The organism is Glycomyces endophyticus, assembly GCF_039531525.1.
GTDB classification, from domain to species: domain Bacteria; phylum Actinomycetota; class Actinomycetes; order Mycobacteriales; family Micromonosporaceae; genus Glycomyces; species Glycomyces endophyticus.
This window is the reverse complement of the sequence record NZ_BAAAQF010000005.1, coordinates 292586-405653: the sequence shown is the minus strand read 5'-3', so window position 1 is coordinate 405653 and position 113068 is coordinate 292586. Positions and strand designations below refer to the sequence as shown.

Below are 113068 nucleotides of genomic sequence, written 5' to 3'. Positions count from 1 at the left end.
GGGTTCACCCCCAAGGACCTCGTGCCCGAGAAGGCGAAGGACGTCTTCCCGGTGATCTCCAGCCCCACGGTCTACAGCGCCTACGAGCACGGCCTGTGGTCGTTCCCGCCCAAGGACTACGGCAAGTGGGCCGGGCTGTGCACCGCCACCGCCGCGCACGTCCTCGAGCGCTACGGCGCCGAGGAGGTCTCGACCTGGGTGTGGGAGCTGTGGAACGAGCCGGACATCTTCTACTGGCGAGGCACCCCGCAGCAGTACTACGACCTGTACACCGTCACCGTCGAGGCGATCCGGAGCGTGCTGCCGGACGCGCGCGTCGGCGGGCCGTCGGTCACCGGCGGCGACGCGGGTGTGGAGTTCCTGCGCGGGTTCCTCCAGCACTGCAGGGACACCGAGACGCCGCTGGACTACGTCTCGTTCCACACCAAGGGGTCGGCGTTCACGCCGTGGCGCACCTACGGGCCGATCGGCGCGCCCGCGCCCGTGCAGGAGTCGCCCTCGGCGATGAAGATGCTGTTCGAGGTGGACCGGCTGCTCGCGGTCATGGGCGAGTTCCCCGAGTACGCGGCGCTGCCCGCGCTCATCGACGAGTGCGACGCGGGCGTGCCCGCCCACCACTCCGCCTACGACAACCCGAACTTCCGGTTCCAGAACACCGAGTACTACCCGGTGTTCCAGGCCAAGCTCATGAAGAAGCTCCTCGACCTCAGCGGGTCGTATCAAGGAAACATCGAGCAGGCCACCACCTGGTCGTTCTACTTCGAGGGCGAGAGGTACTTCGAGGGCACGCGGTCCTGGACCACCCAGGGCGGCATCGAGAAGCCGTTCATGAACGCCTACCGGCTCTTCGCGAAGCTCGGCGACGAGCGGCTCCCCGCCGCCTCGGACCGGGCGTTCGCCATCGACGACCTCTCCGGCCGCGAGTACGGGATGCCCGAGGAGGTCGACGCGCTCGCCTCGATCGCCGGGGACGGCACCGTCACCGCGCTCGTGTGGCGCCACGGCGACGACCAGTACGCCCGGGACGAGACGCCGACCGCCGCGGTCCTGGCGTTCAGCGGCCTCGCCGCCGGCTCGTACACCGCGACCGAGTACCGCATCGACGCCGACCACTCCAACGCGCACACCGTGTGGGAGGGGCTCGGCTCGCCGCAGGAGCCCGACGCAGAGGACCTGGCGCTCATCCACTCCCGGCAGGGCCTGGAGGCCCTGGGAGCACCGCGCACTGTGGACGTCGAGGGCGGAGCCCTGCGGTACGAGACCGCGCTGCCGCTGCCGTCGGTGTCGCTCGTGGTGCTGGCACCGCGATGACCGAGACCCAGTTGTTCGTCGGCGGCCGCCTCCGCGCGGCCGCCGACGGCGGGACGATGCCGCTCCACGACCCGGCCACCGGCGAGGCGACCGGCAGCGCGGCGAAAGCGACCGAATCCGATGTGGACGACGCCCTGGCGGCGGTCGCCCGCGGCGCCGAGCGGTGGCGCCGCTCCTCCCCGCAGGAGCGGGCGCGGGTCCTCGACGGGGCCGCGGCGATCCTGCGGTCGCGGGCCGAGGCGCTCGCCCGGGCGATCACCGCCGAGCAGGGCAAGCCGCTGGGCGAGGCCCGCGCCGAGATCGAGCAGTCCGCCGGGTACTTCGACTGGTTCGCGAAGGAGGCCGTGCGCGACCTCGGCCGCACCTGGAGCGACGGCGACCGCGTCTTCGCGGTCGAGCGCCGCCCGATCGGACCCGTGGCCGCGTTCACGGCGTGGAACTTCCCCGCCTCGCTCCCGGCGCGGAAGATGGCCCCGGCCGTGGCCGCGGGGTGCTCGATCCTCGTCAAGCCCGCAGAGGAGGCGCCGAGTGCCGCTCTGGCCCTTGCCGAGTGCCTGGTGGAGGCGGGCCTGCCAGGCGACGCGGTCGCCGTGGTGACCGGGGACGCGCCGGCGATCGCCTCGCGCGTCATCGGCTCGCCGGTGATCCGCAAGATCACGCTGACCGGCTCGATCCCGGTCGGGCGCGAACTCGTGCGGCTCTCGGCCGAGCACCTCCAGCCGCTCAGCCTCGAACTCGGCGGCCACGCGCCCGTCATCGTGCTGCCGGGCGCCGACATCGCCTCGGCCGCAAGGACGCTCGCGAGCGCGAAGTTCCGCAACGCCGGGCAGGTGTGCATCTCCCCCACCAGGTTCTTCGTGCCGCGCGAGGATGCGGAGGCGTTCGCGGCCGAGTTCGCGGCGGCCGCCGCGACCCTCGTGGTCGGGCCCGGCGACCGGGACGGCGTCGACGTGGGCCCGCTCGCGAACGAGCGGCGACTGCGCGCCGTCGAGTCCCTTGTGGATGATCTTCGCGAGGGCGGCGCCCGGGTGCTGACCGGCGGCCGCCGGGCGGACCTGCCGGGGTGGTTCTACGAGCCCACGGTGGTCGTGGACGTGCCGGACGGCGCGCGCATCCTCACCGAGGAGCCGTTCGGACCGGTCGCGCCGATCCTGCCGTACGCCGACCTCGACGAGGCCGTGGCCAGGGCGAACGCCGTCGAGCAGGGCCTCGCGGCCTACGTCTTCGGCCCCGAGGGCGCGGGCCGCGAGGCGGCGGCGCGGCTGGAGGCCGGCATGATCGGCGTCAACAGCACCGCGCTCGCCGTCGCCGAGGCGCCGTTCGGCGGCGTCAAGGCCTCCGGCTACGGCCGCGAGGGCGGCACCGAGGGCATCGGCGAGTACACGGTCGCCGTCTACACGCAGGTGCGGCCCGAGGGGTCCTGAGCCGTCGGCCCCGGAGCGGCCTACCCGCGACCGGGCGGTTCCCCTGATGCGAACGGCCCGGTCTCGACCGTTTCGCGAACCGCGTGAAAGGGCTTACACTCGCATCGGCCGCGGGTGCGACGCCCGGGGCCGACCCGGCAACGCGAATGCTCAATACCCTTCTCCACCTGGGAGTCCAATTGCATCAGCAGCAGCACGCCGTCAAGGAACGACTCGACCGCTTCGTCAGGGAGCGGTTGGAGCCCGCCAGGGAGCGGGCGAGCGCGCCCGTCCGGGTCGAGGCGTGGGCGGCGCCGGGTGAGCCGGTGTCGTTCGCGGAGGCCGTCGCGCAGGAGTACGCGCCTGTCGAGGAGGGCCACGCGTGGGGCCGGGCCTGGGGCACCGTGTGGTTCCGGGTCTCGGGGACGGTGCCGGCCGAGTGGTCGGCGGGCGCCGGCGAGGTCGAGCTGGCCGTGGACCCGGGGTTCGTCGGGGACGGCGCGGGGTTCCAGGTCGAGGCCCTGGTCTTCGACGGGAGCGGCCGGGCGCTCAAGGCGATCGAGCCGAAGAACGACTACGTGCGGCTGCACCTGGCGCCGGGTGCGTCGTTCGAGGTGTACGTGGAGGCGGCGGCGAACCCCGACGTGTTCACGTCGGGCGAGCGGTACGCCCCGACGCCGCTGGGCCGCTGGGAGACCGCGCCCGACACCCCGATCTACCGGCTGGGCCGGATCGCGGTGGTGCACCGGGACGCGGCCGTGTGGGAGCTGGTCCAGGACGTGGCGACCGCGCGCGGCCTGGCCCTGGAGCTGCCGGAGGGCTCGCCGCGGCGGGCCGAGCTGTTCGCGGCGCTCGACGCGATGGTCGACGCCGTGCACCCGCACGACGTGCACGGCACCGCCGGGGCGGGCCGGGAGGCGCTGCGGGAGGTCCTGGCCGCGCCGGCGGCGCGGAGCGCGCACAAGGTGTTCGCGGTGGGGCACGCGCACATCGACTCGGCGTGGCTGTGGCCGGTGCGCGAGACGGTGCGCAAGTGCGCGCGCACGTTCGCGAACGTCCTGGAGCTCATGGACGAGGATCCGGAGCTGGTGTTCGCGTGCTCGTCGGCGCAGCAGTTCGCGTGGATCAAGGAGCACTACCCGGAGCTGTACGCGCGCATCGGTGAGCGGGTCGCGGAGGGCCGGTTCGTGCCGGTCGGCGGCATGTGGGTCGAGTCGGACACGAACATGCCCGGCTCGGAGGCGATGGCGCGGCAGTTCGTGGAGGGCAAGCGGTTCTTCCTGGAGGAGTTCGGGATCGACACCCGCGAGGTGTGGTTGCCGGACTCGTTCGGGTACACGGGGGCGCTGCCGCAGATCGCGCGCGCGGCGGGCGCGGGGTACTTCCTGACGCAGAAGCTCTCGTGGAACGAGGTGAACCGGTACCCGCACCACTCGTTCGACTGGGAGGGCATCGACGGGACGCGGATCTTCGCGCACTTCCCGCCGGTGGACACGTACAACTCGAAGCTGTCGCCGCAGGAGCTGGCGCACACCGAGCGGAACTTCGCCGACAAGGGCCGCGAGAACATGTCGCTGGTGCCCTTCGGCTTCGGCGACGGCGGCGGCGGTCCGACCCGCGAGATGATGGCGGCCGCGCGGCGCGCGGCCGACCTGGAGGGCTCGCCGACGGTGCGGATCGCGCCGCCGATCGAGTTCTTCGAGGCGGCCGAGGCGGAGCTGGCGTCGCGTCCGGTGTGGAGCGGCGAGCTGTACCTGGAGAACCACCGCGGCACGTACGCGTCGCAGGCGCGCACCAAGCGCGGCAACCGCCGCAGCGAGGCCCTGCTCCACGAGGCCGAGCTGTGGGCGGCGACCGCGGCGGTGCGCACCGGGGCGGCGTACCCGCACGAGCTGCTGCGGAGCGCGTGGCGGACGGTGCTGCTCAACCAGTTCCACGACATCCTGCCCGGATCCTCGATCGGCTGGGTCTACGACCAGGCAGCGAAGGAGTACGCGCAGATCGAGGCGGACCTGGAGCCGGTGATCGCGGACGCGGTCGCGGCCCTGGGCGGCGGCGGCGCGGACGGGTTCGCGAACTCCGGACCGTACGAAGTGGACGGCGTGCCGGCGTTCGGCGCGGGCCCGCGGGTCCTGGACGGCTCGGTGGCCGTGTCGCGCGAGGGCGGCTCGATCACGGTCGACAACGGCGCGATCGTCCTCGTCCTCGACTCGGACGGCCTCATCACCTCGCTGGTGGACAAGGCGACCGGCCGCGAGACCGTGCCGCCGGGCGAGCGCGGCGGCCTCCTCCAGGTCTTCACCGACACCCCGCGCCACTACGACGCGTGGGACGTCGACATCGAGTACCGGCGCTCGGGCCGCGACCTGGTGGCGGCCGACGACGTCGCGGTGGTCGAGGACGGCGGGGACCGCGCGGTCGTGCGCGTCGCGCGGCGCTTCGGCGCCTCGGCGATCACGCAGACGTTCACCGTCGAGGCCGGCCGGCGCGCCGTCGACGTCGAGACCGCTGTGGACTGGCATGAGCGCCAGCACATGCTGAAGTTCGCGTTCCCGGTCGACGTGCACACCTCGTCGGCGCGGTCGGAGATCCAGTTCGGCCACATCGAGCGCGCCACCCACACCAACACGAGCTGGGACGAGGCCCGGTTCGAGACGTGCGCCCACCGCTGGGTCCACGTCGCCGAGTCCGGGTGGGGCCTGGGCGTGGCGAACGACGCGACCTACGGCCACGACGTCACGCGCCACCCCCGCGCGGGCGGCGGCACGTTCTCCGTGGTGCGCCAGACGCTCCTCAAGTCGCCGCTGTTCCCCGACCCCGAGGCGGACCAGGGCGCGCACGTCTTCCGCACCGCCCTCGTCCCCGGCGGCGTCGCCGAGGCCGTGCGGGCCGGGTACCGGCTCAACCTGCCGCTCCGCGCGACTACGGCGGGCGCGGTGGCACCGCTGGTCCGGGTCGAGAACCCGGCCGTGGTCGTGGAGACGGTGAAGCTGGCCGAGGACGGCTCCGGCGACGTGGTCGTGCGGCTCTACGAGGCGCACGGCACCCGCACCGAGGCCGTGCTCGACCTCGGCTTCGCGGCCGCGTCGGCGGTCGAGACGGACCTGCTGGAGCGCGAGGTCGAGCGGGCGGCGGTGCAGGGAGCCGACAGCGGCTCGGTGTCGCTGGCGCTGCGGCCGTTCCAGATCGTGACGCTGCGGCTGACGCGGGCGTAGGACGGGAGGGGGCCGGGCGCATCAGCGCCCGGCCCTCTGGCGTGTCTGCCGTTCGCGCCCGTCTGCGCATGCGGCGCAGCGGGGTCAGGCGGTGCGGCCCTCCGGCCAGTCGCCCGTGGCGGCGAGGTCGAGGATGAGGGCGGCGATGTTCCAGGCGTCGTCGGCGCCGGAGTGGTGCCGGCCGTCGAGGGGGAGGCCGGCGATGTCGAGGGCCTGGGCCATGCCGGGGCGGCGCTTGAGGCCGCGGGCCTCGGTGAAGCGGAGCTTCGCGTTGGTGTGGCGTCCGGAGAAGGGGTAGCGGGTGCCGGTGGCCTGGCACTGGCGCTGGAACTGGTTGCGGTCGTAGTCGCCCCAGCTGGCCCAGGGGCGGGAGTCGGCGCGGTGCTCGGCCGCCAGCTCGCGGCAGGCCTCCTCGAACTCGACGCCGGTGTCCACTTCGGTCTGGGTGAGGCCGGTGAGCTCCTTGCAGAACTCGCTGACGCGGGAGCGGCGGGGCCGGACCAGGATGCGGTGCTTCGCGACGCGTTCGCGGGCGGCGAGGTCGACCACGGTGAGGCCGATCTCGATGATCTCGTTGACGGCGCCCGCGGGCGGCTGCCCGTCCCAGCAGGTGGCCTCGACGTCGACGACGTTGAGCAGGGTGTCCATGCCTTGCAGCGTAAAGGGCCCGTCCACCCGGTTTCGGGAGGACGGGCCCGGGACGGTCAGACGGCGGTCCAGCGGCTCTCGTCGGCAGCGCTCGCCTCGACGGCGGCCAGGACCTTCTGGACCTGGAGCGCGTCGGCGAACGACGGGGTCGGCTGCTCCCCCGCGCCGATGGCGTTCACCAGGTCGACGACCTGGTGGGTGAAGCCGTGCTCGTAGCCGAGGCCGTGGCCGACGGGCCACCAGTTCCCGGTGTACGGGTGCTCGGGCTCGGTGGCCTGGATCTTGCGGAAGCCCGAGTTCGGCCCGTCCGCCGAGTCGTAGAACCACAGCGAGTTCATGTCCTCGAAGTCGAACGCGACGGACGCCTTGGAGCCGTTGAGCTCCAGGCGCATCGCGTTCTTGCGGCCGAGCGCGAACCGGGTGGCCTCGAAGACGCCGATGGCGTTGCCCTCGAAGCGCGCGGTGAAGACCGCGGCGTCGTCCACGGTGACCGGGCCCTTGGGGCCGTCGGTCCCGCCGTGGCCGCCGAGGCCCACGAAGTCGCCGCCGACCGGGCGCTCCTTGACGAACGTCTCGAGGATCGCCGAGACGCCCGTGACGTTCGATCCGGAGATCCACTGGGCGGCGTCGATGATGTGCGCGCCGATGTCGCCGAGGGAGCCGGAACCGGACTTCGACTTGTCGAGGCGCCAGGTCAGGGGCGCGTTCTCGTCGGTGAGCCAGTCCTGCAGGTACTGGGCGCGCACGTGGCGGATCTCGCCGAGCGCGCCCGAGTCGACCAGCCGCTTGGCGAGCGACAGCGCCGGGGTGCGGCGGTAGCTGAAGCCGCACATGGCAAGTGCGCCATGGGCTTTGGCGGTCTCGGCGGCCGCGGTCATCTGCTCGGCCTCCTCGACGGAGTTCGCCAGGGGCTTCTCGCACAGCACGTGCTTGCCCGCTTCGAGCGCGACAATCGCGATCTCGGCGTGCAGGTTCCCGGGGACGCAGATGTCGACGAGGTCGATGTCGTCGCGCTCCACGAGGCGGCGCCAGTCGGTCTCGACGGAGTCCCAGCCGAACTTGCCCGCCGCGGCGGCGACCCGCTCGGGGTCGCGCCCGGCGAGGGCGGTCATCTCCACGGCGAGCGGCAGGTCGAAGAAGCGCGGCGCGGTGCGCCACGCGTGCGAGTGGGCCGCGCCCATGAAGGCGTAGCCGACCATGCCGATGCGAAGCGTCTCAGTCAATGCGGCTCCCTCGGTTCAGGCCGCCGCGGACCGACGGCCACCCTTGCAACACAGCGAGGATATCGGCGTCCGACGTCGTCGCGAGTGCGGTGTCGAACGAGCCGTCGAGGATCTCGTCGATCGCGACGCGGCGGCCCTCGGCGGCGCTGCGGACGGCGGCCTCGACCATGGCGAGGCTCAGGACGTTGGCGTGGACGCGGCCCATCGGCTCGCGGCCGGTGCGCAGCGCGGCGGTGAACTCCCGCAGCGACCCGGCGATGCCGTCGCCGGGGTCCTCGGCGGCGGCCTTGGACTCCGGGTCGGACTCAGGATCGTTGTCGCCGTCCCACACGGCGGTGCCGTGCTCGGCGGAGACGCGCCAGGCGCCGTTCCAGGACGTCTCGAGGCCGGGGCTGCACCACGAGCCGTTGAACGTGAACCGCGCGCCGCCCTCCATCTCGAACGCGGCGGCGGCCGCGGCGTTCCCGGCGTACCAGGACCACGGCGGGTTGTACTCGTCGCAGACGACCGCCACGGGGTCGGCGTCGAGGAGGAAGCGCGCCATGTCGAACTGGTGGATCGCCATGTCGAGCAGGAGCGGGCTGGCCATCTCGTCGCGGAACCCGCCGAAGCGCGGGGTCTTGAAGAAGTCGACGGCGACGGTCCCGATGCGCCCCAGCGACGCCAGCTGCGCCTTGGCCTGGAAGAGGCCGCGGTTGTAGCGGCGGGACTGGCTGACCATGAACAGGTGCCCGTGGAGCTCGGCGGCCGCGGCGAGCGCGATCCCCTCGGCGACGGTGGCGGCCACGGGCTTCTCCCCGAGGACGGGGAGGCCGGCGCGGAGCGCGGCGATCGTGACCGGGTGGTGCGCTTCGGGGATGGTGGCGTTGACGAGTGCGTGGGCGCCGGTCCGCTGCGCGAGTTCGACCGCGTCGGTCCCGGTGGCGAGGTCGCGGCCGAGGTCGGCCGCGGCCGCCTCGGTCGCGGCCGGGTAGAGGTCGGCGACGCCGACGAGCTCGGTCTCGGGGTCGGCCTCGATGGTGTGCATCCAGGCGCGGCCCATGCCGCCGGCGCCGACCACGACGAGGCGGAGGGGCCCTTCGATGTCGAGGCCTTGCTCGCTGAGAACGCGGAAGCTCATCGCTCGAACGCCCCGCGGTAGCCCTGGCCGTTGAAGAAGTCGTCGGTGTCGTAGCGCAGCAGGGTGGGCGTCTCGCGCTCGCGGTCGGGGCGGGCCCATTCGATGCCGTTGGCGATGACGTGGTTGACGTCCGGGTGGTGGTAGACGGGGAAGTCCTGGTCGCCGGGGCTGAAGTAGAAGATCCGGCCGAAGCCGCGGCGGTAGGTCATGCCGGAGCGGAAGACCTCGCCGCCGGTGAACCCGGAGATGAAGACGAGCTCGTCGGGGGTGGGCACGTCGAAGTACTCGCCGTACATCTCCTGCTCGGGGATGACGATCGGGTTGGGGATGCCGCGGGCGATGGGGTGCTGCGGGTTGACCGTCCACACCAGTTCGCGGTCGTGCTCGGAGCGCCAGCGCAGGGTGCAGGTGGTGCCCATGAGCTTCGTGAAGATCTTGGACCAGTGTCCGGAGTGGAGCACGACCAGGCCCATGCCGGCGAGGACGTGGCGGTGGACGCGCTCGACGACCTCGTCGGCGACCTCGCCGTGCGCGGCGTGGCCCCACCAGACGAGGACGTCGGTCTCGTCGAGGACGTCGGAGGTGAGGCCGTGCTCGGGCTCGTCGAGGGTGTGGGTCGAGATGACGGCCTTGTCGCCCAGCCATTCGCCCACGCCCTTGGCGATGGCGCCGTGCATGCCGTCGGGGTAGCGCTCGGCGACGGAGGGCTCGACCTGCTCGTGGCGGTTCTCGCCCCAGATGACGGCGCGAATCGGTGCGGTTGACATGCGGTGGTGCTCCTTATGAGTGTTTTGTGCGTTGTGAGCTTATAAATCGGCGGCGGCCGGCGGGCGCGGTTCCGGTCATGCGCCGGGGTCCGTGCTCGACCGGACGGTGAGGGTCGGCGGGAGCAGCACGTGCTCGGGGGTCTCGGGCCGGTCGATGACCAGGCGCACGAGTTCGGCGGCGATGGCGGCGGAGGCCTGGCGCACGGAGGTGATGCCGACCGGGCCGAAGGAGGTCAGGGGGGTGTCGTCGTAGCCGGTGACGGCGACGTCGCGGCCGGGGGCGAGGCCGCGGGCCTGGAGGGTGATGACGGCGCCGGCGGCGAGGGTGTCGGCCTTGCAGACGATCGCGGTCGGCGGGGACGGCGAGTCGAGCAGGTCGGCGGTGATGCGCACGCCCTCGGCGAGGTCGCTGCCGGAGTGGACGATCCGGTCCGGGGCGGTGGAGGAGTCGAGGCCGAGGCGGGCGCAGGCGGCGCGGTAGCCGGTCTCGCGCTGGAGCATGGTCTCGCTGGCGTGGTTGGCGCCGACGAAGGCGAGTTCGCGGTGGCCCTGGTCGCGCAGGTGCTGGACGGCGAGCTCGATGCCCTGGGCCGCATCGCCTTCAGCCCAGGACCAGGGGCTGTCGAAGGCCTCGCCGGTGCGGCCGTAGGCGGCGAAGGGGATGCCGCGGCGGCGGAGCTCGACGGGCCGGGGGTCGTCGGAGCCGACGTTGGAGATGACGAACCCGGCGACGGACTGGCCGAAGTACAGGTCCTCGCAGGCGGTCATGAGGGTCTCGGTGTCGCGCTGGGTGATGAGGGTGAGGTTGCGGTCGGCGGCCTGGCAGGCGACGGCGAGGTCGTGGAGGAACACGTCCATGTACGGGTTGCCGGCGGTGTCGGGGGCGGGGAGCACGTACCCGATCTGGCGCGGCTGGGCGAGGCGCAGACTGCGGGCGACGAGGTTGTTGCGGTAGCGCAGCTCCCCCATCGCGGCGTGGACCTTCTCGCGGGTGGCGGGGGCGACGACCTCGGGGCGGTTGATGACGTTGGAGACGGTCATGACGGAGACGCCGGCGCGGTCGGCGACGTCGGCCATGCTGGCCTTGCGCCGCCCGTCGGGGGTGGTGCCCATGCGCCGCCTCCTTCCATGCCGTCGCGCCGCGGGCGATTTTAAGCATAAAGTCGCGGGCCGGTCAAGTGGGATGCTCGCGTTCTACGGCGCGTCCCGCAGGTACGCGAGGACGGCGAGGACCCGCCGGTTGGTGTCCTCGGTCGGCGGCAGGCGCAGCTTGGCGAGGATCGCGCCGACGTGCTTGCCCACGCCCGCCTCGGAGACGAACAGGTGCCGCGCGATGGCGGCGTTGGAGCGGCCCTCGGCGATGAGCGAGAGGACCTCGCGCTCGCGCGCGGACAGGGCCGAGAGGGGGTCGCGGCGGCGTTTGAGCAGCTGGCTGACCACCTGCGGGTCGACGGCGGTGCCGCCCGCGGCGACGCGGCGCAGGGCGTCGACGAACTCCTCGACGTCGACCACGCGGTCCTTGAGCAGGTACCCGATGCCGCGGCCGCCGCCGCGGTCGAGGTCGCAGTCCAGGAGGTCGGCGGCGTACCGGTGCTGCACGTACTGGCTGAGGACGACGACGGCGAGGTCCGGATCGGCCCGGCGCAGCTCGACGGCGGCGCGCAGGCCCTCGTCGGTGAAGCCCGGGGGCATGCGGATGTCGGTGACGACCATGCCGGGCCGGTGCTCGGCGACGGCCGCCTTCAGGGCCTCGGCGTCGCCGACCGCGGCGGCGACGGTGAAGCCGAAGCGCTCGAGGAGCCCGGCGAGGCCTTCGCGGAGCAGGACGCCGTCCTCGGCGAGGACTACGCGGTGCGGGTCTCGGTGCACGGCACCTCCACTCGTAGGACGGTCGGGCCGCCGGCCGGGCTGGACAGCAGCATTCTGCCGCCCGCGACGGCGACGCGGTCGGCGAGGCCGGTCAGGCCCGTGCCGAGGCCGGGGTCGGCGCCGCCGCGGCCGTCGTCGCGCACGTCCACGGTGAGCGTGCCGTCGAGGACGCGGGCGGTGACCGCGGCGGCGGCCGCGCCGCTGTGCCGGGCCACGTTCGTCAGCGCCTCGGCGACGACGAAGTACGCGGTGTGCTCGACCTGCCCGGGCAGGCGCCCGTCGAGGCGGGCGTCCACGTCGACCGGGACGGGCGAGGCGTCGGCGAGCTCGCCGATCGCGGCGGCCAGGCCGAGGTCGGTGAGGATCTGCGGCCGGATGCCGTGGATGAGCTCGCGCAGCTCGGCCATGAGGTGCTTGGCCTGGTCGTGGGCCTCGCCCACGGTCGCGGCGGCGGGCGAGTCGGGCGGCAGGTCGAGCCGGGCGAGGCCGAGTTTCAGGGTGAGGCCGACGAGGCGCTGCTGCGCGCCGTCGTGGAGGTCGCGCTCGATGCGCAGCCGCTCGGCCTCGAAGGCGTCGGCGAGCCGGGTCCGCGAGCGCGAGACCTCGACGAGTTCGGCGCGCAGGTCCTCGGCGGGGCCGCCGGTGAGGAGGGCGCGGGCGACGGCGGCGTGGACGCCCGCGAGGAGCGTCGCGAGATACGGGAGGACCGCCGCCAGCGCGAGGCCGAGCGCGACGTAGGGCGGGGTCTGCCCGAGGGTGTGGACCTGTCCGAAGCCGAGGGCGATCGGGAGGTCGCCGGGTTCCTGCGCGATGACCAGGACCGGACTGGCGAGGAGCGTGGCGGCGAGGAGCGCGGTGAGCGGCACGGCGAGGCCGAGCACGGGCGAGGCGAACGCCAGCGCGCAGGCGTACGCGGTCTCCAGCCACGCGCCGGGGTCGGTGTAGCGGGCGAGCGGGCCACCCGCGGAGCGGCGGGGCTCGACCGGCCGGTGGTCCACTCTGGGCAATCGGCGGAGGGCGGCGCGGGCCAGGGGCCCGGAGGCGGGCGGGCCGAGGACGGCGGCGAGCGCGAGGCCGATGAGCATGAGCACCGCGGCCTCCGCGATCCCGAGGCCGCCTTCGCCGAGGCGCGCGGCCAGCACGACCCAGGGGACGCCGAAGAGCGCGAAGGCGACGGCGGCGACCGGGAGGATCGCGAGGAGGTGGAGCGCGGACCGCCACGGCCAGGCGGTGGCCGGGAGGCGGCGCCGCGCGAGCGCCTCCAGCGCGGTCTGCGGGTCCTCGTTCATGGGCCCCACGGTAACCGGGCCCGGGGCCGGGGCCAATGGGTCCAGCCGTAGCCCGGGGGTATGCCTGGCCATACCCGGAGTCGATGCCTGGGCGTAGTGACCTGCGGCTGCGCAGGTGGTTTCGTATCGCCATGGGACACAGGAGAACCGGCGTCATCGCCTATTTGCTCATCGCGTTCGGGACCGCCTGGGGCGGCATCGCGTTCGTCTACTTCGTGCTCGACGGGTCGCTGGTGAACCCGCTGCTCCAGCTACCGGTGGCGTTCGCGCCGGCGGTCGCGGCGCTGGTGGTGCGGAAGTGGGTCGCGAAGGAGGGCTTCGCCGACGCCGGAGGGCGGTTGCGGGTGCGGGCCGCGGGGCGGTACTACCTGCTCGCGTGGGCCGGGCCGGCGGTGATGCTCGCGGCCTCGGTGGCCCTGGCGGCGGCCGTCGGCGGGCTCCGGCCCGAGTTCGGGCCGCTGCCGGAGCAGGCGCTCGGGGCGGACCTGCCGTGGGCGGCGGTGCTGGGGCTCGCGCTGGTGGGGCCGGTCCTGGCGATGCCGGTGTTCTGGGGCGAGGAGTTCGGGTGGCGGGGCTACCTCCAGCAGCGGGTCGGGCGCGGGCCGCTGTCCGCGGCCCTGGTGACGGGCCTGGTCTGGGCCGCGTGGCACTACCCGCTGGTGTTCACCGACTACACCGGCGGGGAGGACGCGGCGCTGACGGCGGCCACGTGGACGGTGCAGATCGTGCTCCAGGCGGTCGTGCTGGCGTGGCTGTTCCTGCGATCGGGGTCGGTGTGGGTCGCGTGCCTGGCGCATGCGGGGAACAACCTGGTCATCGGCACGTTCGGTCACCCGCTGCTGGTCGTGCAGGGGGGCTTCGCGGGCTGGCAGGTGAACCTGCTGGAGGCGGCGCCGCTGGCGGTCGTGTGCGCCTGGATCCTGCTGACGGGACGACTGCGGGACGCGGAGATGGCGCAGAACACCCTTAGCGGGGGAATTCCGGCAGCCGTGCGCTAGTTTCCCACTGGTATGAGCACAATCGGATTGATCGGCAGCGGCAACATCGGCGGCGCCATCGCGCGCCTCGCCGTCAAGGCGGGGCACAGCGTGGTCCTGAGCAACAGCCGCGGGCCGGAGACGCTCGCGGACCTCGTGGCGGAGCTGGGGCCGAACGCCCGCGCCGCCACGCCGAAGGAGGCCGCGGCGGCCGGGGACCTGGTGGTGGTGACCATCCCGCTGAAGGCGTACCGGACGGTTCCGGTCGAGGAGCTGCGCGGCAAGGTCGTCTTCGACACGAACAACTACTACCCCGAGCGCGACGGGCATATCCCGGAGCTCGACGACGAGTCGACGACCGTGAGCGAGCTGCTCCAGGCGCACCTGCCGGAGTCGTTCGTCGTGAAGGGCTTCAACAACATCTACCAGGGCCACGTGGGCGAGCTGGCCCGCCCGGCCGGCGACCCCGAGCGCTCGGTGCTCGCGATCGCGGGCGACGACGCCGCCGCGAAGCGGGCCGTCACCGACTTCCTCGACTCGCTCGGCTACGGCGCCTACGACGCCGGACCGCTCGCCGAGGGCTGGCGCTTCCAGCGCGACACCCCCGCGTACGGGGTGTTCTTCACCGCGAAGTTCAGCTTCGACGCCGTCCCGCCGCCGCGGCAGGTGACGCCGGAGATCCTGGAGCCGCTGCTCCAGGCGGCCAAGCGCTACCGCGACATGTAGGAACGACGCGAAAGCCCGGGACGGGCGTCCCGGGCTTTCGGCGTGTCCGGGCCTCGTCGGGCGCGGGCGGCGCCTCGTCGCGGCGGTCCGCTACGCGCGCTTGAGGTCCGCGAGCGCGGCCTCGACGCGGGCGAGGACCGCCGGGGACGCCGGGGTCAGCTCGCCCAGGAGCGTGCGGTGCTCGGTCCACTCGGTGTCGCGCCGCAACTGCCGGGCCCGCTCGGGGTCGACGGCCGCGACGGCGCGCAGGACGGCGTCGTGCGCGGCGGCGTCCTCGATGAGGTCCGAGAGCCGCGAGTCGACCGTGAGGCCCCGCCCGCGCGGCTCGCTGCGCGGGTCGTCGATCGCCCACTCGTGCTCGCCGCTGCCGACCTCGACCGGTTCGCGGCCCGGGAGGGTCACGAGCGCGGTCGTGTTCGGCGGGACGGCGGCGTGGACGAGGACGCGGCCGCCCTCGGCCTCCCAGCCGACCTCGGCGGGCCCGTACGGGGTCTCCAGGTGGGCGGAGGCGCGGTCGAGGCCCGCGAGCGGGACCGGGGCGACCGCGATCCGGCGGTACCCGGGTTCGAGCGGGGCGAGTCCGGCGACGGTGCGGTGGAGCCAGTCGGCGATGGCCCCGAACGCGTAATGGTTGAAGGAGGTCATCTCCCCCGGGTTGATCGTGCCGTCCTCCAGCATGGAGTCCCAGCGCTCCCAGATCGTGGTGGCGCCCATGGTGACCGGGTAGAGCCAGGACGGGTTGTCGGTCTGGAGCAGGAGCCGGCGCGCGGTCTCGGCGTGGTCGGTGTGCACGAGGGCGTCCTGGATGATCGGGGTGCCGACGAACCCGGTGCCGATCCGGTACCCGGCGCGGCGCACCAGCCAGGCGAGCCGGTCGCCCATGCGCTGCCGGGTCTCGGCGTCGGTGACGAGGCCGAACTCGATCGCGAGGGCGTAGGCCGTGGGGGCGTCGGAGACGGTTCTGCCTGCGGCCGTGGTGTACTCGCGGAGCCAGGCGTCGCGGACCTCGTCGGCGAGCGTGCCGTAGTCGCGGGCGTCGCCGTCGCGGCCGAGGAGGCCGGCGGCGCGGGCGGTGAGGCTCGCGGAGCGGAACAGGTAGGCGCTGGCGACGATGTCGGCGTCGGCCTTGGCGCGGGCGGGGTGCTCCGGCGGGGCGTCGGGGTCGAGCCAGTCGCCGAACTGGAAGCGCCCCTCCCAGAGGCGGCGCTCGCCCGCGATGGCGGCGACGTGGTCGGTCCAGGCCCGCATGCTCGGGTACTGGCGTTCGAGGACGGCGCGGTCGCCGAACCGGTCGAAGAGGACGGTGGGGACGACGGTGGCGGCGTCGCCCCAGGCCGCGGCGGGCGTCCCGGCGGAGTCGAGCACGTCGGGGACGATGAACGGCACGGAGCCGTCCTCGGTCTGCTCGATCGCGAGGTCTTCGAGCCAGGAGGCGAGGAAGCCGTCGCAGTCGAACAGGAAGCTCGCGGCGGGCGCGAAGACCTGGATGTCGCCGGTCCAGCCGAGGCGCTCGTCCCGCTGCGGGCAGTCGGTGGGGATGGACACGAAGTTGCCGCGCATCCCCCAGACCACGTTCTCGTGCAGGCGGTCGAGCAGCTCGTTCGAGGACGAGAAGTGGCCGGTGCGGGCGAGGTCGGAGTGGACGACGACGGCGGTGACGTCGGCGGGGTCGAACTCCCCGGGCCAGCCCTGGATCTCGGCGTACCGGAAGCCGTGGAAGGTGAAGTCGGGCTCCCAGGTCTCGGTGCCGTTGCCCGCCAGGGTGTACGTGTCGGTGGCCTTGGCGTGGCGCAGGGGCCGGGTGCCGAGCTCGCCGTGCTCCAGGACCTCGGCGTGGCGCAGGACGACGGTGTCGCCTTCGCGGCCGCGGACCCTGATGCGCAGGTGCCCGACGAGGTTCTGTCCGAAGTCGACGACGGTGCGGCCGCTGGGGGTGGTGAGGACCTCCTGGACGGGCAGCTCCTCGGTGGCGCGCACGGGCGGCGCGGTGCGCGGCACGGGGACGAGGGCCTTGGCGGGGTCGGGGCGGGCGTCGAGCCAGCGGGCGTCGTCGAAGCCGGGCGAGGACCAGCCGGGGAGGGCGCGGCGGGCGTCGTGGGACTCGCCCGCGTAGATGCCGCTGGCGGTGATCGGCCCGTCGGCGGTCGCGCGCCAGGGCCCGTCGCCGGTGGCGATCAGCTCGTCGTCGCCGTCCTCGTATTCGAGGAGGAGCTGGGCGGCGAACGACGGGTACTTGCCGTAGAACGGCTTGGCCTGGCCGTGGAAGCCGAAGCGCTCGGTGTACCAGCCGCCCGCGAGGGCGGCGCCGATCGCGGCCGGGCCCTCGCGGAGGAGGTCGGTGACGTCGGTGGTCTCGTAGACGATCCGGTCGCGGTAGGCGGTCCAGCCGGGCTTGAGGCGGTCGGCGTCGACGGGGGCGCCGCCGATCTCGACCTGGTAGGCGCCGCGCGCGGTCGCGTACAGGGTGGCGGTCCGCAGGCCGGGGCGCACGGTGAACTCGCGGCGCAGGAGCATCGGCTGGCCGACGTCGGCGGGTTCGGGGACGGTGACGAACTTCGCGTGCCACTCGCCGTCGGCGAGGAATCCGGCCCGGATCTCCAGCGGCGCACTCCAGTCTGATGTGGACCCGTCTTCGCCGTGGGTGCGCGCGCGGAGGGTCCCGCGCTCGCGGGGCAGGAGGGACTCGAAGGGCCAGTCGACGAGGACCGAGCCGCGGCCTTCGACGCGGGCGGTGGCGACGGCCTCGCCGGGGGCCTCGGACTGCGCGCGGCGCCATTCGATCTCGGCCGCCGCCTGGATCCAGCCGGGGGCGGCGGTCGCGGTCTTCCAGGACAGCCGGGGCCGGGCCGCGGCGGTGAACGGGGAGCTGGTGCGGTACTCGGTGTGCAGGTCGTGGACGTGCATCGGGTCTCCTGTTGCTATTCAGCCAGTCTCGGCGAAGCTGGCGAGCGGTGAATCAGCCCTTGACGGCGCCGGTGGTGAGCCCGGCGACGATCTGGCGGTTGAAGAAGGCGTACATGATCAGCGGCGGGATGGTGATGAGCAGGATGTCCATGAACAGCAGGTTCCACTGGGTCGTGTACTGGCTGCGGAAGTTGTAGAGGGTGAGCTGGACGGTGGCGTTCGAGTCGCCGGGCAGGAAGTACAGCGGGTTCTGGAAGTCGTTGAAGACGGCCACGGACTGGACGATGACGGCGGTCCACACCACCGACCGCAGCAGCGGGAAGACGACCCGGAAGAACAGCCGGATCGGCCCGGCGCCGTCGATGACCGCCGCCTCGTCGAGTTCGCGCGGGATGGTGGCGACGAACGCGCGGAACAGCAGGACGCAGAAGGACAGCCCGTAGGCGACCTCGATGAGGACGAGGCCGGGGAGGGTCCGGAACAGGCCGAGTCCCTGGAGGACCCAGATCGTGGGCACCACCGCGGGCGGGATGATGAGCCCGGCCAGGACGAGCGCGTTCAGCCAAGGCGTCAGGCGGCTGGGGCGCCGCTGCATGACGTACCCGACCATGGCGGCGAGCACGACCATGATCGACACGCTCGCGACGGTGAGGATCGTGGAGTTCACGAACGCGGCCATGAGCATGTAGTCGCGGGCCTGGACGACGGCGACGAGGTTCTCCCAGATGGCCCACTCCGTGGGCAGGGAGAACTCCCGCAGCGCCGACTCGGCGCGGGTCTTCGACGCGGTGAGCACGATGAACGCGAACGGGACGAGGAAGACGACCGCGGAGAGGACGATCGCGACGGTGCCGGAGACGACCCCGGCGGTGCGGCGGCGCCTCACTGCTCCACCTCCTTGCGGTTGAGCTTCCAGTACAGGGGGACCATGAGCGCGGCCACGAGCAGGAACAGCACCACGTTCCCGGCGCTGGAGAGCCCCCAGAACCCGGCCTGGTACTGCTTGAAGATCACCGAGGCGACGACGTCGGAGGTGAATCCGGGACCGCCCTGGGTCATGGCCCAGATGAGGTCGAAGGAGCGCAGGCCGCCGATGAGCGAGAGGACTATGACCGTGGCGGTCGCCGGGCGCAGCAGCGGGAGCGTGATGTGGCGGAGGTTCTGGAACGCGGTCGCGCCGTCGACCTTCGCGGCCTCGAAGTACTCCTGCGGGATCGCCACGACCCCGGCGATGTAGATGAGGGTGGCGAGGCCGACGCCCTTCCACACGTCGACGAGCGCGACCGAGATGAGCGCCAGGTCGGGGTCGGTGAGCCAGCCGGGCCCGGCGACGCCGACGGCGGCGAGGGCCTGGTTGATGAGGCCGTCGCCCGGGTCCATGAGGACGGTGAAGGTGATGCCGACGCCGACGGTGCTGACGAGGGTCGGGAAGAACATCACCGAGCGCAGGTACCCGCGGGCGATGATCTCGGAGGTGAGGAACACCGCGAGGAGCATCCCGAGCACTACTTTGAGCCCGGAGGTGAGCAGGCCGTATACGAAGGTGTTGACCAGGCCCTGGAACAGGTAGGGCTCGCTGAAGAACAGCGCGAAGTTCTCGAAGCCGATGAACTCGGTGCCGGACATGTTCCAGCGGGTGAAGGCGAAGTAGAACGAGGCGATCGTGGGGACGATGAACAGGACGCCGTACACGACGCCGGCGGGCAGGTAGAACCAGAGCGGGTAGTGGCCGCGGTGTCCGGCGCGGCGCGTGCGGCGGCGGGGCGGTGCGAGGGCGGTGGTCGTCATGAGGCGTCTCCTGTGGATCGCCGCGCCCGACCCGGTCGGGCGCGGCGGGAATCGGTGCGGCCTACCAGCCTTCGAGGCCGAGCTGCTGGGCCTGCTTCTTGACGTCCTCGTCGTAGAGGGCCGCGGCGTCGGCCGCCGAGCGGATGCCGGAGCCCACCTCCACGGTGATCTGCTCCAGGGCCGGGCCCTTGACCGGCGACAGGAACTCCAGGGCCGGGGCGGTGAGCCCGGCGTCGAAGTAGGCCTGGAGCTGCGTGACGGCCGGGGGCACGTCCTCGGGGACGGCGCAGCCGTCGATGAAGTACGGGCCGAGCACGGTGGCGCCCGCGGACTGGGCCTCGCAGCCCTCGACGGAGGCGACGAACGCGAGGAAGTCCTGGGCCGGGCCCTGGTCCTCAGTGGACTGCGGCAGGTACAGCGCGGCCGGCAGCCAGGTGGTCAGGCCCGCGTTCGCGGCGTCGGTCCCGGGGAGTGCGAAAAAGCCGATGCCCTCCAGCGCTTCGGGATCGGTGGCCTCGATCTCGGTGAGCGCGGTGGTGAGCATCGGGTAGTGCACGCCCTCGCCCGCGACGAGCGCCGCGAGGCCCTCGCTGTAGGTCAGGGACGCGAAGTCCTCGTTGAGGAACCCGGCCTCGCTGACCTCCTGGAGGTGCTCGAACCCGGCCGCGGCGGCGGGCGTGTCGGCGAAGTGGGCCTCGTTCGCGGTGTACTCGTCGGCCCAGTCCGGTTCGGCCGCGAGCACGTTGTAGTTGTCGGCGAGGATGAACAGCTGCGAGGTCCACGCGGACTCGGTGCCGTAGGTCTGGATCACCGGCGCGGCGCTCCCGGCGTCGAGGATCGCCTGGTTGTTGGCCATGAAGGCGTCCCAAGTGGTCGGCACCTCCAGGCCCAGCTCCTCGTAGGCGGCGAGGTTGTAGAGGACGCCGCCGCCGACGGCGTGGCCGACGGGGACGCCGTACAGCGCGTCGCCCGCGCTCACACCGTCCTTGAACGTGTCGGTGACGACGTCCATGTAGGACTCGCCGGCGAGGTCGACGAGGGTCTGGTCCGGTGCGAGCGCCTGGAGGAGCGAGCCGGAGTTGTAGAAGAACAGGTCGGTCATGTCGCCGGTCTGGAGGCGGGTCTTGACGATGTTGTCGCCCTCGGTGCCGCCGGGGCGGAGTTCGAGTTCGATCTCGACGTCGGGGTGCGCCTCGGTGTACGCGTCGGCGAGCGCCTGCATGAGCTGGCCGGTGGCCTCGGAGTTGTCGATGAGGATGTTCAGTGTGCCTTCGTCGTCGCCGCCGGTGGAGCACCCGGTGAGGGCGAGTCCGGCCGTCAGCGCCGCTGCGGCTCCCGCCGCGGAGCGGCGGAGGGGTTGGGTCGAGAACATGGTCGTGACCTCCATTGGTGACGCCCGATCGTCCCGATTGGAACGATTCATTTCATGAGGGATAAGCGGTTGCGGTGGATATCGGGGAATGGTCAGGTTCTGCCGACCGCGCGGAGGCGGGCGGCGCCCCCGCGGGGGCGGGGCGGGCGGGTGCTGGCGCGGACCACGAGTTCGGGCCGCACCACTTCGTGCCGGGGCTCGGACCTGCCGGCGATCCGTTCGAGCAGCAGCTCGGCGGCGAGGCGGCCCATGCGCTCGCCGTCCTGGTTCACGGTGGTGAGCGAGATGCCGGGGTGCGCGGCGATCTCGATGTCGTCGTATCCGGCGACCGAGACGTCGGCCGCGGTCAGCCCGGCGTCGGCCACGGCGTGCAGCACGCCGAGCGCGGGCTCGTCGTGGCAGGCGAACACCGCGGTCGGCCGGTCGGGCTCGGTGAGGAGCCGGAGCACGACCTCGCGGGCGTCGAGCACGCCGTGCGGGGTGGACAGGACGCGGACGCGGTCGGCGAGACCGGCCTCCTGCATCGCGGTCCGGTAGACCTCCAGGCGGATCGCCTGCGGCACGCCCGGTGCGGGCGCGGCCTTCAGCGGGACGCTGGTGAGGTGCGCGATGTCCTTGTGGCCCAGGTCGAGCAGGTGGCGCATGACCTGGCGCGCGCCGTCCTCGTCGTCGTTGACGACGGTGTCGTAGCCGCTCGCGCGGTCGTGGCGGCCGATCATGACGACCGGCACGGTCGCGGCGAGCGTTTCGAGCCACTCCGGGTCGACCATCGGGGAGACGGCGATGACGCCGTCGACCTGGCGGTCGACCAGGGCCTGGATGGCCCGGTAGCCCTCGCCGTGCTCGGGGTCGGCCGGGGCGATGACGAGCTGGTACGGCGTGCCCGCCATCGCGGCGGTGGCGCCCGCGAGGAGCTTGGGGAAGAACGGGTTGGTGAGTTCGGGGATCTCGAAGCCGACGGTGAACGTGGCCCCGCGCATCCCCCGGGCCGAGACGCTGGGGCGGTAGCCGAGCTTCTCGATCGCCTCGGTCACCCGGGCCTTCATGGCGGGGCTGACCCCGTACGCGTTGCGGATGACCTTGGAGACCGCCGCCCGGGAGACGCCCGCCTCGCGTGCGACGTCCTCGATGGTGACCGAGCCGGTCGGTGGTCTCGATGCCACTTGGAGCCTCCTTGGGGATTGGTGTAGATCAATCTACACATGACGTAGACCGATCTACAAGAGTGCGGCTCGAAGTTTCTCCCGGACGCGGAGGACCCGCCCGCGCACCGCGCGGACGGGTCCGTGTCTCTGATGTCTTGGGCCGCTTGGGCTCCGGGTCAGTCCCGGGCCCAGGCGCCGGGACCGCCGGCGAGGACGACCTCGCCGGACTCGATCGCGGCGGTCGCGGCGTCGGCGACGTGCGCGGCGAACTCCTCGACGGTGAGCAGGCCGCCGGCGGCCGCGCGGCGGTGCTCGATGACGCCGGGCTGGGCGCGTTCGAGCAAGGTGGCGGTGATGGTCCCCTCGATCATGTCGCCGGAGACGGTCACGAAGTCGACGCCGCGGGCGGCGAACTCGGGGAGCATGGCGCGCAGGGCGTCCTCCCCCGCGCGCTTGGACCGGGCGACGGGCGCGTAGACCTCCAGCTCGCCGGGGTCGCTGTCGGCGAAGTGGGCCTGGTGGCTGGTGACGTACACGATCCGGCCGCCGTCCGCCATGAGCGGCAGGGCCTTCGACGCGAGCGCCACCTGGGCGTCGCGGTTGAGGCGGAGGGCGTAGCCGGGGTCGACGTCGCGTTCGAGGCCGCCCGAGGCGTTGAGGACGAGGACCTGGAGCTTGTCGATCCCAGCGAACATGCGGTCGAGGTCGGCCTCGTCGGTGATGTCGGCCCGCACGGCGGCCGCGGTGCCGCCCGCGGCCTCGATGGCGGCGACCACGGCGTCGGCGCGCTTCGCCTTGTCGCGGTAGTTGACCAGCACGTGCGCGCCCTCGGCGGCGAGCAGCCGCGCGGTGGCGGCGCCGATCCCGCGCGACGCGCCGGTGATGAGCACGGTGGTGTCCGACAGCGGTCCCATGGCCTTGGCCTCTCGTGAAGGGGGCTCGATCGGGGGACAGCCTAGGAGACGCGCCGCCTCACGGGCAGTGCCCGTGAGGCGGGTGTGACGTCCTACCCGGCGACGCCCATCGCCTCGGCGGTCAGCTCGACCGAGCGGAGCCGGTCCTCGATCCGCTCGGCGTGGTGGGCGGTGATGAGCTCGTTCGCGCCGGTCGAGAGCGCGAACGACTCCAGGAACGCGCGCACCTCGTCGGGGTTCCCGACGGCGGTGTAGCGGGTCATGGCCGAGAGCTGCTCGCCGCCGGGCGAGGCCAGGAACTGGTCGATCTCGTCGTCGGAGTACTCGCCGTCGCCGGAGGGGCCGCGCTTGATGAACGCGCGGGCGCGGTTGCGGTAGGAGACGCGGCGCTGGGCGTCGGCCTCGTCGTGGAACTCGGCGGCGAACACGTTGACGCCCGCGATGACGTACGGCTCCGACAGCTGCTCGGAGGGCTGGAACTCCTCGCGGTAGACGGCGACGGCGTCGTGGAGCGCGTCGGGCGCGAAGTGCGAGGCGAACGCGTACGGCAGGCCGAGGCGGGCGGCGAGCTGCGCGCCGAAGAGGGAGGATCCGAGGAGGTACAGCGGGACCTCGGTGGGCGCGGTCGGCACGGCCTGGACGCCCTCGATGCGGGACTCGCCGCGGAGGTAGCCCTGGAGTTCGAGCACGTCCTGGGGGAACGTGTCGGAGGAGGTGGCGTCGCGCCGGATGGCCCGCATGGTCTGGCGGTCGGTTCCGGGCGCGCGGCCCAGACCGAGGTCGATGCGGCCGGGGAACAGGGTCTCCAGCGTGCCGAACTGCTCGGCGATCACCAGCGGGGAGTGGTTGGGCAGCATGATGCCGCCGGCGCCGAGGCGGATGGTGTCGGTGTGCTCGGCGACGTGACCGATGACCAGGCTCGTCGCACTGGAGGCGATCGTCGGCATGTTGTGGTGCTCGGCGTACCAGACCCGCGAGTACCCGCTCCGCTCGGCGGTGCGGGCGAGTTCGACGCTCGCCGCGAAGCTGTCGCGGGCCGACCGGCCCGGCGCGATCGGTGCGAGGTCGAGGATCGACAGGGCTACTGGCATGGACGGCCGCCTTTCGGGTGCGGATTGCGGGGCGCCTCTCGGGCAACGCCCGGAGGCGCCCCGGCAATCCCGGACCTCGGTCCGACCGCTCCATGACCCTCGTCACCACGAAGCGGTGCGAACGCCCCGGTTCGCTCGTGTCCGGGGCGCCCGGGTCTAGTCCTCGCAGGTGTGGTCCTTGCAGAGGCGGTCGGGGTCGACCGGGTCGTCGGCCCCGGCGGCCGAGACGGTCCTGGAGATGCCGACGGACGAGACGGAGCCGTCGAAGAAGATGTCGCCCGCCGAGGCGGGGGCGGCGAAGGTGAAGAGTGAGCTGCCGATGATGGCGGCGACCGCGGCGGAGCCGAGTGCGCGGCGCAGGTGGTTGGAGGCCATGTGCGTTCCGTTCTGAGGAGTTCGATTGGTTCGCAGTCGACTCTCGGGCACGGTCGCACGGAACCTGCACGGGTTCGGCACGGCCGCAGGTCAAGGCCGCTGTTCAGGGTCGCGGATCAGGAGTGCTCGGGGCCTTCGCGGCCCTTGTCGGAACCTTGTCGGGGCCCTGGCGGAGGCCCCGCCGGAGGTCAGTCCTCCTCGCCCAGGCGGGCGGCCTCCTCGTGGACGAGGTCCTGGTACCCGGGGTGGCGCTCGATCCACCCGGCGTAGAACGGGCAGACGGGGTGGACCTGCTCGCCCGCTTCGCGGGCGGCGTCGAGGGAGGCGCGGACGAGTGCGGTGCCGACGCCGGCGCCTTCGCGCTCGACCTCGGTGTGGAAGAAGGTGATCGCGCCGTCGTGGCGCTTGTACTGCGCGAAGCCGACCAGTTCGCCGTCGATACGGGCTTCCCAGCGGTGCTGCTCGGGTGCATCGGTGACTTCCACGGTCATGAGTGCTCCTTCAGGTCGCGGGCGTCTTGCGATCACCCTAGTGCGGTTTCCCGGAGGGGTTACCCAGAAGCGGCCGGTTGCCCCACACGCCCCCGCGTCGGCACCGGCCGTGCTCGGGGCGCGGAAGCGCTGCCGCGGGGTCGAGCCTCCTCGGTCGGGGTCGGCATAGGGTGGCCCACGTGAACGACTCCCCCGCATCCCCGCAAGACCACCAGCTCGTCTCGGAGATCAACCGGCGCACAAACGCCGGCCTGACGGTGACCGGCCGATCGCTGTTCGGGAAGCTCGGCGGCGCGATCTACGCCGAATGGCCTGACGGCCGCCCGGCCGTGGTCACCCGCTTCAGCGGCTCCCTCGCCGAGGCGAACCTGACGGTCGCGATCTTGGAGCACGTCCGGGGCCAGGGGCTTCCGGTCCCGCGGCACGACCTGGCGGTCGAGCTCGGCGACGGCGTGTGCTTCGTGCAGGAGCGCCTGCCGAGCGCACCGCCCGAACCTTTGAGCCCGGCCCGGATGGAGGCGATCGTGGCGGTCAACGACCGGTTCGCGAACGCCCTCGCAGCCCGACCCGAGGTCCCGAGGCCGCCCCTGTGCCGCGACCGCGGGGGCTCCCCCGATCCCCGGCACGCGACCCTGGGCGGGCACGGTCCGCGCGGCCGACGCGTGCTCGACCGGATCGTCGGCATCACCGAGGGCGCACCGGAGCCGAGCGGCACCGACCTCGTCCACATTGACCTGTCCGGTGCGAACGTCCTGTTCGACGCGCACGGCGCCGCGACCGCCGTGGTCGACTGGAACATGGGCGTCTTCCGCGGCGACCGCCATTTCGCCCTCGTGCAGACCCGCTTCGACCGGGAGTGGTTCGTCCGCTCCCCTGACGCCGATCCTGTCGAGACGGCGGCGGCACTCCGCCTGGACGACCTCCTCGCGGAGCGGCTCTCCCCGGACACCTTGCGGCGGTACTGGGCCCACTGGCTCCTCCACCACCTGGACCGCGCGATCCGATCCTCGCCGCCCGAGACCGTCGACTGGCACCTGGACCTGGCGGAGTCCCGGCTCCGGCCCTGAACAGTCGGAAAGGGCCGCGGCCTGCTCGTCACAGCAGGCCGCGGCCCGGGTCCCGCCCCCGAACCAAGTGCGGCGGGACCGCGCCGAGCCATCCACCCATGGCCCGGCGACTGCGCTGCCCGACTGCGCGTGGAAGGCGCGCGGTCGGTCACAGCGCGGGAAGGCGGGGAGCGGTCCTGGGGAGGTGCGCCCCGCCTGGTCTCATCCGGTCGGCCGCCAGCGCGCCGAGCCTTCTTCGCCCTTGCCGTGTGCGGCGATGAGTCCCCGGCAGCGCTTCAGGATCTCGGGGCACCATGGGTCGTCCTGCCAGGTGCGGGCCCACTCGGCGACGCCGTCGGAGTCGTCGGTGAAGCGGCAGCATTCGCGCGGGCCCGCGCTGTCGTCCACATCGACCAGGAACTCCGTGATGCGCGCGGCATCGGCCGGATGGGTGCCGAGGCAGTAGAGCGTGAACACGGCAGGGCCCAAACGGAAGTCGCCTATGTAGCCGTCGATCCCGGGCTTTCCGTCGGACCGGAGGTTGTACGGCCCCTCGCCGGCCGCCGCGACGCTAGCCATTGCACACCCGCACGCGGGAGACGTAGGCGCGATAGGCGCGCTCCTCGAAGTCCTCGCGCCACGCTTCCGGGTAAGCGCCCCACCCTGAGCCCCAACTCGCTTTCAGGTCACCGGAATTGAGGCCGGATACGACGAGGGCGATGACGCTCCGGTCGCCCGCCGGGTACACGCGCATCGCCTCCGGAGCGAAGGCGCTCGACGCGCACACATCGAACCGAGATCCATCCATGTCGAACGAACCGCGCCGCACTTCTGTGTCAGCCATGGGAAAGCTCCTCTCACTCCCACCAGTGGACACCAACATAAGCGCTGGTCAGCGGCGCAATCTAGTAGCAAATTGCCTGGTGGAGATACCGAGTGGAGATGTCGTGGTGAAATCCAAGTGGAAATCCCACCCGGTTTCGCGCTTGACACTCAAGCATCGCGCCCTGGAAAAATGTGCGCATGGGTGCAGGATTCTTGCAACGAGACCTCGGTGACGTGTTGACTCGCTGGCGCATTCGGGCCGGATACTCGAGCCGGGAAGCCGCCGCGATCGCTATCGGAACAACGAAGGACATCATCGGTTCCTACGAGTCGGGCAGGCTCGTGTACATGGAGCCCATGATCGTCGGGGACCTGCTCCGCGAATATGGCGCGCCAGAGTATGTGATCGCGGAGGCGAAGGCAAAGGCCAAGCAGATTCGACAGGGTTCGCCGAACACCTGGCGCGACAGCGGGCCGAGGTGGTTCGAGCGGTTGAGGCAGCTTGAACCGCTGGCGACCACGATCGACATCTTCGAAGACGCATATGTCACGGGGCTTCTTCAAACGCGCGCTTACGGCCAAGCGATCATGGAGGCAGAAGGTCTGTTGACGCTCAAGCAGATAGAGGAGTCACTCGACCTGCGAGCCAGCCGTCGCGAGAGCGTGCTCAAGCAGACGAACCCCGCCCGACTGCGGGTGATCCAGACGCAATACTCACTCGATGTCATGCGGGGAACAGACTTGTACGACGACCAGCTATTGCGGCTGAGGGAAGACAACGAGCGGCCCAACATCGAGGTCTATATCCTGCCGACACAAGGCTTCCACCCCTCGATGAGCGGGTCCTACCAAATTCTTGGATTCGAAGACGGCGATGCGCGGGACGTCGGCTACCACGAGGGGCCATTCGGCGCTCATTACGAGGCAGCCAACAAGGAGACAGACCGGGTGCGTGACGTATTCTCGGACACGCTCGCGAAAGCCGAGCGGCTGAGATGAGTGGAGTCCAGCAATGCTGACAGAAAACTGGAAGAAGTCCTCACGCAGCAACGGTCAGGGTGGCGCCTGCCTCGAGGCCAGGTGGAAGAAGTCCTCACGCAGCAACGGCCAGGGGGGCCAGTGCGTCGAGGCCCGCGCTCACGCAGGCATGGCCCAGGTCCGGGACACCAAGCTCGGGGAGTCCTCCCCGATCCTGGAGGCTTCGGCCGCCGACTGGGCCGCGTTCCTCGCTGAGGCGAAGCGCTAGAAGTGCTGCAACACGAACGGCCCCCGCGTCACCGGGGGCCGTTCGGCATTCCTCGGAGGCATTGCTCTCCTCAGCGGGAGAGGTGGTCTTCGACCATGCCGAGCGCGCGCGACGAATAGCGCGAGAGCACGTCGGAGAACCTGTCGCCGGTGTTGAAGTCGGGTTCGCGCAAGCGTTCGCTCAGGACGATCCCGTCGTCGGCGAGGCGTTGCAGGTAGATGTCCTCGTATTGGAAGCTGAAGAGGCCCTTCGCTCCCGGGTGGTCCTCGAAGAACTGGACACAGGCGGCGATCATGTCGTGGAAGATCGTGTGGCTCTCCTCGCTAGTGAGGAACTTGTTCATTCGGAAGGTCAGGCTGGTGATCCGGTCGGTCCCGAACAGGTCGGCCATGTCCGACTCCTCGTCCCGGCCCCACTCGGCAGCGGTCAGGACGACTTCCTTCCTGCCTGCTCGGGCGGGAGCGCCAGGTTCCTCGAAGCGCTCCTCGCAGCCGAGCAGCTCCGCGAGATAGTCGAGCATCGCAGGCGCGTCAAGCACCGGTGACACCTCGAAGTGATACTCGATCGCCATGTCAATCGGCCTCCGAATCCCAGGGAAAGAACTGTGTGACTGCACCGCGCTGGACGATCTTGATCTCCTCGAGGCCGCGGATCGGATCGCGTACCAGACGCTCCCGGATCTGGGCGGGACTCGCGCCGCAGTGCCGGGCCGCTGGGCCGCCGTGCAGGGTCTGGCGGATGAGCCGGCCTCGTGACGGTGCCACGGGAGGCAGGCGACTGCCGAGACGGGTGAGGAGGCCCCTTCCCGCCTGTCGCACCGGCGGCGACACCTCCATGAGCGGCCAGTAAACCGCGAAGCGCATCCACCTGTGCCCGTAGCGAGTCCAGAGCGTCGGCGAGCGTATTGGCGTGGCCTGCGAGCTCTTCCGCTCGGTCGCTCGCCGCTCTGGCTTCGGTGGCCTTCGTATCGACGCCAAGCCCGGCCAGCGCGCCGGCGAGAGCGTCGAGAATCTCCTTGGAGGCGGTGATGCCGCCGGTGAGTTCGCGAGCCTGTTCGGCATTACCGTCGACTGCACCGGCAGCCTCGTCGATACCGGTCACGAAGAGACTCCTCTGATACGGGGCTTACCAGTTGTGGCGACTATAGCGATCCGGATCGCGACCCTCATCGACCGAACACCGCATTCGTGAACACGACCTAGCGCTTGGTGAAGTAGTCGTCGTCGCGGCCCTCGCCGGGTGTGTGGAAGTGGAGCCGCACCTCGTCGTCGAGGACGACGACGAGGTAGCCCTGCCATACCTCGGGGATGTCCACGATGAGCCAGTTCCCGGTCGAGTTGATGGTGCACTCGCCGGTGTCGGCGGGGTCGTCCGCGGTCTTCTCTTCGAGCTCCGCGAGGTCGAAGCAGAGTTCCCACTCGCCGTCGGCCTCGCCGCCGGGGACCGTGAGGCCTTCGCCCGGCCCGAAGGCGTCGCCGGTGATCGTGAGGTCGGAGTCGCCGGTGAACTCGATGGTCTGGCCCGCGCCGTTCTGCCAGGTGCCGTTGAGGTCGTCGCGGTCTTGGCGCCCGCCGGGGTAGGCGTTGAACTGCGTGATCGCGGAGCAGCCGGTGAGCGCGAGCGCGGCGAGTGCGGCGGCTGCGGTCGTGCGGAGCGGCGGGGTGGGGAATCGCATCGGGACCTCTTCTCCGGGACCGGGGTCCGCGGGGGGCGGCACCCGGCGGGCCCGGTCTCGGAAGACGATCGTACCGGAAATCTGAACACGTTCAATTATGAGCTGCGGCTCAGGAGCGGCCTCGCGTCCAGAGGCTCCAGGCCCGCGCGTACGGGCCGTCGGCTGCGGCGAGATCCTCGTGGACGCCTTCCTCCACGATGCGGCCCTTCTCCATCACCACGATCCGGTCCGCCTTGGCGGCCTGGTCGAGGCGGTGGGCGACCAGCAGGCCCGCGCGGCCGTCGAGGGCCGCGACCGAGGCGTGGTCGAGCGCCGCGGAGTCGGCGCTGCCAGCCTCGGAGGTCGCCTCGTCGAGGACCGCCAGCGGCGGGTCGAGGAGCACGATGCGGGCCAGCGCGAGCGACTGCGCCTGGGCCGGGGTGAGCTCGGTGCCGCGGTCGCCGATGCCGGTGTCGAGGCCGTCGGGGAGGTTGAGCAGGGACTCGGCGCGGACGCGGCGCAGGGCCGCGAGCAGCTCGTCGTCGGTCGCGCCGGGCTTGACGAGGTCCAGGTTCTCGCGGAGGGTCCCGTCGAAGACGTGGACCTCCTGGGTGACGAGCGCGGCCGTGCCGGCCACGGTGCCCGAGCCGGGGTCGAGGACCCCGGCGACGATCGCGGCGAGCGTGGACTTCCCGGCGCCGGAGGAACCGACGAGGGCGACGGTCTCGGTGGGGCCGATGCGCAACGACACGTCGTCGAGGACCGGGTGGCCGGGGAGGTACTCGAAGCGGACGCCGGTGGCGTCGGCCGCGGCGTCGCCGGGCGCGGGGCGCTCGGCGGCGGTGTACTCGTTCGCGTGGATGACGCCCACGATGCGGCGCATGGAGGCGAGCGAGGACTGGAGCTCGTCGACGACGAACATGAGCTCGTTGATGGGCCCGAACAGGCGCAGGAAGAACAGCATCGCGGTGGTCGCGGCGCCGACGGTGCCGTGGCCTTCGCGCACGAGCCAGAAGCCGACGACGAGGATCGAGCTCATGCCGAGGAACTCGGCGAGGTTGATGCGGGCGAAGAACCCGTTGATGATCGTGCGGGCGCGCACCGCCCAGATGCTGACGGCCCAGGAGGCGAGGAGGATCCGCTTGCCGTGCGGGCCCGAGAGGCCGAAGGCGTGGACGGTCTCGATGCCGCGCAGCGAGGCGAGCAGGTGGTGGGCGCGGGTCGCCATGGCGGCGCGCTCGGCCTCGTAGATCTGCGGGGCGTTGCGGCGGTGCCAGCGCAGCGTCCACGCGTAGATGGGGATGACGAGCACGAGCGCGCTGATCGCGAACCGCCAGTCGAGGACCGCGATGCCGACCACGGTGGTGGCGATGGTGAAGGCCGAGCCGGTGACGGCCGGGACCACGTAGGGGGCGGACTCGGCGATGACGGCGACGTCGTCGCCCGCGCGAGAGACGAGGTCGCCCGCGCCGGCGCGTTCGAGGGCGGCGCGCGGGAGGGCGAGGCCGCGGGCGACCATGCGCTCGCGGGTGGAGGCGAGGACGCGCTCCACGAGGCGGGTGGCGCCGACCTGGCCGAGGCCGTCGAAGAGCGCGGCGAACAGGGCGCCGGCGGCGATGATCCCGGCGAGGAGCCAGATGCGGTCGGCGTCGTGGGTCGCGGTGCCTTCGGCGACGGCGTCGACCAGGGCGCCGAGGGCCCACGGGGTGGCGAGCCCGGCGGCGGAGCCGAGGGTCAGGAGGATTACGACGCCGACCACCTTGCCGGTGCCGCCCTTGAGGGCGAGGCGGATCTCGGAGCGGACCTGCGCGGCGGTGGCGAGGGGGAGGGTCTCGCGGGTGTCGTCACTCATTGGGCTTCACCTGGGTCTCGGCGCGGGCAAGGTCGGCATCGGGGGTCGCGGCGGCGGCCGGTTCGGGGACGGGGTCTCCGGCGGGGGCCGGTGCGGCGCTTGCGGAACCGGTCGGCTCGGCGCTTCCGATGCCTGCCGGCGCGGCATCGGCGTTTCCAGCGTCTGCCGGTGCGGCGCCGGGGATCTCGACGACGCGGTCGCACACGGCGAGGAGCGCGGGGGCGTCGGTGATGAGGAGGGTCGAGCGGGAGCCGCGCGCGGCCCGGAGCCGTTCGGCGATGCGGGACTCGGTGACCGAGTCGACGGCGGTGGTCGGGTCTTGGAGGACCAGGAGCGGGGGCTGCTGGGCGAGGGCCCGGGCGAGGGCGATGCGCTGGCGCTGGCCGCCGGAGAGGCGCAGGCCGTCCTCGCCGACCTGGGTGTCGAGGCCGTCGGGGGCGGCATCGACGATCTCGGCGCAGTCGGCGGCTTCCAGGGCCCGGTCGATCGCGGTGCGGTCGGCGGTGAGGAGGCCGATGTTGTCGAGGATGGTGCCGTCGAAGAGGGCGGCGTGGTGGGGCACGACGAGCACGGTGCGGCGGAGGGCGTCGAGGTCGTACTCGGCGAAGGGCCGGTCCTGCCAGGCGACGGTCCCGGCGTCGGGTGCGGCGCCCGCGGACAGGAGCGCGGCGAGGTCGGCCGCGGCGGCGGGGGCGGCGCGGAGGCCGACGCACTCGCCGGGGGCGATCTGGAGGTCGAGGCCGTCGAGGTTCGCGGTGCGCACGCCGGTGAGGCTGAGCTTGCCGTCGCCGGTCTCGGGCACGGCGTCGCCGTGGGCCGCTTCGTGATGCGGGAGCTGGAGGATGGAGAGGACGCGCTCGGCGGAGGCGAGGGCGCCGGCCCAGATCGCGCCGGCGTTCTTCGCGAGGGTGCCGAGGGGGCCCATGATGAACTGGGTGAGGCCCACGACGGTGATGAGCTGGCCGATGGTGAGGTCGCCGTTGAGGGCGCGGAGCCCGGCGACGAGGGCGAGCCCGGCGACGAACAGGCCGGAGGCGAGGTTCATCGAGCCGGTGTAGACGCCTTGGGCGCCGGCGGCGTGGAGGCTCCCGTCGAGGGCGTCGCGGCTGGCCTTGCGATACCGGTCGGCGGCCGCGGACTGCGCGCCGAGGCCGGAGAGGACCCGGTACCCGGCGAGGAGGTCGGCGGCCTTCCCGGAGGCCTCGCCCGCGAGCGCGGACTGGTCGTGGCTGCGGCGGCGCAGCGGCCCGCCCGCGCGGTCCATGATGAAGAGCAGGAGCGGGACGCCGAGGAGCACGATCAGGCCGAGCTCCCAGGACAGGACCATGAGGATGGTGCCGCACAGCAGCACCGCGGCGAGCTCCCCCGCGGGCCAGGGCACGATCGAGACGGCGCGGGCCAGGTTGGTGACGTCCGACGAGGCGATCGACAGCGACACCCCGGGCAGCCCCGCCCGGCCCTTGACGCCCTTGGGGTCGAGCAGCCGGTCCGCGACCAGCGTCCGCAGCCGGTGCTGCACGGCCTCGATCCCGAGGAGCCCGAACCGGGACCCGAAGCGGTAGCTGTAGCTGAGCAGCGCGAAGTCGGCGCCGAGCAGCGCCACGCAGAGCGCGAGCCGCACGGGGTCGCCCGTGGCGACGGCCTGGTCGATCGCGAAGCCCATGATGACCGGGACGAGCGACTCCCCGACCTGGTGCATGACGAGCAGCATCGACGCCGGCCAGATCTGCCGCGGCGCGGCGGCCATCACCCGCAGCGTCAGCCGGCGAGGCGTGGTCTTGGCGTCGATACGGATGGGCCGCACCGGAATCGGATCAGCGGGGGCCTGGAGCAGGACGGGCAGCCTCATGAGTTCCTGTCTGGGTTCGGGAGTCCCCCGAATATTAGGCATACCTAACCTCCGGCGCAACATGAGGCCGCCCACGCCACGATCCGGTCAGGCCCGCCGTCCGGCGGTCGCGGCCGCCGGTCGCGGTGCGATGCGGCCGCCCCGGCCTCCACTGGGGGCTTCAGTCGCCGTCGTCGACCGGCCGCCTGGCGCGCGGGGGCCGCCGCCGCACGGTGCGCTGCGCGTAGTACCAGCGGTACCAGGGGGCGGTGCCGCCCTGGCGGATCCACTGCCGGGCGCTCGGCCTCGTGAGCGCCAGGGCGATGATCGCGGACGGCGCCGCGAACTCGGCCGTCAGGAACGGCGCCCAGAGCTCGTCGGTGCCCAGGAATCCGAGGCCGAGGCCGACGATGCCTGCGGCGAGCGCGGTCTGGAGCACGATCATGCCGACCTGCGCCCAGCGCCGGCCTTCACCGACGCCCCAGGCGAACACCCCGATGAAGACGCCGAACACGAGCAGTCCGAGGGCTACGGCCGCCGTCAAGGCGAGGTGGTCGAAGAACGACCCCATCTCGAGGAAGCCGACCAGGTCAAGGAGGCGGAGCGTGCGTAACCCGAACCAGTCGAGGCCGATGAGCGTCTCGCCGACCGCGACGAGGAGGATCGCCTGGCAGGCGGCGAGTCCTCGCGCGAGGCCGATGCTCTCGGGCGGCCGGTAGCTCGGCTTGGTCATGGCGCTGCTCCCGTCTGCGGGGGACCTTCCAGCATGCGCCATGCCCGCCACTAGCGGTTGAAGAGCATCTCGAAGAGGCCGAGGCGCCAGGCGGCGTCGCGGGCGACGAGGAAGCCGACGATGCCGACGATCCAGCCGGTGGTGGAGGCCGCGTTCCTGGTCATCCAGTCGTTCATGCGGACCAGGAGGGGCTCGACGGCGTTGCGGGCGACGAGGCGGGCCGTCAGGAGGACGAGCGCGGGCAGGACCATGACGAGGCAGTACCCGGCCATGGTCGCGGTGGTGGCGGCGGGGCCGATGCCGGAGGTGGTGACGATGCCGATGGCGGCGAGGTACGGGAGCATCGTGGCGACTTCGAGGGTCGCGGCGCCGAGCGCGAGGCCGACGAGCGGGAGGGCGCTGGTGCGGGTCGCGGTGGTGCCGGGCGCGTCGGCCTCGATGCCGAGGGCGCGCTCGCGCCAGCGGCCCATGCGGCCGCCGCCTTCTTTGGACTTCTTGGAGTCGAAGCGGAAGCTGAGGATCAGCAGGCCGATGCCGACGGCGAGCTGGACCCAGGTCGCGGGCCGGGTGTCCATGAGCGCGCCGAGGTCGTCGATGAACGTGGTGGCGCCGAGGACGACGACCATGCCGACCGCGAAGTAGAAGACCACGATCGTGCCGAGGTAGACGAGCATGCGGCCGGCCTTGACGCGGCCGGGCGCGAGGAGCAGCCAGATCGGGATGAGCAGGGTCCCGAAGCTCGTCGAGTCGATGAGGGCGAGGGCGGCCAGTGAGGCGGCCATGGCGAGGTCCATGTGCCGAGCGTAGGGAGCCGGGAGGGGTCCGGGCGTCGGCCGCGGGATCGATCTTCGGCGCGGGGACTGCGCCTTTGGTGGCAGACCGAAGGTGGGGACTGGTCATGGATAGCGCTTTCCGATAGGGTCCTCGGCATGGGCGACGATGCCGATGGAGGGAACCCCATGAACCGAGACCCCGCACCCCTGATCGTCAACGACAACGGGGCCTGGTGCTGGTTCCAGGACGAGCGCGCGCTCGTGGACCCCGCGACGCAGACCCTCGTCGTCGGCTCGATCGCCGCGCCCGAGGGCCCCGGCGGGGAGGCCCGGGCCGGGAACGTCGAGCTGTCCGTGGTCGACCTGCGGGCCGGCACCAGCGAGACCGTGGTCCTCCACGAGCGCCTCGAATCCGACGACCACGACGTGCCCGCGCTGTGGCGCCGCGCCGACGGCCGCTGGCTCGCCGTCTACACCAGGCACAAGACCGACGACCTGACCCGCTGGCGCGTCAGCGAACCGGGCGACCCGACCCGCTGGGGCCCCGAGAAGGCCTTCGACTGGTCGGTGCTCACCGGCGGCGCGGGCGTCACCTACTCGAACCTGCGGTCGATCGGCGGGCGCCTCTACTGCTTCGCCCGCGCGGTGAACGACGACCAGTGCGCCCTCGTCTCCGACGACGACGGCGACACCTGGGCCTACGCGGGCAAGCTGTTCACCCGCCCGAAGGTCGGGTACGTCAACGGCTACACCCGCTACGACGGCGACGGCGACCGCGTCGACCTGATCACCACCGACCACCACCCGCGCGACTACGACAACTCGATCTACCACGGCTACATCGAGAAGGGCGTGCTCCACCGCAGCGACGGCACCGTCGTCGACGCCGACGCGCTCAGCGGCGAGGCGCCGTCCCAAGTGGAGCTCACGACGATCCTCCAGGCCGGGTCGCGGTGGGACGGCGTGCGCATCTCGCACTGCTGGACCACCGACGTCCGCCAGGGGACCGACGCCTCCGTCGCCGCGGTCCTGACCGCGCGCGCCGGCGAGGAGGAGCACCTGGAGCGCCGCAAGGCCCACCCGGACCTGCGGTTCTTCTACGCGCGCATGGCACCCGGCGGCGAATGGACCGTGCACGAGCTCGCGAAGGCCGGGCCCGGACTCATGCCGCACGAGGAGGACTACACGGGCCTCGCCTCGATCGACCCGTACGACATCGACTCGGTGTACGTCTCGACGTCGGTCGACCCCCGCGACGGATCGGTCCTCGCGCACCACGAGATCTTCCACGCCCGCACCGGCGACGGCGGCGCCACGTGGACGTGGACCCCGGTCACCGAAAACTCTGATGTGGACAATCTGCGCCCGATCGCCGCCCCGGGCGACCCCTCTCGCGTCCCGCTCCTGTGGTTCCGCGGCGAGATGACCGCCTCGCAGCACTACCGCTGCGAGGTCGTCCTGCGCGACCTCCCCCGGGAGGACTGACCGCGGGGCCCGGCCGACCGGCCGGGCCCCGCGTCGCACCGACTCCCGAGGCTCCGGAAAGAGCGCCGGAGCCTCGGGCCGATCCTTTACGGGACCCGGATGTCGGGCCAGGGGTAGGCCGTGACGTCCGAGCCGATGTAGAAGCTCGGGTGCGGCGGCTGGTTGTAGGCGGTGTTCTGCCAGGCGATGGCGACCCGGTACTGGATGTCGTGCATCAGGGTCGCGATCCGCAGGCTCGTGGCGCTCGGCGTGGCGTAGATCCGCAGCGCGGAGCTGTCACTGGTCCGCCAGATCACCTCCTCGCGCCAGTCGCCGAACAGGTCGGCCGAGAGGTTCGGCGTGGCCTTGGTGCCGTTGTTCGACGCCACGCCCGAGCCGGTCAGGAGCGTCCCCGAGGGGTAGTTCGTGATCGCGGTCCCGTCGAGCAGCTCGCGCTCGCCGTCACCGTCCCACCAGGCCAGGAAGTTCGACGAGGCGGGCTTGGACCCGAGGTTCGCGCCCGACGCCGAGAGCAGGCCGCTCACGTTCGAGGACCAGTACTCGGCCCCCGGGTTCGAGGCGAGGACGTTCGCCGCCACGCCGCGGCCGTTGTCGCCGCTGGCGGCGGTCTGGAACAGGATCGACCCGTTGGAGCCGTTCAGGTGCGAGGACGGCTGCGAGGCCGACTCGTGGACCATGAAGACCTCCTGGCCCGCGCGGCTCGGCACGAAGTCCGAGACGTGCAGCGCGTCGCCGTGGCCGAACCCGGTGTTCCACAGCGCCTGCCCGTTCGCGCCGACCGCCATGGCGCCGTAGACGACGTCCTGGTTCCCGTCGCCGTTCAGGTCGGCGATCGAGAGGCTGTGCGCGCCCTGGCCGGCGTACTGGCTGCCCGCCGAGTTCGAGTCGAACGTCCAGCGGGTCGACAGGTCGGTGCCGTTCCAGTCAACGGCCCAGATCACCGAGCGCGTGTAGTAGCCGCGCGCGAAGATCATCGACGGCGTCGATCCGTCCAGATAGGCCGTTCCGGCGAGGAAGCGGTCCACCCGGTTGCCGTAGCTGTCGCCCCAGTTCGAGACGGTGCCGCGCGGCGGGTTGTAGTCCACGGTGTCCATCGCGGCGCCGGTCTGGCCGTTGAAGATCGTCAGGTACTCCGGTCCGGAGAGGACGTAGCCCGAGGAGTTGCGGTGGTCCGCGGTCGAGGAGCCGATGACCTGCCCCGTGCCCGAGACCGTCGCGTCGGCGGTCTTCATCGCGATCTCGGCCCGGCCGTCCGAGTTGTAGTCGTACACCTGGAACTGCGTGTAGTGCGCGCCCGAGCGGATGTTCCGGCCCAGGTCGATGCGCCACAGCCGGGTGCCGTTCAGCTCGTAGGCGTCGATGATCGTGTTGCCGGTGTACCCGGACTGCGAGTTGTCCTTCGCGTTCGAGGGGTACCACTTCACGACGTACTCGTACTGCCCGTCGCCGTCGAGGTCGCCCACGCTCATGTCGTTGGCCTCGTAGGTGAACGCCTCGCCCGAGGGCGTGGTGCCCCCGGCCGGGCGCTGGATCGGGATGTCGAGGTAGCCGCTGGAGTTGAACGTCGCCTCCACGCCGACCTGCGCGCCCACGGTGCCGTTGACGACCGCCGCGACCGTGTACGTGCCGGAGGAGCCGGTGTCGAGGTAGTTGGTGGCGCCGGTGATCGGGGAGCTGTTGAGCAGCGTCCCGTTGCGGTAGACGTTGAACGCCACGTTCGAGGGGTCGGTGCCCAGCAGCCGCCAGGACACCAGCCGGCCCGAGCCCGAGGGCACGACGGTGACGCCGCGCGTCAGCTCCTCGACCTCGTAGCGGCCGTTCTGCTGCGGCGGCGCGCCGTCGGTGACCTCGACGTAGTCGATGTTCGCCAGGCCCGCCGCGGAGGAGGCCGACAGCCGGATCGTGTTGCTCCCGGCGTTCAGCGGCACCGAGACGGTCTTGGTCGACCACGAGGTCCACCCGCCGGTCGCGGGGAACGCGCTGGCGGCGGCCACGGTGGCGCCGTTGACGACGATGTCGGCCGAGCGGGTGTCGGTGGCGCCGTGGGCGTACCGGATCGCCAGGCTCGCCGTCCCGGCGGCCGCGGCGTTCACCGTGAACTGGTTGTAGGCGCCGGCGGCGTTGCTGGAGTTGCAGAACCCGCTGCCGGAGTAGCCGGTGTGGTTGGAGTCGATCGTGCCGTTGCACACGGCCGGGCTGCTCTCCGCCTCGTAGCGGACGGTGGCGGCGTTGGCGGGGTTCCAGACCGCCGAGACGGCCACGGCCGCGAGTGCGGCCGCCGTCAGGACCGACAGGCTGCGCAGCCGCCGGTTTCGGAATGTACGCATGAGTGCTCCGCGTGTCGAGATGTGAGGGTGGAGTCCGCCGGGTCGCGGCGGAGCGGCGCACCATGGGCATGCCGGGTCGACACGGTGCGCTTGCATTCACACATTGAAGTGAATCGATTCAATGTCTTGGAGAATTATAGTAGGAATCCGCTTTCAAAGGCAATCGATCGAAGCTCATAAATTTCTTGGGCGGTGCCCGGCGGTGCCGCGGCGGCTCGTTCAACCCCGGTTTACACCCCGGCCCCTACCGTCCCTGCCATGAGACGAGTTGCAACGATCATCGCCGCGGGGCTGCTGGCCGCCGGGTGCACGTCCGTCGAGGAGGGCCCCGGCCCGCACGCGGCGCAGGAGGCCTGCGACCCGGAGCTGCTGAGCGCCCTCGGGAAGTGGGCCGACGCGGGATTCAGCGGCGCGGTCGCGATCACCGGCGGCGGCGCCGACTGCCGGGCCGCGTTCGGCACCGCCGACGGCACCGCGCCCAACACCGACGACACGGTCTTCGCCATCGGCTCGGTGAGCAAGGGCTTCACCGCCGCCGCAATCCTCGACCTCGCCCAGGACGGCGCGCTCGCCCTGGACGACCCGGCAGGAGCGCTCCTGCCGGGCCTGACCGGCCCCGCCGCCGACGCCACGGTCGAGCAGCTCCTGGTCCACACCAGCGGCCTCGAAGGCGACCACGGCGACGGCGACCACCGCCCGCTCGACCGCGACCGGGCCGTCGCGGACCTGAGCGCCCTCGGCTCGGCCTTCGAACCCGGCACCGACTTCCTGTACTCCAACGCCGGATACACCCTCCTCGCGCTCATCGTCGACGAGGCCACCGGCTCCTACCGCGACTACATGGCCGAGGAGATCCTCACCCTCGGCGGCGGCTTCTGGGACGGCGAGCCCGCCGCCCCCGGACCCCGCGCGATGGGCGAGGTCGACGGCGCGCCCGCCGTCGAGAACGGTCAGTTCGCCGGACCGCACTGGGCCCTGGAGGGCAACGGCGACCTCGCCATGACCGCCGGGCAGCTCGCCGACTGGACCAAGGCGCTCTTCGAAGGCGAGGTCATCGACCCCGCCGCCGTCGAGGCCCTGGAGGCGACCCGCTTCGACTACGGCGACGGCACCGCCGAGATCCCCGGATGGGTCTCGGTCGGCGCCGAGGTCTTCGGCGTCCCGCTCGTCACCGCCTCCGGAGGCGGCGGCGACACCGGCCACAACGCCGTCGCCACCTGGCTCCCCGACCAGGGCGTGAGCATCGCCGTCACCTCCAACAGCGAGCGGATCAACGCCGGGCAGCTCGCCGAGCTCGTCGTCCCCGCCGTCGCGGCCGGCGAACCGCTGCCGGAACCCGAACCGCGCATCGAGGCCGACCCCGCCGAACTCCAGGCCCTCGCCGGTGAGTACGCGCTCGCGACCGGCGGGTCCTACACCGTGACCGCCGCCGAGGACGGCCTCGAAGTCGCGGCCGAGGGGGCCGACGCCGTCGCCGCCATGTTCGCCTCGCCCGACTTCGCCCCGGAGGACGTCGCCGCCCACGAAGCGGCCGTCCTCGCCCTCCTCGACGGCGAGACCGAGATCGGACGCGAGGAACTTGCAGCGATCGAAGCCGAGATCGGCGCGGTCGAGGCCGTCGAACTGGCCGGCACGGCCGGCGAGGACGAGCTGCGGACCTACCTCGAACTCGCCACCGCTGCCGGGACGGTGCTCGCCTGGTACGCCCTCGACGAGCACGGCGGCGTCGGCGCCCTCGCCGTCGACACCGGCCCGCCGACGTTTACCCTGGTGCCGACCGCCGCCGGCGAGTACCGCCGCGACCTGTTCAACGTCGAGGACGGCGTCGAGGTCGTCTTCACCGACGACGCGATGACCGTCACCGGACCGGCCGGGACCGCCGAGGCCGGCCGGAGCTGAGAGGAGTCGGCGTGCGCATCCTGCTGGTCGAGGACGACCGCGACCTGGGCCCGGTCATCGCGCTGGGCCTGCGGAACGAGGCCTACGCCGTGGACCTCGCGGCCACGGTAGCCGAAGCGGAAGAGCTGTTGTGCGCCAACGACTTCGACGTGGCCTGCCTCGACCTCGGGCTGCCCGACGGGGACGGTCTCGAACTGCTGCGGCGGCTCGGGACCGACCCCCACCTGCGCCGGCCCCGGCGCCTGCTCGTCCTCACCGCCCGCGACGCGGTCGACGACCGGGTCGCCGGGCTCGACGCGGGCGCCGACGACTACCTGGTCAAGCCCTTCAGCTTCGCCGAGCTGGCCGCCCGCCTGCGGGCCCTGACCCGCCGCGCCGACGTGCGCGACGCGGTCCTGGAGGTCGGCGACCTGCGGCTCGACGCCGCCGCCCACCGGGCCTGGCGCGGCGGCGCACCGCTCGAACTGACCGCGAGGGAGTTCTCGATGCTCAGGTACTTCATGCACCATCCCGGCGAGACCTTGTCCACAGAGGACCTGCTGGAGCACGTGTGGGACGCGCAGGCGGACCCGTTCACCGCCTCCGTGCGCGTCATCCTCAGCCGCCTGCGCCGCAAGCTCGGCGAACCCGGTCCGATCACGACGGTCACCGGGGTCGGCTACCGGCTGGAGGCGGCGTGACGGCGCTGCGCTCGCTCCGGGTCCGCCTGGCGCTCACCGGGTCCCTCGCGATCTACCTGCCGGTGGTCCTGGCGTTCGGGGTCACTGCGATCACCCGCGAGTCCTACGGCGAGATCGGCGCCGACGGCGTCGAGCGCACCGTCTCGCGCACCGGCGTCGAGCCGTCGGGCTGGGCGGTGCTGACCGTGGTCCTGCTGCTGCCGGTGACGGCGGCGCTCGCGTGGTGGTGGTCGGGCCGGGCGGTGCGCCCGTTCGAACGCGTCCGCGCGGCCGCCGAGCGCATCGAGGGCACCGACCTCGGCCTGCGCGTGGGGAACGCGGAGGGCACCACCGAGGCGGTGGCGCTCGCGGCCGCGTTCGACTCGATGCTGGACCGCCTGGAGCGGTCGGCGGCAGTACAGCGGCAGCTGGTCGAGGAGGCCAGCCACGAGCTGCGCACGCCTCTCGCGGTCCTCATCACCGGCGCGGACGTGGTGCTCGCCCACCCCGAGCCGAGCCTGGAGCTGTACCGCGAAGGGCTGGAGCGCAGCCGCGGCGCCGCGCACCGGCTGCGGGACGTCGTCGACGAGCTGCTGGTGGACGCACGCGGGCGGGCCCGCGTGATCGACCGCAGGCCGGTGGACCTGGCGGCCCTCGCGCGGGAGGTCGCGGCCGAGTTCGCGCCCGCGCCCGTGGCGGTGACGGGCGCGGCGAGTGCCGAAGCGGCCGTAGACGGTCCGAGCGTGCGGCGCGCGATCGGGAACCTCGTCGGGAACGCCGTCAAGCACGCTCCCGAAGGGACCGCCGTCGGGATCGAGGTGGTCTTGGAGGCGACCGCGGTGGTGCTCACCGTGTCCGACGAGGGCCCCGGGATCGCCGAGGCCGACCGCGAGCGCGTGTTCGAGCGGTTCTGGCGCGGCGACCGGGCCCCGGGCACCGGGCTCGGGCTGCCGATCGCGCGCCAGATCGCGCAGGCGCACGGCGGAGGCGTGGACCTGGTCGAGGGCGGGCCCGGGTGCCGGTTCCGGTTGACCCTGCCCAGGGGCGCCGCCCCGGGCGCCGGTCGGGGGGCGGCCGCCCCTTGAGCGGATTCGTCGATCGCCGAGGGGCCGCGGGCCCCTAGGGGACGGTGTGGCCGCCGGCGATGAAGAGGCGGTACCACTCCTCGCGGGTCAGCGGGACCTCCGAGCCCGCGGCGGCGTCGGCGACGCGGCCGGGGTTGGTCGTGCCGAGCACGACCTGCATGTTCGCGGGGTGGCGGGTGATCCAGGCGACGGCGATGCCGGTCGGGGTGACCCCGTACTTCGCGGCCAGCTCGTCGATGAGGTCGTTGAGCTCGGCGTACTCCTCGCGGTCGCCGAGGAAGATCCCGTCGAAGAAGCCCTTCTGGAACGGCGACCACGCCTGGAGGGTCATGCGGTTGATCCGCGAGTACTCCAGGAGGCCGTTGTCGCGGTCGACCGACTGGTCGAGGCCGGCCATGTTCGCCGCGACGCCCTGGGCGATGAGCGGCGAGTGGGTGATCGAGAGCTGGACCTGGTTGTACGCCAAGGGCTGGCGCACCGCGGTCTTGAGCAGCTCGACCTGGAGCGGGGTGTGGTTGGAGACGCCGAAGGTGCGGACCTTCCCGTCGGCCTCGAGCTCGTCGAAGGCCTCGGCGACCTCCTCGGGCTCCATGAGCGTGTCGGGGCGGTGCAGCAGGAGCACGTCGAGGTAGTCGGTGCGCAGGGCCTGGAGCGACTCGTCGACCGAGCGGAGGATGTGCTCCTTCGAGAAGTCGAAGAACGGGTGGCGGATGCCGACCTTGGACTGGATGACGATCTGCTCGCGCTCGTCGTCGCCGAGGCGGAGCGCGTCGCCGAAGCGGGCCTCGCACAGGTGGCGCTCGGCGCCGTAGATGTCGGCGTGGTCGAACGCGTTGATCCCGGCGTCGCGGGCGGCGCGGTAGAGGCCGCGGATCGCGTCGTCGTCGAGCGAGCCGATCCGCATGAGGCCGAGGACCACGTTGGTGGGGTCGGGCGAGTGGTCGGGGATCGGGATCGTCTTCATGCCGCCATCCTGCCACACCCTGCACTTGAACGATAAATGACGTGGATTCGCGTCGGCCGGGGCCGGCGGGCCCCGGCCGACGCGCTCGCGTGCGTCGCGCCCGCGGCCGTCACGGCCCTCCGTTGGCCTGGCGGTCCTTCTCCATCTGGCTGATGGTGTTCTCGCCGGCCGCGGTGGAGTTCGCGGTGTACTTGATGGTCTTCATCTTGTCGATCGGGTTCTTCCAGCTGTTCTTCAGCGGGTCGAGCGACTTCGCCAGCGGGCCGTTGGAGAGGCCGCGCAGGTTCGAGGCCCCGTCCATGACCTTCCCGCCGCCGCGCATGAGCCCGGTGGAGGTGCCCTTGAGGAGCTGGTCGGTGGCGCCGTCGAGCGACTTCTTCAGGCCGGTCGACTGGGTGCCGAACTTGCGGAGCGAGGCCACCCAGCGGCCGAGCTTCGACATGAGCTGGCCGAGCTTGCCGACCAGGTTCGCGAAGACGGACACGGCCTTGGACACGACCCGGGCGATCGCGGCGGCCGCGGTGGCGCCGAAGGTGAACCCGGCGGTGGCGAGGGCGCTGAGGATCCACAGGATCGCTTCGGCGATGAAGTTGGAGATGATCTCCAGGAACATCGTGCGGAAGATCGCCACCAGCACGCCCGCGCCGGTGATGAGGTTCGCCGTCCACTTCGCACCGTCGGCGGCGCCGGCGATGACCCCGCCGAAGGCCGCCGCGCTCTGGCGGTACGCGTCGGCGTCCTGGCCGTCCCAGTCGGCGATGCTCCCCAGCTCGGCGGCCCAGGCCTCCGAGGCGTCGTGGAGCGCCATCGAGATGTTGTTCCACGTCAGCGCGAGGCCCTCGATGGCGTTCGGGTTGCCCGCGAGCCAGTCGAGGGGCTCGCGCAGGAACGAGACGTGCTCGAACAGCCACGAGATGCCGGCCTGCACGAGGTGCTTGAAGGGGTTGGAGATGAACGAGAGCGCGTCCAGGCCCAGGGAGAAGGTCGAGGCGGCGATGTCGCCGACGTCGACCTGCCCCTGGGTGATGGCGTTCCCGTAGGCCTGGCCGGCCTTGTAGACGCCGTAGAAGATCTTGGCGCTCTGGGGGAAGACGGTCGGGGTCTCCCCGACGATGAGGGGGTTCGCGGCGTTCACCGGCCGAGCTCCTTGAGCAGTGCGTTGAAGACGGCGGCGACTTCTTCGTCCACGGTCTGGTAGTGCTGGGCGGTGGCCTGGAGCGCCATGGTGAAGCCGGTGCCCAGGTCGTCGATCGAGTCGAGGGTCTCGGTGCCGTCGTCGAGGAACAGGTCCAGGGCGGGCGGGATCATCTGCGCGAAGACGATGCCGTAGGCGTTCTCGTCGCCGAGGCGCACGGTCTTGGCCGCGTCGGCGGCCTGCACGACCGTCGGCATGGGGCCGTTGATGAGCCGCGACGCGTGGTCGCGCAGCATCTGGGGGTCCACGTTGACCATCTACGGCTCCGTCCGGGGCGAGGCGAAGCCGGTGATGACGCTCATGGCCTCGGAGTCCTCGCCGAGGAGGCCCGACATGATCTCGGTGGTCTTGCGGCCGGACTCCTGGAGGGCCAGCTGGTAGACCTCCAGGACCAGGTCGGCGAGGCCGGTGCCGGAGAGGCCGCGCGCCTGGGGCGAGAAGCGCAGGCCGGTGAGGGTGCCTCCGGCGTTGACGGTGACGGTGACGATCTCGTCCTCGTCGGCGGCGGTGACGGCGGATTCGGCGAGGAGCGCTTCGGCGCGGCCGGCGCGCTCCTGGATGACCGCGACGCGGGACTCGAGGTCCTGCATGATCTCTTCTGGCGTGCGCAAATCGTCCTCCTTCTGCGGTGGTGCCGTTGGTGCGGATGTCAAGCTAGCCAACGAGAGTGAACCGGAGATTGCGCTGTCCTGAACGGGGCCGCTCAGTCAGGGACCGTCATGGCCGCAAGCAGCTCCGGGCCCGTCCAGTCGCGCCGCCCGCCCGACTCCGCCTCGTGGACGAGCGCGGTCAGCCGCTCGTTCACCGGCGCCGCCGTGCCGTGCTCGGCCGCCAGCGCCGCGATCTCGCCGTTCAGGTAGTCCACTTCGGTGGGACGGCCCGACTCGAGGTCGTCCCAGGTCGAGGAGCGCGCGTGCGGGTCGACCGCGAGCATCCGGGCCGCCACCCGCGCGAACACGGCGTCGGGCAGGCCCAGGACGAACGGCAGCAGCCCCGGCGGGGCGCCCGCCGCCTTCGCGGGCGCGATCCCCGCGGCCCGGAACGCGGCCAGCGCCTCCCGCTGCGCGAGCGCGAGCACGCGCCGGAACGCCCGCTGCGACAGCTCGGTGCGCAGCGGCAGGCCCGAGAGCGCGTTGACCGCGTTGTTCAGGTTGAGGATCAGCTTCCCGGCCTGCACGCCGAGCAGGTCCTCGTGGAGCGCGAGCGGCAGGCCCGCGCGGTCGAACGCGGCCAGGTGGGCGTCGAGCGCGGGGTGGGCCTGGACCTCGACGCCGCCGGCGGTGCCGCGGTGGAACCGGCCCTCGCCCTGGTGGACGACGTTGCACGCGACCATGCCGGGCACGGCCTCGGCCGCCCCCAGGCCCTCGCGCAGCGTCTGGGCGTTGCGCAGGCCGTTCTGGAGGCTCACGACCGGCGTGCCGGGGCGCAGGCGCGGGGCGAGGCGGGCCGCGGCCTCGGCGGTGGCGGCGGACTTGACGGTCACCAGCACGAGGTCGGCCCCGGCCGCGGCGGCCGGGTCGGTCTCGTAGCGCGGGGCCTCGACGCGCTCGCGGGCGCCGTCGAGGTCGGTGAGGGTGAGCCCGTGCGCGCGGACCTCCGCCGCGATGCGCTCGCGCCCGACGAACACGACGTCGGCCCCGGCCGCGGCGAGCCGCCCGCCGACATAGCAGCCGATGCTCCCGGCTCCGTAGACGCAGATCATCCCCGGATGCTATCGCCGTGCGGCGCATCGTGGAAAGCGCGCCGAACGGGGTATCCGGGGCCCGTTCGCGCCGATTCGTCGCACGTTCGACATCCGTCGTTCAAGATGGGGTCATGGGATGACACCCGGTGGAAGGTGGAATCGGCGAGTGCCATACTCCAGGCATCCCTCGCATATCCACGGTGCTGAGTTAGGAGCAACCCCGAATGCCCGTCAACCGCAGAACCCTCCTCGGCGCGTCGGCCGCCGGGGCCGCGGCCGCCGTCGCCGCCGCCTCGCCCGCCGCGGCGAAGCAGTCCGCCAAGCGCTACTCGTTCACCGTCATGGGCACCACCGACCTCCACGGGAACGTCTTCAACTGGGACTACTTCAAGGACGCCGCCTACAGCGACGCCGCCGGGAACACCCGCGGCCTCGCCCGCGTCGCCACCCTCGTCGAGCAGGTCCGCGAGGAGGTCGGCAGGAAGAACACGATCCTCATCGACGCCGGCGACACCATCCAGGGCACGCCCCTCGCGTACTACTACGCGCGCGTCGACCCCATCGCCGAGGACGGCGGCCCCGTCCACCCCATGGCCCAGGCCATGAACGCGATCGACTACGACGCCGCCGCGCTCGGCAACCACGAGTTCAACTACGGCCTCGACACCCTCCGCAAGTTCGAGTCCCAGCTCGACTTCCCCCTCCTGGGCGCCAACGTCATCGACACCGAGACCGGCCGCCCCGCCTTCCCGCCGTACCACATCGCGCGCCTGCGCACCCCCCGCGGCAAGGACGTCAAGGTCGCGATCCTCGGCCTGTGCACGCCCGGCGTCTCCATCTGGGACAAGGCGATCGTCGACGGCGTCCTGGACTTCCCCAGCCTGGAGACCGAGGCCGCCCACTGGGTGAAGCACCTGCGCGAGGACAAGCGCGTCGACGTCGTCGTCATCTCCGCCCACTCCGGCACCTCCGGGACCTCCGCCTACGACACCTCCACGGGCCTGGGCATCGAGAACGCCTCCAAGATCGTCGCCGAGACCGTCCCCGGCATCGACGCGATCCTGGTGGGCCACGCCCACGTCGAGATCCCCGAGACCCGCGTGACCGGCCCCGACGGCGGCGAGGTCGTCCTCTCCGAGCCGCTCTGCTACGGCCAGCGCCTCACCCGCTTCGACTTCGACCTGGTCTGGGAGCGCGGGCAGTGGCAGGTCGAGTCCGTGGCCGCCTCGGTCCTCAACTCGAACACCGTCGCCGAGCACGAGCGGATCACCGAGATCCTCACCGACGAGCACGACGAGGTCGTCGCCTACGTCAACCAGGTCGTCGGCCAGGCCGCCATCGACCTCGACACCGCCGAGGCCCGGTACAAGGACGAGCCGATCATCGACCTCATCACCAAGGTCCAGGAGGACGTGGTCGCGGCCGCGCTCGCCGGGACCGAGCACGCCGGCCTGCCGGTGGTCTCGCAGGCGTCGCCGTTCTCGCGGACCTCGCTGATCCCCCAGGGCGACGTCAAGATCAAGGACCTCTCCAGCCTGTACATCTACGACAACACGCTGGTCGCGAAGCTCCTGACCGGCGCGCAGGTCCGGGCGTACCTGGAGTACTCGGCGCAGTACTTCGTGCAGACCGCCGCGGGCGCGGCCGTCGACCCCGAGGCGATCACCAACGAGGGCGGACGGCCCGACTACAACTACGACTACGTCTCGGGCTTCACGTACGAGATCGACATCGCCAAGCCCGCCGGCTCGCGCATCGCGAACCTCAAGCACGCGGGCGCCGACGTCGACGACGCGCAGGAGTTCGTGTTCGCCGTCAACAACTACCGCGCCAACGGCGGCGGGAACTTCCCGCACGTCGCCGCCGCGCCCGAGCTGTGGAGCGAGTCGATCGAGATCCGCACCCGCATCATCGAGTGGGTGACGGCCAAGGGCGCGCTCGACCCCGCCGAGTTCGCGTCCGTCGACTGGGTCCTCACCCGCGACGGCGTGCCGGTGTTCTAGCAGGTCCGCACGGCGCCGCGGCTCCGGCCGCGGCGCCGTTCACGTTCCCCCGCCGCACGTGGCAGTATTGCCTCCACCAGGCGAACTGACCGCCCGGCTAGCAACGAGAACCCAATATGCCAGGAGCGCACATGGACTTCCGGGAAGAGGCCGCCGCCATCGAAGGCGACCTGATCGCGCTGCGCCGCGAACTCCACCAGATCCCCGAGATCGGACTCGACCTGCCCAAGACGCAGGCGGCCGTCCTCGCAGCGCTGGAGGGCCTGCCGCTGGAGATCACCCTCGGGCAGAGCTCGACCGCCGTCACCGCGGTCCTGCGCGGCGGCAAGCCGGGCCCGGCCGTGCTGCTGCGCGGCGACATGGACGCCCTCCCCGTCACCGAGGAGAACGACGCCGACTACGTGTCCACGCACGTCGGCACCATGCACGCCTGCGGCCACGACCTCCACACCGCCGGACTCGTCGGCGCCGCGAAGCTGCTCTCGGCCCACCAGGCCGAGCTCGCGGGCGACGTCGTGTTCATGTTCCAGCCCGGCGAGGAGGGCTGGGACGGCGCCGGCCACATGATCGCCGAAGGCGTCCTCGAAGCGGCCGGCCGCAAGGTCGACGCCGCCTACGGGCTGCACGTCATCTCCGACACCGTGCCCCGCGGCGTGTTCACCACCAAGCCGGGCCCGATGATGGCCGCGTCCTCCGGCCTGTTCGTGAACGTCGTCGGCAAGGGCGGCCACGGCTCGCGCCCGAACACGACCCTCGACCCGATCCCGGTCGCCGCCGAGATCATCACCGCGCTCCAGAACCTCGTCACCCGCCGCTTCAACGTGTGGGACCCGATCGTCATCACCGTCGGGACCTTCAACGCCGGCACCCGGCACAACATCATCCCCGACAACGCCAAGTTCGAGGCCACCGTACGGACCTTCTCCGAGGAGGCGCTCGCGCAGGTCGAGAAGGAGTCGGTGAAGCTCGCCGAGGACATCGCGACCGCCCACGGCCTCACCGCCGACGTGCGGTTCGAGCGCGAGTACCCCGCCACCGTCAACGACGCGAACGAGGCCGCGTTCATCGCCGAGACCGTCAAGGACGTGTTCGGCGAAGACCGCTACACCGAGATGCCCGACCCGGTCATGGGCTCGGAGGACTTCTCGCGGGTCCTCCAGGCGGTCCCCGGCAGCTACATGTTCTACGGCGCCACCGTGAAGGCGGACCCGAAGGACGCCGCCTCCAACCACTCCCCGCGCGCCGCGTTCGACGACTCGATCCTCGCCGACGGCGCCGCGCTCCTCGCGGAGCTCGCCGTCCGCCGCATGAACCGCGGCTAGCCGCACGACGGCGGGGGCGGGCCCGCGGGCCCGCCCCCGCCGCGCTACACGGCGTACGCGACGACCTGCGCGACGATCTCCTCAGGAGTGTGCGCGACGTCGACCCTGATGCCGTCCTCGCCCTCCACCAGCGGCTCCAGCGCGGCCAGCTGCGAGTCGAGCAGGGCCGGGGGCATGAAGTGGCCCTTGCGGTGGCCCAGGCGCTCGGCGATCAGATCGCGGCTCCCGTCCAGGTGCACGAACCGCACGCGCGCGCTCGCCTCGCGCAGCACGTCGCGGTAGTGGTGGCGCAGCGCCGAGCAGGTGACCACGGTCGAGCGGCCCGCGTCGGCCTGCTCGCCGATCCAGTCGCGGAGCGCGGCGAGCCACGGCTCGCGGTCGGCGTCGGTCAGCGCCTCGCCCGCGCGCATCTTCGCGACGTTCGCCGCCGAATGGAACTCGTCGCCCTCGGCGAACACCCAGCCGAGCCGCCGCGCGAGCAGCTCGGCCACGGTGCTCTTGCCCGAGCCCGAGACACCCATGACCACCAGGCAGGTCGCCGCCATGTCACTCCTCGTCGTCGCATGCGCTGCCGAAAGGCAGCCGTTCCCGACGAAACCTAACACCGTTCACATGTTTGCCGGACACGAGTCCGAGGCAACTGTTAGGAGCCCTGACAGCGCCTTCCATCCGGAAGGGGCGCAACCTGTTCGCTCTCCGAACACCCGCGGCCACACGCGCAACGCGCCATCTCACGCCGCGCACGGGGCCACACCACTGACGGCCGCGGCGTGTTTGGGCGACGACACGGCGTTTCGCCTGGTCTGAACAGTGAAGTACACGCAGTAACCGATTAGCATGAGCCCCAACACCACCACGGCTCACAAGGCCGCGACTCCACCGCAGATCGGACTAGCCATGCCCGAGTTCGCACCAGTGCGATTGCCGCACTACGACGGCAGGGACTCAGGTCCCCGCTCGCTCCTCGACGACGTCGCCGCCTGGGTCGAATCCGAACCCATGTCCGCACTCCTGCGTCACTACGGCGGCTCCCTCCCGGGAACCGGGACCGCCACCGACCTCGCGTACCTCGAAGCGTTCTCCGCCGTCCACTGGGACTTCCGGGCCGGCCGCGAACGCCACGAGACCGCCCCGCAGCACTTCGACCCCGAGCAGGAGCGCGCCGTCACCGAGGCCGCGCTCGCCCTCGGGCTCGGCGCGGAGGTGAAGCCGCGGCTGGAGCACTACACGCACGTCCTCGTCCTCGGCGGACTCGTCGCCTCCTGCCTGTTCCGCACCCGCTTCGCCGCCGAGCTCCTGGCCGACGGCACCGGGGCCGACAACGTCACCGGCGTGGGCGGCTTCCGCCCGCTCGGCCCCGCCGACCTCGAAGCGGCCGCCCTCAGCGGCCTCCACTGCGGCGCCTTCGAGATCGACGCGATCGAGTCGAGCCTCAAGCGCGCCTTCGGCCTCGACGGCGAACCCCACCTCGCCGCCGGCGGCGACCCCCACCGCGAACCGGGCCGCTCCTGGAAGGTCGCGACCTACGAGGCCGGGCCGCTGACCGTGCGCGCCGTGGCCGCCCCGTCCTCGGTCCCCGACCGGCGCCGCGCCGACACCGTCGACACCTGCCGGTTCTGGGCCGACGAGATCGCCGACCTCGCCCCTGGCGACACCGTCCTGGTGGTGACCTCGGCGCCGTACACCGCGTTCCAGCACTGCGACGCCATCGCCCACATGGGGCTCCCGTACGGCGTCACCATCGACACCGTCGGCGTCGACCCCGCCTCGCTCCCCGAGCCGCACTTCCGCAAGCGGCACACCGCGAGCGGCTACCTCCAGGAGATCCGCTCGGCGATCCGCTCCATGCGCCGCCTCCACTACGCGGCCGCGACCGCCGAGGCGGAGCTCGCCATCGAGGCCGCGCGGGCATTAAGGGACGAGGACCGGTGATTTCACCGATGCACAACCGCTCGGACCAGTAGATATTTACGTCCATCACTTGATGTGCTTCGTCGAGGAGGACGTAACATGCAGTCAACCAGGAAGCGGGGGCCGCTGGCCGCCGTGCTCACCGCGGTGCTGACCGCCGCGGTCGGCATCGCCGTCGCCGTCGCCCCCAGTGCGGCAGTGGCGCAGGACAACCCGTACGAGCGCGGCCCGAACCCCACGAACTCGAGCATCGAGGCGCTCCGCGGCTCGTACTCGACGTCGAGCACGAGCGTCTCCTCGCTCGTGAGCGGCTTCGGCGGCGGCACGATCTACTACCCGACCAGCACCGCCGACGGCACCTTCGGCGCCGTCGTGATCGTCCCGGGCTTCACCGGCACGCAGTCCACGATCTCGTGGCTCGGGCCGCGGCTCGCCTCGCAGGGCTTCGTGGTCTTCACCATCGACACGAACTCGATCTACGACCAGCCCGGCAGCCGCGCCGACCAGCTCCAGGCCGCCCTCGACTACCTCGTCGAGGACAGCAGCGTGCGCACCCGCATCGACGGGGACCGCCTCGCCGTCATGGGCCACTCGATGGGCGGCGGCGGGTCGCTCGAAGCCACCCGCGAGAACCCGGACATCAAGGCGAGCATCCCGATGACGCCCTGGCACACCACCAAGACCTGGTCGTCGGTGAGCACCCCGACCCTGATCTTCGGCGCCGAGGCCGACACGGTGGCCCCGGTCGGCTCGCACAGCGAGCCGTTCTACAACACGGTCCCCAGCTCGGCCGAGAAGATGTACATCGAACTGAACGGCGCCAGCCACTTCGCGCCCAACAGCTCGAACACCACCATCGCCAAGTACTCGATCTCCTGGCTCAAGCGCTGGGTCGACGACGACACCCGCTTCACCCAGTTCCTCTGCCCGGTCCCGACCGGATCGGCGATCGAGGAGTCCCGCGGCACCTGCCCGCTGGGTTAACGGAGCACACGCCACCACCGACCGCCCCGGCCTGGGAACAGGCCGGGGCGGTTCACCGTCCGTGCGGGCGACTGCGGGACCTGGTCAGTCGCGTGATGCCACCGCCACCGCCACCGCCACCGCCACCGCCACCGCCACCGCCACCGCCACCGCCACCGCCACCGCCACCGCCACCGCCACCGCCACCGCCACCGCCACCGCCACCGCCACCGCCACCGCCACCGCCACCGCCACGACGATGATGCCGACCGCGCCGGACCACCGCACCTGAAAGTTCCGACCGATCCACATCAGTTCACCCCTTCCAAACCGACTGGTCGGTTTTGTACGATGGACGGATGGGACGGCGCGCACCGGAGCACCCCGCCCGGGCGGCGTCGCCCGCGCGGCGAACCGGTCCGAGCCCGGCCGCCCCAGAACCCGCCGCGCCCCCGGGAGCCCGGACCGGCAGGACCGGTGCTCACCAGGCCGAACCGACCTCCCCGCCCCGCCTCCGTACCGCGCAGCCCCGCCCGCCGACCCCCGAACCGAACCGCGGCGCACAGTCCCACCCACCAGCCCCCGAAACGAACCACGCCGCACCGGTCAACCCGCCCGCTCCCCCGGTCCTCGACGCACCCGACCCACTCTCCGCGACCCTCCGCCGCCTCGACGACGGCAGCCTCGCCCTCGTCGTCACCGCCGCCGACGCCCACCTCCTCCACGAGGCCACCCGCGCCGACACCACCGTCACCCTCCGGGTCGCCACCGGCAGCGCCGAGCACGCCGCCCGGGCCGCCCTCGCACGCGGCCGCCGGGCCCTCGCGGAGGGCCCTCTCGGCGACGCCTACGCCTCCTTCACCCTCGCCGCCGTCCTCGCCGCGCCCACCGCCCCCGACCTCGCCCTCACCGCCCACACCGCTGCCGCCGACACCGCCTGGGCCGCAGGCGACCGCGCCGCCTGCACCGCCGCCCTCGAAAGCGCCCTGGCCGCGATGTCCGCCTCCGCCGACCCCGGCACGCGGTCGAACACCACACCGTCGAATGCCACACCGTCAAACACCACACTGTCGAACGCCGCACTGTCGAACACCGCACTGTCAGACCTCCCTGGCACCATGAAAGCGGGGGCGACACCGAAGCCGAACAACCATCACCTTCACCTGCGCCGCAACCCGTCAGACCCCTCGGGCACGATTGCACCGGGCGGCCACCCGGACGCCCAGCTCGCCGACTACCTCCGCGGCCTCACGGCGCTCCTCCACGAGACCCCCGGGCCCGCGATCGCCGCGCTCCGGCGCGTCGCGGCCGCCGCCGACGACAGCCCCGACGCCCTCCACCGCGCCTCCGCCGCCGCGCTCCTCCTCGGGGACGCCGACGCCGCGTGCAGGATCGGCCTGCGCGCCTTGGCGATCGCGCGCGACCGCGACCGGCCCGACCTCACCGCCCGTGCCCTCGAATACCTCGCCTACGCCGAGATGCGCGCCGGCCGCCACGCCCGGGCCCGCACCCACGCCCGCGAAGGCCTCGACGCCGCGCTCCGCACCGGCCGCGCCAACACCGCCGCCCACCACCGCGCGGTCCTCGCCCTCTCCGCCTCCGTCGAGGGCGACACCGCCGAGGTCGAAGCCCACGCCACCGCCGCCCTCGCCGCCGCGCGGCGCTGCGGCCTCAACCAGACCGCCGCCCTCGCCGAATGGGCACTCGCCCGCTCTGATCTCGCCCGCGGCGCGCCCGATGCGGCCGCCGCGCGGCTCGCGGGCCTCGTCCGCCAGGGCCACTTCGCGGTCCGGCACCTGCTGCTCCCCTGCTTCGCCGAGGCCGCCGCGCTCTCCGGCCGCAAGCAGGAGGCCCGCACCGTCCTCGCCGAGTTGCAGGCTTGGGCCGCTTCAGGACTCGACGACGCGGCCCGCGCCCAGCTCGCGCGCGTCGAGGCCCTCACCGCCCCGGCCGGCACCCCGCCCGAGACGATCGACGCCCACTTCCTGCACGCGATCCGCCTGCATCCCAGCGGCACCGGCGACTTCGAACGCGCCCGCACCCAGCTCCACTACGGCAAGTGGCTCCGCCGCCGGCGCCGCCCGCTGCTCGCCCGCGCCGTCCTGCGCGACGCCCTCCACGGCTTCGAGCGCTGCGGCGCGGCCACCTGGGCCGAGCAGGCCCGCCAGGAGCTGCGCGCCACCGGCGGGCGGGGCCGCGCCGAGCCCGGCGCGCTCGCCGGGCTCACCCCGCACCAGCTGCGGATCGCCCGCCTCGTCGCCACCGGCGCCACCAACCGCGAGGTGGCCCGATCGCTCTCGCTCAGCGTCCGCACCGTCGACCACCACCTGCGCAACATCTTCGCAGCCCTCGGCGTGCGCTCCCGGGTCGAACTCGCACGCCTCGTCGCCGACACCCCCTGAGGCCGCCCTGAAGTGAGCGCCTTCGGCGCGACATGGTTCGAGCCCCCGGAGAACCAGGGGCTCCTACATCGACTTCGATATATCTATCAAACAAAGAATCGGCCGACCCCGCGCGCCAGCAGGCGGGGTCGGCCGAGGGGGTCGGTCCTCAGATGAGGAACCGGGTGTAGGCCGGCAGGGTGAGGAACGTCGGGTAGTCCTCGCCCAGCGCGCACTCGGTGAAGACCGACAGGGCGTCGTCGAAGCGGTCGCCCTCGAAGCGCTGGAGCGACGCGAACTCGTCCTTGAGCAGCTGCTCGACCCACGCGCGGGTCACGGTGCGGCCCTCGTCGGTCTTGGCGCCGGCGTTGATCCACTGCCAGATCTGCGAGCGCGAGATCTCGGCGGTGGCGGCGTCCTCCATGAGGTTGTTGATCGCCGCGGCGCCCACGCCGCGCAGCCAGGACTCGATGTACCGCACGCCCACTTCGAGGTTCTTGCGGATACCGCCCTCGGTGATGTCCCCGGGCGTCGCGGCGACGTCGAGGAGCGCGGCGGCGTTCGGCACCACGTCCTCGCGCTGCCGGTCCAGCTGGTTCGGCAGGCCGCCGAGGGCCTCGTCGAACACGGCCGTCGCGACGGGCACGAGGTCGGGGTGGGCCACCCAGGAGCCGTCGAAGCCGTCGTCGGCCTCGCGGGTCTTGTCGGCCCGGACCTTCTCCAGGGCGACCGCGTTGGCCTCGGGGTCGCGGCGGCTGGGGATGAACGCGGCCATGCCGCCGATCGCGGAGGCGCTTCGCCGGTGGCAGGTCCGCACCAGCAGCTCGGTGTAGGCGCGCATGAACGGCGCGGTCATCGTCACCTGGTCGCGGTCGGGCAGCACGAAGCGCGGGCCCCGCTCGCGGAAGTTCTTGATGACCGAGAAGATGTAGTCCCAGCGCCCGGCGTTGAGGCCGGAGGAGTGGCGGCGCAGCTCGTAGAGGATCTCCTCCATCTCGAACGCGGCGGTGATGGTCTCGATGAGGACGGTGGCCCTGATCGTGCCGCGCGGGATGCCGAGGAGGTCCTGGGCGGTGTCGAACACGTCGTTCCACAGGCGCGCCTCAAGGTGGGACTCGAGCTTCGGCAGGTAGAAGTACGGGCCGCGGCCGAGTTCGAGCAGCCGGTGCGCGTTGTGGAAGAAGTACAGCCCGAAGTCCACCAGGGACCCGGCGACGGGCAGGCCGTCGACGCGCACGTGCAGCTCGGCGAGGTGCCAGCCGCGGGGGCGCACGATGATCGTCGGCAGGTCGGTCAGGCTCTCGCCGGCGAGCCGGTACTCCTTGCCCTGGTCGCTGGTGAAGTCGATGCGCCGCTCGATGGCGTCGCGCAGGTTGAGCTGCGCGTCGACGACGTTGTGCCAGTTGGGGGTGGAGGAGTCCTCCAGGTCGGCCATCCAGCACTTCGCGCCCGAGTTGAGGGCGTTGATCGTCATCTTGCGGTCGCAGGGCCCGGTGATCTCGACGCGGCGGTCCTCCAGCCCGGGGGCAAGGGTGGCGACGCTCCAGGAGAAGTCGTCGCGCACGTCGGCGGTCTCCGGGAGGAAGCCGGGGTCGACCCCGTTGGCGATCCGGATGCGGCGCTGCTGCCGGGTCTGGAGGATCTCCTGGCGGCGGGGCGCGAACTTCCGGTGCAGGGCGGCGACGAACGACAGCGCCTCGGGCGTGAGGACCTCGTCCTCGCGCTCGACGCGGGGCCCGTTGACCGTTATCCCCGCGTCGGTGCGGGTCTCTGAAGCGATGACCACTGGTTTCTCCTAATATGGCTGGGCGGGGCCGGAGCCCCGCCCGGACGGACTGGTCGCTGGGCAGCTGGACCTATTGTGCGCGAAGCGCTAGTGGAACTGGCCCTGCTCGGTGGAGCCGGCGAGCGCGAGCGTCTCGGCCGTCGGGTTGAGCGCGGACGTGACGAGGTCGAAGTAGCCGGTGCCGACTTCGCGCTGGTGCCTGGTGGCGGTGTACCCGCGGTCCTCGGAGGCGAACTCGCGCTCCTGGAGGTCCACGTAGGCCGTCATGCCCTCGCGGGCGTACCCGTGGGCGAGGTCGAACATCGAGTGGTTGAGCGCGTGGAACCCGGCGAGGGTGATGAACTGGAACGTGAAGCCCATGGAGCCGAGCTCCCGCTGGAACTTCGCGATCGTGTCGTCGTCGAGGTGGCGCTTCCAGTTGAACGACGGCGAGCAGTTGTAGGCGAGCATCTGGTCCGGGTGCTCGGCCTTGATCGCCTCGGCGAACGTGCGGGCCGCCTCCAGGTCGGGCGTGCCGGTCTCCATCCACAGGAGGTCGGCGTACGGCGCGTAGGCGCGGCCGCGGGCGATGCATGCCTCGATGCCGTTGGTGACGCGGTAGTACCCCTCGGGAGTGCGGTCGCCCGTGAGGAACTCGCGGTCGCGTTCGTCCACGTCGGACGTGAGGAGGGTCGCGGCCTCGGCGTCGGTGCGGGCGACGACCACGCTGGGCACGCCCTCGACGTCGGCGGCGAGCCGCGCGGCGTTCAGGGTCCGGATGTGCTGCCCGGTCGGGATGAGGACCTTGCCGCCGAGGTGGCCGCACTTCTTCTCGGAGGCGAGCTGGTCCTCCCAGTGGACGCCGGCGGCGCCCGCGGCGATCATGCCCTTCATGAGTTCGAAGGCGTTGAGCGGCCCGCCGAAGCCGGCCTCGGCGTCGGCGACGATCGGCACCAGCCAGTCGTCGACGGACTGGACGCCTTCGGCGGCCTCGATCTGGTCGGCGCGCATGAGCGCGTTGTTGATGCGGCGCACCACCTGCGGGACGGAGTTGGCCGGGTACAGCGACTGGTCGGGGTAGGTCTGGCCGGCGAGGTTCGCGTCGGCGGCGACCTGCCAGCCGGAGAGGTAGATCGCGTGGAGGCCGGCCTTGACCTGTTCGACGGCCTGGCCGCCGGTCATCGCGCCGAGCGCGTGGGTGTACCCGCCGGTGGCGGCGTCCTCGGTGAGCCGGGTCCAGAGGCGCTCGGCGCCGCGGCGGGCGAGGGTGTGCTCTTCGGTGACGCGGCCGCGCAGGCGCACGACGTCGGCGGCGCTGTAGTCGCGGACGGTGTCGGCCCAGCGCGGGTCGGAGGCCCACTCGATGGAGAGGCGCTCGGCGGCGAGCTGGGCGTCGAGCGCCTGAGGGTCGCGGTGCGTGTCGGACATCGTCGGCTCCGAGTGTCGGGACCGCCGCAGCGGTCGTTACTTGCAGGTAGCTGAAATCTTTCACGTCTTCTCACGCCTGCGGAGCGGTTCCGGGTGGAAAGAATCGCGTTTCTTCGCGATACTGAGGAAATGACGAACCTGCCGCAGCGCCCCTCCGACGCCCCGCACCGCCCCTGGGGGGCGGCCGAGGCCGCCGAGCTGTCCGCCGACGACGTCTCGGTGGACCTCATCAGCCTCGGCAAGCAGATCCGGCACCTGCGCAAACAGCGCGAGATGAGCCTGGAGGACCTGGGCGCGGCGGTCGGCTCGGCGCCCTCCCAGCTGTCGCTCATCGAGAACGGCAAGAAGGAGCCGAAGCTGTCGATGCTCCGGGCCCTCGCGAAGGCGTTCGGCGTTTCTTCGGACGAGCTCCTCGGCGCCGAGCCCCCGAACCGGCGGGTCGCGCTGGAGATCGAACTGGAAAGAGCGCAGCGAAGCGGTCAGTACCGGTCGCTCGGGCTGCCCTCGGTGAAGCCCTCGACGCGCATCCCGACCGAGGCCCTCGAAGCGCTCGTCGGCCTCCACCGGGAGGTGGACCGCCAGGTCAACCTCCACACGGCGACGCCCGAGGAGGCCCGCCGGGCGAACACCGAGCTGCGGCGGCGGATGCGCGACAAGGACAACTACTTCGCCGACATCGAGGCCGAGGCGCGCACGCTCCTGGGGAAGGTCGACTACTCGGGCGGGCCGCTCTCCCAGCACCAGATCGCCGACCTCGCCGCGCACCTGCGGTTCACGCTGCACCACGTCGACGACCTCCCCCACTCGACCCGCTCGGTCACCGACCTCAAGCACCGCCGGATCTACCTGACGCAGGTCGGCACCGGCTCGCACGACCCGCGCACGGTGCTGCTCCAGGCCCTCGCGAGCTACGTGCTGGAGCACGAGGTGCCGCGCACGTACCTGGAGTTCCTGGGCCAGCGGGTGTCCACGAACTACCTCGCGGCGGCGCTGCTCATCCCGGAGTCGAGCGCGGTGGCGTTCCTGCGCAGCGCCATGTCGGACAAGGAGGTCGCGGTCGAGGACCTGCGGGACAACTTCGCGGTCTCGTACGAGGCGGCCGCGCACCGGTTCACGAACCTCGCCACGCACCACCTGGGGATCAGGACGCACTTCCAGAAGGTGCACAAGTCGGGGATCATCTTCAAGGCGTACGAGAACGACGACGTCGCGTTCCCGGCCGACCCGACGGGCGCGATCGAAGGGCAGTCGATCTGCCGGTACTGGACGAGCCGCCAGGTGTTCGACGTGCCCGACAAGTTCAACGCGTTCAACCAGTACACCGACACCGCGACCGGCACCTACTGGTGCACCGCGCGGACCGAGCGGAGCGCCGACGGCCTGTTCTCGCTCTCGATCGGCGTCCCGTACGAGTCGGCGAAGTGGTTCCGCGGCAAGGAGACCCGGGCCCGCTCGGTCTCGCGCTGCCCCGACCCCGACTGCTGCCGGAACCCGCCGCGCCAGCTCTCGAAGGCCTGGGCCGGCCAGGTGTGGCCGACCGCCCGCGCCGCCAGCTCCCAGCTGGCCGCGATGCCCTTGGGCTCCTTCCCCGGCGTCGACGAGACCGAGGTCTACCAGTTCCTGGAGCGCCACTCCAAGGGCTGAGCCCGCCCGGCGGTCCGCCGGGCGGGCGCGCGTCAGCGTTCGGGGATCCAGTTGCCGTGCAGGCCGAGGGGCACGCGCGCGGGGAGGTGGACGCGGGCGAGCGGTTCGCCGGTGAAGTCCTGGGCGGCGAGGATGACGAGGTCGGCGGCGCCGCGGTCGGGGTCGTGGACGAAGAGCAGGTTGTAGCCGTCGTCCTCGGCGGCGGCGGTCGCGGAGGGGACGAACACGGTCTCGCCGGCGGCGGCGTCGCGGCCGAACTCGTGGGTTTCGGTGGTGCCGGCGACGAGGTCGTGCTTGAGGACGGCGTTGGAGAAGCCCTCGTCGGGCCGGTCGGGGTCGAGGGGGCTCGCGGGCGCGTACAGCTCGGTGGAGGCCGAGTAGCCGTACCGGTAGGGGCGGCCGGCGTAGTGGGCGTTCAGGCGCGGGAAGTCCTGGGGCCGGTCGTGGAGGAGCTCGGTGCGGACCTTGCCCGCGGCGAGGTCGACGGTCCAGCGTTCCAGGACCGGGCGGCCGGCGCCGATGTCGATCACCTCGAACCGTCCGGGGTGGACGACGACGTCGGCGACGATCGCGCCGTCCTCCTCGTAGGCGTTGAGCGTGTGGCCGACCATGCCCGGCGGCAGGTCCATCCAGCGGACGCGCCCGCCCTCGCGGGGCATGACGCCGAGCTGCGTCGGCAGGTCCTCGTTCCAGCCGAACGGGACGCCGGTGGCGAGGAGCGCAGGGTCGAAGACCATCGGCGAGGTGTAGACCAGCACGTAGTGCTCGGTGAGGCCGAAGTCGTGCAGGTACGGGAAGGTCGGCGCGGGGATGTTCTCGGTCCGGACCACGATGCCGTCGGCGCCGAAGACGATGTGTTGGAGGAAGTCGGCGCCGTACCGGAACGCGAGCGAGTGCATCTCGCCGGTGCGGTGGTCGAACTTGGTGTGCGCGTTGGCGTTGAATCCCTCGGCGGTGGCGCCGAGGTCGCACGGGCCGACGGTCTCCAGCTCCGGGGTGAGTTCGTAGGGCGCGAGGCCGCCCTCGATGAGGGCGTAGACGCGGCCGCCGTGCCCGGCGACCTGGACGTTCGGCGCGAAGTCGAACCGCTCGTCGACGGGGCGGCCGCGGCGGGGCTCGCCGAGGCGGTCGGCGACGGACGCCGATCGCACCCAGCGGTTCCGGTACCACTCGGCGCGGCCCTCGCGCAGGCGCACGCCGTGGACCATGCCCTCGCCGAGCGTCCAGATGTGGGCGGCGGGGTCCTCGATGCCGAGGGGGTTGGGGCCGATGCGGAGGTAGCGGCCGTTGAGGTCGGTCGGGATCGCGCCGGTGACCGGGAGATCGAAGGCGGTGGTCTCCTCGGTGACGGGGGCGAAGTTGCCGCGGGTGTAGCGGGTGAGGTGCACGGGGGTTCCCTTCTCAGGCGACGCCGGGCGTCGATTTATACAAACGTATCATACGTCTGTATAAATCGAGGGCGCCGGTTAGGATCACCGCATGGGACATCGGGAAGACCTGCTGGAGGGCGCGAAGCGCTGCCTCGTCGAGCGCGGCTACAGCCGCACCACCGCCCGCGACATCGTCGAGGCCTCCGGCACCAACCTCGGTTCCATCGGCTACCACTACGGCACCAAGGACCGGCTGCTCCTCCAGGCGATGGTCGAGCTGTCCGGGGAGCTGGCCGTCAGCATGATGACCGTCGACGTCGGCGCGGGCGACCCCGAGTCGCGGCTCCTCGCCTTCTGGGAGGGCATGATCGCCTCCTTCCGCGCCGACCCCGCGCTGTGGAAGGCCAACATCGAGATCCTCGCGCAGACCCTCCACGACGAGGAGCTCCGCTCGCGCCTCGCCGCGACCCAGGAGCAGGCCCGCGCCGGGATCGCCGGCCACCTCTCCCCCGGCTCGGCGTCCCCGCGCGCGGCCGGCTCCGTCCACTTCGCCCTCATCATGGGCGTCATGTCCCAGCACCTCATCGACCCCGAGCGCGCCCCGAGCGCCACCGAGGTCGTCGCGGGACTCCGCGCCGTCGGCGCCGCCCTCGCACCGGACGGCCGCTGACCCGGGCCTCGGCGGCCGCACGCCGCACACCGGCGTGCCGCCTCCGGCCGGACGCGACCCGTGCCGCGAATCCGCGGCGAAAAAGCCTGGCGAAATCCGTCTGCTTGTCGCGCGCAGCTCCGTCAAGGAGGTGAACGGGTCGCCGACCCGAGAACCGAGGATTACGACATGAACCTCACGCTGTGGATCGTCGCGGGCGTGCTCGCCGCGGCCCTGCTCGCCAGCACCTCCAAGGCGTTCATCGCCCGGGAGAGGATCGCCGCCTCCGGCGGCGAGGCCGCCCGGTGGATCATGGACTTCAGCCCGGGCTTCCTGCGGGCGCTCGCGGCACTGGAGTTCCTGGCGGCACTCGGCCTCATCCTGCCCGCCGCCCTCGACATCGCGCCGATCCTGGTGCCCGTGACCGCCGCCTGCGTGGCCCTGCTGTTCACAGGGGCCGCCATCATGCGCGCCCGCCGCGGCGAGCGGAAGACCCTCGCACCCGACCTGGTCTACCTCGCACTCGCCCTCTTCCTCGCGATAGGGCGCTTCGCGATCGAGCCCTTCACCGGCTGAACCCGGCCCGGCTCTCATCCGCATCCCACCCCTGCCTCGCTGTCACACCCCCGAGGCAGGGTTGATACCGGGGGCCCATCGATGTCCGATTTGCCCGGACCCTCCGCTCACGTTTCGCCTGTTCACAGGCGCCCCACCGATGTCGTACCCCTCGGGCAGGGTTGATGCCGGGGGCCCGTCGATGTCCGAATTGCCGGGACCCTCCGTTCACATTCTGCGCAGACCGGAATCCTCGCGCAGACATTGACTTTCTTCGATGTTGGCGGTTACCGTGAACCTTCGGGCGTTGGCAAGCGCCTTCACCGATCTCGTCACCGGCACTCACGAGAGGGTCAGCCTCACATGACCACCGAACTTCCGCACTCCGCACGCGGCTCCGCCGCGCCGCGGCGCTGGGCCCGGAGGGCGGTGCTCGCCGTCGCGGCGCTCGCCGCCGCCGCGGCCGCCACCGCTTCCGCGTTCGCCTGGACCCAGTCCGCCTCGGCGCAGACCACCACGATCACCGTGGCCACGAACGGGAACGACGCGAACCCCGGCACCGTCGCCGCCCCGCTCCTGACCATCCAGGCCGCCGTCAACAAGGCGGTCCCGGGCACCGTCATCCAGATCCGGGGCGGCACATACGCGCCGAGCACCAATATCCAGGTCAACTCGAACGGCACCGCTAGCGCGCCGATCACCATGCGGGCCTACGGCACCGAGAAGGTCGTCATCGACGGCGAGAACATGCCGTACACGCCCGGCGCGGTCGACTCCTCGATCCCGCGCGCCGACCGCGGCGCGCTCCACGTCGAGGGCGACCACTGGCGCTTCGAGCGCCTGGAGATCATCCACGGCCCCTACGCGATCTTCGCGCTCGACTCGAACGGGAACGTGTACGACCGGCTCATCACCCGCGACAACTACGAGTCGGGCCTGCACATCCAGGGCGCGTCCTCGAACAACCGCATCGTCAACCTCGACTCCTACGGCAACCGCGACCCCCGCAAGAACGGCGAGAGCGCCGACGGCCTCGCGATCAAGGAGGGCTCGGGCACCGGCAACACGGTGATCGGGGCGCGCCTGTGGAACAACGCCGACGACGGCTTCGACGCCTGGGAGTTCCTGTCCCCCATCCGCATCGAGGAGACCGCCGCCTGGGGCAACGGCTACAACCACTGGAACCTGCCGAACTACTCGGGCGACGGCAACGGGTTCAAGATGGGCGGCGGCGATGACGACCTGCCCGCGAACCACGTCGTGGTGAACTCCTCGGCGTGGCGCAACTCCGCGCACGGCTTCACCGACAACGGCAACCCCGGCTCGCTCCAGATCAGCCGCTCGACCGCGTGGAAGAACGGCAAGACCGGCTTCGACTTCGACTCCTCCACCTCGACCCTGACCGCGAACCTCGCGGTGAACAACGCGACCCCGGTCGCCCTCGGCTCGTCCACCGGATCGGGGAACTCCTGGAACATCAAGTCGAGCTGGAAGGACGCCGACCTCGCCAACACCAGCACCTCCGTGATCACCGGCCCCCGGGCCGCAGACGGCTCCATCGCCTCCACGAACTTCCTGGTCCCGAAGAACTACCCGAACCTCGGCGCCTCCTTCGTCTAGCGCCGCCACCCGCCCGGCCGGCCGCACCCCAGGCGCCGACCGCACCGCTCCGACCCGGTGAGGCCCTCCCGCATCCGCGGGAGGGCCTCACCTTTTCAGCACTGTCACACCCCCGAGGCAGGGTTGGAACCGGGGGCCCATCGATGTCCGATTTGCCAGGACCCTTCTTCCCGGCGGCCTGGCCGCTGCACGTCCGGGTCCGGTTCGCGGCCCCGGCGGAGCGGATCGCCGCGGGCATCAACGCGGGGGACGGCGTGGTCGAGGCGGTCGACGAGCACAGCTGCGTGCTCGTGCTCGGCGGGTCCGATCCGCTGACCATGGCTGCGTTCTTGTGCATGTTCGACGTCGATTTCGAGCTCCTCGACGCAGGCCCGGTGCTCGACGCGTTGCACACCGTGGAGAACCGGTGCCGCAAAGCATCGAAGTCTTTGCAATCATGAGCGCCATGACACCGACGTTCGTCCTGATCCACGGCTCCAACGCCAACTCGTTCTCCTGGGCCCCGCTGCAGCGGGAGCTGGCCCTCCTCGGGCACCGCTCGCTCGCGGTCGACCTGCCGGGGCACGGCTTCGCGGCGGGCCTGCCGTCCGCGTACCAGACCCAGGACGCGGCGGAGCTGGCCGTGGCGCCCTCGAAGCTCGACGGCGTCGGCCTCCAGGCGAACGTCGACCACCTCGTCGCGGTCCTGGAGCGCGCCAGGGTCCACGGGCCGGTCGTCGCCGTGGCCCACAGCCGCGGCGGCGTGACCCTCACGGCCGTCGCGAACCGCCGTCCGGAGCTGTTCGACCGCATCGTCTACGCCTCCGCCTGGTGCTGCGTCGAGCACACGCCCGGCGAGTACGTGGCCCGCCCCGAGAACGCCGGCAGCGTCCTCGACCAGGTCTTCGGCGTGGCCGCCGCGAACCCGGCCCGCCTGGGCGCGGTCCGCATGAACTGGCGCACCGCCGACCCGGCGCTCCTGGGCGCGCTCAAGGAGTCGATGCTCGCCGACGGCACCGACGACGAGTTCCGCGTCCTCCTCAGCACCCTCACCCCGGACGAGAGCCGCGACGCCGGCGGCCCCGAGGACCGCGCGAACGCCGAGACCTGGGGCCGCATCCCACGCAGCTACGTGCGCCTGTCGCGGGACCTCTCGATCCCGATCGAACTCCAGGACCTCTTCATCAAGGAGGCCGACGCCCTCACCCCCGGGAACGTCTTCGACGTGCACACCCTCGAGTCGAGCCACGCGGGCATCCTCGTCCACCCGGAGCGCTTCGCGGCCGTCCTCGCGGGCCTCGCCTAGGGCCTGCCGCGCGTCCGGACGGCGGCCGCCCGGACCAGCAGGACGGGACCCGAGCCTCACGGCGGCCGCTCGGCGCTCGAACCGAACGGCGTCCCGCACAGGCCCCCTGGCGGTGGCACACCGCGTGCCAACTTCCCGGCCGGTTCGGCTCGGCAAAAGCCGCCGAACCGGCCGTTAGTCCCCATTGGACCAATATGGCCCCAGGCCGCCCCCTCCCCGTGTACCCACGGTCAGCGCGCGGCGACTCCATACTGAGGCGGCGATCCACCCTTCCCCCAAGGAGTGCCAATGCGCCTCATCCTCCGAAGACTCCTCGCCGCGGCGGCGGTCCTCATCGCCGCGGTCGCGTTCGCCCTCGCACCGTCCTCACCGGCCCAGGCCAAGTCCGGCCGCCTCCTCGTCTGCGTCGAGGTCGACAACCCCGTCGGCAGCGGCACGTTCTACGACTGCTACTGGATCGAGATCCCCGAGCTCGGTCCGAAGTGGCCGCCGGACATCTGCCCGCAATGCGGGGTGTTCCTCGACTTCTGGAAGTACGACATCGACCCGGTCGCCCAGAAGGACTTCAACGAGCTGTTCACCAAGGGCTTCGACACCCTCGCCCGCTCGCACCTCACCGACGACGAGAAGCTCGCCGCGCAGCTCCGCGCCGAGGCCGCCGGCCACTTCCTCGAAGCCGCGAAGGCCGTCGAGAAGTACCCGATCGAGCTCGCCGGCACCGGACTCTGGGACCCGAAGAACCGGAAGACCCTCGAAGACCCCAGCCCGCTCCCGTGGCTCCCGAACGCCGGAGCGGAGATCGCCGCGGGCATCGGCCTGCTCCAGGCGGACCTGTGGGACCCGCAGCCCGACCCGCCCGTCGACGCCGCCCTGGCGCACTTCGACAAGGCGTACGACAACCTCTCCGACCTGGCGGCGCAGTGATGAAGACCCCGACCATGAACCGATCCGTCCGCATCGTCACGGGCCTGATCGCCGCGATCGTCCTCGCCTTCTCCTCGGTCCTGCTCGTGCAGGCCCCGGCCCAGGCGGGCAACCCGACGATGACCTTCTGCATGTGGGTCCTCAACGAGGACGGGTACCTCGAACTGCACTGCTACACGATCGAGGTCCCGGTGGCCGGCCCGCGCAAGTGGTGGCCGCCGGAATGCTGGGTGTGCCTGCCCTCGTTCCGGTTCGAGGACTACGCCGTCAACCCGGCCGACCGCGTCGACTTCGTCGACCAGCTCGGCCAGGGCCAGATCCTGCTCGCCCAGGCGAGCCTGACCAAGGACGAGAAGCTCGCCGAGGAGCTCCGCACCGAGGCCGCCGGCGTCTTCTACTCGGCCGCCAAGCTGGTCGAGAAGGGCGGCGAGGTGTCCTACAAGGAGTTCGCCTGGGTCGATCCCAAGAGCGGCAAGACGTACGGCGACCCGCAACCCGAGCCGAACCTCGCCTACGGGGCCGCGCTGGAGGCCGGCATCCGGTACATGCAGCTCGCCGCCCTCGACCCGGAGCCGCAGCCGAACATCGAAGCGGCCATGAAGGAGTTCGAGGCGGCCAACGCCGCCCTCGCGGCGCTCGCCGCGGGCTGACCCGCACGACCAGTCGCGGGTGGCCTCCGCGGGCCGCCCGCGACCCCGCGGTCCCGCACGCCTCAGGGACCGCGCCGGGCCGGGGGATCGCCACCCCCGGCCCGGTCTCCACGATTCGGCGAAGCCGGGCGCCCGTAGACGATCGCGCATCGAACGTGGCTCCACGAGCATTCATCCGCTACGAGATCCGCGGTTGACTTACCTCATGAGCGAAACCAGCACCACCGAGACCATCCTCGTCACCGGCGCCACCGGCAAGATCGGCCGCCGCCTCGTCGAGGTCCTGCACGCAGACGGACGGAACGTCCGCGCCGTCTCCCGCCACACCGAGATCCCCTTCGACTGGACCGATCCCTCCACATGGGACGCCGCCCTCGATGGCGTCACCGCCGTCTACGTGATCCCGCCGGACCACCCGTTCCCCGCCGACGAGTTCGTGGCGACCGCGGTCCGGTCCGGCGTCCGCCGCCTGGTCTCCCAGTCCGGCCGCCGCATCGAGGAGCTCTCCGCACTGGCCGGGATCGGCCACGAGGTGATCGGCATGCACGCGGCCCAGGTCGCCGTGCAGGCCTCGGGGATCGAGTGGACCGTCCTCCAGGCCAACAACTTCAACGAGAACTTCAGCGAGGGCGACTACCTCCCCGCCGTGCTCTCCGGCGATGTGGCGCTGCCGCTCGCCGGCACCACCGAGCCGCTCATCGCGGCCGACGACATCGCGGCCGCGGCCGCCGCCGTGCTGACCCGGGACGGCCACGCCGGCAAGGTCTACGAGATCACCGGCCCGGAGTCGCTGTCGATGGACGACGCTGTCGCGGCCATCGCCGCCGCCTCCGGCAAGGCCGTGTCGTTCCGCGCCGAGAGCCCCGAGGAGCACGACGCGGCCATGCGCGCCGCGGGCCTGCCCGAGGAGCTGGTGGGCTTCCTCAACATCATGTACCAGTTCATGCGCAACGGCACGATGGCCGAGGCCACCGGCGACGTCAAGCAGATCCTCGGCCGCGACCCGATCCGCTTCGCGGACTGGGCGGTCGACACCGCGAAGACGGGCGTGTGGACCGACGCTCCCGACGCCTGATGCGGACCTCCCGGTCGCGACCGCCAGCGTCCGGTCCGGGACGCCCGCATCAGTGGGCCAGGCGGTCGGCGTCCTGTCCGAGACGCTCACCGTAGCGAACGAGGCGGGCCCGGGGCTTTCGCCCCGGGCCGGCCTCGACGCGTCGGGTCAGGCGTTGTCGCTGCTGCAGTAGGCCATGTAGACCTGCGGCAGGATGTCGTCGCCGCTGGTCACCGGGGTGGCGTAATAGTCCGAGGACGGGCATCCGCCCAGCGCGGTCATGTAGTCGAACGTCAGCTCGTCGACCGGCGGGTCGTAGAGCTCGATGTCGTCGACGACGTAGAGGGCGGCCGCGTTGCCGCAGTCGAAGGTCCGCAGGGTCCCGTCGGTGCAGTCGCCGACGTCGGGCACGATCGGGCGGCCGCCGTCGGCGTCCTCCTTGTCGATGGCCTCGATGCAGTAGAGGAAGTCCACCGGGCCGCCCGCGCCTTCGATCGTCTCGGTGTAGACGACCTGGTAGGACTGCCAGACCACGCCGGGGGTCCAGCCGAGGAACTCCTGGCCGCAGACCTCCGCGACGGGCGCGGTGTCGTCGAGGTCGCCCAGAATGCCGACCGAGGCGCCGGAGTCGTCGGAGACCTTCGTGATGGTCCAGAACGCGGCGGCGTCGTCACACGGCACGATCAGGTCCGCCGTGGCGTCGACCTCGGCGTCGGACATGCAGTCGCCGACCTCGGCCGCTTCGACGGCCTCCATCTCCTGGTCGGTGAGCGTGGTGTCGGTGGCGGTGTCGGTGACCGTGTCGTTCGCGGTGTCGTTGGAGTCGCTGCCGCTGTCGTTGGCCAGCGCGCGGACCACGACGATGACGATGCCGATGAGCAGGGCCCCGGCGCCGCCGAGGATCTTGCCGAGCAGTCCGCCGCCGCGGCCGCCCGAGGGCGGCGGGATCGGCGGCGCGCCGTAGGGGCCGCCGGGAGGCGGCGGGAAGCCGGGCTGCTGCTGCGGGGCGCCGTACGGGCCGGGCTGCGCAGGCGCGCCGTACCCGCTGGACTGGGGCGGGAGGCCGGGCTGGGACGGTGCGCCGTACGCGCCCCCGGGCTGGGGCGAGGGCGCGCCGTACGCGGGCTGCGACGGCTGCCCGTAGGGCTGCTGCGGCTGGCCGGCGCCGGGAGTCTGGTTCGGGTCGTACGGGTTCGGCGGAGGGTAGGTCACGGGGCTCTCCGTAGTAGGGCGGGCAGGGCGGGCGCATGAGGGGGAGGTCGATGCGTTTGGCATCCTAATGCGCCGCCGCCAAGCAGCCGCGTTCGGAATCGGCACCACCGAATGTATACCCGGTATCCCCGCCGAGTCGAGGCCCCGGCCTGCATGGAATACTCCCCGCCATGCCCGACAACTCCGCTCCCGTTCGCCCGTTTCCCCTGATCCTGGCGGTCGCGATCGTCGGCGGCCTCGCCCTCGGCGCGGTCGACCTCGTCGCCCAGCGCGAACTCCCCTACCCGTGGGCGAACCTCGCCAACTCAAGCGCGGTCTGGGCGGTCGGCGCGTTCGCCATCGGCGCGTGGGTGCGCGCCGGACGCTGGCAGCCCGCCCTCGCCGGGACGGTCCTCCTGGTGATCGCGGTCGAGAGCTACTACCTCGCCGCGACGCTCGTCCAGAACGACGACATCGCCAACCTCTGGTCCCCGACCTCCTTCATCTGGATGGCCTTCGGCATCCTCGCGGGTGTGGTCTTCGGGACGTTCGGCGCCTGGGCCCGCTCGGCTTCCCTGTGGCGCTCGGTGATCGGACTCGCCGCCATCGGTGCGGTGTTCCTGTCCGAGGCCGCCGTCCTGCTCCGCCGCAGCCCGGACGGGGGCGAGGAGTACCGGGCCGACAGCCTCGCCACGGCCGCCGTCACCGCCGCGATCGGCATCGCGCTCATTCTCGCTGCGGCCCAGTCCTGGAAGATTCGGTTCTGCGCCCTCGCGGCCGCGGTTCCGCTTGCCGCCCTTGGTTTCGCGGGTTTCACACTGGCAGGGTTCGGATCCCGACTCCCTGCGGAACAAATAATTCCGTTCTGATATGATGGGCATGTACGCAGCACCCGACAAGGAGCAGACATGACCACCGTGCACTTCCAGCCCGAGGGCTACACCACCGTCACCTCGTGGCTCGTCACCGAGGACACCGGCAAGCTCCTCGACTTCCTCACCGAGGTCTTCGACGGCGTCGAGACCGACCGCGTCGCAACCGAGGACGGCAGCATCGGCCACGCCGAGATCCGGGTCGGCGACACGATGCTGCTGGCCTTCGACCGCCGCCCCGACTGGCCCGCGCTCCCTGCGCTGCTGCGCATCTGGGTCGCCGACCCCGACGCGACCGTCGAGAAGGCGGTCAAGGCCGGCGCCCGCGTGGTGACCGAGCTGTCGAACGCCGCCTGGGGCGACCGCGGCGCCCGGATCCGCGACCCCTTCGGGAACATCTGGTGGATCATGTCCCACATCGAGGACGTGTCGGACGAGGAGTCCTGGAGGCGCATGAACGCTCCGGGCTTCGCCGAGGTCATGGAGGACGCGCAGAAGACCTTCGACGCCGAGATGACCGGCCGCGAAGGCCGGTCGAGCCGCCCGGTCAATCCCGAATAACCCGTGCAATCAGGGAGCATCCGAAAATCTCTTGGATTCAGGCCCTCGTGCCACTAGGGTCGCCGAATGACTCTGAACTGGCAATGCATCGTCGTCGACGCCGCCGACCCGCGCACGCTCGGCCCCTGGTGGGCCGAGCTGCTGGGTTGGCGGATCACGCACGACACCGAGAATGAAGTGGTCCTGGAACCGGCCGAGGGCAGCCCGCAGGACGGCGTCTCGCCGGACCTCCTCTTCATCAAGGTCCCGGAGGGAAAGAGCACCAAGAACCGCATCCACCTGGACCTCCGTCCCGACGACCAGGCCGCGGAAGTCGCCCGGGCCGAGGCCATGGGGGCGACCCGAGTCGACGTCGGCCAAGGCGGGGACAAGTCCTGGGTCGTCATGACCGACCCGGCCGGCAACGAGTTCTGCATTCTGCGGGCCTTCACCCCCGAGGAGCTCGCCAGCTTCTAACCCCGACGGCGTCAAAGAGAACACGCAGACCTGACGCCCGGAGTAGCCGGGCATTGCGTAAGCCGACCCCGTTGACCGGAGTGTCGCGGGAGCCGGCTTCGTCGCATTGGGCGTCTGCGTGCCGGCGGTTCGGCCGTCAGGTCCGGGCGGCCTCGAACGTCCAGAGCGAAGCGCTCGGATCGAGGTCGGCACCGTCCTCGTAGTCCCCGTACACCCGGACCTCGCTGAACCCGGCCTCGCGGAGGAGCTGCCGGAACTCCTGCACCCCGAAGCACAGCATGCCGCTGTTCTGGAGCTGCGTCTCGACGAGCCGCCCGTCCCGCCACAGCTCGTAGCGCAGCCAGCGGACCACGCGTTGGGCGACCTCGTCGTAGCCGACGTGCATGGTCTGGAGGGTGAGCAGCTCCGACTCGCCGTCCGGCCAGTGCCGCAGCGGACCCGGACCCGTGAGCAGACGCGGCGGCGGCACGTCCACGAACAGGCGCCCGCCCGGCCGCAGGCTCTCGTGCAGGTGCCGGAGCGCCCGGACGGTGGACTCACGGTCGGGCAGCAGGACGATCGAGCCGGTCGGGATCAGGATCGCCTCGTACGCACCGGGTTCGGCGTGCTCGGTCATGTCGCCGACGAAGACCTCGGCCGTGAGACCGGCGGCGGCGAGATTGTCGCGGCAGATGCCGAGCATGTGCTCGGAGAGGTCGTAGCCGGTGACGCGCAGCCCGGCCCGCAGCAGCGGTATCAGCATGCGGCCCGTGCCGACCGCCGGTTCGAGGATCGCGCCCTCGACACCGGCGAGGCGCCGGGTGTAGAACTCGACATCGCCGCCGAGCGACCTGCCCGCGGGCTTGTCGAGCTGGTAGATGCGGGCGGAGAGCTCGCCGTAGTCCCAGTCGGTGCTGCGCGCCCGTGCCGTCAAGGGGTCTCCCATCGTGGTGGTGGAAGCGAGCGTAGGGCGCATGGTGCCTGGCCGCAAAGGGTTTTGCCGGAGGGTCCGGGACCCGGACCCGGTCGGGGACTCAGCCCGGGACTCGGGCCGAGTCCCCGACCCGGTCCGTTCATCTCTGAACCGGCGCGGCGAGTCCGGCGGCACGGCCCGTTGCGGCGGTGAGGGGCCGCGGCGTTGCCGCGGCCCCTCATCGGTGAAATGCTCAGGCGGTCCACTTCGGGTCGCGGCCGAGGTAGCGCAGGAGTTCGGCCACCGCGTCGTCGCCTTCGGCGCCGTCGACCGCGGGGGCGTAGGCGCCCCAGGCGCGCAGGGGCTCGACGATCTGCTTGGCGGCGATCAGGATCTCGCCCGCGGCCCACTGGGAGAGCGGCTGCGGCTGGCCGGTGGCGACGGCGATGTCCCAGGCGTGGACGGCGGCGTCGAGGGCGCAGGCGCCGACACCGGTGACCGCGTCGAGGACGTTGGGCGGCACGGGGACCGGGACCTCGGCGGCGTCCTCGGGGATGGTGGCCCAGGCGTCGGCCGCAGCGGTGGTGCCGAGAAGGGTGAACTCGACCGGGTCGGCGATCGGCTCGCCGGAGGGGGCGAAGGGGTTCCAGGAGGGGCCGTCGCCGCCGGTGATGGCCGAGGCGAACCCGAGCTGGTCGCCGACGGCGTGCTGGAGGACCTGCGCGACGGTCCACTCCGAGCAGGGAGTGGGGCGGTTCCAGTCCTCGGCCTTGACGCCCTTGACGACGTCGAGCAGCGCGGCGTGGGCCTCGGTCAGCAGGTTCCATTGGGTGGTCATGTCGTGTTCCTTCGCGTTCGGGCCTGGTCCGGATTCCCGGACCTCCTCATGATCCAAGCATAGCAGACGGGAATGTTCCGTTCCACTAGATCCCCGGATTTTTCCAGGGCCGTGGCATTGCCGGGGGTGCGTCCGCAGCGGCGCACGCCGGCGCCCGGATGGTCGAGGGACGGCCCTGAGCCGGGATGTCGAGCCTGCGCGGATACTTGCGGTCATGCGTGCTGGCCGCCTGGTGTCGATGATGCTCCTGCTCCAACAGCGCGGGCGGATGACCGCCGACGCGCTCGCGGCGGAGCTCGGCGTGTCCGTGCGGACCGTCTACCGCGATGCGGAAGCGCTTGCGGGCGCGGGCATCCCGATCTACGGGGAGAGCGGGCACGAGGGTGGGTACCGGCTCGTCGAGGGGTACCGGACGCGCCTGACCGGAGTCACCGAGGGCGAGGCCGAGGCGCTCGCGCTGAGCGGCGTGCCGCAGGCCGCGACGGACCTGGGGCTCCAGACCGAGCTGGCGGCCCTGGAGCTGAAGCTCTCGGCCGCACTGTCGCCGCAGCAGCGCGACCGGGCCGAGCGGGCGCGGCAGCTGTTCCACCTCGACGTCGTGGCCTGGTTCCAGCGCGCCGAGCCGGTGCCGCTGCTCGCGCTGGTCGCGAACGCGGCGTGGGAGCGGCGCACGGTCCGCGTCCGCTACTGGCGCTGGAAGGAGCCGCGCGAGGTCGAGCGCGACCTGCGGCCGCTGGGCCTGGTCCTCAAGGGCGGCCGCTGGTACCTGGCGGCCTCGCAGGGGACGGGGCCGGTGCTGCCGTACAAGGTCGCGAACCTGATGGCGGCGGCCAAGACCGAGGAGGAGTTCGACCGGCCCGAGGACTTCGACCTGGCGGCCTGGTGGGCCGAGAACCTCGACGCGTTCGACGCCCGCCGGTACCGGGGCGAAGCGGTGGTCCGCTGCTCCCCCGACGCGGTCGAGCGCGCCCCGGACAACCTCGACGCCGACACCGCCGCCGCGATCACCCGGGCCCCGCGAGACGAGCAGGGCCGGGCCGTGGCGACCATCCCGATCGAGACCGAGTGGGTCGCCTCCGGCGAGCTCATGAAACTCGCCGGGGTCGAGGTCATCGAGCCGGCCTCCCTGCGCGCGATGATGCGCGAACGGGCCCAGGCCGTCCTCGACCTCCACGCCGAGCCGAACACCGAACCGGCCTAGCCGACAGGGCCATCGGACCGACCCGGCCGAGCCGAACACCGACCTGACCGGCAAGGACGCCGGACAGATCCGGTCAAGCCAGACACCGGATCGGCCCGGCGGAGCTGGTTCCCGGACCGGCCCAGACCTCTCGCGTTGTTCGGTGCTGGGGCCGCCGCGCGGAGCGCGCGGCGGCCCTAACGCCAGCCCTGATCCTGGCCTCGACCCCAGCCCCGGCACCGGCACCGGCGGCGCATGTCGGACCCCGGTGTCACCCTTGCGAAGAGGCCTGCGATTCGACACTCCCGACCTCGGGGACCGCAGATCCGGGCACCTTGCCGCGCAGGCTGAACGCCGTGGCGGCGGTGCCGAGGGCGCAGCAGGCGCCGAGCACGTAGAAGCCGTAGCGGATGTGGGTGGCGTCGGCGATCGCCGCGACCAGGACCGTCATCGCCGCGCTCAGACCGAGGCCGGCGGCGTTGACGGCGCCGAAGAGGCGGCCGGCGCGGCGTTCGGAGACCGATCGCAGCAGGATCGAGCGCATCCCGACCCGCGAGAGCCCCACCATGAACGCGGCGGGCGGGACGGCGAGCAGCAGCGCCGTCAGGTGCAGCGGCAGCACGAACGACATGAGCGCGCACCCGATCCCTCCCGCGACGGCCGTCCGGAACTCGCCGAAGCGGGCGCTCACCCGCGGGTACAGCGCCGCGGCGACGCAGAAACCGAGGCCGGCGAGGGCGTCGACGATCCCGTACACGCCCGCGCCCCGGTGGAACGCGTCGTAGACCAGCACGATCAGGGTCGTGTTGCTGACCATGATCATCGTCTGGCCGCACGCGTACAGCAGGCCGAGCCGCACCAGCGGCGCGCCCCGCAGGCCGTCCGCACCGGCCTCGTGGTCGGCGGTGTCGGGGCGCGCGGGGGCTTTGCGGATGGCCCACAGGGCGACCGCGGAGGCGAGGAACGTGACGCCGTTGAACATGAACAGCGGCGTGGTGCCGACGTAGTGGATGAGGATGCCGCCGACGGCGGCCGACAGGAGCAGGCCGAGCTGCATCGCCATCTCGTAGTGGGCGCTGAAGCGGGCCGTGCGGGCCGGGTGGACGCGCTCCTTGACGAGGGCGTTGCTCGCGGGCATGAACATCGCCGACAGCAGCGAGAGCGCGAACGCGATCCCGTACGCGACCGGCCCGGGGTCGCCGCCGGTGAGGATCCAGACCGGGAGGAACGCGGCGGCGACGGCGCTGACCAGGTCGGCGATCAGGCAGAGGGTGCGGCGGTCGAAGCGGTCGGCGATCGTGCCGAACCACAGCGACAGGAGCGCGGGCGGGATCGAGACGAGGATGTACAGCCAGCCGACCGCGAGCGCGCTCTGCCCGGTGGTGAAGACCAGGACGGCGGCGGCGACGAGCTGAATGCCGTTGCCGAGGCTGGTGATGAACGTGGCGGGCAGGAGCAGGCGCTCGGCCCGGTTCCGGGGCGGGAGCGCCGCGGGGGCGGGCGGCATGGCGGGGCGGGCGATGGTCGTCGTCATGGGGAGGAGCATGCGGCAGGTCCACTGACAAAGTGTGTCAGTGGATCGGAGTAAGTCCCGTCACAGTTTCTGGGCAGGAGAACGAGGGCGGCGGTCGGCTCGGCTCGGCTCGGCTCGGCTCGGCTCGGCTCGGCTCGGCGGAGGATGGTCGACCCGGCGGCTCGGCCGTCGCGGGTGCGGTCGGGCGATACGGCCGGGCCGGTTGCGGCTGCCGATGGCCGGCCTGATCAGCCGCGGGAGTCGAGGGGTTCGACCGGGCGAGGCTTGCCTGGAGTGCGCTCGTCGGCGAACTCGACGCCCATGGCGTAGCGGGCGACCGCGGCCGCGAGACGGCGGGCGGCCCTCGGGGTGAGCTTCACGCTGCGGGTGTGCAGCATCGAGCCGAGGCGGACCGGGGAGCCGTCCTTGCGGTGGCCGCGGCTCTGCAGCTCACTGGGAGTCGGGTCCCGGCGGGAGACCTGGTACCAGTCGTCGGTCCGCTCGACCCCGACCCGCGTCTCCCAGCCCGGGAGGACTCCGAGCCAGCGCTTCCTCCTGCGCCACAGCACCATTCGGCGCACCTCGCTCCATGCGAGGTCGACCGCGGGCGTCTCGCCGCGCAGGTACAGGCCGGCGATCTCGCGGTGGAGGCGGACACCGCCGGGACCGACCGTCGCCGCGGTGGGCTTGGCGGCTCGGTTCCACGCCTTCATGCCGGCCCAGACGACGAACGGGAGGGCGAAGACGAGCACGCCGACCCAGGCGGGCGCGGTCATGTCTCGGCCGGTTCGGTGGTCGCGGTACTCGGCGGGCTCGCTCCCGGCGCTCGCGAGGAGCCACGGCAGCAGTGCGATGAGCGCGATCGCGAGCACGATGACGACGAGGTCGTGCGTCCGCAGCGTGTCGGACACGGCTGACTCCACACGGGAGTCCTTGGGCGGCATCATATTGGCGGATCCCAGGGGTAGCGGGCGTGGTGGGGTGTCGGATCGGGGCGCTCCCGCGCCCCGATCCGTCAGGCGGGCCTACGCCCCCGTGTACTCGGCGAGGTGCTTGCCGGTCAAGGACTTCTTGTGCTTCACGAGCTCGGCCGGGGTGCCCTCGAAGACGATCTTGCCGCCGTCGTGGCCGGCGCCGGGGCCGAGGTCGACGATCCAGTCGGCGTGGGCCATGACCGCCTGGTGGTGCTCGATGACGATCACCGACTTGCCGGACTCGACGAGCCGGTCGAGGAGCCCGAGGAGGTTCTCGACGTCGGCGAGGTGGAGGCCGGTGGTCGGCTCGTCGAGGACGTACACGCCGCCCTTCTCCCCCAGGTGGGTCGCGAGCTTGAGGCGCTGGCGCTCGCCGCCGGAGAGGGTGGTGAGCGGCTGGCCGATCTTGATGTAGCCGAGGCCGACGTCGTGCAGGCGGTCCGCGATCTTGTGCGCGGCCGGGATCTTCGACTCGCCGTCGGCGAAGTACGCCACCGCTTCGGCGACCGACATGCCGAGGACCTCGCTGATGTCCTTGCCGCCGAGCTTGTACTCGAGGACCGCGGCCTGGAACCGCTTCCCCTCGCACTCCTCGCAGGTGGTGGACACCGAGGCCATGATGCCGAGGTCCATGTAGACGACGCCGGCGCCGTTGCAGGTCGGGCACGCGCCCTCGGAGTTGGCGCTGAACAGGGCCGGCTTGACGCCGTTGGCCTTGGCGAAGGCCTTGCGGATCGGTTCGAGCAGGCCCGTGTAGGTCGCGGGGTTGGACCGGCGCGAGCCCTTGATGGCGCCCTGGTCGATCGCGACCACGCCGTCCAGGCCGGCGACCGAGCCGTGGATGAGCGAGGACTTCCCGGACCCGGCGACGCCGGTGACGACGCAGAGGACGCCGAGCGGGATGTCGACGTCGACCTTCTGGAGGTTGTTGTCGTTCGCGCCGCGCACTTCGAGCTTCCCGGTGGGGGTGCGCACCTCGTTTTTGAGCGTCGCGCGGTCGTCGAGGTGGCGGCCGGTGAGGGTGCCGGAGGCCCGCAGGCCCTCCACGGTGCCCTCGAACTGGACGGTGCCGCCCTCGGTGCCCGCGCCGGGGCCGAGGTCCACGACGTGGTCGGCGATGGCGATGGCCTCGGGCTTGTGCTCGACGACGAGGACCGTGTTCCCCTTGTCGCGCAGCTGGAGCAGGAGGTTGTTCATGCGCTCGATGTCGTGCGGGTGCAGGCCCACGGTGGGCTCGTCGAACACGTACGTGACGTCGGTGAGCGAGGACCCGAGGTGGCGGATCATCTTGGTGCGCTGGGCCTCGCCGCCGGAGAGCGTGCCGGAGGGGCGGTCGAGGGAGAGGTAGCCGAGGCCGATCTCCACGAACGACCCGAGGAGGTCGCGCAGCGACTTGAGGAGCGGCTCCACCGAGGCGTCCTCGATGCCGGCGACCCATTCGGCGAGGTCGGAGATCTGCATCCGGCAGGCGTCGGCGATCGACACGCCGTTGATCTTGGAGGACCGGGCCTCGGGGCCGAGGCGGGTGCCCTCGCACTCGGGGCAGGTCTGGAAGGTGACGGCCCGCTCCACGAACGCGCGGATGTGCGGCTGCATCGCCTCGACGTCCTTGGAGAGGATCGACTTCTGGATCTTGGGGATGAGGCCTTCGAACGTGACGTTGATGCCCTCGGCCTTGATCTTGGTGGGCTCCTTGTAGAGCAGGTCGTGGAGCTCGCGCTTGTTGTACTTCTTGATCGGCTTGTCGGCGTCGAAGAAGCCCGAGGCGCGGTAGATCCGCCCGTACCAGCCGTCCATGGAGTAGCCGGGGATGAGGATCGCGCTCTCGTTGAGGGACTTCTCCTCGTCGTACAGCGCGGTCAGGTCGAAGTCGTTGACCGAGCCGACGCCCTCGCAGCGGGCGCACATGCCGCCGAGCCGGTTGAACGAGGCCTTCTCGGCGATGGTCTTGCCGCCGCGCTCGACGGTGATCGCGCCCGAGGCCGAGACCGAGGGGACGTTGAAGGAGAACGCGCCGGGCCCGCCGATGTGCGGGTCGCCCAGGCGGCTGAAGAGGATGCGCAGCAGCGCGTTCGCGTCGGTGACGGTGCCGACGGTGGAGCGGATGTTCGCGCCCATGCGCTCCTGGTCGACGATGATCGCCGTGGTCAGGCCGTCGAGGACGTCGACCTCGGGGCGGGCGAGGGTCGGCATGAAGCCCTGGACGAACGCGGAGTACGTCTCGTTGATGAGCCGCTGCGACTCCGCCGCGATCGTGGCGAACACGAGCGAGCTCTTGCCCGAGCCGGAGACGCCGGTGAAGGCGGTGAGGCGGCGCTTCGGCAGGTCGACGCTGACGTCCTTGAGGTTGTTCTCGCGTGCGCCCTGCACGCGGATGAGGTCGTGCGCGTCGGCCGGATTGGGTGTGTTGTTGCTGGTGGCCATGGTGTGGTGGTCTCCATCTGTCTCCGGGGCCGGGGACGGCCCGCCGCCGAGGATACCGGCGGCGGGCGACAGCCCCGAGGACCTTACGAATGGAAAGCGTCTACTTACGAGGCTGGTTGAAGCGGATCATGTTCCCGGCCGGGTCGCGGAACGCGCAGTCGCGCACCCCGTACGGCTGGTCCATGGGCTCCTGGAGGACGTCGGCCCCGGCGGCGTTGATCTTCTCGAAGGTCGCGTCGACGTCGTCGGTCTCGAAGATGACGCCGCGCAGGAGGCCCTTGGCGAGCAGCTCGTTCATGGCCTGCCGGTCGGCCTGCGAGGCGTTCGGGTCGGCGAGCGGCGGCTCGAGGACGATGTTCACGTCGGGCTGGTCCGGGGAGCCGACGGTGACCCACCGCATCCCCTCGAAGCCGACGTCGTTGCGGACCTCCATGCCGAGGACGTCGCGGTAGAAGGCGATGGCCTTGTCGTGGTCGTCGACGGCGATGAAGCACTGCGAAAGGTTGATGCTCATGGCACCAATCTACGAGGACGCGGGAGGCTTCGCTTCTCGAATCCTGACCGGTCTCGTGTAGGCCTTCGCGATGCACGCGGGGATGTTCGCGCCGTTGTCGTGGTCGCGGGCCCGGTACGCGCTCGGGCTCTCCCCCACCAGCTCGGTGAAGCGCGTCGAGAACGTCCCCAGCGAGGTGCCGCCGACCGCGAAGCACACCTCCGTCACCGTCATGTCACCCCGCCTGAGCAGGGCCTTCGCCCGCTCGATGCGGCGGGTCATGAGATACGAGTACGGGGTCTCGCCGTACGCGGCCCGGAAACTGCGCGAGAAGTGGCCCTGCGACATGAGCGCGATCCGCGCCAGCGCGGCCACGTCGAGCGGCTTCGCGTAGTCGCGGTCCATGGCGTCGCGGGCCTTCCGCAGCCGGGCGAGGTCCTCCAGCTCCATCCCGTCAGTTTCCCTCGAGGTAGGCCAGGACCGCCAGCACGCGGCGGTTGTCGTCCTCGGACTGGCCCAGGCCGAGCTTGCGGAAGACGTTCGCGGAGTGCTTCCCCACGGCCTTCTCGGTGATGTACAGGGACGCGGCGATCGCGGCGTTGGTGCGGCCCTCGGCCATGAGCCCGAGGACCTCCCGCTCACGCGGGGTGAGCGGGTCGAGGCGGTTCTGCTGCTTGCCGAGGAGGCGGGCGACGACCTCGGGGTCCATCGCGGTGCCGCCGGCGGCGACGCGGCGCAGCGCCTCGATGAACTCGCCGACGTTCGAGACGCGGTCCTTGAGCAGGTAGCCGACGCCGCCGCGGCGGTCGCCGAGGAGCTCGCGCGCGTACAGCTGCTCGACGTACTGGGAGAGGACGAGGATCGGCAGGGCCGGGATGTGGCGGCGGGCCTCGATGGCGGCGCGCAGCCCCTCGTCCTTGAACGTGGGGGGCAGGCGGATGTCGACGACGGCCACGTCGGGGCGGTGCTTCAGCAGCGCGGCGGTGAGCGCGGGGCCGTTGTCGACGGCCTCGACGACCTTGAAGTCGTGCGCTTCGAGCACCCTGGTGAGGCCGTCCCGCAAGAGCGAGTGGTCTTCGGCGAGGACGACGTCCATCGGTGCTCCTTGCTCTCGGTCGCCCGGGCTCAGCGCCCGGACGGGCGCTCATTGTCGGTCGCGGGCACGCCCGTGTGGACGGCGGGGATCGACAGGGTGACCGTGGTGGGTCCCCCTTCGGGGCTCTCCACGTCGAGGGTGCCGTCGAACGCGGCGAGGCGCCGGGCGACCCCGTCGAGGCCGCCGCCGGGGGCGACGGCGGCGCCGCCGCGGCCGTCGTCGCGGACCTCGATGCGGACGAGTCCGCGCTCGTGGGTGACGATGACCTGCACCTGCGTGGCCTCGGCGTGCTTGGTGATGTTGGCGAGGACCTCGTTGGTGGCGAAGTACGCGGCCGCTTCGAGGGGCGCGGGGAGCTTCTCGCCGAGCCGGTCGACGACGGACACCGGCAGCGGGTGGTCCAGGGCCATGGCCTGGAGCGCGCCGGTGAAGCCGCGGTCGGCGAGTACGGGCGGGTGGATGCCGCGCACGAGCTGGCGGATCTCGTCGAGCACGTCGGAGCAGGTCTGGCGGGCCTCGGCGACGAGCCCGACGGCCTGCTCGGGCCGGTTCTGGTGCAGGAGCTCCTCGGCCATGCCGAGGGTGAGGCTGAGGGCGGCGATGCGGCCCTGCGCGCCGTCGTGGAGGTCGCGCTCGATGCGGCGCAGCTCGGCGGCGGCGTAGTCGACGGTGAGGTCGCGGGACTGCCGCAGCTCGGAGACGCGGGCGGTGAGGACGGCCTTCGCGGTCGGGCCGAGCAGGAGCACGCCCAGGTGGGAGTACCAGCGCAGGAACAGCTCGCCCCAGCGCCACCAGGCGACGCCCGCGCCGAGCGCGAGCGGCACGAGGAACAGCGTCTTCGCGGGCGTGTCGAAGTCGTAGAACCCGAAGTCGTTGACGCTCGGGTTCGGCGCGGTGTGGAACAGCGTGACCAGCAGCAGCGGCTGCACCAGGTAGTAGACGGCGACGCCGAACACGCCGAGGTAGAGGAGGTTGACGACGAATCCGAGGGTCGCGTCGATCGCCAGCCAGGCGACGTCGCGCCAGGTCGCGGCCTCGCGGATGAGCAGGAGCGCCTGCTGGTCGAGGCGGGCGTGCTTGGGCCGCTCGCGGTAGGGGACGGGGATGACGACGCCGAGCTGCTCGCCGATGACGCGCCGCTGGGCGTTGGCCCAGACGCGGATGGCGAGGAACAGGGCGACGGCGACGGGGATGCCGATCCAGAACACCACCAGGACCCCGGTGGCGATCGCCGCGGCCAGGAGGGCGGCGGCGACGAGCGTGAGGCTGAATCGCAGGACCGACCAGCCGGGGAGGGCCAGTCGCCGCGTGATCGGATTGGCCGGCATCGACATGGTGCGGCAAGCCTACCCGCACCGGGGCTGCGACCTGCGGCGCTACCGCGGTTACGCTGTGGCCGAGGGATTGGGGATCGCGATGGGGTCGTGGGCGCTCGTCACGGGTGCGTCGTCGGGGATCGGCGCGGCCTTCGCGCGGCAGCTGGCCGGGCGCGGCATGAACGTCGCGGTGGTGGCGCGCTCGGGCGTGAAGCTGGAGGCGCTCGCCGCGGAGCTGCGGGAGCGGTGCGGCGTCGAGGCGCTGGTGATCGTGCGGGACCTGGCCGAACCGGACGCGGCCGAGCGGGTCGGCGAGGCCGTCGACGCGGCCGGGATCGCGGTCGAGGTCCTGGTGAACAACGCCGGGATCGGCACGTTCGGGCGCGACACGTCCATCGGCGCCGAGTACTCGCGCGACACCGCGATGGTGAACATGGTCGCGGTGGCGGGCCTGATCAAGCGGTTCCTGCCCGCGATGTGCGCGCGCGGGAGCGGCGCGGTCGTCAACGTCGCGTCGATGGCGGGCTTCCAGGCGCAGCCGTACATGGCGCTGTACGCGGCCACGAAGGCGTTCGTCGTGAACTACAGCCTCGGGCTGTGGGCCGAGACGCGCGGCACCGGCGTGAAGGTCCTGGCGGTGTGCCCGGGGCCGGTGGACACGGGCTTCCCGATCGCGAACGGCATCAAGTACGACGAGGGCCGCCTCGGCTGGCTCCTGGCCGACCCGGAGAAGGTGGTGCGCCAGTCGCTGCGGGCCCTGGACCGGGACCGCGGCTACGTCGTCCCCGACGCGCGGAACTGGCCGGAGGCGCACCTGCTGCCGCGGCGCCCGCGCAAGCTCATGACGCGCCTCATCGGCGCGGTCCTCAAGCGGTTCGCGGACTACCAGGAGCGGTGAGGGCCCCGCCGGAGCGGGGCCCCTCCCCTATTCGGCGCGGATGTCGTCGAAGTACACCGTGCCGGTGGCCTGCGCCCCGCCGTACCCGAGGTACAGGTAGAACGCGGAGACCTCCGCGAGGTGCTCGGCGTCGAGGAGCTCGTCGGCGTGGCCGGTGTCCCACGGCGCGGGCCGGAAGTCCGCGAACGGGGCGGTCACGTCCTTCGCGGCGGTGTCGCCGAGGCCGACGTTGTACTCGAAGTAGGCGCCCTTGGCGACGATCTGGAACGTGGCGCCGTTGGTGGAGCCGTCGCCCTGCATCCAGGTCTTGAACGCGCTGAACGCGGTCCAGTCGGCGCCCACCGACTTCCCGATGCCGGTGTACCCGGCGCTGGTGAAGTCGTAGGAGTAGGCGAGCCCGTAGTTCCCGCCGCGCTTGCGGTCGGCGGAGTGCGCGGTCGTGTTGCCGTTGATGTGGCTGTACGCCTCGCTGAGCGAGGGGTCGTCGCCCGCGTACGACTCGAAGTCGTCGACCCACCCGGCGGGGAGCGGCACGACCTCGCCGAGGAGCACGTCCGCGGTGTCGGTGTGGGTCCTGCCGTCGACCTTGGCGCTGACGGTGACGGTGACCTTGCGGTTGTCGAGCCAGGACGGGTCGATGGTCCAGGTGCCGGAGTGGTAGCCGGCCGCGTCGAGGCGCAGCGTGACGGGCGCGCCTCCGGCGATCGAGTAGGTGACCTTGCGGGAGGTGCCGCCGGTGAGGCGGACGCGGACGGTGGTCTGCGCGGCGTTGATGCGCTGGCGGTCGGTGGGGGTGGCGAGGTGGAGGAACGGCGCGTTGGGGACCGCGGCGGTGCGGGCGTCGTACACGCCGTCGAGGTCGGACGCGAACAGCGAGTACGGGTCCTCGTGGTAGGCGACGAAGTCCGGCTCCATGGCGTGCCCGGGGAAGGGCACGTAGGCGCGGTTGGTGCCGCCGAAGTTCGCCCAGGTGAGCATGTGGGAGACGCGGCTCGCGGCGGGGTCGGCCTTGAGGGCGGCGAGGAGGTCGGTGAACCAGGTGAGGTCGCGTCCCTCCTCGCCGGACTCGCCGAACTCGGTGAACGCGGGGATCTTGCCGCGCTCCTCGGCGAGGCCGACGACCATCGCGAGGTCGGTGACGGTGGCGGCGAGCCATTCGGCGGAGCCGGCGGAGTTGTCGTAGGCGTCGTATCCGAGCATGTCGACGAACTCGTCGCCCGGGTAGGTCTTCATGTAGTTCGTGGGGTCGCCGCCGAACGCGGAGTTCGGGGAGTACGAGTACAGGAGGTTGCGCACGCGTCTGGTGTCGCGCAGGTACTCGACGGTGTAGCGGAAGATCTCGATGAACTCGGCCGTGGTGGTGTGCCCGGCGCCCCACCAGAACCACCCGCCGGTGTTCTCGTGGAAGGGCCGGAAGATCACCGGGACGAGCGTCCCGTCGGCGCGCTTGGCGCCTTTGACGCCGGCGGCGATGCGGTCGAGGAACTCGTTGAAGTCGGCGTGCTTGGCGCCGCCGGGGAGGATCTGGCTGACGACGCGCCCGGTGGTGTCCCAGAAGTCGCCGCCGGTCACGAAGTTGTACATGTGCGCCGAGAGGATGTTGATCCCGCCGCGGGCGTCGCTCTCCTTGAGTGCGTAGGAGAGCGCGGCGACGTTCTCCTCGACGGTGCCGCCGTAGACGCCGGGCTTCTGGAAGCCGTTGAGGATGAGGGTGTCCCAGCCGAACACGGCCGGGTAGTCGCCGGTGACGGCCTCCACGTCGGAGGCGTGGCCGTCCATCTGGGTGAAGGTGAAGCCGTCGGAGAGGGAGTGCTCGTGGCCGAACATGATCCCTTGCCCCTGCGTCTCGCGCAGGTAGTGGAACAGGGCTCGGGTCTCGCGGGTGGCCTTGTCGTCGACGAGGTCCACGGGTGCCGGTCGGCCCGCGGCGGACGCCGGGAGCGCCGGGAGGCCGGCCACGGCGGCCGCGGCGGCGCCCATGGCGATGACCGCGCGCCTCGGCGCACGGGGGGAGGAGTGAGGCAACTTGCGTCTCCTTTGACACGCTGGGCCCCTCGCAGGAGGGGCTGGACGGGTTTCGAGGGGCAGACGGGAACTGAATCGGTTAAGCGATCTTCATCATAGACATTGGAATATCTCGATGTCAATCGACGGTGTGCGGGCCACTGGCGGCGTTACCGGTGCTGAATCGGTTCGGGGCGAGGTGCTTTCATCGGGACGGAGCCGCAGGGTGCGGGGCGATTCAGGACTGTCCACGCGGGATCGTGAATGGACCTCGGCCGCTCGGGTAGGCCTCTGATGACGGCGCATACGCCCGTCGACGCCCCGTCTCCAGGACGGGCAGAGGAGGAAGACATGAGCGATGCAGAACGGCACGGCGCCGCTCGGCCCGTGCCGGAGTCCGAGACCGTGACGCCCCCTGCGAATCCGGCGGCGCGCGGTTCGACCGACCCTGACCGGGACCGGTGGACCGCGGACCCGGGGGCCGCCGACGAACCCGACGTGTACGTGCCGGCGGAACGCGAACCCGCCGTCGGGCACCGGCCCGTCGGCGGCGAGTACGAGGCGGGTCGCGCACCGGCCGAGCGCGACCCGGGCGACTACGACGCCACCGCCGACCGCGACCCCGCCCGTCCCGGCACCGCGCCGGGCCGCGAGCCTGCGGCCGGTGAGTCCGTCGTCTACGAATCGGCGGCCGGCGGCGAAGCGGCCGACGACCGGGGACCCGCCCCCGCCGCCGAACCCGACCGGTACGACACCGCGGCCGACCCCGCCGCCGGACGCGAGCCCGGCTACGGCGCCCCCGCCGAACCGGCGATCGGGCGCGAGCCCGTCACGTATGAGCCGACCGCCGACCGCGACCGGGTCCACCCCGACTCGATCGACGACCGCAACACCGTCGAGCGCGAGCCTGTCGCGTACGAGCAGACCGCCGACCGCGACCAGGTCCACCCTGACCCGATCGAAGACCGCGACACCGTCGAGCGCGAACCGGTCACGTACGAGCAGACCGCCGACCGGGTCGACCCCGACCTGATAGACGACCGCGACACCGCCGCCGCGCGGGAGCGCGAGCGCATCGACTACGCGCCCGCCATCGACCCCGAACCCGGCTACGACGCACCCGTCGAGCGGGACGCCGCCGTCGAGCGCGACACGGTCGAGCCCCGTCTGATCGCCGACCGCGACGCCGTCGAGTACGAGCCCGTCGCCGTCGAACCCGTGGCGGCAGAGCGTGAACCGGCCGAGGTCGAGCGCGAACCCGTCACCGACGCCTCCGCCACCGGCGGGCACGCCGGGGTCGAGGAGACCGCGGCCGTCGCGCGCGAGCGCGGTTCGGACGTGGCGCACACCGCCGCCGACGAGGTCAAGCATGTCGCCCGCACGGCGCGCGAAGAGGGCGCGCACCTGGCCGAGGAGGCCAGGGCCGAGTTCCGGCACATCGCCGACGACGCCCGGGCGCAGCTGCGCGAGCAGGCCGAGGCGCAGACCGAGCGGGTGACCGACTCGATGCGCCGCTTCGGCGACCAGCTCGGCGCGCTCGCCGAGGGCCGCACCGAGGACGCGGGACCGCTGGCCGGCTACGCCGGGGCCGCCGCCGACGAGCTGCGCCGCGCCGCCGAGCGCGTGCGAGACGGGGGCCTGGACGGGGTCCTCGACGACACGAGGAACTTCGCGCGCCAGCGGCCCGCGCTGTTCCTGACCGCCGCGGTCGTCGCCGGCTTCGCCGCCGGGCGGCTGCTGCGCGGCGGCAAGGACGCGCACGACGAGCACCGCGACGGCGCCGACGACGTCGACAGCCCGTCCGCGGAGCCGTTCCCCACCGGCGAACCCGCCGTCCGAACCGAGGAGGAGACGTGGCGATGACCGATGAACCGCGTCCGGGCGTCGACCCGGACGGACCCGACCCGGACCGCCCCGAGGAGCAGTCGCTCGGCGGGCTGCTGAGCGAGGTCGCGCGCGACGTCAGCGAGCTGATCCGCAAGGAGGTCGAGCTCGCCAAGCTGGAGGTCCGCGAAGAGGCGGTCAAGGCGTCGAAGGCGGGGGCGAAGCTGGGCGCCGCGGCGCTGCTGGGCAACCTGGCACTCCTGCTGGCCGCGTTCGCCGCCGCGTGGGGCCTCGCCGAGGTCATGCCCGCCGGATGGGCGTTCCTGATCGTGGCGGTCCTCGCCGCGGTCGTCGCCGGCGGCCTGTTCGCCGTCGGCCGCAAGGAGTTCCGGAAGGTCTCGCCGATCCCGCGGCAGACCGGTGAGACGTTGAAGGAGGATGTCGAATGGGCTCGCGAGCGGATGAGCTGAGGCAGGAGATCGAGAGCACGAGGGAGGACCTCGGCGAGACGATCGACGAGATCAACGACCGGGTGAACCCGGCGAGGATCGTCCAGCGCAAGAAGGAGAACGTCCAGCGCCGCGTGCACACCGTGCGCGAGAAGGTGATGGGCACCGTCGGCCCCGAGCGCGTCGGCGACCGGATCGAGGGCAGCCCGCTGGCCGCCGGACTCATCGCGTTCGGCATCGGCGCGCTCGCGGCCTCGCTCCTGCCGTCGGACCGGTCCTCGCGGGAGGCCGCCCAGGCGCTCTCCGAGCACGCCGGGCCCGCGGTGGCGCGCGTGAAGGAGGCGGGAGCCGAGATCGGCTCGCACGTCGGCGCGACCGCCAAGGAGTCCTCGCAGCACCTCGGCGAGCACGTCAAGGAGTCCGTCGAGCACGTCAAGGCCGAGGCGCAGTCCTCGGGCGAGACGGTGAAGGACGAGTCGCAGCGCGCCGCGGACGACGTGCGGCGCACGCGCGAAGGCTGACGGCCGCACACAGGCCTGCGGCCCGGCGCGATCCCGACCGCGCCCGGCCGCGGACACTGCACCGGCCTCCGATCGGGACTCACTCTGGGTCCGATCGAAGGCCGGTGCAGTGGTGCGTGGTGGTCGAGACGGCCTGGTGACGGGCGGTCGCCGGTCCGATGCGGTCGTCTGAGGGGGCCGCGGCCGTGCTGGCTCCGCCGGGCGGAGTCGCACGCCGCCCGCCGGTCCGCCCGGTCCTACTCCAGGACGCGGGCGATCGAGAGGCCGTCGTAGCCCTTGACGCCGACGGTCTGCATGACCGTGCCCTCGAGCTTCGGGTTGGCGGCGACCTGCTCCAGGTACGAGCGCACGCCCTGCACGTTCGGGTCGCGGCTGAGGCCGTCGGCGACGGCGCCGCCGCGGACCACGTTGTCGGCGATGATGAGGCTGCCCGGCCGGGTCAGCTTGAGCGCCCATTCGAGGTAGCCGGGGTAGCCGCCCTTGTCGGCGTCGATGAAGACCATGTCGAACGGCCCGGCGCCCTCGGCGGCGAGCTTCGGGAGCGTGTCGGCGGCCGCGCCGACCCGGATCTCCACGGTCCCCACGAGCCCGGCCCGGGCGACGTTGCCGCTGGCGACCTCGGCGTGCCGGGCGCTGTACTCGAGGCTGACGAGGTGGCCGTCGGCGGGCAGCGCCCGCGCCATCCAGATCGCGCTGTAACCCCCGAGCGTGCCCACCTCGAGGATGCGCTTGGCGCCCAGGGTCTTCGCGAGGAGGTAGAGGAGCTTGCCCTGCGCGGGCGAGACGGAGATCGGCGGCAGCCCGGCCTTCCGGGCCGCGGCGGTGGCTTCGGCGAGGACCTCGTCCTCGCCGACGAGCAGCGATCCGAGGAACGCGTCGACTTCGGTCCATTGCCCCTGGCCCATTGTTCGCCCCTTCCGACGGGTCCGAGAACGTCGATGAAACGCTATCACCGCCGCCCCACGAGTCTCGTCCCGTTAAATTCGGACTTATCCGACCAACGGTGCGATCACCCTTTCGGGTCGACCCGCGCGGAGCGCCGGGAATGGTACCGCGAATGGGTGAAGCCTGTTGTTGTAATTACGACATTGACGGATGATTAACGGTGGTCTTTTGTCAGATTTTGCCCCTGAATCGACGGAACGCGCCGGGCTCGGTCTTGCCGATCGTCGTACGGTGCAACGGCTTGAATGATAGACCTGAATCACTACTTGTTCGCGGCCGCGAAACCGGTGATCCGGTGCGGCGGCGGACTGGAATGACGGCCGGCTTCGGGGGAGCCGGCCGCACACTGGGGGGTAACGCTATGAGCATGGCACGATCGGCGACAGTCGATATCGGGACCACCATGCGGCTCGTCGCGCCCGATTTCGCGACGGTGAGTGTGCGCGCGAGTCTGCGATACGACCCGGACGACCCTTACGCGGTCTGCGTGATGTTCCATCCGGATGGGACGGACGCCGACCAGGTGGCCTGGTCCTTCTCCCGCGAACTGCTCGCGAAGGGCCTCGAGGAGCCCACCGGCATCGGCGACGTCCGCGTCTGGCCCTGGACGACTCCGCGAGGGGAATCGGTCGCCCTCGCGCTCTCCTCGCCCGACGGCAACGCCCTCTTCGAGATCAACCGCGGCGTCGTGCAGCGCTTCCTCCGCCGGGCCTACAGCCTGGTCCCCCGCGGCCGCGAATCGGGCTATGTGGACATGGACACGACCCTCACGAAGCTCCTGGCCGGCGGTGTCTTACCCGCCGCGACGACGAAGGGCGGACCGGAGCGCATCCGGTCCGCCCTTCGCGTGTCCGCCCGTCAGCTGCGCAGGAGCGCGGCCGTCTGCGAGGCGATCTCGCCCTCCTCGTTGGTGGGGATGACCATCACCGTGATCGGCGACTGCGGGGTCGAGATGACCGGCCCGCCGGCCGCGTTCGCGGCCTCGTCGAGGTCCACCCCCAGCGCCACCAGCGACGACAGCGCCTGCGCCCGCACCTCGGCGCTGTTCTCGCCGATCCCGGCGGTGAACGCGATCGCGTCCGCCCCGCCCAGCGCGGCGATGTACGAGCCGATGTACTTGCGGATGCGGTAGCAGTAGATCTCCAGGGCGACCTGCGCCGCCCGGTCCCCCGCCGCCGCGGCCTTCTCGATCTCCCGGTTGTCGACGTGCCCGCTGAGCGCGAGCATCCCCGACCGCTTGTTCAGGGCCGCATCGAGATCCGCGAACGACGCACCCGTCTGGCGGTGCATGTGGAAGACGATCGCGGGATCGATGTCGCCCGAACGGGTCCCCATGACGAGGCCTTCGAGCGGCGTCAGGCCCATCGACGTGTCGATCGAGCGGCCCCGCTCCACGGCGGTCACCGACGCCCCGTTGCCGAGGTGGGCCACGATCACGTTGACCGCCTTGGGGCTCTTGCCGAGCATCTCGGCGGCCTTGCGGGAGACGTACGCGTGCGAGGTGCCGTGGAAGCCGTACCGGCGCACCCCGTGCTCCTCGCGCCACTCGGCGGGCACCGCGTACAGGTGGGCCCGCTCGGGCACCGTCGCGTGGAACGCGGTGTCGAACACGGCCACCTGCGGCAGTCGCGGGAACAGCTTGCGCGCGGTCCGGATGCCCTCCAGGTTCGCCGGGTTGTGCAGGGGCGCGAGCGCCGACAGCTCGTCGATGGCGCGCTCCACCTCGTCGTCGACGACGACCGGCTGCACGAACCGCTCGCCGCCGTGGACGACGCGGTGCGCGACCGCGATGAGCCCGGCGTCCGCCAGCGGCGTCCCGTGCTCCTCGAACGCGGCGACCATGGCCTCCAGGCCCTCGCCGTAGTCCGCGAAGCGGTCCTCCCGCACGGTCTTCCCGCCCGCGTGCCGGTGGGTGAGGACCGAATCGGACTGTCCGATGCGCTCGATGAGCCCTGAGGTCGACGCCTCCATTGTCTCGCCGTCGACCAGCTGGTACTTGATCGACGAGGAACCGGAGTTGATCACCAGGACCGGTGCGCTCATGGCACTTCCCCTCTAGAGCGCCCGCCCGCTCAGGCGGTCTGGCTCGCTTGGATCGCGGTGAGCGCGACCGTGTTGACGATGTCCGGCACCGTGGCACCCCGCGACAGGTCGTTGACCGGCTTGCGCAGGCCCTGCAGCACCGGGCCGACCGCGACCGCGTTCGCCGAGCGCTGCACCGCCTTGTACAGGTTGTTGCCGGTGTTCAGGTCGGGCACGATGAAGACCGTGGCCTTCCCGGCGACCTGGGAGTCCGGGAGCTTGGTGCCCGCGACGCCGGCGTCGGCGGCGGCGTCGTACTGGATCGGTCCCTCCACCGGAAGGTCGGGTCTGCGGGATCGGACGATCTCGGTCGCCGCCCGGACCTTGTCCACGGCCTCGCCGTGGCCGGAGGTGCCGGTCGAATAGGAGAGCATCGCCACCCGCGGTTCCACGCCGAACTCGGCGGCGGTGCCTGCCGAGGATAGCGCGATGTCGGCGAGCTGCTCGGCATCGGGGTTCGGGTTGACGGCGCAGTCGCCGTACACGAGGACCCGGTCCTCCAGGCACATGAAGAACACCGAGGAGACCACGGCGACCTCGGGCTTGGTCTTGATGATCTCGAACGAGGGCCGGATCGTGTGCGCGGTCGTGTGGACCGCGCCCGAGACCATGCCGTCGGCCATGCCCGTGTGGACCATCATCGTCCCGAAGTACGACACGTCGGCGACCTGGTCGTACGCGGCCTCGACGGTGACACCCTTGTGCGCGCGAAGCCGCGCGTACTCCTTCGCGAAGCGCTCGCGGATCTCGTGGTCGCCGGGGTTGAGGATCGCGGCCCCGGAGATGTCGACGCCCAGCTGCGCGGCCTGGGAGCGGATCTCGGCCTCGGAGCCGAGGAGCGTCAGGCGCGCCACGTCGCGGCGGATGAGGATCTCGGCGGCCTTGAGGATGCGCGGCTCGGCACCCTCGGGGAGGACGATGTGCTTGTCGAGAGCCTTGGCGCGTCCGAGCATGGAGTGCTCGAACATGATCGGCGTGACGACCTCGGGTTTGGAGAGCGCGAGGCGGTCGAGCAGGTCGTCCCCGTCGACGCCCGTCGCGAAGTCCTCCAGCGCGCGGGTGATCTTGCGCTGGCCGCCCGCGGCGAGGGAGCCGGTGACGTCGCCGACGAGGTTCGCCATGTCGAACGTGTCGTGCTGGACGAGCGCGATCGGCAGCCGGGAGTCGAGGCCCGCGACGATGTCGAGGATCTGCGGCTCGGGGCGGATGCCGCCGGTGAGGAACACCGCCGAGAGGCTCGGGGTGCCTTCGGCGAGGTGCGCGGCGATGAGGCCGAGGAGGACCTCGGAGCGGTCGCCGGGGAGGATCACGGCCTTGTCGTCGGCGAGGCGCGTGAGCAGGTTGGGGAGGGTCATGGCCGCGACGACGACGTCGCCGACGGTGCGGGTGAAGACGTCGGGGTCGCCGGAGATCAGCGTCCCGTCGGCGGCCTCGATGAGCTCGCCGACGGTGGGGGCAACGAGCTCGGGGTCCTCGACGACCACGCCGGCGCCCGGGTGGGCGTCCTTGACGAGGCCGGCGTCGGCCGCGTCGACGCGGTTGACGATGGTGCCCAGCACCGTGGCGTGGTCGGCCTCGGCCTGCACGGTGCCGAAGCGGAGCGCGGCGGCGATGTCGGCCGGGCTCTTGCGGTGGCCGGTGACGATGAGGAGCATCGGCGAGGCGAGGTTGACCGCGACGCGGGTGTTGTAGGCGAACTCGACCGGGGACGAGACGTCGGAGAAGTCGGAGCCGACGACGAGCACGACCTCGTGCCCGTCGGCGAGTTCGTGATAGCGCTCGACGATCTGGGTGAGCGCGGCGTCCGCGTCGGCGCGGACGTCCGAATAGGTCACGCCCACCGAGGACGCGTAGGACGCGGGGAGGCGGTACTGGTCGCGGAGGAGGGTGATGATGGGGTCGCCCGAGACCGTGTGGTCGTCGCGGACGATGGGGCGGAAGACGGCGACGGAGCCGGCGCGCCGGGTGAGCAGGTCCATGACGCCGACCGCGACGGTCGACTTGCCGCTGCCGGGGTCCAGGCTGGCGAGGTAGAGACTTTGAGCCACGGCTCCAACGCTAACCACCCCGTGCGCGCCTCGCAGGCGATCTGCGCCCCGGCTCACCTGTGAGCTTCGGCGTGACCGTGCGCGAGCGGGGGTGGGAGGGTGGGACGTCCATCCCGAACCCCCACCCTCCCGGGGAAGAATAAGGTCCCAGCCTCGCACCGGGGTCCGACAAGAACCGGCCCGCTCCGCGGCCGTGTCACATGAAAGCGTGAGGAATCGCGATCGAGGATCGCGACCGAGCAGCCGGAGCGGCCCGCCTACGGCGGGCCCCCGACGGGTCTCACTCGGCGAAGCCGCCCTCGGGGACCGGCGCCGGCGGCGGCGTGCCGACGTACTTGGCGCGCGGCCGGATGATCTTGGAGTCGCGGGCCTGCTCCAGGATGTTGGCGCTCCAGCCGACGACGCGGCTGGTCGTGAACGTGGGCGTGAACATAGGGCGCGGCACGCCCGCGAGCTCCATCACCACGCCCGCGTAGAACTCGACGTTGGTGTAGAGCTTCCTGCCGGGCTTGACCTCGGCGAGGATCTCGACCACGCGGCGCTCCACGGTCTTGGCGAAGTCCACGATGTCGCCGCCGAACTCGTCGGCGACGTCCCGCAGGTGCAGCGAGCGCGGGTCGTCGGTCTTGTAGACGGCGTGCCCGAAGCCCATGATGCGCCGCCCGGCCTCCAGCTCGCCGCGGATCCACGCGTCGATGTTGTCCGGCCCGCCGATCGCGTCGAGCGCGTCGAGCGCCCGCGCGGGCGCGCCGCCGTGGAGCGGGCCCGAGAGGGCGCCGACGGCCCCGACGAGGGCCGCGCCGAGGTCGGCGCCGGTGGAGGCGATGACGCGCGCGGTGAACGTGGAGGCGTTGAACCCGTGGTCGATGGTGAGGATCAGGTAGTGCTCGACCGCCCTCGCGGCCTCGTCGGAGGGCACCTCGCCGGTCATCATGTACAGGTAGTTCGCGGCGTAGCCGAGGTCCTCGCGCGGGTCGAGCGGGTCCTGGCCCTGCTGGAGGCGCCACATGGCGGTGAGGATCGCGGGGGTGACGGCGCAGGCGAACAGCGCGTCGTCGGCGCGGGCGGCCTCGTCGATGTCGAGGACGGGCCGCATGGGCCGGGCGGCGCACGCGGCCGAGAGCGCGGTGCGCAGGCCGTCGAGCGGGGAGGCCGCGGCCAGGTGCGGGAGCAGCTCGCGCAGCTGCGGGGTGAGGGCGCGGTGGGGGGCCACCTGGGCCTTGAACGCGTCGAGCTGCGCGCGGGTGGGCAGCTCGGCGTGGGTCATGAGGTACCAGACCTGCTCGAAGGAGCAGTGCTTCGCGAGTTCGACGGCGTTGTACTGGCGGTAGTGGTAGAAGCCCTCCTCGCCGCGGACGTCGCCTATCTCGGTGTCCGCGACGATCACGCGGTCGAGGCCCTTGGGGACTTCGATGAATTCGGGCATTGGGTCCTCCTCCGCTCGGTTCGCTGTCAGCCTACGGGATTTCGTGACGGACGGGCCCGAACGCCGACCCGGGGATCCGCGCCGGGCGCGCGCCAGTCAAACTGGTGCAGAACAGGTTTCTAGAGCGGTCCTCGGCTCCGACCCCGAGCCGGAGGACTCCGCAGGACGCTCCGAACGAGGTTGCACGTGGACTCCGGTACCCTCCTCTCCGGCCGCTACCGGCTGGACCGGCCCATCGACTCCGGCGCCATGGGCGCGGTCTGGCGCGCGCGGGACGAGCGGCTCGACCGCGACGTCGCCGTGAAGATCCTCCTGCCCGGCCTCGACGGCGCCGGCGAGCGCTTCGAGCGCGAGGCGAAGACCCTCGCGAGCCTGAAGGGCCCGAACTACGTCGAGGTGTACGACTTCGGCGAGGAGCTCGACGGCGACCGGACGGTCCACTACCTGGTCATGGAGCTGGTCGAGGGCGTCTCGCTGGCGCGGCTGCTCGCGCGCGAGGAGCGGCTCGACCCCGACCGCACGATGCGGATCATCGCCGAGGCCGCCGACGCGCTCGGCGCGGCGCACCGGAGGCGGATCGTCCACCGGGACGTGAAGCCCGCGAACCTCCTCATCGACGCCGACGACCGGGTCCGGGTGGTGGACTTCGGGATCTCGCTGCTGGTGGGCCGCTCGCGGCTGACCGACAGCAAGGAGGTGCTGGGCACCGTCCCGTACGTCTCGCCCGAGCGCCTGCGCAACCAGGACGTCACCGGGAAGTCCGACCTGTACTCCCTCGGCGCGGTCGCGTACGAGTGCCTGACCGGGACGCCGCCGTTCCCCGCGCAGGACCCCATGGCCGTCATCCACAGCCACCTGTACGAGGAGCCGCCCGCGCTACCCGACACGGTCCCGCCGCAGGTGGCGTCCGTGGTGTCGCGGTCACTGCGGAAGTCCCCGGACGAACGCTGGGAGTCCGGCGAGGCGCTAGCGGAGGCGTGCCGGCTGGCGACGACCGGCGAGATCTACGTGCCGCCGCCCGCGCCGGAGGCGGCTCCCGTGCGGCGGCCCTGGAGGCGATTGGCGCTCGTGGCGACCGCGGTCGCGGCCGTGGCGGCGCTGACCGCGGTGGCGCTGTGGGGCACGTGGGCGGGCGACTCGCCGTTCGGGCCCGGCGCGGGCGACGCGGAGCAGTCCACGGTGGAGGCCGCGGCCGGGGAGGGCGAGTCTGCGGCGGTCGAGTCGAGCGCGGCGGCCACGGCGTCGGCGCCGGAGTCGCCTGCGGAGGAGTCCGAGTCGGCAGCCGAGGGCGGGGCCGGTGACGGGAGTGGCGACGGCGGTTCCGAAGGGGACTCACAGGAGGGCGACGGAGGCGAGGCCGAGACCGAGGAGGCGACCGAGCCCAAGTCCGGGACCACGGAGCTGCCGTCGGTGACGGGGATGACGACGTTCGAGGCCCGCGACTTCCTAGAGGGCGAGGGGTTCGGCAACGTAGTCGCAGATGTCGGCTACTACGTGATCTCGCCCGAGCCCGCGCACTGCACCGTAGTGCAGCAGTTCCCGTCGTCGGGCTCCACGGTCGACTACGCGGACCAGGTCACGCTGTCGTACCACAGCCGCAATGCCGAAGGCACCACATGCGAGTGGTGACCGGAGTGCTGCGGGTTGACCGCCCGGGCCCCGGTCTGGATGATGGAACGGGCGACCGGTACAACAGTCCCTGCACGGTCACCTTCTGAAGCGATTGGTCTGAAGATGGAAGATAATCTGGGCGCCGCCCCCGGCGTGGTCGTCGGGGTCCTGCTCATCATCGCGGCGGTCATGTGGTTCTCCCCCGGCGCGCGCCACAAGTTCCGCAAGGCGACGCTGTGGCTGGTGATCATCGCGGTCGCGATGATCATCATCTTCGGCTACCTGAACGCCGGACAGGAGACCTAGGACCCGTACTCCCGCAGCTCGACGGCCTCGCGGCCGTGCTGCGGGATTTTTTCCGCCCGCCTATTGGAACAGATCATTCCGGTCTGCTATAGTGGAATCAAACGTTCCGTTCCACTGAACTCGGATCAGCCGGAGGCTACCGTGACCGTCATCCTCGAGACCCCCGCCGACGAAACGCCGACCGCCGAGACCGCCCCCGCGGCGGCCGAGCCGCGGACCTTCCCGCACCGCTGGCTGGGCCTCATCGCGATCCTCTCCGCGACCCTCCTGAACCTCCTCGACGCCTCGATCGTCAACGTCGCCGCCCCCGCGATCCGCGCCGAGCTCGGCGGGACCGCCGCGACGCTCCAGTGGCTCTCGGCCGGGTACACCCTCGCCCTCGCGATCGGCCTGCTGACCGGCGGCCGGCTCGGGGACATGTTCGGCCGCAAGAAGGTCCTCATGATCGGCCTGGCCGGGTTCCTGGCGGCCTCGCTCGCCTGCGGCGCCGCCGGGACGATCGAGCTCCTGCTCGCCGCCCGCGTCGTGCAGGGCGTCTTCGCCGCGGTCATGGTGCCGCAGTGCTTCGGCCTGATCCGCGACATGTTCGGCCGCGACATGGGCAAGGCGTACGCGCTGTTCGGTCCGGCCATCGGCCTGGCGACGATCGCCGGACCGGTCGTCGCCGGCGTCCTGGTCGACGCCGACCTGCTCGGCACCGGCTGGCGCTCGATCTTCCTGATCAACCTGCCGCTCGGCGCGGCCGCGGTCGTCCTCGGCGCGAAGATCCTCCCCGCCGGCGCCCCGGCCGTCAAGGGCCTCAAGCTCGACCTCGGCGGCGCGCTCCTCGCCGCGGCCGGGATGTGCCTGCTGCTGGTGCCGCTGGTCGAGGGCCGCGAGCTCGGCTGGCCGGCCTGGTCGATCGCGATGCTGATCGCCTCCGTCCCGGTCCTGGCCCTGTTCACCTGGTCGCAGACCCGCCGCGCCCGCTCCGGCCGCACCGCCCTGGTCGAGCTGAGCGTCTTCAAGAAGCGCTCCTACACCTCCGGCATCGCGTTCGTGGTGGTCTTCTTCGGCGCGATCACCGGCTTCTCCCTCGCGGTCGGCCTGTTCCTCCAGCTCGGCCTCGGCTTCGGCCCGCTCCAGGCGAGCCTGGCGATGGCCGCGTGGGCGGTCGGCGCATTCATCGGCTCCGGCTCCAGCGCGGCGCTCGCCCCGAAGCTCGGCCGCGGCGTCCTGCACGTCGGCCTCGCCACGATGACCGCCGGCCTGGCCGTGATCTGGTTCCAGTTCGGCGCCGACACCGCGCCCGGCACCTGGGCCCTCTCCCCCGCGTTCGGGGTCTTCGGGATCGGCATGGGCATGATCTTCGTGCCGCTGTTCGGGATCATCACCGGCGACCTCGAAGACCACGAGGTCGGCTCCGCCTCCGGGCTCCTGGAGTCCTTCCAGCAGGGCGCCGCGGCGCTCGGCGTCGCCGGACTCGGGACGGTGTTCTTCGGGCAGTTCGCGATCGGCGGCGGCGCGGCCGAGGCGATGCAGGCGGCCCAGCTGGTGACCGGCCTGACCGTCGGCCTCACCCTGGTGGCCTTCCTGGTCGCGTTCGGCCTCCCGAAGCAGGCCAAGGCCGGGCACTGACCCAGCCGCACCCCCTCGCCGGCCGTGCCTTCGGGCACGGCCGGCGCAGGCGTATCAGAATGAACCGCTCTGTTCCAGATAGGATGCGTGCCATGACCGACAAGCCGCTCAGCGGGCGCAAGGCGCAGGCCGCCCGCAACGACAAGCTGATCCTCGAGGCCGCCCACGAGGTGTTCGTGGACGACCCGGAGGCCCCCATCGCCGAGGTCGCCAAGCGCGCGGGCGTCGGCATCAGCGCCCTGTACCGGCGCTACCCGAGCAAGGAGGACCTCCTCCGCAAGCTCGCCGGCGACGGCCTCAACCGGTACATGGAGCTCGTGCAGGAGGCGGTCGATTCCGAGCAGGAGCCGTGGGAGGCGTTCCGCACGTTCATGCGCGCGGTCGTCCTCGCCGACACGCCCTCGATCACGGTGCGCCTGGCGGGGACCTTCACGCCGAGCCCCGAGATGTTCAAGGCCGCCATCGAGGGCGACTCGCTGAACAAGTCGCTGCTCACCCGGTTCAAGCAGGCCGGGGTCCTGCGCGACGACGTCGACAACGGCGACCTCCAGATGGTCACCGAGTCCGTCTGCTCGATCACCATCGGCGACGCCGAGCGCACCCGCGAGGTCCGCCTGCGAACTCTCGAACTCCACCTGCAAGCCCTCCGAGCCCCCGGCGCCGCCCCGCTCCCGGGCCGGACCGTCAGCGACGACGAGATGGGCGCCCGCTGGATCCCCAAGGGCGCATAGGCGACGCGAAAGGCCCGGCGACACCGCCGGGCCTTTTCTTCGTGGAGCGGACGACCGGGATCGAACCGGCGACCTACACCTTGGCAAGGTGTCGCACCAGCGCGAAGCGCTGCCAAAGGCACTGCCAACTGCGCTACGTCCGCCCCGAGCACACCCTGGTACCCGAGGCAACACGAAAGGCCCGGCGACACCGCCGGGCCTTTTCTTCGTGGAGCGGACGACCGGGATCGAACCGGCGACCTACACCTTGGCAAGGTGTCGCACCAGCGCGAAGCGCTGCCAGAGGCACTGCCAACTGCGCTACGTCCGCCCCGAGCCCGCCCCGTTACCCGAGGCAACACGAAAGGCCCGGCGACACCGCCGGGCCTTTTCTTCGTGGAGCGGACGACCGGGATCGAACCGGCGACCTACACCTTGGCAAGGTGTCGCGCTACCAACTGCGCTACGTCCGCATTCCGCAAGCCTTGACTTGCGAACGACCATACTGTAGCGCACCGTTCAACCGGACTTCATGGGGCCTTGGGCCCGATTGGGGTTCAGATCACGCCTGCGACGGGCCTAGGCCGAGCATGGCACGGGCCTCCTCGTCGAGCCCTTCGATCGCGACCTCGTGCGTGCGGTGCGCCTCCCAGCGCTCGCGGTCGAGCCGCCAGCGCCGGTCGAGTCGCCGCTGGTCGCGCAGGACCTTGTAGTCGACGCCGTCGGCGAGGTACCCGAGCTTCCGCGAGACCCCGGCCGAGGGCTCGTTCCCGTCGAAGGAGGCGCTGAGCGCGAAGTCGGCGCCGATCCCCTCGAAGAGGAACGCCAGCACGGCGGCGCGCATCTCGGTCCCGAAGCCCTGCCCGTGGTGGGCGAGGCCGAGCCAGGAGCCGGTGGTGGCCTCCCGGGTGACCCCGAACCGCTTCGCGGTGACCTCCTGCATGCCGATGACCTTGCCTTCGTGGACGGTGACGAAGGGCAGCGCCCAGTCCTCGGGGGTCGACCCGGCGATGGCCTTCATCTGCCACTGGAGGGTGGCGCGGCCGCGTTCGAGCGGTGCGGCCTCGGTCCAGGGTTCGACGAACGGCATGAAGTCGGGCGTGTGGACGCCTTCGGCGGCCCGGTCGGCGAGGGCGACCAGGTCGTCCATGTCGGGCAGGCGGAGCTCGAGGCGGTCGGTGCGGAGCCGGACGCGGTAGACCGGGAGGTAGTCGGTGAGCATGCACCGATTGTCCTGAGCGGTGCGGCGGGCCGCAATCGAGTTACGCGAGGCCGAGCATGGCGCGGGCGTCGTTGTCGAGGCCGTCGACGGCGACGTCATGGGTGCGGTGGGCCTCCCAGTCGGCGCGGGTGAGGCGCCAGCGCAGGCTGGTGACGCGTTCGCCGTTGTAGACCTGGTGGTCGATGCCGTCGGGGCGGTAGCCGAGTTTGCGGGAGACGGCTTCGGAGGGGCCGTTGCCGTCGAGGCAGTCGCTGAGGGCGTGGTCGGCGCCGAGGCCGTCGAAGAGGAGGGCGAGGACGGCGGCGCGCATCTCGGTGCCGAGGCCCTTGCCGTGGTGGGCCGCGCCGAGCCAGGAGGAGGTGGTGGCCTCGCGGGTGACGGCGTACTGCTTTCCGGCGAGGTCCTGCTTGCCGATGACGCGGCCGTCGTGGACGGCGACGAAGGGCAGGCACCAGCGGTCGGGGGTGACGGCGGCGATGAGGTTGAGGTTCCAGAGGATCGCGGTGCGTCCGCGTGCGAGCGGTTCGGCCTCGGTCCAGGCGTTCTTGAAGGGCTGGAAGTCGGGGCCGTGGACGCCGGCGGCGGCCTGGTCGGCGAGCGCGGCGAGGTCGTCGGTGTCGGGCAGGCGCAGTTCGAGGCGTGCGGTGCGCACGCGGATGCGGTAGATCGGCAGATAGTCGGCGAGCATGCGTGCGATTGTGCCCGAGCGGTCCGACGCCCGGGCGCGATCGGTCAGGCGGGCGGGTCGAGGCCGAGCATGGAGAGGACGTCGCCGTCGAGGCCGTCGATGGCGACGTCGTGGGTGCGGTGGGCCTCCCAGTCGGCGCGGGTGAGGCGCCAGCGGTTGAGGTGGCGGCGCCGGTCCTGGACGACGTGGAACTCCTCGCCGTCGGGCCGGTAGCCGAGGCGGCGGGAGACGCGGGCGGAGGCGTCGTTGCCGTCGTAGGAGCCGCTGCGGGCGGTCTCGGCGCCGAGGCCGGCGAAGGCGAGGTGGAGGACGGCGGCGCGCATCTCGGTGCCGTAGCCGTTGCCTTGGTGAGCACGGCCGATCCAGGAGCCGGAGTCGACTTCGCGGGTGAGGGCGAAGTCTTTGCCGGCGACGACCTGGACGCCGATGGGGTCGCCGTCGTGGAAGACGAAGAACGGGTATCCCCAGTCCTTGGCGTCCCAGCGGCCGACGGCGCGGTGGTACCAGAGGGCGACGCTGCGGGCGGTGGCGGCGGGGCCGTCGGCGGTCCAGGGGATGGAGAAGGGCATGAAGCCGGGGTCGTGGACGCCGGCGGCGGCGGTGTCGGCGAGGGCGGCGATCTCGTCGGGGTGCTGGGGCAGGCGCAGTTCGAGGCGGTCGGTGCGGAGCCGGAGGCGGAGGATCGGCAGGTGGTCGGCGAGCATGGTCCGATTCTCCTGAGCGGGGCCGGGGTCCGCAATCGAGTTCTGCGATGACGGCGATCGGGCGCGGGGGCGGGGGGCCGCCTAGACTTCCGGGGACGGAGTCGAGGGAGTGGAGGCGCGGCATGAACATGGGCCAGTCGGGGATGCTGTTCGTCTTCGGGATGTTCTTGCTGGTCGCGGCGATCATCATCGCGGGCCTCTTCTTCGCGGCGTCGGCGTCGAAGGCGCGGGCGGCGGCGGCGCGGGAGTCGCAGTACCGGGAGCTGGCGGAGAAGGCGAGCGTGGACGCGACGGAGATCCGGGCGTCGCTGATCGAGATCAGGTCGCGGCTGGCGTCGCTGGAGCGGCGGCGCGGCGAGGCGGAGTAGGGCCGTCGCGGGCGCGCGAGGAATTCTTCCGAATCACGGTCAATCCGCGCGCGATGGGGCACGCTCTGACGCATGGACACCGCGAAGACCGATCGCTCCGCTCCCCTGACCGATGACGAGCTCGCCGGGGTCGACGCCTACTGGCGCGCCGCGAACTACCTGACCGTGGGGCAGATCTACCTGCTCGACAACCCCCTGCTGCGGGAGCCGCTGCGGCCGGAGCACATCAAGCCGCGCCTGCTCGGGCACTGGGGCACCAGTCCGGGCCTGAGCCTGATCTACGCGCACCTCAACCGCTGCATCAAGGCCCGCGGACTGGACATGATCTACGTGTGCGGGCCGGGGCACGGCGGTCCGGCGATGGTCGCGAACACATGGCTGGAGGGCACGTACCCGGAGCTGTACCCGTCGGTGAACCACTCCGAGGAGGGGATGCGGCGGCTGTTCCGGCAGTTCTCGTTCCCGGGCGGGATCCCGTCGCATGTGGCGGCGGAGGTGCCGGGTTCGATCCACGAGGGCGGCGAGCTGGGGTACGCGCTGTCGCACGCGTTCGGGGCGGCGTTCGACAACCCGGAGCTGACGGTCGCGTGCGTGGTCGGCGACGGCGAGGCCGAGACGGGGCCGCTGGCGGGGTCGTGGTTCTCGAACGTGTTCCTGAACCCGGTCTCGGACGGCACGGTCCTGCCGATCCTGCACTTGAACGGGTACAAGATCGCGAACCAGACGATCTTCGCGCGGATCTCGGACGAGGACCGGGCGAGCTTCTTCCGCGGCTGCGGGTACGACCCGGTGCTGGTGGACGGGGACGATCCGGCGGAGGTGCACCAGGCGCTCGCGGGGGCGCTGGACGCGTGCTTCGACCGGATCGCGGAGATCCGGGCGGATGCGCGGTCGCGGGCGAACGGGCTGCCGGTGCGGCCGCGCTGGCCGATGATCGTGCTGCGCACGCCGAAGGGCTGGACGGGTCCGTCTGATGTAGACGGCACGCCGGTGGAGGGCACGTGGCGGGCGCATCAGGTGCCGCTGTCGGGGGTGCGGACGAACGCCGATCACCTGGCGATGCTCGAGGAGTGGATGCGCTCGTACCGGCCGGAGGAGCTGTTCGACGCGACGGGCGCGCCGGTGCCGGCGCTGCTGGGCCTACCACCGGAGGGCGAGGCGCGGATGAGCGCGAACCCGCACGCGAACGGCGGGCTGGTGCTGCGCGACCTGGTGCTGCCGGACTACCGGGACTACGGGGTCGAGACCGAGGGGCACGGTTCGACCGTCGGGGAGGCGACGCGGGCGCTGGGGGCGTGGCTGCGGGACGTCATGTCCGCGAACCCGGACCGGTTCCGGCTGTTCGGGCCCGACGAGGTCGAGTCGAACCGGCTGGGCGCGGTCTTCGAGACGACCGACCGGCAGTGGCAGGCGGAGATCCTGCCGACCGACGTGCACCAGGCCCCGCACGGGCGGGTCATGGAGGTCCTGTCGGAGCACCTGTGCGAGGGCTGGCTGGAGGGGTACCTGCTGACGGGCCGGCACGGCCTGTTCACCAGCTACGAGGCGTTCATCCACATCGTCGACGCGATGTTCAACCAGCACGCGAAGTGGCTGGACTCCTCGCGGGACATCCCGTGGCGGCGGCCCGTCGCGTCGCTGAACTACCTCCTGTCGAGCCACGTGTGGCGCCAGGACCACAACGGGTTCTCGCACCAGGACCCGGGCTTCATCGACCACGTGATGAACAAGAAGGCCGACATCGTGCGGGTGTACCTGCCGCCGGACGCCAACACGCTGCTGTCCACGATGGACCACTGCCTGCGGAGCCGCCAGTACGTGAACGTGGTGGTCGCCTGGAAGCAGCCCGCGCTCCAGTACACGAGCATGGAGGAGGCGGTGCGCCACTGCGAACGGGGCCTGGGGATCTGGGAGTGGGCCTCGACCGACGGCGGCGAGGAGCCCGACGTGGTCCTGGCGTGCGCCGGGGACGTGCCCACACTGGAGGTCCTGGCCGCCGCGGACCTGCTGCGGACCCACCTGCCGGAGTTGAAGGTCCGGGTGGTGAACGTGGTGGACCTGATGCGGCTCCAGCCCGAGAGCGAGCACCCGCACGGCCTCGGCGACCGCGAGTTCGACACGGTCTTCACCGCCGACCGGCCCGTCCTGTTCGCCTTCCACGGCTACCCGACGCTCATCCACCGGCTCACCTACCGGCGCACCAACCACGACAACATCCACGTGCGCGGCTACAAGGAGGAGGGCACCACGACCACGCCCTTCGACATGGTCATGCTCAACGACCTCGACCGGTTCCGCCTGGTCATGGACGTCATCGACCGCGTCCCGGGCCTGGGCCCGAACGCGGCGGGCCTGCGCCAGCGCATGGTCGACGCCCGCCACGCCGCCCGCGAGCACACCCGGACGCACGGCGAGGACCTGCCCGAGGTCGCCGATTGGAGCTGGCCAGGTTAGGTTGCCGTGCAACACAAGTGACGGAAGGCGCAGCTGCAACCGCTTGACGCTCCGCGAACACGCTTCGTTAACCTCTTAGGGGAGGCTCACCCGCTCACCCCCTTGGAGGTCCTCACGTGGCGAAGGTCAGGCCCGGACGCGTCGTAGTGGACTACGGAGAGGCCGTCGTGGTGTTCACCGGCGGCGTCAGGATCAACCGGCTGTGGAAGGTCGGGACGTGGGTGCCGGTCCTCGTCGCGCTGCGGAAGATCCTGCGGGAACTGGAGTCCGACCCGGAGCTGGGGCTACTCGACTCCCGGTTCGCCGTGAGCGGGCGGGTGGTCATGGTCGTCCAGTACTGGCGGAGCGGCGAGCACCTGGAGGAGTACGCGCACTCCCAGGAGCGCCTGCACCGCGGGTTCTGGAAGTGGTTCAACCGCAGCGTCAAGGACAACGGCGACGTGGGCCTGTGGCACGAGCTGTACCAGGTGCCCGCGGGGGCGTTCGAGACCTCGTACTTCAACATGCCGCCCTTCGGGCTCGCGCGCGCCACCAAGGAGAAGGAGGCCGCGCGCACCGATCCGGACGACCACCACCACGACCACCACGGGTCGGTCTAGAGTCCGAACGCCGTGAGGTCCCGCTCCAGGGTCTCGGTGGCCCACTTGGTCTGGTTCGCCTCCTGCTCGGGGTCGAACCCGCGCACCTTGCACTCGGCGACCAGGATGAGCATGATGTACGTGCGGTAGAGCGCGAGCCGCCGCTCCTCCCCCGCGGTCAGCGGGCGTCCCAGGAAGCCGTCCACGACCGCCGGGAACTCCGCCTCCGGGATCATCTGGAGCGACACCAGCTCGGCGATCGGGTCGCCGTAGAACGCGCGCTCGCCGTCGATGAACGCCTCCAGTGACCACCGGTCACCCTCGCGCTTCACGAAGATGTTGCCGTCCCACAGGTCGAAGTGGACCAGCGCGGGCCGCTGCACCTCGTCGAGCAGCACGTGCTCGGCCCGGACCAGGGCCCGGATGGCCGCGACCGGGCGCGGGAGGGCGGTGCCCTGCTCCTCGATGTCGTCGAGGACGTCGTCGACCATCATGCGGAACGCGGCGGACCAGGTGTCGGCCGTGGTGCGCCCGCTCGCGCGCGGGTAGCCGAAGTGCGCGCCGGTCACGGTCGCGTAGCCCGCGCTCGCGGCACCGATCTCCTTGCGCAGCAGCAGGAGCTGGTCGGCGGGGATCTCCTCGCGGACCTTCGGGAGCGGGACGCCGGCGAGCCGGTCGATGATGATGACGCCGCCCTCGGGGTCGGCGTGCCACAGCCGCGGCATGGGCACGCCCGCGGCGATGCCCCGCTCGAAGCACTCGATCTCGGTCGCCATGAGGTCGACCTCGTAGCGCAGCAGCTTCAGGCCCCGGTCGGGGGCGACCTTGACGACGACGCGGCGGCCGTCGGTGATCGCGAGGGCGTGCGCGGCGTTGAAGAAGCCGTCCTTGAACTCCTCGTGGGCGGTGAACTCGAGGTCGGCGCCGAGCGCGCCGCGGACGAGGGCCTCGACGTCGGCGCGGTCGAGGCGGGGGCGGATGGCGACTTCGGACATGGCGCCATTCTGGCCGGGGAGCGGCGGCGGCGCAACAGCGTTCCCACCGCGGCCGAACGGCCCCGGAGCGCATCGCTCCGGGGCCGTCGGGTCACGGCGGTTCAGCCCGCTTTGAGGGCCGCCAGGCGGGCCTCCACGTCGGCGTCGGTGCTGACGTCGTTCAGAGCCTCGAACTGGCTGTCGAGCGAGGACATCGCGAGCTCCTGGTGGCCGCGGACCTTCGCCTCCTCGCGGCGGACCTTGTCCTCGAAGCGGCTCACCTCGCTGAGCGGGTCCATCACGTCGATCGAGCCGATGGCCTCGTTGACCTTCTGCTGCGCCTCGGCGGTCTTGGAGCGGGCCGCGAGACTGGAGCGCTTCGCCTGGAGCTCGTTGAGCTTGTCCTTCATCTGGCCCAGGCCGGTCTTGAGCTTGTCGACGACCTCCTGCTGGCTCTTGATGATCGGGGCCTCGTCGGACATCTCCTTCTCGACGCCGATCTGCTTCCCGAGGGCGACCTTCGCGAGGTTGTCGAACTTGTCGGCCTCGTCGGTGCTCCCGGCGGCGCGCAGCTGGTCGGCCTTCTGGCTCGCGTTCTTGGCCTTGACGCCCCACTCCTCGGCGGCCTTCTGGTCCGCGGCGTAGTCCTCCTCCATCAGCCGCAGGTTCCCGATGGTCTCAGCGATGGCGTTCTCGGCGTCCACGATGCTGTTCTTGTAGTCCCGCTCGATCTGGGCGAGCATCTTGGCGGGGTCCTCGGCATTGTCGATGGCGTCGTTGATGTTCGCCTTGACGAGCTGGGAGATCCGCCCGAAGATCGACTGCTTCTTCGACATTGGTCCACTCCTGTTTCAAACTCGGTGCAGTGCATTGGGTCAGAGGGCTGCGCCCCGGATTCAGAACCGGCCCCCACCCCCTCGCCTCCCGCGGGTGCCCGAGCCGCCGAACGACCCGGGCCCGCGGCGGCCCCCGCCGCCGCCGAAACCGCCCCCGCCGAAGCCCCCCGGGCCGCGGTTCCCGCCGCCGCCGAGGATCTGGCCGAGCAGGATGCCGCCGAGCATCGCGCCGGCGTTCCCGCCGCCACCGCCGCCCTTGTTCGGGTTGGACGGGGCGAGGTAGCCCTGCACGTCCTGCTGGGCGAGCTGCGACGCGGCGTTCGCGAGCTGGTCGGCGCGCTGCGCCAGCGCGAGCGCCTGCACCGGGTCGGTGGCGGCGAGCGCGCGGGCCTGCGCGAGCTGCTGGTTGGCCTCGTTGAGTCGGGTGCGGGCCTCGGGGCCGACCGCGCCGCGGTTGGTGGTCACGTAGTCCTCGACGGCGGCCGCGGTGCTCTGGGCCGACAGGAGCATCTGCTGGAGCTGGGCCTGGGCCTTCTGCGCGTGCTGCACGGCCCCTTGGAGGGCGCGGACCTCCTGCTCGAGGTCGAGGGAGGCCTGCTCGACGCGGCCGGTGGCGGCGAGCGGGTCCTGTCCGGACGCCGCCTTGACATCCGCGATGGCGGCGCGGAGGTTCGCGGCCTTGGCGGCGACGGCCTGGCCGCCTTGGGCGGTGGCGAGGCGCTCGGCGTCGGCGGCGTCCTGCTCGGCCTCGGCGAGGACGCCGGGGAGCTGGGCGGCGGCCTCGTCGAGTTCGCCGCCGCGGCGCACGACGGCGGCGGCCATCTGCTCGGCCTGGCCGACGGCCTCCTCGGCGGCGCGCAGGAGGACGGCGGCCTTGGAGCCGTCGTCGGCGGCGACGGCCTGGTCGGCCTCGGCGAGCTGGTCGTGGGCGAAGCGGAGGCGGTCGGCGGCGGTGTCGGGGAAGTCGCGGACCGTCTCGACGGCGGAGGCCGGGTAGGCGGCGCCCATGGCCGCGAGTGCGGCGCGGGCGGCGTAGAGGTCGATGCCCGCCGCGCGCTCCTTGAGCGCGGCGATGGCTTCGGGGGCGCGCTTGCCGAGGTCGCGGAGGGCGTCGAAGTCGTCGGCGACGGCGTCGAGGTCGTCGTTGGCCTTGGTGAGGCGGTCGATGATGTCGGCGAGCATGCGGCGGCGCTCGTCCTCGGTCTCGGGCCGGTCGTCGTCGAGGAGCTGCCTGGTGCGGAACGACTGGGACAGCTGCTCCTTCGCGGCCTGGAGAGTCGCGGAGAACGTGCCGGTGGCCTCGTCGCCGAACTCGGCGACGGCGAAGCCCAGTTCCTGCTCGCTGGTGCGCAGGGCGTCGTCGGTCTCGACGAGGAGCCGGTTGGCCTCGCTGTTGAGGTCCTCGGTGGACCGCTGGGCGACGGGCGGCGCGCCCGCGCCCCCGGCGGCGGCGGGGCGCTTCCTGCGGCGGCGCATCCAGATCACGGCGCCGACGACCACGGCGGCGACGGCGAGGAGGCAGAGGACGACGCCGACAACGTTGACGCCGGAGCCCGATCCGGCCCCGGCGACGTCGCCGCCCTCGTAGGCGGCCTCGTATCCGGCGGCGGCGTCGACGGCGGCCTGGGCCCAGTCGCCGCTCTGGAGCTGCGGGGCGATGAGGCTGGAGGCGACCTCGTTGAGCTGGGTGTCGGTGAGCGGGAAGTCGGCGTCGACCGACCAGGTGTAGCGGCGGTCGCCGGTGGCGATCGCGAGGAGGAGGTCCTGGGAGCCGAGGCCGGAGTCGACGGCGCTGGTGTCGGCCCAGGTCTGGGGCGAGTACGAGTCGAAGCTCTCGATGTAGGCGACGTAGAGGCCGATGCCGGTGGAGGACCGGAGGTCGTCGATCGCCTCCTGGACCTCGCCGGCGCGGTCGCCGAGGGCGTCGACCTGGTCGGTGACGGTGCCCGAGAGCGTGATCGGCGCGACCGCCTCGGCGGCGGCCGGCTGGAGGAGGACGGCTGCGAAGACCGCCGCGGTCAGCGCCGCGGCGGCCCGCCTGGCCGTGCTGCCGGTTCGGTTCATCGCGGACCGCACCCCCGTTCGGTCGGAAACGAAGTCAGTCTAGGAGCGCGTCGTCGCAGGTCGGGCGCTTTCGGAAGATCTCCTCGGGTCCGGGGCGGCGGCGTCGGGCCTCGGAACGGCCGGTGACGCCGGTCACGGCTGAAATATTCGGAGGCGTCCGCGCGTCGTATAGGTCGTTAGCACTCAACACCCGAGAGTGCTAACACTGAGGACAAAGGAGACCATCATGATCGTTCGCTACCAGCACCCCTATGCGGCGTTCCGTCAGTTCGACCGCGAGTTCGAGCGCCTCGTGCGCCTGGGCTTCGGCCGCGCCGCCGTCCAGAACTCCCTCCGCGCCGACGTCTACACCGAGGGCGAGGACCTGGTCGTCCGCGCCGCCGTGCCGGGTGTCGGCGCCGAGGACGTGACCGTCGAGCTCGACGGCCGCCGCCTCTCGGTCACCGCCGAGCGCAAGGCCCGCGAGAGCGCCGAGGGCGACCGCTACCTGGTGCGCGGCCTCGCCGCCGGCTCCTTCCGCCGCGAGTTCACGCTCCCGGAGGGCACCGCGGCCGAGCAGCTGTCCGCCGAGGTCGCCGACGGCATCCTGACGGTCCGCGTCGCCGGTGCGGTCAAGCCCGCCCGGGAGGCCGTGCGGATCCCCGTCACGGGCGCCCCGGTCGAGATCGAGGCCGAGGGCACCGAGTCCGAGTAACCGAACACCGCGAAGGGCCCCGGAGCGATCCGGGGCCCTTCGCGTGCGCTCACGCCCGGCCGAGCCGCCTCCCCACGAGGGCCAGGTTCTGGATCGTGGCGAGGCCGCACTGGGCGGCGTCGTTCGTGGACAGCGTGCGCGCCTCGTCGACCGGGGCGAGCACCTCCGGCGGGAGGATCCGCACGGCGCGGAAGGCGTCCTCCCCCATGAACTCGCCGCCCTTGAAGTACGCCTGCCACGCCCGGTCGGCGAGGGCGTCGTCGCCGAGGCGGTCCGCCGCGTAGGCCGCGAGCCGCGAGTGCGCCTGCTCCAGGTGGACGCCGTCGGGGGCCGTCCCGAGCTCCGCGGCCTGCTCCTCGGGCGAGGCGAGGTAGAGGCGGCAGTACTGGAGCCACGCGTCCCGGAACCCGGGGGCCTCGACCAGCCCGGCGTCGATGAGCGACACCAGCTCGCTGCACACCTCGACGAGGCCGAACACGGCCGAGAGGTGGGAAAGCGAGACTCGGTCGCGGCCGGTGTCGAACCGTCCCGTGTCGAGGTCGTAGAGGGCCTCGCCGGTGAAGAAGCCCTTCGGCAGGGCGCCGATGTCGGCCATGGTGCCCAGGAGGCGGTCGCGCGAGCGCGCGTTCCCGGTGATCTCCCAGTCCGCGAGCCAGGTCGCGGCGAGCGCGCTCCAGTCGGTGCCGAGGCCGACGGCGAGCGCGCGGCGCTCGGGCCGGTAGGTCGCCGCGTCGGCCCGCACCTTGCGGGTGGGGTCGAGCGCGAGGAACGCGGCGTCGGAGTCGCGCAGCTCCAGCATGAGGTCGCGGGTGTGCTCGTCGCCGGTGAGGAAGTAGTGGGCGCGGCGGTACGCGGGCGTGGAGATGCGGACCTGCTTGGCGCTGCACCCCCAGTGCTGCACGTTGTGCCTGGTGCCCAGGCCCTGCCAGGGGCCGGCGTGGTAGACGTCGACGTCGCCGGTGTGGCGGGTCATGCGCTCGGCGAGGCGGAAGGCGTCGGCGCGGCCGGTCCGCAGGAACGAGGTCCACAGCCACAGGTCGGGCGACAGCTCGGAGTTGTCCCAGGCGTAGCCGCCGACGTCGTAGCGCCAGGTGTGGCGGTCGGCGTCGTAGGCGTGCATGACGTCGCCGTAGTTCCAGAACCCGTACCAGGAGCGCTGGTCGACCTGTCCGACGTAGAAGTCGAGGAGGAAGTCGAGGCGGTCCTCCAGGGCGGCGCGGCGGGGGTCGGTGCGGTCGGGGAGGTCCCAGTCGCCGAGGACGCCGGCCGCGTGGAGCGCCTCCGGGGAGGCGGCGAGCTGGGGGCGGAGGGCGGTGCCGTGCGCGAGGCGCGCGAGTTCGGCGACCGGCGGGGTCGCGGCGAACGGCGTGACGGTGAGTTCGTGGGTGCGGCCGATGCCGTGGGCGGTGCCGAAGCCGGGTTCGTAGTCCTCGTAGGTGATCTCGAGGGCGTCGAGCTGGTCGGCGTAGTCCTCCTGGCCGAGCCCGTCGTGGTAGAACCGCAGGTCCATGGGGGCGGCGTCGGGCGACCAGAGCCAGACGGCGAGGGTGGCGGCCTCGGTGTCGGCGGCCCGCACGTCGAGGCCGACCGGGTGCGACTGCCAGAACCCGGTGAGCCCCAGGGCGAGTCCGCCGCCGGTGTCGCCGACGTAGGCGAGCCCGTCGGCGCGGGTGCCCTGCGCGACGCCGATCCAGGGGCGGTCGGGCGCGGTGCGCTTGTGGATCGAGTAGCCGTTGGCGTTGGGCTGGCGGAGCGTGTAGTCGGCCCAGGCGGGGATCCACTGCGAGAGGCGCTCGACGTCGCGGTCCCAGGCGGCCGGGGCCGGCGTCGGGCGGCCGTCGAGTTGGGCGGCGCGCACCTCGGCGCCGGGGTCGCGGCGCAGGCCGGTGAGGCCGCGCACGGCCTCGCGCAGGAACCCGCCGTCGGCGCCCGCGAGGCGCACGTGCCGGTCGTGGAGGTCGGCGCGCAGCGGCACGGTGAATTCCAGGCCGAGCGAGGACAGGAAGTCCCGGTCGGGGTCGCCGTCCCAGACGAAGGAGTGGACGATCCGGAAGGTCGCGGCCCCGGCGGCGAAGACCAGGCGCACGGTGAACGGCAGCCACTCGCGGCCGGTCGCCTCGCGGTGGGCGCCGGTGACCTTCACGACGGCTCGGAGCGGGCCGTCCTGCTCGACCTCGGCGCCGGTGACGTGGCCGACGGCGTCGGTCCGGCCGCTCGCGTCGGGCTCGGGGCGGTCCTGGCGGCTGGAGACGAGGCGCCCGGCCGAGGCGACCTCGTCGCCGCCGGTCCGGATGGAGCGGACGAGGTCGGTGCCGCTGCGGGACAGCGTGATCCGCGCGGCGCCGGTGTCGACCTCGACGGCGTCGGCGGTCTCGGTGACGGTGATCCGGCGGGCCGGTGCGGGCCCGGTGCCGCGCACGACCCGGTAGCCGTCGGCGGGTTCGCCCGCGCCGAGGGCGACGCCGGCCCATTTGACGCTGCCGTCGGGCCAGGCGGCGAGCCGCCACGTCTGGGCCGGGACGGGCGCGCCGACGGCGTCGAGGACCGCGAGTTCAGCGGGGTCGGTCACCGCGCCGGGCGGGAGCGGGACGCCGCAGGTGACGCCCGCGAGGCCCAGGTCGGGCGCGGCGTCGTCGAGCCAGCGCAGGGGGACGTCGACGGGAGTGGGGTTCGGCGTGGTGGTCATGGCAGCGCGGTCACCTCGAGGTCGCGGTAGTGGGAGACGAGCGGGGCCATCTGGCGGAAGCCGATCCGGCCCGCGCCCAGCGGCTCGTCGTCGTGGAACGTGAAGAGGGTCAGGCCGTCGATCGCGAACGACACCTCCGGGCCGCGCTTGACGACGCGGGCCCGGTAGTGGCCGTCGGCGTCCTCGGGCCCGGGCAGCGGGTCCGCGCCCTGGGCGACCAGGTGGAACCCGGGGCTCTTGCGGAGGTTGCAGGTGCGGAAGCGGCGCTCGGCCGGCCATTTGCGCCGCAGGTAGGACACGTGCAGGGTCGCGACGTCGCCGGAGTGGTACTGCGGGTACCAGCCGGTGCGCGGCGCGAGCGCGGGGTCGAACAGGTCGCGCCCGCCGGTCCCGGTCGCGGCGAAGAACAGCATCGCCAGGCCGTCGCCGGCGAGGGGCCGGACGTCCCACTCGATCGCGACGTCGGCGGGGAACACCTCGGGGCACCACAGCGTGAAGTGGGCGTGGTCGCCGCGTCCGGCGGCGGCGAGCGCGGCCTCGTCGGCGGTGCTGGAGAGGACGAGGCCGCCGTCCGCGTGCGCGATCCCCGCGGGGCCCTCGGCGGTCCAGCCGGCGAGGTCCGCGGGGGCCGCGAGCGGGTTGCGGTAGGTCACGGCCGCACCAGCCACTGCCCCAGGGGCTCCTGGTCGTCGCCGACGCCGTCGAGGGCGTGCAGGTGCTCGGCGACGAACCGGGCGACGGCGCCCGCGCCCGCGGTCGTGAAGTGGGTGTTGTCGTTCCGGAGCTTGTCGTCGACCACGACGCCGAGGTCGGCGGCCGCGCCGTGGACGAACAGCGCGGCCGACCGGTCCTCGCCGAGCCAGGTGTAGAGCCAGCGGGTGAACGGCGTCAGGTCGATGACGGGCACGCCCAGTTCCCGGCCGAGGGCGCGCACGGCGGCGGGGTAGGGGCCGTGCGAGCGGCGCAGGGCCCCGTCGGCGAACATGCGGCGCTCGACGCTGGTGGCGAGGACGGGCCGGGCCCCGGCGGCGCGGGTCTCGGCGGTGAAGACGGCGAGCCGGTCGCGGTAGCCGCCGTCCGCGGCGAGGGTCTCGGGCTCCTTCTGGTCGTTGTGGCCGAACTGGATCACGACGGTGTCGCCGGGCGCGAGCTCGGCGGCGAGGGCGTCCCAGCGGCCCTCCTCGCGGAAGGACAGGGTGGTCGCGCCGCCCTTGGCGTGGTTGCGGACCGGTTCGTCCGTGAACCGCTGGAGCTCGTCGCCCCAGCCGAGGAGCGGCAGGTCGGGGCGGCCGGCGGTGGCGCCGCCGTCGGTGGGGGCGACGGTGGAGTCGCCGGCGAGGTGGATCGTCATCAGCCCTTCACACTTCCGATCAGCATGCCTTTGGCGAAGTGCTTCTGGAGGAACGGGTACGCCAGGAGCACGGGGATGGTCGCGATGACGACCACCGCGAACTTGATGCCCTGCGCGGGCGGCGGCACGTCGGTCGCCATCTCGTCGGCCGAGAGGGAGGCCGCGGCCGTGACCTGCCGCAGGATCATCTGGAGCGTCCACTTGCCGGTGTCGCTGAGGTACAGCAGCGGCGAGAGGTAGTCGTTCCAGATGCCGACGGCGTAGAACAGCGCGAACGTCGCCAGCACGGGTTTGGACAGCGGGAGGATCACGTGCCACAGGACCTGGAGCTCGTTCGCGCCGTCGATCTTCGCCGACTCCTCCAGCTCCTGCGGGAGCTGCTGGAAGAAGTTCTTGATGATGATGAGGCTGAACGGGTTGATCGCCATCGGCAGGATGAGCGCCCAGTACGTGTCGAGCAGGCCGAGGTCCTTGACGACGAGGAACGTGGGGATCATGCCGGCGCTGAAGACCATGGTGAACACGACGAGGCTGAGGATGGTGCGGCGGCCGGGGAGGTCGGCCTTGGAGAGCGGGTACGCCATCAGCGCGGTCAGGGCCAGCTGCACGAGCGTGCCGACGAAGGTGACGACGACGGTGGTCGCGAAGGCGCGCACGAACACGTCCGAGGACAGGATCGACTGGTACGAGCTGGTGGTGATCTCGTTCGGCCACACGAAGAACGGCCGGGTGGTGATCTCCAGCTCGGTCGCGAAGGACCCGGCGAGGACGTACAGGAACGGCAGGATCGCGAGC

At 72.0% G+C, this 113068-nt stretch carries 103 protein-coding genes, 3 tRNA genes and 1 pseudogene (2 of these 107 cut by a window edge); 45 read left to right on the top strand and 62 right to left on the bottom strand.

The window, feature by feature from the left end; all coding sequences use genetic code 11:
* The 3 genes from ABD419_RS08595 to ABD419_RS08585 form a co-directional block, all read left to right on the top strand.
* Nucleotides 1–1311: the 3' portion of a GH39 family glycosyl hydrolase gene (locus ABD419_RS08595; RefSeq protein ID WP_344484493.1), read on the top strand. Its footprint begins 417 nt before the window's first position; 1311 of the gene's 1728 nt are visible here — the last part of the coding sequence; its start codon lies beyond the left edge, outside the window; its stop codon occupies nt 1309–1311.
* Complete coding sequence (locus ABD419_RS08590) at nt 1308–2735, top strand: NAD-dependent succinate-semialdehyde dehydrogenase (RefSeq protein ID WP_344484490.1); 1428 nt, start codon at nt 1308–1310, stop codon at nt 2733–2735. Before ABD419_RS08595 ends, ABD419_RS08590 begins: the two co-directional genes overlap by 4 nt.
* A gap of 179 nt (nt 2736–2914) precedes the next feature.
* On the top strand, nt 2915–5929 hold the full coding sequence (locus tag ABD419_RS08585; RefSeq protein WP_344484488.1) for an alpha-mannosidase: 3015 nt from the start codon (nt 2915–2917) through the stop codon (nt 5927–5929).
* 84 nt (nt 5930–6013) lie between these two features.
* On the opposite strand, the gene ABD419_RS08580 is transcribed toward ABD419_RS08585, so the two are convergent.
* The 7 genes from ABD419_RS08580 to ABD419_RS08550 all read right to left on the bottom strand — a co-directional run bounded on the left by ABD419_RS08580 (nt 6014) and on the right by ABD419_RS08550 (nt 12845).
* Nucleotides 6014–6577: a 3'-5' exonuclease gene (locus tag ABD419_RS08580; RefSeq protein WP_344484485.1), complete on the bottom strand. Its 564-nt coding sequence runs from the start codon at nt 6575–6577 to the stop codon at nt 6014–6016.
* A gap of 56 nt (nt 6578–6633) precedes the next feature.
* A complete protein-coding gene (locus ABD419_RS08575; protein WP_344485345.1) occupies nt 6634–7776 on the bottom strand; it encodes a Gfo/Idh/MocA family protein in 1143 nt (380 codons plus the stop codon).
* A gap of 16 nt (nt 7777–7792) precedes the next feature.
* Nucleotides 7793–8920, bottom strand: coding sequence for a Gfo/Idh/MocA family protein (locus ABD419_RS08570; RefSeq protein WP_344484482.1), 1128 nt, complete (start codon nt 8918–8920; stop codon nt 7793–7795).
* Entirely contained in the window at nt 8917–9687 is a 771-nt protein-coding gene (locus ABD419_RS08565; protein WP_344484479.1) for a ThuA domain-containing protein, read from the bottom strand. Before ABD419_RS08565 ends, ABD419_RS08570 begins: the two co-directional genes overlap by 4 nt.
* A 75-nt stretch (nt 9688–9762) precedes the next feature.
* A complete protein-coding gene (locus ABD419_RS08560) occupies nt 9763–10800 on the bottom strand; it encodes a LacI family DNA-binding transcriptional regulator (RefSeq protein WP_344484476.1) in 1038 nt (345 codons plus the stop codon).
* 81 nt (nt 10801–10881) lie between these two features.
* Entirely contained in the window at nt 10882–11556 is a 675-nt protein-coding gene (locus ABD419_RS08555; RefSeq protein ID WP_344484473.1) for a response regulator, read from the bottom strand.
* The gene (locus ABD419_RS08550; RefSeq protein ID WP_344484470.1) at nt 11532–12845 is read right to left on the bottom strand and encodes a sensor histidine kinase; all 1314 of its coding nucleotides are present in this window, start codon (nt 12843–12845) and stop codon (nt 11532–11534) included. The genes ABD419_RS08555 and ABD419_RS08550 overlap by 25 nt, the downstream gene beginning before the upstream one ends.
* A 131-nt stretch (nt 12846–12976) precedes the next feature.
* On the opposite strand from ABD419_RS08550, the gene ABD419_RS08545 reads away from it, so the two are divergent.
* Both ABD419_RS08545 and ABD419_RS08540 read left to right on the top strand, forming a co-directional pair.
* Nucleotides 12977–13843, top strand: coding sequence for a CPBP family intramembrane glutamic endopeptidase (locus ABD419_RS08545; RefSeq protein WP_344484468.1), 867 nt, complete (start codon nt 12977–12979; stop codon nt 13841–13843).
* A gap of 12 nt (nt 13844–13855) precedes the next feature.
* Nucleotides 13856–14548, top strand: a complete 693-nt coding sequence (locus ABD419_RS08540; RefSeq protein WP_344484466.1) for an NADPH-dependent F420 reductase — start codon at nt 13856–13858, stop codon at nt 14546–14548.
* A 90-nt stretch (nt 14549–14638) separates the two neighbouring features.
* On the opposite strand, the gene ABD419_RS08535 is transcribed toward ABD419_RS08540, so the two are convergent.
* The 9 genes from ABD419_RS08535 to ABD419_RS08495 all read right to left on the bottom strand — a co-directional run bounded on the left by ABD419_RS08535 (nt 14639) and on the right by ABD419_RS08495 (nt 24628).
* A complete protein-coding gene (locus tag ABD419_RS08535) occupies nt 14639–17452 on the bottom strand; it encodes a family 78 glycoside hydrolase catalytic domain (protein ID WP_344484463.1) in 2814 nt (937 codons plus the stop codon).
* A 52-nt stretch (nt 17453–17504) separates the two neighbouring features.
* A complete protein-coding gene (locus ABD419_RS08530) occupies nt 17505–18338 on the bottom strand; it encodes a carbohydrate ABC transporter permease (protein WP_344484461.1) in 834 nt (277 codons plus the stop codon).
* Nucleotides 18335–19240, bottom strand: a complete 906-nt coding sequence (locus tag ABD419_RS08525) for a carbohydrate ABC transporter permease (protein ID WP_344484458.1) — start codon at nt 19238–19240, stop codon at nt 18335–18337. Before ABD419_RS08525 ends, ABD419_RS08530 begins: the two co-directional genes overlap by 4 nt.
* Nucleotides 19241–19301: 61 nt before the next feature.
* Nucleotides 19302–20612, bottom strand: a complete 1311-nt coding sequence (locus tag ABD419_RS08520) for an ABC transporter substrate-binding protein (protein WP_344484455.1) — start codon at nt 20610–20612, stop codon at nt 19302–19304.
* A gap of 92 nt (nt 20613–20704) precedes the next feature.
* The gene (locus ABD419_RS08515) at nt 20705–21775 is read right to left on the bottom strand and encodes a LacI family DNA-binding transcriptional regulator (protein ID WP_344484452.1); all 1071 of its coding nucleotides are present in this window, start codon (nt 21773–21775) and stop codon (nt 20705–20707) included.
* A gap of 158 nt (nt 21776–21933) precedes the next feature.
* A complete protein-coding gene (locus ABD419_RS08510) occupies nt 21934–22671 on the bottom strand; it encodes an SDR family oxidoreductase (protein WP_344484449.1) in 738 nt (245 codons plus the stop codon).
* A 92-nt stretch (nt 22672–22763) separates the two neighbouring features.
* Nucleotides 22764–23762 carry an LLM class flavin-dependent oxidoreductase gene (locus ABD419_RS08505; RefSeq protein WP_344484446.1) on the bottom strand — a complete coding sequence of 333 codons (999 nt, stop codon included), beginning with the start codon at nt 23760–23762 and terminating at the stop codon, nt 22764–22766.
* A 156-nt stretch (nt 23763–23918) separates the two neighbouring features.
* Entirely contained in the window at nt 23919–24137 is a 219-nt protein-coding gene (locus ABD419_RS08500; RefSeq protein ID WP_344484443.1) for a hypothetical protein, read from the bottom strand.
* 188 nt (nt 24138–24325) lie between these two features.
* Nucleotides 24326–24628 (bottom strand): GNAT family N-acetyltransferase, encoded by a 303-nt coding sequence (locus tag ABD419_RS08495; RefSeq protein ID WP_344484440.1) that lies wholly within the window; start codon nt 24626–24628, stop codon nt 24326–24328.
* A gap of 179 nt (nt 24629–24807) precedes the next feature.
* Here ABD419_RS08495 and ABD419_RS08490 point away from each other — a divergent pair, with 179 nt between their 5' ends.
* Nucleotides 24808–25695 (top strand): phosphotransferase, encoded by an 888-nt coding sequence (locus ABD419_RS08490; RefSeq protein ID WP_344484437.1) that lies wholly within the window; start codon nt 24808–24810, stop codon nt 25693–25695.
* 201 nt (nt 25696–25896) lie between these two features.
* On the opposite strand, the gene ABD419_RS08485 is transcribed toward ABD419_RS08490, so the two are convergent.
* Nucleotides 25897–26253, bottom strand: coding sequence for a hypothetical protein (locus ABD419_RS08485; protein ID WP_344484435.1), 357 nt, complete (start codon nt 26251–26253; stop codon nt 25897–25899).
* Complete coding sequence (locus ABD419_RS08480; protein ID WP_143034658.1) at nt 26246–26518, bottom strand: hypothetical protein; 273 nt, start codon at nt 26516–26518, stop codon at nt 26246–26248. Before ABD419_RS08480 ends, ABD419_RS08485 begins: the two co-directional genes overlap by 8 nt.
* Before the next feature lie 179 nt (nt 26519–26697).
* On the opposite strand from ABD419_RS08480, the gene ABD419_RS08475 reads away from it, so the two are divergent.
* On the top strand, nt 26698–27498 hold the full coding sequence (locus ABD419_RS08475) for a helix-turn-helix domain-containing protein (protein WP_344484426.1): 801 nt from the start codon (nt 26698–26700) through the stop codon (nt 27496–27498).
* A 13-nt stretch (nt 27499–27511) separates the two neighbouring features.
* Entirely contained in the window at nt 27512–27745 is a 234-nt protein-coding gene (locus ABD419_RS08470) for a DUF397 domain-containing protein (protein WP_344484423.1), read from the top strand.
* A gap of 70 nt (nt 27746–27815) precedes the next feature.
* Here ABD419_RS08470 and ABD419_RS08465 read toward each other — a convergent pair whose 3' ends face one another.
* A complete protein-coding gene (locus ABD419_RS08465) occupies nt 27816–28316 on the bottom strand; it encodes a SitI3 family protein (protein WP_344484420.1) in 501 nt (166 codons plus the stop codon).
* 338 nt (nt 28317–28654) lie between these two features.
* Here ABD419_RS08465 and ABD419_RS08460 point away from each other — a divergent pair, with 338 nt between their 5' ends.
* A complete protein-coding gene (locus ABD419_RS08460) occupies nt 28655–28936 on the top strand; it encodes a hypothetical protein (RefSeq protein WP_344484417.1) in 282 nt (93 codons plus the stop codon).
* A gap of 7 nt (nt 28937–28943) precedes the next feature.
* On the opposite strand, the gene ABD419_RS08455 is transcribed toward ABD419_RS08460, so the two are convergent.
* The 5 genes from ABD419_RS08455 to ABD419_RS08435 form a co-directional block, all read right to left on the bottom strand.
* A complete protein-coding gene (locus ABD419_RS08455; protein WP_344484414.1) occupies nt 28944–29420 on the bottom strand; it encodes a hypothetical protein in 477 nt (158 codons plus the stop codon).
* Nucleotides 29421–29529: 109 nt separating this feature from the next.
* Nucleotides 29530–31251 (bottom strand): ABC transporter ATP-binding protein, encoded by a 1722-nt coding sequence (locus ABD419_RS08450; RefSeq protein ID WP_344484411.1) that lies wholly within the window; start codon nt 31249–31251, stop codon nt 29530–29532.
* Complete coding sequence (locus tag ABD419_RS08445) at nt 31244–33100, bottom strand: ABC transporter ATP-binding protein (protein ID WP_344484408.1); 1857 nt, start codon at nt 33098–33100, stop codon at nt 31244–31246. The genes ABD419_RS08450 and ABD419_RS08445 overlap by 8 nt, the downstream gene beginning before the upstream one ends.
* Before the next feature lie 160 nt (nt 33101–33260).
* Nucleotides 33261–33812, bottom strand: coding sequence for a hypothetical protein (locus tag ABD419_RS08440; protein WP_344484405.1), 552 nt, complete (start codon nt 33810–33812; stop codon nt 33261–33263).
* Between the two features lie 50 nt (nt 33813–33862).
* Complete coding sequence (locus ABD419_RS08435) at nt 33863–34606, bottom strand: GAP family protein (RefSeq protein ID WP_344484402.1); 744 nt, start codon at nt 34604–34606, stop codon at nt 33863–33865.
* A gap of 165 nt (nt 34607–34771) precedes the next feature.
* On the opposite strand from ABD419_RS08435, the gene ABD419_RS08430 reads away from it, so the two are divergent.
* Nucleotides 34772–36070, top strand: coding sequence for a BNR-4 repeat-containing protein (locus ABD419_RS08430; RefSeq protein WP_344484399.1), 1299 nt, complete (start codon nt 34772–34774; stop codon nt 36068–36070).
* Nucleotides 36071–36156: 86 nt separating this feature from the next.
* On the opposite strand, the gene ABD419_RS08425 is transcribed toward ABD419_RS08430, so the two are convergent.
* On the bottom strand, nt 36157–38397 hold the full coding sequence (locus ABD419_RS08425) for a rhamnogalacturonan lyase family protein (protein ID WP_344484396.1): 2241 nt from the start codon (nt 38395–38397) through the stop codon (nt 36157–36159).
* A 258-nt stretch (nt 38398–38655) separates the two neighbouring features.
* Between ABD419_RS08425 and ABD419_RS08420 the strand changes: the two genes are divergently transcribed.
* The 3 genes from ABD419_RS08420 to ABD419_RS08410 are packed head-to-tail and all read left to right on the top strand — an operon-like array spanning nt 38656 to nt 42040.
* Nucleotides 38656–40296 carry a serine hydrolase domain-containing protein gene (locus ABD419_RS08420; protein WP_344484393.1) on the top strand — a complete coding sequence of 547 codons (1641 nt, stop codon included), beginning with the start codon at nt 38656–38658 and terminating at the stop codon, nt 40294–40296.
* A gap of 11 nt (nt 40297–40307) precedes the next feature.
* Nucleotides 40308–40976 carry a response regulator gene (locus ABD419_RS08415; RefSeq protein WP_344484390.1) on the top strand — a complete coding sequence of 223 codons (669 nt, stop codon included), beginning with the start codon at nt 40308–40310 and terminating at the stop codon, nt 40974–40976.
* Nucleotides 40973–42040 (top strand): HAMP domain-containing sensor histidine kinase, encoded by a 1068-nt coding sequence (locus tag ABD419_RS08410; RefSeq protein ID WP_344484387.1) that lies wholly within the window; start codon nt 40973–40975, stop codon nt 42038–42040. The genes ABD419_RS08415 and ABD419_RS08410 overlap by 4 nt, the downstream gene beginning before the upstream one ends.
* Nucleotides 42041–42074: 34 nt before the next feature.
* Here the strand turns inward: ABD419_RS08410 and ABD419_RS08405 are convergent, their stop codons facing one another.
* The 5 genes from ABD419_RS08405 to ABD419_RS08385 form a co-directional block, all read right to left on the bottom strand.
* Complete coding sequence (locus tag ABD419_RS08405) at nt 42075–43004, bottom strand: aldo/keto reductase (protein ID WP_344484384.1); 930 nt, start codon at nt 43002–43004, stop codon at nt 42075–42077.
* A gap of 109 nt (nt 43005–43113) precedes the next feature.
* A complete protein-coding gene (locus ABD419_RS08400; protein WP_344484381.1) occupies nt 43114–44139 on the bottom strand; it encodes a hypothetical protein in 1026 nt (341 codons plus the stop codon).
* Nucleotides 44136–44456 (bottom strand): type VII secretion target, encoded by a 321-nt coding sequence (locus ABD419_RS08395; protein ID WP_344484378.1) that lies wholly within the window; start codon nt 44454–44456, stop codon nt 44136–44138. The genes ABD419_RS08400 and ABD419_RS08395 overlap by 4 nt, the downstream gene beginning before the upstream one ends.
* Entirely contained in the window at nt 44457–44810 is a 354-nt protein-coding gene (locus ABD419_RS08390; protein WP_344484375.1) for a YbaB/EbfC family nucleoid-associated protein, read from the bottom strand.
* 92 nt (nt 44811–44902) lie between these two features.
* Entirely contained in the window at nt 44903–45901 is a 999-nt protein-coding gene (locus ABD419_RS08385; RefSeq protein ID WP_344484373.1) for a 2-dehydropantoate 2-reductase, read from the bottom strand.
* A 206-nt stretch (nt 45902–46107) separates the two neighbouring features.
* Here ABD419_RS08385 and ABD419_RS08380 point away from each other — a divergent pair, with 206 nt between their 5' ends.
* The gene (locus ABD419_RS08380) at nt 46108–47886 is read left to right on the top strand and encodes a bifunctional metallophosphatase/5'-nucleotidase (RefSeq protein ID WP_344484371.1); all 1779 of its coding nucleotides are present in this window, start codon (nt 46108–46110) and stop codon (nt 47884–47886) included.
* A gap of 131 nt (nt 47887–48017) precedes the next feature.
* The gene (locus tag ABD419_RS08375) at nt 48018–49208 is read left to right on the top strand and encodes a M20 metallopeptidase family protein (protein WP_344484368.1); all 1191 of its coding nucleotides are present in this window, start codon (nt 48018–48020) and stop codon (nt 49206–49208) included.
* Between the two features lie 44 nt (nt 49209–49252).
* Here the strand turns inward: ABD419_RS08375 and ABD419_RS08370 are convergent, their stop codons facing one another.
* Nucleotides 49253–49813 (bottom strand): gluconokinase, encoded by a 561-nt coding sequence (locus ABD419_RS08370; RefSeq protein WP_486327372.1) that lies wholly within the window; start codon nt 49811–49813, stop codon nt 49253–49255.
* 292 nt (nt 49814–50105) lie between these two features.
* On the opposite strand from ABD419_RS08370, the gene ABD419_RS08365 reads away from it, so the two are divergent.
* The 4 genes from ABD419_RS08365 (at nt 50106) to ABD419_RS08350 (ending at nt 54484) form a co-directional block, all read left to right on the top strand.
* The gene (locus ABD419_RS08365) at nt 50106–51140 is read left to right on the top strand and encodes a hypothetical protein (RefSeq protein WP_344484362.1); all 1035 of its coding nucleotides are present in this window, start codon (nt 50106–50108) and stop codon (nt 51138–51140) included.
* A 78-nt stretch (nt 51141–51218) separates the two neighbouring features.
* The gene (locus ABD419_RS08360; RefSeq protein WP_344484359.1) at nt 51219–52103 is read left to right on the top strand and encodes a poly(ethylene terephthalate) hydrolase family protein; all 885 of its coding nucleotides are present in this window, start codon (nt 51219–51221) and stop codon (nt 52101–52103) included.
* A gap of 61 nt (nt 52104–52164) precedes the next feature.
* Nucleotides 52165–52374: a hypothetical protein gene (locus tag ABD419_RS08355; protein ID WP_344484356.1), complete on the top strand. Its 210-nt coding sequence runs from the start codon at nt 52165–52167 to the stop codon at nt 52372–52374.
* A gap of 67 nt (nt 52375–52441) precedes the next feature.
* Nucleotides 52442–54484, top strand: coding sequence for a helix-turn-helix transcriptional regulator (locus tag ABD419_RS08350; protein ID WP_344484353.1), 2043 nt, complete (start codon nt 52442–52444; stop codon nt 54482–54484).
* Nucleotides 54485–54632: 148 nt separating this feature from the next.
* On the opposite strand, the gene aceB is transcribed toward ABD419_RS08350, so the two are convergent.
* Entirely contained in the window at nt 54633–56249 is a 1617-nt protein-coding gene (gene aceB / locus ABD419_RS08345; protein ID WP_344484351.1) for a malate synthase A, read from the bottom strand.
* A gap of 87 nt (nt 56250–56336) precedes the next feature.
* Nucleotides 56337–57656, bottom strand: a complete 1320-nt coding sequence (aceA, locus tag ABD419_RS08340) for an isocitrate lyase (RefSeq protein WP_344484348.1) — start codon at nt 57654–57656, stop codon at nt 56337–56339.
* A 129-nt stretch (nt 57657–57785) separates the two neighbouring features.
* Here aceA and ABD419_RS08335 point away from each other — a divergent pair, with 129 nt between their 5' ends.
* Entirely contained in the window at nt 57786–59300 is a 1515-nt protein-coding gene (locus tag ABD419_RS08335) for a helix-turn-helix domain-containing protein (protein ID WP_344484345.1), read from the top strand.
* Nucleotides 59301–59332: 32 nt separating this feature from the next.
* On the opposite strand, the gene ABD419_RS08330 is transcribed toward ABD419_RS08335, so the two are convergent.
* Nucleotides 59333–60688, bottom strand: coding sequence for a carotenoid oxygenase family protein (locus tag ABD419_RS08330; protein ID WP_344484342.1), 1356 nt, complete (start codon nt 60686–60688; stop codon nt 59333–59335).
* 91 nt (nt 60689–60779) lie between these two features.
* Between ABD419_RS08330 and ABD419_RS08325 the strand changes: the two genes are divergently transcribed.
* The 8 genes from ABD419_RS08325 (at nt 60780) to ABD419_RS08290 (ending at nt 67428) form a co-directional block, all read left to right on the top strand.
* Nucleotides 60780–61340 (top strand): TetR/AcrR family transcriptional regulator, encoded by a 561-nt coding sequence (locus tag ABD419_RS08325; protein ID WP_344484339.1) that lies wholly within the window; start codon nt 60780–60782, stop codon nt 61338–61340.
* A gap of 168 nt (nt 61341–61508) precedes the next feature.
* Nucleotides 61509–61895, top strand: a complete 387-nt coding sequence (locus ABD419_RS08320) for a DoxX family protein (RefSeq protein WP_344484336.1) — start codon at nt 61509–61511, stop codon at nt 61893–61895.
* A 342-nt stretch (nt 61896–62237) separates the two neighbouring features.
* Nucleotides 62238–63494, top strand: a complete 1257-nt coding sequence (locus ABD419_RS08315) for a right-handed parallel beta-helix repeat-containing protein (RefSeq protein ID WP_344484334.1) — start codon at nt 62238–62240, stop codon at nt 63492–63494.
* Nucleotides 63495–63637: 143 nt separating this feature from the next.
* Nucleotides 63638–63934, top strand: a complete 297-nt coding sequence (locus tag ABD419_RS08310) for a hypothetical protein (RefSeq protein ID WP_344484332.1) — start codon at nt 63638–63640, stop codon at nt 63932–63934.
* 5 nt (nt 63935–63939) lie between these two features.
* Nucleotides 63940–64779, top strand: coding sequence for an alpha/beta hydrolase (locus ABD419_RS08305; RefSeq protein ID WP_344484329.1), 840 nt, complete (start codon nt 63940–63942; stop codon nt 64777–64779).
* 288 nt (nt 64780–65067) lie between these two features.
* Nucleotides 65068–65703, top strand: coding sequence for a hypothetical protein (locus tag ABD419_RS08300; protein ID WP_344484326.1), 636 nt, complete (start codon nt 65068–65070; stop codon nt 65701–65703).
* A 14-nt stretch (nt 65704–65717) separates the two neighbouring features.
* Entirely contained in the window at nt 65718–66353 is a 636-nt protein-coding gene (locus ABD419_RS08295; protein ID WP_344484324.1) for a hypothetical protein, read from the top strand.
* Between the two features lie 205 nt (nt 66354–66558).
* Complete coding sequence (locus ABD419_RS08290; RefSeq protein WP_344484322.1) at nt 66559–67428, top strand: NAD(P)H-binding protein; 870 nt, start codon at nt 66559–66561, stop codon at nt 67426–67428.
* Nucleotides 67429–67575: 147 nt separating this feature from the next.
* Here ABD419_RS08290 and ABD419_RS08285 read toward each other — a convergent pair whose 3' ends face one another.
* Nucleotides 67576–68619, bottom strand: a complete 1044-nt coding sequence (locus ABD419_RS08285) for a hypothetical protein (RefSeq protein ID WP_344484320.1) — start codon at nt 68617–68619, stop codon at nt 67576–67578.
* A gap of 170 nt (nt 68620–68789) precedes the next feature.
* On the opposite strand from ABD419_RS08285, the gene ABD419_RS08280 reads away from it, so the two are divergent.
* The 3 genes from ABD419_RS08280 (at nt 68790) to ABD419_RS08270 (ending at nt 70487) form a co-directional block, all read left to right on the top strand.
* On the top strand, nt 68790–69467 hold the full coding sequence (locus ABD419_RS08280) for a DUF6518 family protein (protein ID WP_344484317.1): 678 nt from the start codon (nt 68790–68792) through the stop codon (nt 69465–69467).
* 39 nt (nt 69468–69506) lie between these two features.
* Nucleotides 69507–70031, top strand: a complete 525-nt coding sequence (locus tag ABD419_RS08275) for a VOC family protein (RefSeq protein WP_344484315.1) — start codon at nt 69507–69509, stop codon at nt 70029–70031.
* 66 nt (nt 70032–70097) lie between these two features.
* Nucleotides 70098–70487 carry a VOC family protein gene (locus ABD419_RS08270; protein WP_344484312.1) on the top strand — a complete coding sequence of 130 codons (390 nt, stop codon included), beginning with the start codon at nt 70098–70100 and terminating at the stop codon, nt 70485–70487.
* A 136-nt stretch (nt 70488–70623) separates the two neighbouring features.
* Here ABD419_RS08270 and ABD419_RS08265 read toward each other — a convergent pair whose 3' ends face one another.
* Nucleotides 70624–71400, bottom strand: a complete 777-nt coding sequence (locus ABD419_RS08265) for a class I SAM-dependent methyltransferase (RefSeq protein ID WP_344484309.1) — start codon at nt 71398–71400, stop codon at nt 70624–70626.
* A 232-nt stretch (nt 71401–71632) separates the two neighbouring features.
* Complete coding sequence (locus ABD419_RS08260; RefSeq protein WP_344484306.1) at nt 71633–72217, bottom strand: TIGR03086 family metal-binding protein; 585 nt, start codon at nt 72215–72217, stop codon at nt 71633–71635.
* A 214-nt stretch (nt 72218–72431) separates the two neighbouring features.
* Between ABD419_RS08260 and ABD419_RS08255 the strand changes: the two genes are divergently transcribed.
* Nucleotides 72432–73418, top strand: coding sequence for a helix-turn-helix transcriptional regulator (locus ABD419_RS08255; RefSeq protein ID WP_344484303.1), 987 nt, complete (start codon nt 72432–72434; stop codon nt 73416–73418).
* Between the two features lie 250 nt (nt 73419–73668).
* Here ABD419_RS08255 and ABD419_RS08250 read toward each other — a convergent pair whose 3' ends face one another.
* The 7 genes from ABD419_RS08250 to ABD419_RS08220 all read right to left on the bottom strand — a co-directional run bounded on the left by ABD419_RS08250 (nt 73669) and on the right by ABD419_RS08220 (nt 81231).
* On the bottom strand, nt 73669–74931 hold the full coding sequence (locus ABD419_RS08250; RefSeq protein ID WP_344484300.1) for an MFS transporter: 1263 nt from the start codon (nt 74929–74931) through the stop codon (nt 73669–73671).
* Nucleotides 74932–75158: 227 nt separating this feature from the next.
* Nucleotides 75159–75821 carry a hypothetical protein gene (locus ABD419_RS08245; protein WP_344484297.1) on the bottom strand — a complete coding sequence of 221 codons (663 nt, stop codon included), beginning with the start codon at nt 75819–75821 and terminating at the stop codon, nt 75159–75161.
* Nucleotides 75822–75935: 114 nt separating this feature from the next.
* Nucleotides 75936–78308 carry an ATP-binding cassette domain-containing protein gene (locus tag ABD419_RS08240; RefSeq protein WP_344484294.1) on the bottom strand — a complete coding sequence of 791 codons (2373 nt, stop codon included), beginning with the start codon at nt 78306–78308 and terminating at the stop codon, nt 75936–75938.
* Nucleotides 78309–78408: 100 nt separating this feature from the next.
* A complete protein-coding gene (locus ABD419_RS08235) occupies nt 78409–78822 on the bottom strand; it encodes a VOC family protein (RefSeq protein ID WP_344484291.1) in 414 nt (137 codons plus the stop codon).
* Nucleotides 78823–78831: 9 nt separating this feature from the next.
* A complete protein-coding gene (locus ABD419_RS08230; RefSeq protein WP_344484288.1) occupies nt 78832–79251 on the bottom strand; it encodes a helix-turn-helix domain-containing protein in 420 nt (139 codons plus the stop codon).
* A 4-nt stretch (nt 79252–79255) separates the two neighbouring features.
* The gene (locus ABD419_RS08225; RefSeq protein ID WP_344484285.1) at nt 79256–79897 is read right to left on the bottom strand and encodes a response regulator; all 642 of its coding nucleotides are present in this window, start codon (nt 79895–79897) and stop codon (nt 79256–79258) included.
* Nucleotides 79898–79926: 29 nt separating this feature from the next.
* Nucleotides 79927–81231: a sensor histidine kinase gene (locus tag ABD419_RS08220; RefSeq protein WP_344484282.1), complete on the bottom strand. Its 1305-nt coding sequence runs from the start codon at nt 81229–81231 to the stop codon at nt 79927–79929.
* Nucleotides 81232–81289: 58 nt separating this feature from the next.
* On the opposite strand from ABD419_RS08220, the gene ABD419_RS08215 reads away from it, so the two are divergent.
* Nucleotides 81290–82111 (top strand): SDR family NAD(P)-dependent oxidoreductase, encoded by an 822-nt coding sequence (locus ABD419_RS08215; protein ID WP_344484279.1) that lies wholly within the window; start codon nt 81290–81292, stop codon nt 82109–82111.
* Between the two features lie 27 nt (nt 82112–82138).
* Here ABD419_RS08215 and ABD419_RS08210 read toward each other — a convergent pair whose 3' ends face one another.
* Entirely contained in the window at nt 82139–84136 is a 1998-nt protein-coding gene (locus tag ABD419_RS08210; protein WP_344484277.1) for a glycosyl hydrolase, read from the bottom strand.
* Nucleotides 84137–84466: 330 nt separating this feature from the next.
* On the opposite strand from ABD419_RS08210, the gene ABD419_RS08205 reads away from it, so the two are divergent.
* The 3 genes from ABD419_RS08205 to ABD419_RS08195 are packed head-to-tail and all read left to right on the top strand — an operon-like array spanning nt 84467 to nt 86909.
* Complete coding sequence (locus tag ABD419_RS08205; protein WP_344484274.1) at nt 84467–85978, top strand: hypothetical protein; 1512 nt, start codon at nt 84467–84469, stop codon at nt 85976–85978.
* Nucleotides 85975–86409 carry a phage holin family protein gene (locus ABD419_RS08200; protein WP_344484272.1) on the top strand — a complete coding sequence of 145 codons (435 nt, stop codon included), beginning with the start codon at nt 85975–85977 and terminating at the stop codon, nt 86407–86409. Before ABD419_RS08205 ends, ABD419_RS08200 begins: the two co-directional genes overlap by 4 nt.
* Complete coding sequence (locus ABD419_RS08195; protein ID WP_344484269.1) at nt 86385–86909, top strand: DUF3618 domain-containing protein; 525 nt, start codon at nt 86385–86387, stop codon at nt 86907–86909. The genes ABD419_RS08200 and ABD419_RS08195 overlap by 25 nt, the downstream gene beginning before the upstream one ends.
* A 236-nt stretch (nt 86910–87145) precedes the next feature.
* On the opposite strand, the gene ABD419_RS08190 is transcribed toward ABD419_RS08195, so the two are convergent.
* Nucleotides 87146–87814: an O-methyltransferase gene (locus ABD419_RS08190; RefSeq protein ID WP_344484266.1), complete on the bottom strand. Its 669-nt coding sequence runs from the start codon at nt 87812–87814 to the stop codon at nt 87146–87148.
* Nucleotides 87815–88215: 401 nt separating this feature from the next.
* Between ABD419_RS08190 and ABD419_RS08185 the strand changes: the two are divergent.
* A pseudogene (locus tag ABD419_RS08185) lies at nt 88216–88641 on the top strand (SsgA family sporulation/cell division regulator); the annotation flags it as partial.
* Between the two features lie 71 nt (nt 88642–88712).
* Here ABD419_RS08185 and ABD419_RS08180 read toward each other — a convergent pair.
* From ABD419_RS08180 to ABD419_RS08170, 3 genes are all read right to left on the bottom strand, one after another.
* A complete protein-coding gene (locus ABD419_RS08180; RefSeq protein WP_344484264.1) occupies nt 88713–89897 on the bottom strand; it encodes an acetate/propionate family kinase in 1185 nt (394 codons plus the stop codon).
* 29 nt (nt 89898–89926) lie between these two features.
* Nucleotides 89927–91984 (bottom strand): phosphate acetyltransferase, encoded by a 2058-nt coding sequence (pta, locus tag ABD419_RS08175; RefSeq protein WP_344484261.1) that lies wholly within the window; start codon nt 91982–91984, stop codon nt 89927–89929.
* Between the two features lie 280 nt (nt 91985–92264).
* Nucleotides 92265–93410, bottom strand: coding sequence for a citrate/2-methylcitrate synthase (locus ABD419_RS08170; protein ID WP_344484258.1), 1146 nt, complete (start codon nt 93408–93410; stop codon nt 92265–92267).
* Between the two features lie 186 nt (nt 93411–93596).
* Here ABD419_RS08170 and ABD419_RS08165 point away from each other — a divergent pair, with 186 nt between their 5' ends.
* The 4 genes from ABD419_RS08165 (at nt 93597) to ABD419_RS08150 (ending at nt 97675) form a co-directional block, all read left to right on the top strand.
* Complete coding sequence (locus ABD419_RS08165; RefSeq protein ID WP_344484255.1) at nt 93597–95039, top strand: serine/threonine-protein kinase; 1443 nt, start codon at nt 93597–93599, stop codon at nt 95037–95039.
* Between the two features lie 105 nt (nt 95040–95144).
* Nucleotides 95145–95327: a hypothetical protein gene (locus ABD419_RS08160; RefSeq protein ID WP_344484252.1), complete on the top strand. Its 183-nt coding sequence runs from the start codon at nt 95145–95147 to the stop codon at nt 95325–95327.
* Nucleotides 95328–95468: 141 nt separating this feature from the next.
* Nucleotides 95469–96944 (top strand): MFS transporter, encoded by a 1476-nt coding sequence (locus tag ABD419_RS08155; protein WP_344484249.1) that lies wholly within the window; start codon nt 95469–95471, stop codon nt 96942–96944.
* A 92-nt stretch (nt 96945–97036) separates the two neighbouring features.
* Nucleotides 97037–97675: a TetR/AcrR family transcriptional regulator gene (locus tag ABD419_RS08150; protein WP_344484247.1), complete on the top strand. Its 639-nt coding sequence runs from the start codon at nt 97037–97039 to the stop codon at nt 97673–97675.
* 42 nt (nt 97676–97717) lie between these two features.
* Here ABD419_RS08150 and ABD419_RS08145 read toward each other — a convergent pair.
* From ABD419_RS08145 to ABD419_RS08120, 6 genes are all read right to left on the bottom strand, one after another.
* Nucleotides 97718–97818, bottom strand: a tRNA-Gly gene (locus ABD419_RS08145).
* A 66-nt stretch (nt 97819–97884) separates the two neighbouring features.
* Nucleotides 97885–97985 (bottom strand) — tRNA-Gly (locus ABD419_RS08140).
* Between the two features lie 66 nt (nt 97986–98051).
* A tRNA-Gly gene (locus ABD419_RS08135) sits at nt 98052–98127 on the bottom strand.
* 89 nt (nt 98128–98216) lie between these two features.
* A complete protein-coding gene (locus ABD419_RS08130; RefSeq protein WP_344484245.1) occupies nt 98217–98876 on the bottom strand; it encodes a GNAT family N-acetyltransferase in 660 nt (219 codons plus the stop codon).
* 40 nt (nt 98877–98916) lie between these two features.
* A complete protein-coding gene (locus ABD419_RS08125) occupies nt 98917–99564 on the bottom strand; it encodes a GNAT family N-acetyltransferase (protein WP_344484242.1) in 648 nt (215 codons plus the stop codon).
* A gap of 44 nt (nt 99565–99608) precedes the next feature.
* A complete protein-coding gene (locus ABD419_RS08120; protein ID WP_344484240.1) occupies nt 99609–100268 on the bottom strand; it encodes a GNAT family N-acetyltransferase in 660 nt (219 codons plus the stop codon).
* A gap of 122 nt (nt 100269–100390) precedes the next feature.
* On the opposite strand from ABD419_RS08120, the gene ABD419_RS08115 reads away from it, so the two are divergent.
* The 3 genes from ABD419_RS08115 (at nt 100391) to ABD419_RS08105 (ending at nt 103689) form a co-directional block, all read left to right on the top strand.
* Nucleotides 100391–100636, top strand: a complete 246-nt coding sequence (locus ABD419_RS08115) for a hypothetical protein (protein WP_344484238.1) — start codon at nt 100391–100393, stop codon at nt 100634–100636.
* A 72-nt stretch (nt 100637–100708) separates the two neighbouring features.
* Nucleotides 100709–103090 carry a phosphoketolase family protein gene (locus tag ABD419_RS08110; RefSeq protein WP_344484235.1) on the top strand — a complete coding sequence of 794 codons (2382 nt, stop codon included), beginning with the start codon at nt 100709–100711 and terminating at the stop codon, nt 103088–103090.
* A gap of 116 nt (nt 103091–103206) precedes the next feature.
* The gene (locus tag ABD419_RS08105; protein ID WP_344484232.1) at nt 103207–103689 is read left to right on the top strand and encodes a DUF4188 domain-containing protein; all 483 of its coding nucleotides are present in this window, start codon (nt 103207–103209) and stop codon (nt 103687–103689) included.
* On the opposite strand, the gene ABD419_RS08100 is transcribed toward ABD419_RS08105, so the two are convergent.
* The 3 genes from ABD419_RS08100 to ABD419_RS08090 all read right to left on the bottom strand — a co-directional run bounded on the left by ABD419_RS08100 (nt 103686) and on the right by ABD419_RS08090 (nt 107542).
* Nucleotides 103686–104663 (bottom strand): phosphotransferase family protein, encoded by a 978-nt coding sequence (locus ABD419_RS08100; RefSeq protein WP_344484229.1) that lies wholly within the window; start codon nt 104661–104663, stop codon nt 103686–103688. The two genes, ABD419_RS08105 and ABD419_RS08100, sit on opposite strands and share 4 nt — an antisense overlap.
* 101 nt (nt 104664–104764) lie before the next feature.
* Nucleotides 104765–105478, bottom strand: a complete 714-nt coding sequence (locus ABD419_RS08095; protein ID WP_344484226.1) for a PspA/IM30 family protein — start codon at nt 105476–105478, stop codon at nt 104765–104767.
* Nucleotides 105479–105538: 60 nt separating this feature from the next.
* The gene (locus tag ABD419_RS08090; protein WP_344484223.1) at nt 105539–107542 is read right to left on the bottom strand and encodes a TPM domain-containing protein; all 2004 of its coding nucleotides are present in this window, start codon (nt 107540–107542) and stop codon (nt 105539–105541) included.
* Nucleotides 107543–107768: 226 nt separating this feature from the next.
* Between ABD419_RS08090 and ABD419_RS08085 the strand changes: the two genes are divergently transcribed.
* Entirely contained in the window at nt 107769–108236 is a 468-nt protein-coding gene (locus tag ABD419_RS08085; RefSeq protein WP_344484220.1) for an Hsp20/alpha crystallin family protein, read from the top strand.
* Between the two features lie 49 nt (nt 108237–108285).
* On the opposite strand, the gene ABD419_RS08080 is transcribed toward ABD419_RS08085, so the two are convergent.
* The 4 genes in view from ABD419_RS08080 to ABD419_RS08065 are tightly spaced (each overlapping or abutting the next) and all read right to left on the bottom strand, a layout consistent with a single transcriptional unit that may run on beyond the window.
* Nucleotides 108286–110922 (bottom strand): exo-rhamnogalacturonan lyase family protein, encoded by a 2637-nt coding sequence (locus ABD419_RS08080; RefSeq protein ID WP_344484217.1) that lies wholly within the window; start codon nt 110920–110922, stop codon nt 108286–108288.
* Complete coding sequence (locus ABD419_RS08075; protein WP_344484214.1) at nt 110919–111575, bottom strand: DUF1961 family protein; 657 nt, start codon at nt 111573–111575, stop codon at nt 110919–110921. Before ABD419_RS08075 ends, ABD419_RS08080 begins: the two co-directional genes overlap by 4 nt.
* Nucleotides 111572–112273 carry a rhamnogalacturonan acetylesterase gene (locus ABD419_RS08070; RefSeq protein ID WP_344484211.1) on the bottom strand — a complete coding sequence of 234 codons (702 nt, stop codon included), beginning with the start codon at nt 112271–112273 and terminating at the stop codon, nt 111572–111574. The genes ABD419_RS08075 and ABD419_RS08070 overlap by 4 nt, the downstream gene beginning before the upstream one ends.
* A protein-coding gene (locus ABD419_RS08065; RefSeq protein WP_344484208.1) for a carbohydrate ABC transporter permease crosses the window boundary here: on the bottom strand, nt 112273–113068 show its 3' portion. 89 nt of this gene lie beyond the right edge of the window; only the last 796 of its 885 coding nucleotides appear in the window; its start codon lies beyond the right edge, outside the window — the gene reads right to left on this strand; the stop codon is at nt 112273–112275. Before ABD419_RS08065 ends, ABD419_RS08070 begins: the two co-directional genes overlap by 1 nt.

Coding starts and splice junctions, on each gene's coding strand:
- ABD419_RS08320 (WP_344484336.1), top strand. CDS start 61,509: ATGAACCTCACGCTGTGGATCGTCGCGGGCGTGCTCGCCGCGGCCCTG.
- ABD419_RS08505 (WP_344484446.1), bottom strand. CDS start 23,762: ATGCCAGTAGCCCTGTCGATCCTCGACCTCGCACCGATCGCGCCGGGC.
- ABD419_RS08295 (WP_344484324.1), top strand. CDS start 65,718: ATGAACCGATCCGTCCGCATCGTCACGGGCCTGATCGCCGCGATCGTC.
- ABD419_RS08190 (WP_344484266.1), bottom strand. CDS start 87,814: ATGGGCCAGGGGCAATGGACCGAAGTCGACGCGTTCCTCGGATCGCTG.
- ABD419_RS08080 (WP_344484217.1), bottom strand. CDS start 110,922: ATGACCACCACGCCGAACCCCACTCCCGTCGACGTCCCCCTGCGCTGG.
- ABD419_RS08470 (WP_344484423.1), top strand. CDS start 27,512: ATGCTGACAGAAAACTGGAAGAAGTCCTCACGCAGCAACGGTCAGGGT.
- ABD419_RS08440 (WP_344484405.1), bottom strand. CDS start 33,812: ATGACCAAGCCGAGCTACCGGCCGCCCGAGAGCATCGGCCTCGCGCGA.
- ABD419_RS08350 (WP_344484353.1), top strand. CDS start 52,442: ATGGGACGGCGCGCACCGGAGCACCCCGCCCGGGCGGCGTCGCCCGCG.
- ABD419_RS08115 (WP_344484238.1), top strand. CDS start 100,391: ATGAACATGGGCCAGTCGGGGATGCTGTTCGTCTTCGGGATGTTCTTG.
- ABD419_RS08150 (WP_344484247.1), top strand. CDS start 97,037: ATGACCGACAAGCCGCTCAGCGGGCGCAAGGCGCAGGCCGCCCGCAAC.
- ABD419_RS08570 (WP_344484482.1), bottom strand. CDS start 8,920: ATGAGCTTCCGCGTTCTCAGCGAGCAAGGCCTCGACATCGAAGGGCCC.
- ABD419_RS08405 (WP_344484384.1), bottom strand. CDS start 43,004: ATGAAGACGATCCCGATCCCCGACCACTCGCCCGACCCCACCAACGTG.
- ABD419_RS08535 (WP_344484463.1), bottom strand. CDS start 17,452: ATGCACGTCCACGACCTGCACACCGAGTACCGCACCAGCTCCCCGTTC.
- ABD419_RS08085 (WP_344484220.1), top strand. CDS start 107,769: ATGATCGTTCGCTACCAGCACCCCTATGCGGCGTTCCGTCAGTTCGAC.
- ABD419_RS08450 (WP_344484411.1), bottom strand. CDS start 31,251: ATGAGTGACGACACCCGCGAGACCCTCCCCCTCGCCACCGCCGCGCAG.
- ABD419_RS08465 (WP_344484420.1), bottom strand. CDS start 28,316: ATGGCGATCGAGTATCACTTCGAGGTGTCACCGGTGCTTGACGCGCCT.
- ABD419_RS08315 (WP_344484334.1), top strand. CDS start 62,238: ATGACCACCGAACTTCCGCACTCCGCACGCGGCTCCGCCGCGCCGCGG.
- ABD419_RS08270 (WP_344484312.1), top strand. CDS start 70,098: ATGACTCTGAACTGGCAATGCATCGTCGTCGACGCCGCCGACCCGCGC.
- ABD419_RS08435 (WP_344484402.1), bottom strand. CDS start 34,606: ATGGACCTCGCCATGGCCGCCTCACTGGCCGCCCTCGCCCTCATCGAC.
- ABD419_RS08545 (WP_344484468.1), top strand. CDS start 12,977: ATGGGACACAGGAGAACCGGCGTCATCGCCTATTTGCTCATCGCGTTC.
- ABD419_RS08455 (WP_344484414.1), bottom strand. CDS start 29,420: ATGCGATTCCCCACCCCGCCGCTCCGCACGACCGCAGCCGCCGCACTC.
- ABD419_RS08445 (WP_344484408.1), bottom strand. CDS start 33,100: ATGAGGCTGCCCGTCCTGCTCCAGGCCCCCGCTGATCCGATTCCGGTG.
- ABD419_RS08325 (WP_344484339.1), top strand. CDS start 60,780: ATGGGACATCGGGAAGACCTGCTGGAGGGCGCGAAGCGCTGCCTCGTC.
- ABD419_RS08365 (WP_344484362.1), top strand. CDS start 50,106: ATGCCCGAGTTCGCACCAGTGCGATTGCCGCACTACGACGGCAGGGAC.
- ABD419_RS08240 (WP_344484294.1), bottom strand. CDS start 78,308: ATGGCCACCAGCAACAACACACCCAATCCGGCCGACGCGCACGACCTC.
- ABD419_RS08170 (WP_344484258.1), bottom strand. CDS start 93,410: ATGCCCGAATTCATCGAAGTCCCCAAGGGCCTCGACCGCGTGATCGTC.
- ABD419_RS08360 (WP_344484359.1), top strand. CDS start 51,219: ATGCAGTCAACCAGGAAGCGGGGGCCGCTGGCCGCCGTGCTCACCGCG.
- ABD419_RS08280 (WP_344484317.1), top strand. CDS start 68,790: ATGCCCGACAACTCCGCTCCCGTTCGCCCGTTTCCCCTGATCCTGGCG.
- ABD419_RS08275 (WP_344484315.1), top strand. CDS start 69,507: ATGACCACCGTGCACTTCCAGCCCGAGGGCTACACCACCGTCACCTCG.
- ABD419_RS08520 (WP_344484455.1), bottom strand. CDS start 20,612: ATGTTCTCGACCCAACCCCTCCGCCGCTCCGCGGCGGGAGCCGCAGCG.
- ABD419_RS08380 (WP_344484371.1), top strand. CDS start 46,108: ATGCCCGTCAACCGCAGAACCCTCCTCGGCGCGTCGGCCGCCGGGGCC.
- ABD419_RS08510 (WP_344484449.1), bottom strand. CDS start 22,671: ATGGGACCGCTGTCGGACACCACCGTGCTCATCACCGGCGCGTCGCGC.
- ABD419_RS08565 (WP_344484479.1), bottom strand. CDS start 9,687: ATGTCAACCGCACCGATTCGCGCCGTCATCTGGGGCGAGAACCGCCAC.
- ABD419_RS08225 (WP_344484285.1), bottom strand. CDS start 79,897: ATGGACGTCGTCCTCGCCGAAGACCACTCGCTCTTGCGGGACGGCCTC.
- ABD419_RS08250 (WP_344484300.1), bottom strand. CDS start 74,931: ATGACGACGACCATCGCCCGCCCCGCCATGCCGCCCGCCCCCGCGGCG.
- ABD419_RS08580 (WP_344484485.1), bottom strand. CDS start 6,577: ATGGACACCCTGCTCAACGTCGTCGACGTCGAGGCCACCTGCTGGGAC.
- ABD419_RS08420 (WP_344484393.1), top strand. CDS start 38,656: ATGAGACGAGTTGCAACGATCATCGCCGCGGGGCTGCTGGCCGCCGGG.
- ABD419_RS08425 (WP_344484396.1), bottom strand. CDS start 38,397: ATGCGTACATTCCGAAACCGGCGGCTGCGCAGCCTGTCGGTCCTGACG.
- ABD419_RS08590 (WP_344484490.1), top strand. CDS start 1,308: ATGACCGAGACCCAGTTGTTCGTCGGCGGCCGCCTCCGCGCGGCCGCC.
- ABD419_RS08300 (WP_344484326.1), top strand. CDS start 65,068: ATGCGCCTCATCCTCCGAAGACTCCTCGCCGCGGCGGCGGTCCTCATC.
- ABD419_RS08255 (WP_344484303.1), top strand. CDS start 72,432: ATGCGTGCTGGCCGCCTGGTGTCGATGATGCTCCTGCTCCAACAGCGC.
- ABD419_RS08495 (WP_344484440.1), bottom strand. CDS start 24,628: ATGACCGTGGAAGTCACCGATGCACCCGAGCAGCACCGCTGGGAAGCC.
- ABD419_RS08335 (WP_344484345.1), top strand. CDS start 57,786: ATGACGAACCTGCCGCAGCGCCCCTCCGACGCCCCGCACCGCCCCTGG.
- ABD419_RS08560 (WP_344484476.1), bottom strand. CDS start 10,800: ATGGGCACCACCCCCGACGGGCGGCGCAAGGCCAGCATGGCCGACGTC.
- ABD419_RS08550 (WP_344484470.1), bottom strand. CDS start 12,845: ATGAACGAGGACCCGCAGACCGCGCTGGAGGCGCTCGCGCGGCGCCGC.
- ABD419_RS08230 (WP_344484288.1), bottom strand. CDS start 79,251: ATGGAGCTGGAGGACCTCGCCCGGCTGCGGAAGGCCCGCGACGCCATG.
- ABD419_RS08575 (WP_344485345.1), bottom strand. CDS start 7,776: ATGGTCGGCTACGCCTTCATGGGCGCGGCCCACTCGCACGCGTGGCGC.
- ABD419_RS08475 (WP_344484426.1), top strand. CDS start 26,698: ATGGGTGCAGGATTCTTGCAACGAGACCTCGGTGACGTGTTGACTCGC.
- ABD419_RS08235 (WP_344484291.1), bottom strand. CDS start 78,822: ATGAGCATCAACCTTTCGCAGTGCTTCATCGCCGTCGACGACCACGAC.
- ABD419_RS08375 (WP_344484368.1), top strand. CDS start 48,018: ATGGACTTCCGGGAAGAGGCCGCCGCCATCGAAGGCGACCTGATCGCG.
- ABD419_RS08525 (WP_344484458.1), bottom strand. CDS start 19,240: ATGACGACCACCGCCCTCGCACCGCCCCGCCGCCGCACGCGCCGCGCC.
- ABD419_RS08220 (WP_344484282.1), bottom strand. CDS start 81,231: ATGTCGATGCCGGCCAATCCGATCACGCGGCGACTGGCCCTCCCCGGC.
- ABD419_RS08485 (WP_344484435.1), bottom strand. CDS start 26,253: ATGGCTAGCGTCGCGGCGGCCGGCGAGGGGCCGTACAACCTCCGGTCC.
- ABD419_RS08095 (WP_344484226.1), bottom strand. CDS start 105,478: ATGTCGAAGAAGCAGTCGATCTTCGGGCGGATCTCCCAGCTCGTCAAG.
- ABD419_RS08125 (WP_344484242.1), bottom strand. CDS start 99,564: ATGCTCGCCGACTATCTGCCGATCTACCGCATCCGCGTGCGCACCGCA.
- ABD419_RS08430 (WP_344484399.1), top strand. CDS start 34,772: ATGAACCGAGACCCCGCACCCCTGATCGTCAACGACAACGGGGCCTGG.
- ABD419_RS08180 (WP_344484264.1), bottom strand. CDS start 89,897: ATGAGCGCACCGGTCCTGGTGATCAACTCCGGTTCCTCGTCGATCAAG.
- ABD419_RS08540 (WP_344484466.1), top strand. CDS start 13,856: ATGAGCACAATCGGATTGATCGGCAGCGGCAACATCGGCGGCGCCATC.
- ABD419_RS08290 (WP_344484322.1), top strand. CDS start 66,559: ATGAGCGAAACCAGCACCACCGAGACCATCCTCGTCACCGGCGCCACC.
- ABD419_RS08195 (WP_344484269.1), top strand. CDS start 86,385: ATGGGCTCGCGAGCGGATGAGCTGAGGCAGGAGATCGAGAGCACGAGG.
- ABD419_RS08070 (WP_344484211.1), bottom strand. CDS start 112,273: ATGACGATCCACCTCGCCGGCGACTCCACCGTCGCCCCCACCGACGGC.
- ABD419_RS08130 (WP_344484245.1), bottom strand. CDS start 98,876: ATGCTCACCGACTACCTCCCGGTCTACCGCGTCCGGCTCCGCACCGAC.
- ABD419_RS08120 (WP_344484240.1), bottom strand. CDS start 100,268: ATGCTCGCCGACCACCTGCCGATCCTCCGCCTCCGGCTCCGCACCGAC.
- ABD419_RS08500 (WP_344484443.1), bottom strand. CDS start 24,137: ATGGCCTCCAACCACCTGCGCCGCGCACTCGGCTCCGCCGCGGTCGCC.
- ABD419_RS08305 (WP_344484329.1), top strand. CDS start 63,940: ATGACACCGACGTTCGTCCTGATCCACGGCTCCAACGCCAACTCGTTC.
- ABD419_RS08205 (WP_344484274.1), top strand. CDS start 84,467: ATGAGCGATGCAGAACGGCACGGCGCCGCTCGGCCCGTGCCGGAGTCC.
- ABD419_RS08090 (WP_344484223.1), bottom strand. CDS start 107,542: ATGAACCGAACCGGCAGCACGGCCAGGCGGGCCGCCGCGGCGCTGACC.
- ABD419_RS08110 (WP_344484235.1), top strand. CDS start 100,709: ATGGACACCGCGAAGACCGATCGCTCCGCTCCCCTGACCGATGACGAG.
- ABD419_RS08395 (WP_344484378.1), bottom strand. CDS start 44,456: ATGGTCAACGTGGACCCCCAGATGCTGCGCGACCACGCGTCGCGGCTC.
- ABD419_RS08480 (WP_143034658.1), bottom strand. CDS start 26,518: ATGGCTGACACAGAAGTGCGGCGCGGTTCGTTCGACATGGATGGATCT.
- ABD419_RS08100 (WP_344484229.1), bottom strand. CDS start 104,663: ATGTCCGAAGTCGCCATCCGCCCCCGCCTCGACCGCGCCGACGTCGAG.
- ABD419_RS08310 (WP_344484332.1), top strand. CDS start 63,638: ATGTCCGATTTGCCAGGACCCTTCTTCCCGGCGGCCTGGCCGCTGCAC.
- ABD419_RS08260 (WP_344484306.1), bottom strand. CDS start 72,217: ATGACCACCCAATGGAACCTGCTGACCGAGGCCCACGCCGCGCTGCTC.
- ABD419_RS08385 (WP_344484373.1), bottom strand. CDS start 45,901: ATGATCTGCGTCTACGGAGCCGGGAGCATCGGCTGCTATGTCGGCGGG.
- ABD419_RS08200 (WP_344484272.1), top strand. CDS start 85,975: ATGACCGATGAACCGCGTCCGGGCGTCGACCCGGACGGACCCGACCCG.
- ABD419_RS08160 (WP_344484252.1), top strand. CDS start 95,145: ATGGAAGATAATCTGGGCGCCGCCCCCGGCGTGGTCGTCGGGGTCCTG.
- aceA (WP_344484348.1), bottom strand. CDS start 57,656: ATGTCCGACACGCACCGCGACCCTCAGGCGCTCGACGCCCAGCTCGCC.